Raw genomic sequence first — 114,722 nt, 5'->3', positions numbered from 1 at the left:
GAAGACGGCTGCCGGGACCGAAGGCGTCCCGGCAACCGCGGCGGTGCGATCGCGTCGCCGCAGCCGCAACGATCGAGGGAAGTGCGCATGGCCGGCCAGCGGGCGAGAACGCCGTACCAGGACGCGGGACCGCGCCCCGAGGACCGCGCCTTCCCCGCCCAGCGCTCCCGGGTGGTCGGGGCTCCGGGAGGCGCGGCGGACGCCGGGCACGCCGGCGCGCAGCGGTCGGCGCGGGCGCAGCGGACGGGGGCGGCGCGCCGCCGGCAGCAGGCGCGACGGCGCCGCGGGCTGGTGGCCGGGTGCGCGGCGGTCGGGCTGCCCGTACTGGGCGGTGTCGCCGACGAGTTGGGCGGGACCGGCGTCGGCCTCCTGTTCGCGGCGGGCTCGGTGCTCGGGACGGGCGTCGCGGCGGCGCTGTGCACCCGGCCGGGCCGGTGGTGGGTGGTGACGGCGGCTCCGGTGGTGGTGCTGCTCGCCGCGTCGGCCGTGGAGTACGCGGCGCACCCCGACACGTACCGGGGCAGGAACCTGGGAACCGGCACGCTGCGCTGGGTGGTCGAGGCGTTCCCGGTGATGGCTGTCGCGGTGGGAGCGGCGCTGGCGGTGGTCGTCGGCCGGGTCGTGCTCGACCGCCGGCGACCCGACGGTTCGGGTGTCGCGTCCCCGGGGGGCCGTCGTGGCTGAGCGCAACCGGAGCCGGGGCACGGGCAGTTCCGGCGGTGCCGGCGGTCGGGGCGGCAGCCGTACCGGTGGCACTCCACGTTCCAGTGGTACCCCTCGTACCGGCCGGGCCGGCGGCCCGCGCGGGCGCACCCCGCGCCGCGGCCCCGCCCCGCTGACCGTCGCCGGGCGCACCCTGGCCTGCGCCGTCTCCATCGCCGTGCTGGGGGCCAGCGGCCTCACCTGGTACGAGTACCGAAGCCTGGACGACGGCATGATCAAGTCCATGGCGCTGAGCGAGGCCAAGAAGAACGCCCCGCCACACCTCGACAAGTCCGTCAACCTGCTGCTGATCGGACTGGACAGCCGCAAGGACATGGACGGCAACGACCTGCCCAAGCAGTTCGTGGAGGACGAACTGCACGCCGGCTCCAGCGGGATCGGCGGCTACAACACCAACGCCCTGATCGTGCTGCACATCCCGGCCAACGGCGGGAAGGTCTCCGCGCTGTCCGTCCCGCGCGACGACTACGTGCAGACCGTCGGTGCCGACGGCAGGATGCACAAGATCAAGGAGGCGTACGGCATCGCGAAGGACGCCGCCGAGCTGAAGCTGGCCGGAAAGGGGCTCTCCAAGGCGGACCTGGAGCGGCAGAGCCGGGAAGCCGGCCGCTCGGCCACCATCCAGACCGTGCAGAGCCTCCTGGACGTCCCGATCGACCACTTCGCGGAGGTGAACCTGATCGGCTTCTACGACATCGCCAAGGCGGTCGAGCCGATCCAGGTCTGCCTCAACCACCCGGTGGACGATCCGATCATCGCCCGCACCGCCACCCACGAGGGCGGCGGCACCGGCCTCAAGCTGCCGGCCGGGATCAGCTCCCTCACCGCCGCCCAGGCGCTCTCCTTCGTCCGCCAGCGCCACCACCTCACCAACGGCGACCTCGACCGCACCCACCGGCAGCAGGCGTTCATCTCCTCCGTCGAGTACAGGCTCAAGCAGCAGGGGATCCTGAACGACTTCGGGCAGATGCAGAAGCTGTTCGGGGTGGTGAAGAAGGACGTCGTCATCGACAACGAGTGGAACATCCTCGACTTCGCCCAGCAGGCGCCCAACCTGACGGGCGGCAACGTCGAGTTCAACACCCTGCCGATCGCGGGCTTCAGGACGGTCGGCGGGCAGGAGGTCAACACCGTCAACCCGGACCTGATCAGGAAGATCGTCCGGCAGTTGTTCAACCACGAGCCGGCCGCCGCGGCCGTTCCCGCCGGGGACCAGCCGGGCGACGCGGGCGCCGCCCCCGCCGCCGCCTCCGCCGCCTCCGCCGCCTCCGCCGCCTCCGCGTCGGCGGCACCGGGCGGGCCGGCGAAGGCGGTGGTCGACGTCAACGCGGCGGCCGGCGCCGGCGCGGCGTCCAACGAAGCCAAGGCGCTGGCCGAACTCGGTTACCAGGCAGGCAGGATCGGTGACGCCCCGGCCCGGACCAGGGTCACCACCGTGGCCTACGGAAGCGGCGCGAAGGCCGATGCCCAGCAGCTCGCGGGCCGCTACGGCGTCACCGCCGCGCCCTCCGGCACCGTGGCGCCCGGCCACATCCTGCTCACCCTCTCGGCCGCCCGCACCCCCGGCCCCACCGCCGTGCCGTCTGGCGCCGCCGCGTCGGTTTCCGCCGCGTCGGGCGACCCGTCCGGCGATCCGGCGGTGGGCCTGCCGATGCAGGGGCCCGCGGTGAGGGCGGGCGGGATCCCCTGCGTGGACTGACGGGATCTCCTGCGTGGACTGAGCGGACGGCTCCGGCTCCGCGGGGCCGGACGACACCCGATCGCCGCACGTCACGCGGACGGAGCCTCCGTCGGTCAGGAGCGCGGGGCCTTCTCGCCGTGTACGGCGGTGTACTCGGCGGCGAGCCACGGGCCCAGGTCGTCGACGAGCATGGTGAGGACGTCACGGTCCGCGGCGCGGGTGCGGGCGGTGGCGGCGGCCAGGCGCATCCGGTCGGCGTGCTCGGGGTAGTAGGCGGCGAAGGCCTCGGCGGAGGCGGTGAGGTCGCTGGTCCAGCCGCCCCAACGGGGCATGACCAGGGTGAAGCCGGTGCGGACGACGCGGCGGGTGACCGTGCGGGTGAGGGCGCGGAGTTCGGCGTCCGTGGTGGCGGCGGCCGCGCGCTCACGCCAGCGGGGAAGGGCCAGGGCCAGATCGCCGTTGGTCTCCCGGGCGAGCAGGGAGGTGGGCCGGTAGCGCGGGAGCCGGGCGGCGAGGTCCGCGCCGAGCAGCGGGGTGCAGAGGCAGGCCACGAACCAGCCCAGGTCGTGCCGTTCGAGCTCGCTCAGCAGGGTGCGGGTGCCGAAGAGCAGCACGCCGACCCCGTCGACCTGCGCGAACTCCGCGTCCAGCGCGGCTTCGAGGGCGTCGGCGTCGGCCCGGTCCGCGGCCGTGGGCTCGTGGTGCAGGGCGAGCAGCAGGTCGAGGTCGGAGACACCGGGGACGGCGGTGCCGCGCGGGATGCTGCCGTAGAGGTAGGCACTGTGCAGCCGGTCGGGGCCGAAGGCGCCGGCGATCCGCTCGCGGGCCGCGCCGACCACCGGCGCGAACGGCGCCGGCATACGGGCGAGCGAGCCCTCCCGGGCGATGAATCCGTCGGCGTCCAGCCCCTGAGCGGTGGTCATGGAGGCACTCTGCCGCACTGTCCGCCCCGCTGACCAGCGAATATCCGGCGCTCCGCGGCCACCGGCCGGGAGTCGGACGGTGGCCGCGGGGCGGGGCCGGACGCCCGGTCAGCTCGGCGTGGCGGCCTGCGTGGTCGGGCAGGGCGGGAGGGTCGAGGGCGCCGTGCTCGCACAGGCCGCGGGCGGCGTCTTCGCGGTGGTGGTGGTACTCGCGGTCGTCGCGACGGTGGTGGTCGGTTTGGCGGCGGTCGTGGCCGTGGTGGCGGTCGAGGGCGCGGTGCTCGACGTCGACTTCGTCGCGGACGGAGTGCCCGAGGAGGTCGTCGCCGAGGAGGACGACGGCCCGCCCGACGAGGTGGTCGAGCCCGAGGTGGTCGAGCCGGATGTCGTGGAGCCCGAGGTGGTCGACCCGGAGGTGGTGGAGCCCGAGGTGGTCGAGCCCGAGGTCGTGGCCCCGGACGTGGTGGCACCCGACGTGGTGGCCCCGGACGTCGTGGAGCCCGAGCTGGTGGACCCTGAGGTCGTCGAACCCGACGGCGTGGTCGGCTGCCACGGCGCGGGCGGCGGCACGCCCGGCGCGAGCGGGCCCTTCGGCGGTTCGACGGGCTTGTCCACGATCTTGATCTGCCCGGTCGCCCGGGCGAACCAGCCGCCGGTGTCGATGTTCACCAGGACGATCGCGGTCACCGGCTGCGGCGCCGGCACCACCACGACCAGCGTGGACGGCTGGAAGCCCGTCCAGGCCTTCCCGGTGTACTTGGCGTTGCTCATCAGCTTCGGCGGCCCCAACGGGTTGCCGCAGGCGCAGCGCACCCGGGGCACGCCCTGGGCGTCCACCAGGACGGCGGTGCCCGCCTGCAGCGCGGACTGGTACTCGACCGCGGCCCCGCTCTTGTAGCTGTGGTTGGTCACCCGGGTGTCCACCCGCAGGTACGCCGGGGTGAGCGAGCGCAGGTAGCCGGGGATGTCGGGCTGCGCGATGCCGGCGCCGGAGGCCCAGGCGCGCCCGGTCTCCCCGGTCGAGACCATTCCGATCAGGCGCTCGGTGTCGCAGCTGGACTTGCCCATCGCGCCGCCGTACAGCCCGGCGGAGCTGCCCTCGACGCTGTGGAGGGCGGCCGACGGCTTGCCCCCGGACGTTGCGCCGCCCGGGTGGGTGGCACCGCCGGGCTGCTGCGCCGCCGAGGTGGCCGGAGCGGGCGCACTCACCCCCTGGGTTTCCACCGACGGGGTGAACGGGGCCGGCCCCGGGTCCGACGGCGCCTGCAGGGCGACCTCGTTCGCAGCCGGGATGGCCTCGGTCTTGCTGCCCTGGTTGCTGACGATCACCACGGTGGCCACCACGGCCACCACCACGGTGCCCGCCGCCAGCGCCAGCCCCTTCGGGGAGCGCCACCACGGGCGGTGCGGCCGTCCGCCGGAGCCGCTGGAACCGTTGCCACCACCGGACGGCGGCCCGGAGCCCCCGGGCGGGCCCGAGGGCGGCGGCGGCACGGACGACGGCCCGGAACTGCCGCCGCCGGACGGCGGACCGGCCAGCGGGCCCGACGGGGGACCGGAGGGAGGGCCGTACGGCGGCTCGGTCGGTGGTCCGGACGGCGGTGGTTGGGAGGTCATCGAGGCTCCGTTTCGCAGGCGGCCGGCGATCGCGTTCGGCACGGGAAGCTCCTGCCACTGGCTTCCATTTCTCTCCCGGCGCCCCGCCCGCCGCAACAGCAGGTGCCCGGGGCGTCGCCGAGCGTGCGCACCGGCCGTCGGCCACCCTGGAATCCGAGCGGGCCCGGAGAGCCGGAGGCCCGTCGAGCGACCAGGAGGCGGCATGGAGCAGCCCACGACCCGGGCCGTGGGCCCGCCCGGAGCCGTCCGCGGCTGGCTGGACGCGCTCGCCGTCGTGCTGGCCGGCGTGGTCGCGATGGCGGCGGTGGCCGCGCTCGGCCTCTGGCTGGCCGGCGCCGCCGACCTCCCGGACGGCGGCTTCGCCTCCGTGGTCGCCGGCACGCTGGCGCTCGCCGTCGGCGGATCCGTCCAACTCGACGGCGGCGCGGGGAACTTCGCCGCCGTCGACGCCGGGATCACGGCGATGCCGCTGACCGTCTCGGTGGTCGGCGCGGTCGTGATGGCCGAGGTGTTCCTGCGTCAGCTGCGCTTCCGCGCGGTGGCCGGCGGGGGTGAACTGCTGGGCCGGATCGCCCGGACGGTCGTGCTGTGGGTGCTCACCCTCGTCCTGCTGACCGTCGCCGCCCGGCACAGTTTCGTCGTCCCGCTCGGCGGAGACCTCGTGGAGTCGATCGGCGGCGCCCTCGGGCTGACCCCGGAGGTCGGCTTCCACGCGGACGGCCTCAGCACCGTCGGCATCGGTCTGGCCTGGCTGCTGGTGGTGCTCGCGGTCACCTTCGCGGTGTCCCGGCGCGCGCCGCTGCCGCCCGCCCTGGTGCGCCACCAACTCGCCGTCCGCCCGGCCGCGTTCGCCCTCTGGATGGTGCTGCTGGCGTACCTGGCGATCGGCGCGGCGGCGGGGGTGCTGACCGCGATCGTCAACGGCAACGCCCGACAGACCATGGCGGTGGTGCTGCTCGCACTGCCCGACCTCGCCTGGATGGCCTTCGGCCTCGGGCTCGGCGCCGAGTGGCAGGGCAGGTTGAAGGGCGCGCTCGGCCTGCCCGTGCCCAAGCCGCTCTCCGAGGTGCTGCGCGTGCCGGAGGGGCAGGAGGCGACGGTCGACATCGGCGCGCTGGCCGACCAGGACGCGCGCGCCTGGCTGCTGCTGCCGCTGGCCGCCGTCCTGCTGCTCGCGGCCGCCTTCCTGGCGGCCCGCCGTGCGCCCCGCACCGTCCGGCTCTGGCAGCACGCCGTCCGGTTCGCGCTGGCCTGCGCCGTCACCATGCTGCTGGTGGGCCTGTGGACCCGGATGGACGCCGAGTACGGGCTCTCCGTGCTCGGCGTCGGGCTCGGGCAGGGCGGCGGCCTGGACGACCTGATCGGCTCCGTCCTCGGCGGCTCCAACCCGGTGGCAGGCCTCGGCAGCGGCAGTCTCACGCTGCACCCCTCGCTGTGGACGGCCGTCCCGCTCGCGGCGGGCTGGGGCCTGGTCACCGGCGGCCTCGGCGCGCTGCTCGCCACCCGGGCGCGGCACCGGGGAGAGGTCACCGAGGAGGGGTCGTCGGGGAGCTGACGGGCCGGGCGGGGCTCAGAACAGCCGGTGGCCCTGCACCAGGGCGGTCTTGGTGCCGTCGTCGCGGACGAGCCGGAGCTTCCTGACGCCGCTGTGCATCTTCGCGCTGAACAGCAGCGAGGGGCCGATGATCACGCCCGCGGCGGCCAGGGCGAAGAGCAGGCCGATGTTCTCGGTGCTCCGGTCGTCGCCCTCCTCGACGGTCTGGCCGCCCAGGTGGATCAGCATCGGGACGGTGGCCAGCAGCGAGAGCAGCAGCAGCCAGCCCAGCGCCCGGTGCACCAGCTGCTTGGCCCTCGCCCGGGCGGCGCTCTCCACCCGGACGGAGAACGCCCGGGTGCAGCGCGGGCAGATGAGGGCGATGTCCCGGTCCCCCTCGGCGGGCCGGGGCGCGCCGCCCTCCGGCACGTGGGAGACGCTCCACCTGACCGTCGTCGTGGAGGGTCCGTGTTCCACGCCCGCCCTGCAGCCGAGGCTCACCACGTATCTGTCGCCGATCGTGGACTGCGCCACCCTGCCACCCCCAGACGCCGCCGCGACCGTCACGGGGCACGCGGATTGTAGCCGCGCCGACGGTCCGTGAAACAGGTGATGACCCGTCAAAAGGCCTCGGACAGCAGGATCACCGCCGCCGGAACGGCCTGGCCGAGCGCCCCGCGCCACAGCCTGGGCTCCGAGACGAACAGGGTGATCCCGCCCGCGACCATGAAGGCGGCGATGTAGAGGATCACCGCCCGGCCCGAGCCGGCGTGGCCGGAGTGCAGCAGGACCAGGCCGGTGACCAGGCCGAGCGCCAGGAACAGGTTGTAGAAGCCCACGTTGAAGCGCCACAGCCGGACCTCCGGGGCGTCCGCCGTGTTGCCGGTGAGCAGGTAGCGCACCCGGGGGTGACCGTAGAGGAAGCTCTCCAGCGGCCACGCGACGAGGTGGATCGCGGCGGCGACCATGGCGAAGACCTGGCTCACGGCGTCCATGACGGGCGGCTCCCTCCGGATGCGAACGGTGACGGCCACGCGGACGGCGGGTGGACGACCGGTCGGGCCCAGGTGGGCGGCTCCGGCACTGCGCGGGGCACGCGCGGGTCGAACGCCGGGACGACCTGGGTGGGCGGCCCGCCGCCGCCCCACCGGGCCGCGTCGGGGGCGGCGGCCCCGGTGGTCGCCGCGCGCAGCTCCGCGACGAACTGCAGGCAGCTCGCGTACCGCTCCTCCGGCGTCTTGGCGAGCGCCCGGGCGACCACCGCCGTCACCGCGGCCGTCAGGTCGGGCCGGTGCTCCTCCAGCGCGGGCGGCGGGTCGTTGAGGTGGGCCCAGAGCAGTGCGAGGTCGCTCTCCCGGCGGAACGGCGGGGTGCCCGCGAGCATCTCGAAGACCACGCAGCCGAGGCTGTACTGGTCGCAGCGCCCGTCCAGCGGCCGGCCGGAGATCTGCTCGGGCGCCGCGTAGTCCAGCGTGCCGACGATCTGGCCGACGCTGGTCAGCCCGCTGAGCGACAGGGACTTCTTGGTGAGCCCGAAGTCCGCCAGGTACAGGTGCTCGGGGTGCTCGCTGTCCGTGCCGGCGGCGACCAGCACGTTGCCCGGCTTGACGTCCCGGTGCACCAGGTCGTGGTCGTGCGCGGCGTCCAGCGCGGAGGCGATCTGCAGGGCCAACCGGGTGGTGCGCTCCACCGGGAAGGGGCCGCCCCGATTGATCAGGGCACGCAGGTCGCCGCCCTCGACGTAGCGCATCGCGATGAACAGGATGCCGTCGTGCTCGCCCGCCTGGAACACCGGGATGATGTGCGGGTGGTCGATCGCCGCGGCGGCCTCGGACTCGTGGATGAAGCGCTGCCGGAACACCTCGTTGCGGGCCAGCTCGGGGGCGAGCAGCTTGACCGCGACGGTCCGGCGCAGCCGCAGGTCCTTGGCCCGGTAGACCACGGCCATGCCGCCGCGCCCGATCTCGCTCTCCAGCCGGTACCCCGCGACCTTCCGCCCGACCAGGCCGGCGGGCAGGCTCGGGGCGGACGGCTGTTCGGCGGAGGTCACGGCTCGCCGGCCTGGGTGGGCGCGTACGGGCCGCCCACCGGCGACGGCGACGGCGAGGCCCCGGGCACGGGCGAGTGCGCCGGTGTCGGGGTTGTCGGCGTGTGCCGAGGGGAGGGCTCCGGTGCGACGGGCGGCTGCCGGTCGGTGGCCGCGTACGTCTGCAGCTGCAGCCCGTCGCAGTAGCACCAGCGGTCGTGCACCGGGTCGAAGACCCAGAGCGCCTCGCCGTCCACCACCAGGCCCACCCGCAGGCCGCGCGTGCGCTCCCGGAAGGACTCCAGGTCGAGGGTCCCGGCCGCGAGGTCCTCCAGCAGGGCGCGGTAGCGGGCCAGCGCGGCCTCGGCCTCGGCGAGCGCCGGGCGCGGATCGGCCGTCCGGGCGGGCGGGCCCCCGGCGGCGGGCGGCGGCTGCGGCAGGGCGACCAGCAGGCGGCCGTCGACCCAGGCGCTCCAGCCGTTGGAGCACAGGACCTGCGCCCAGTCGCCCTGGCGGCCGAGCAGCTGCAGCGGGAGCAGCGCGTCGAACCGGGCGGACGGCCGTTCCGGGTCCGGGGCCGTCCAGGAGGCCAGTCCGCCCGGCGGGGCGACGTGGGTGGGGTTGAACGCGAACTCGTCCATGGGCGGCTACATTTCCTCCGCCGCGCGACCCCCGCCGCGCGCGGCACGACTCGCTCCACAGGGTCGCTTCCCACTCTACCGGCGGCGGCCCGACCCGGCGCCGGTCGCGGGTGCACGCCCAGGCCCGGTCGCGGGTGCATGCCCAGCCCGGTCGCGGGTTCACGCCCGCACCCGGGCCCGGTCGGCGGACCACCCGGTCGGCGGACTACTTGCGCATGACCGAGGGCTCGTGCCGCCGCAGCAGGGCGAGCACCGCGAGCCCGTACGCCACCGAGAGGCCGAGCATCGCGCCCATGCCGACCAGCCAGCCGGTGCGCTCGTGGCGGAACATCGGGTCCTCGGTGATCGGGGACGGGACAGTCAGTCCGTTCAGCTGGACCGTCCGGGCCATGGAGGACAGGCCCCACCGCGATGGGAACAGCCAGGCGAACTGCTCCAGGCCGGGCACGCCGTCCAGCTTGAGCATCAGACCGCTGAGGACGATCTGGACGATGGCGATGAGCACCAGCAGCGGCATCGTGGTCTCCTCCTTGTCGACGGCGGCGGAGACCACCAGGCCGAGCATCATCGCCGTGAACGCGAGCACCGCGACCGCGATGATCAGTTCGGGCAGCTGCGGCATCAGCACACCGGTCGTCACCGGTGGCGGGGAGCCCGGACGCGGCTGTGCGGAGAGTTTGACCCCGCCCAGGCCGACGATCGTCAGCACCGCGGCCTGCCCCACCGTGACCGCCCCGAGGACCACCACCTTCGAGATCAGGTACGCCGATCTGGACAGGCCGACCACGCGTTCGCGCCGGTAGATCGCGCGTTCCTTCACCACCTCGCGCACCGAGTTGGCCGAGCCGGTGAGCACACCGCCGAGACAGAGCGTGAGCAGGCAGTTGATGGCGTTCTCGTCGGTGAGCCGCGAGCCGGCCATCACCCGGCACATCAGGCCGATGATGAACGGCAGCGCGATCATGACGGTGAGGAAGAGCCGGTCGGCCGAGAGCACCGCGGCGTACCGGCGGACCAGGGTGCCCAGCTGGGAGAGCCAGCTCTGCGGCTTCTCGTGGCCGATGGTCGGCGCGGTCGCCACGGCGTCGTGCGCCGGGTGGGCCGCCTCGGCCGTCACGTAGCGCTGGTACTGCGGCGAGGCGCGGAACCGGTCGCGGGCGACGCCCTCGGTGTCGCTCTCGAAGGCCTCGAAGGCCTCCGGCCACTCGTCCTGACCGAAGTAGTCGAGCGCCTCGCCGGGCGGCCCGTAGTACGCCGTCCGGCCGCCCGGGGCCAGCACCAGCAGCCGGTCGCAGACGTTCAGGCTCAGCACGCTGTGCGTCACCACGACCACCGTGCGGCCGTCGTCGGCCAGCCCGCGCAGCATCCGCATAACCGAGCGCTCCATGCCCGGGTCCAGCCCGGAGGTCGGCTCGTCGAGGAAGAGCAGGGAGGGCTTGGTCAGCAGCTCCAGGGCGACGCTGACCCGCTTGCGCTGGCCGCCGGAGAGACTGGCGATCACCTGGTCGGCCCGTTCGTCCAGGCCCAGTTCGTGGATCACCTCCAGGACCCTGGCCTCCCGCTCCTGCGGGTCGGTGTCGCCGGGGAAGCGCAGCTCGGCGGCGTAGGTCAGCGCGCGGCGGACGGTCAACTGGGTGTGCAGGATGTCGTCCTGCGGGACCAGCCCGATCCGGCGGCGCAACTCGGCGTAGTCGCGGTAGAGGTCGCGTCCGTCGTACAGCACCGTGCCCTGGTCGGCGGGGCGCAGCCCGGTGAGCGCGTTGAGCAGGGTGGACTTGCCCGCTCCGCTGGGGCCGGCCACCGCGAGCAGAGTCTTCTCGGGAAGCGGGAAGCTGACGTCGTCCAGCAGGACCCGGCGGTCCGGGCCGACGTGGACGACCAGGTGCTGGACGTCCAGCGAGATCTCGCCGGTGTCGGTGTACTCGACCAGTCGGCCGTCGACCAGGCACAGGGCGGAGTGGCCGATGCCGACGATGTCCGCGGGGCCGACCGGGCCGCGCTTGACCGGGCGGCCGTTGAGGTAGGTGCCGTTGTGGCTGTTCAGGTCGACGATCTCGTGGCTGCCGTCCGGCAGTTCGCGCAGCTCGGCATGGTGCCGGGAGACCACCAGGTCGTCCAGCACCAGGTCGTTGTCCGGCGAGCGACCGATCCGCACGGCGCGGCCGGGCAGCTGGAGGACGGCGCTCGGACTGCGGAAGACGCCGGAGCTCTCCGGGGCGACCAGGACCGTGCGCTCGTCCGGCGCCGGGGCGGGCAGGCCGGCGAAGGTCGCGGACGGGCCGTCGGCCGGATCGCCGAACCGCAGCAGGGTGCCCGGGCCGACGTCCTCGCGGCTGACCCGGTGGCCGTCGTCGAAGGTGCCGTTGGTGCTTCCCACGTCCTCCAGCAGCCAGTGGCCGTCGGTGGCGCGCAGGATCGCGTGGTGCCAGGAGACCCGGGGGTCGTCCAGCACGATCTCACTGGTCGGGTCGCGGCCGACGTGATAGGCCCGAGCCGGGTCGATCAGCTGGGAGTCGGTCTCGGTGACCAGGACGAGGGGTGGCGCAGTGAGTGCGCCGACGCGCTCTCCCATGTTGCGCATTCTATCGCCGGGAGGCGCGAAGGGCCTTCCCGGACTCCGGGATTGGACTGGACCACTGTGCCGGGGCGGCACTATCGTTCGGCGTGCCCGCGCGTCGCCGAGCGTCGGGTGTCGGGTGTCGCCGGGCGTCGGGCGTCACCGAGTGTCATCGAGTGTCGTCGAGTGCTTCGGAACGGAACACATGAGCATCTGGCCCCAGTTGCGCCGATCCCGGACCGTCCGAGCCGGACGCGCCACCGGCCGGGTGCTGCGCTGCGGCCTGATGGACGCCATGCTCGCCGACCTCGCCGTCTCGGTCGTGCTCTGCTTCGAGCAGCCGCTGGACGACGACCGGCTCGCCGCCGGCCTGGCCCGCGCCCTGGAGCGGGTGCCGGTCTTCGCCGGGCGGCTGCGCACCGTCGACGGCGTCCTGGAAGCGGTCTGTGACGACTCCGGCGTGCCGCTGGAGGTCTACACGGTGGACGGCACGCTCGCCGAGGCGATGGGCCGGGTCACGGCGGTCGGGTCCGAACTGGTCGACCGGCTGGACGCGCAGGGCGCCCGCACCGGCGATGCCCCACTTCTCACCGTCCGGATCACCCGCACCGCCGACGGCGGGACGCTGCTCGGCTGCTCCTGGCACCACGCGATCGGCGATCTGCACAGCTTCATGCTGTTGCTGCGGATCTGGTCGGCGGCGGTCGAGGGGGAACCGCTCCCGGAAGCCGAACTCGTCGGCGACCAGGACGAGTTGCTGGACGCGACGCTGCCCGCCGAGGACTGCGGGCGGCCCGGGTTCCGGGTGCCCTCGCCGGTCGAGGCCGAGCTGTTGGCCCGTGCGGTGGCGGCCGGGCCGCGCGCCAACCGGACCGTCCAGATCGCCTTCACCGACGCCGAAGTGGCCCGGATGCGCGAGGAGTTCGGTGCCGCGGCCGGGCGCCGGCTCTCCGCCGGGGACGTGCTGTGCGCACACCTCCTCGGCACCCTGAGGGAGTTGGACGGCGACGACGTCGAGCGGATGCTGACCGTCCCGGTCAACGCGCGCCGCTGGCTCGGACTCTCGCCCGCCCTGGTGGGAAACCTGCTGAGCGAGGTGCACGTACCGCACCGGCCCCAGGACGGGCCGGCGGCCCTGGCGGGCGCGCTGCGGGCGGCGGTCGAGGAGTTCCCGACCGCGCACCTCAACCTCCGTGCCAACCTCGGGTTCCTGGCCGCGCTCGGCCGCTCGCGGCTGCGCGAGTGCGTGCCGCTGGGCTTCGACCCGCAGGCGCGCCGGTTCAGCTTCTCCAACTGGAGCCGCTTCGGCGCCTACGCGGTCAGCTTCCAGGGGCAGCACCCGGTGTTCTTCAGCCCGGCCGCCAACTACCCGCTGCCGTGGGTCAGCTGGACGGTCGAGGGATTCCGCGGCGAGGGGTGGCTGACCACGGTGGTGCTGCCGGCCCGGCTCGCCGCCCGGGTCCGCGGCGCGGAGGGCCGGGCGGCGCTGCACCGGTTCCGGACGGCGGCCGACGAGCCGCCCGCGTCGGCCGCCGTGCTGCCGAAGGTGATCTGAGCGCCGGAAGCTACCGGAAGGACCGCTCGATCGCGGTCCACAGCCGGGAGCGCGCCTGCAGCGCCGTGCGGACGGTCTCGGCGCAGGAGTCCCACTTGGCCTGGTCGTCGCCGCACAGGTCGATCAGCATCTGCATCGCCATCGGGGTGTGCTGCTCGCCGTCGACCTCGATGTGCCGGGCCAGGTAGTCCTTGAAGACCGTGAGCAGGCCGTCCGGGTCGTCGATCGCGATCACCTGGGCGAACATCTCGGGGATCAGGTCCTCGCGGCCGAAGGCGAAGGCGGCGGCCCGGCAGTGCACCGGGGCGTTCTCGATGACGGACCAGGTCGCACTCGTGAAGTCCACGGCCGCCTGCGGGACTTCGGCGGCCTTCAGCGCCTCCGGCACGGCGGAGCCGGTGCCCAGCAGGGCCAGGAACGCCTCCATCGGGCGCGGGTCGGCACCGGCCCGGCGCATCCCCTCCAGGTACAGCTCGAAGTGGCTGGTGTAGCCCTCGCCGAGCTCGTCGCTCTCCTCGACCAGCACGATCTCGTTGATCAGTCGCCGGCTGGCCGTCGGGCCGCTCGGCACCCACGGGACCTCGACGCAGGTCAGGTCGCGCTGCAGGCTCTTCAGCAGCGACATGAAGTCCCAGACGGCGAAGACGTGGCTGTTCAGGAAGGTGCGGACGCGCTCGATGTCGGTGAGCGCGGGGTACACGGAATGGCCGACCACCTCGCGGCGCAGCGGGTCGATGGCCTGCTGCAGGCTGGTCAGTCCGGGGTGCGAGCGGTCCCAGTGGTAGCGGTTGGCGGACATGCGGGCTCCTTGTCGGTCACGGGGGCGTGGCGGTCGCGGGGAGTGCTGTGGACGGGCTGTGGGACGGACGGGTGTCGGTCAGGGGTGCTTCATGACGGCGTACAGCGCGTGCCGCAGCTGCTCGCGGCTCGGCTGCACGGCCCGGTCGAGGACGGGGGCGAAGGGCAGGACGGCGCCGTCGGGCCGGGTGATCCGGCGCGGCGGGGCGATCAGGCGCATGTCTTCGGCGGCGGTGGCCAGGACCTCCGCGCCGAAACCGCAGCTGCGGTTGGAATCGTCGATCACGACCAGCCGGCCGGTACGTTCCAACGAGGCGGCGAGCGCGGCCCAATCCAGGGGGTACACCGTGCGCGGGTCGAGGACTTCGACGGAGATGTCCTCGGCGACCTCCTCGGCCACGGCGAGCGCGTCGTGCACCAGGTGTCCGACGGCGACCACGGTGACGTCGGAGCCCGGGCGGTGGACCCGGGCCCGGCCGAGCGGCACCGGGGCGAGCTCCCGGGTGACGGTCTCGCGCACCGGCAGGGCGGCGGCGGGCGCGAACACCACGACCGGGTCCGGGTCCCGGATCGCCGAGCGCAGCAGCCCGTAGGCGTCCGTCGGGGTGGCGGGCACCACGGTCTTCAGCCCGGCGTGCGCGAACAGGCTGTACGGGTGGTCGGAGTGCTGCCCGGCCCAGCCGTCCCGGGAGCCCGACCCGGGGACCAGGCAGGTCAGCGGCACGGCTGCCTGACCGCCGGTCATCAGCGAGAACTTGTGTGCCTGGTTGACCAGTTGCTCGAAGACCAGGAACAGCAGCGAGGGGATCTGGAACTCCAGCACCGGGCGCCGGTCGGCCAGCGCGGCGCCGACCGCCATCGCGGTGAAGGCCTGCTCGGACAGCGGGGTGTCGACGATCCGGCCCGGGCCGAAGCGGTCCAGCAGGCCGAGCGTCGGTCCGGCGAGGCCGGCGCCGATGTCCTCGCCGAAGACGCAGACCGCAGGGTCGGCGGCGAGTTCGTCGGCCAGCGCCCGGTTGAGCGCCTTGGTGTACGAGAGCCTGGTCACGGTGTCACTCCCGCCCGGGGCCGCAGCCCGTCGGCGTACAGGTGCTCCAACGCGCCCGCCGGGTCCGGGTGTTCGGAGGCGAGCGCGAACTCCTCGGCGGCGGTCAGCTGTTCGGCCACCGACCGGTCCAGCTCGGCGAGCGCCGCGGGGTCGACCAGGGCGGCGGCCCGGGGGAGCGGGTCGCGCCCGCGCCAGGCCTCGACCTCCTCGGGGGAGCGGTAGCGCAACTTCATCCGGCGTTCCATGGTGTGGTGGCCCTCGTAGCGGTAGGTGCGGCACTCCAGGAAGCCGGGGCCGCCGCCGTCGCGCGCCCGCTCGACGGCGCTCAGGGCGGCGGCGCGGACGGCCTCGGTGTCCATGCCGTCCACCTCCTCGGCGGGGATGCCGAAGGCGGCCGCCCGTCCGGTGGCGCTGCCCGCGACGGCGGTGGCGGCGGGCAGGGTGGTCGCGTAGCCGTTGTTCTCGCAGACGAACAGCACCGGGAGGCGCCACATCGCGGCGAGGTTGAGCGACTCCAGCAGCACACCCTGGTTGAGCGCGCCGTCGCCGAAGAAGGCCACCGCCACCGGGGTGCGCCCGGGCGGCCCCTGACCGGGCTGCGTCTGCCGGTGGGCCTGCGCCTGCTGACCTGGCTGTTCCTGCCGGTCCGCCTGCGCCTGCCGGGCCGCCCAGGCGGCGCCGACCGCGATCGGGGCGCCGGCGCCGACGATGCCGTTGGCGCCGAGGATGCCCAGCGAGACGTCGGCGGCGTGCATGGAGCCGCCCCGGCCGCCGTTCAACCCGCCCACGCGGCCGAGGAGTTCCGCGAGCAGTCGGTGCGGCGCGGCGCCCCGGGCGAGGACGTGGCCGTGGCCGCGGTGCGTGCTGGTGAGCCGGTCGGCCGGGCGCAGCGCCGAGCAGACGCCGACCGCGACGGCCTCCTGCCCGATGTACGGGTGGATGCCGCCGGGGATCGCGCCGGACTTCACCAGGCCGAGCGCCAGCTCCTCGAAGCCGCGGATCAGCCGCAGCATCCGGTAGCGCTCGGCAGGCGTGCCGAGCGGGGCCGGGACGCCCGGCGCGCGCACCGCCTCCGGGGGAGCGGTCACGGCCGTCCCCGCCAGACCGCCGGGCAGAACTGCGGGTCGGCGTAGTCCGGCCGGCCGTCGGCGGTGCGGCGCACCAGGACGTCGTGGTTGTACACCACGGGGTTGCCGTCCGCCCGGTCGTGCCGCCGGTACTCGTTGGCGCCGTCCTGCAGGTGCAGTGAGACGGCGCGGCGCGGGTGGGAGGCCAGGTTGGGGCCGCTGCCGTGGTAGGTGCGGCAGTGGTGGAAGGACATGTGGCCGCGCGGGATCGGCATCGCGACCTTGGTCACCTGCTGCCCGTTGTGGGCGGCGTTGGCGGCCAGGATGCCGTCCAGTTCGGAGCGGTCGCGGTCGGCGAAGTGCCGGGTGGAGTCCTCGCCGGAGGGCAGCTCGCGCCAGCGGTGGCTGCCGTCGACCATGGTGATGGTGCCGTTCTCCTCGCGGCAGTCGTGGAACGGGATGAAGGCGGTGAGCATCTCCGGGGAGGTACAGGTCTGCCAGTAGTGCTTGTCGAAGTGCCACGGCACCCGGTTGCTGGGCTCCTCGGGGACCGGCGGCTTGTAGATCAGGGTGGCCTGGAAGATCCTGATCTCCTCCGTGCCGGCGAGCAGTGCGGCCACCGCGCCGACCAGCGGCTTGCGCAGGGCCGCGCCGATCGCGTCGCTCTCGTAGTGCACGTAGTCGTTGTGCCGCTGGACGGGTCCGTCCGAGGGCTGCCAGGACGCCAACCGGGGCGGTCGGACGGGCAGTTCGCGGTCGCGGTGGCCCGCGTAGTACAGCTCGGTGGCGGCCTGCAGGGTGTCCAGTTCCTCGTCGCTGAACAGCCGGCGGGACAGGTACCAGCCGTGCTCGCGGTAGTGGGCCACTTCGTCGGGGGTGGGCAGCAGGGCGCGCTCGGCCTCGGTGAGCCGGAACTCGGCGGTCGTGGTCATGGTCGGCCTCCTTCGGAGGTGCGGGGTGGTCAGGCGGAGGCGGCGGAGCTGTGCCGTTTGATGGCCTCGTACAGGGCCTTGATGTTCGCGGTGCCGAAGGTGCCGGCGCCCTGACGCTCGATCAGTTCGAGGAAGTAGGTGCGCCGGGGGTGGGTCGAGCGGGCGAAGATCTGGAACAGCTGGCCGCCGTGGTCCTGGTCGACCAGGACGTGCAGGTCGCGCAGGGTCTCCACCGGGATGGCCGTCTCGCCGAAGCGCTCGGCCAGGACGTCGAAGTAGGCGCCCGGGGTGGTCAGGAACTCCACGCCGCGCGCGCGGATGGTCCGGACGGCGGTGGTGATGTCGTGGGTGCTGAAGGCGAGGTGCTGCACGCCGGCGCCGCCGTGCGCGGCGAGGAAGTCGTCGATCTGGCCGGGGCGGCGGCCGGGGTCGGGCTCGATCAGGGTGAAGGTGACGGCGCCGGAGGCGCTCTGCACCACCTTGGAGTCCATGGCCTGCTCGCCGACCTCGATGTACTCCTCGAAGATCGTGTGGAAGCCGAGCGCGGCCTCGCAGAACCGTACGGAGGGGGCGAGTTCGCCGGCCGGGAGGCAGATCGCGACGTGGTCGAGCGCGTCCAGCAGGCGCGGCTCCGGGGTGGGTTCGTCGGTGCGCGCGTCGGTGCGTTCGTCGCTGGGCCCGTCGGTGGGTCGGTCGCCGGGCCCGTCGGCGGGCAGCGGGACGAAGCGCAGCGCGGTGTCGCCGAAGCCGGCGATCAGGGCGCCGGCGCGGTCCAGGACGCGGGCGCCGTGCCGTTCGGCGCGCTCCAGCGCGGCCTGCGGGTCGGCGCAGCCCAGGGCGAGGACGGCGACGCCGTCCCCGTGCCGGGCGACGAAGTCGGCCACCGGGTGCTCGGGTTCGGCGGCGGAGGCCAGCTGCAGCCGGATGGTGCCCTGGCGCAGCTCGACGGTGCGGGTGCCGTCCGGCGCGGTGGCCGGGGCGTCGGCGGTGAAGCCGTAGTCGGCGCAGAGTCCGGCCGCGGCCTTGTCGGCGTCGGCGCAGTGGAACTCGGCGTGGGTGATGGTCTGGACGGACAACGGGATCTCCCCCCGGAGGGATGGCAGGTCGTGGGTCGGCGTACGGTCCGGCAGGCGGCTACCGGGCGGCCCGCGGCGCTGGGCCGAGGACGAGGCTGAGGTTGTGGCCGCCGAAGGCGAAGGCGTTGCTCAGCGCGGCGCGCACCGGGGCGGGCCGGGCGGCGCCCCGGACGTGGTCCAGGTCGCAGGCCGGGTCGGGGTCGGTGAGGTTGAGCGTGGGCGGCAGCGTCCCCCTCGCCACCGCCAGGGCGGTCACCGCCGCCTCCAACGCGCCCGCGGCGCCGAGGAGGTGGCCGGTGGCACCCTTGGTGGAGCTGACCGCGGGCGGGTGCGCGCCGAAGACGGCGTGCAGGGCCGCGGTCTCGGCCACGTCGCCGAGCTTGGTGCCGGTGCCGTGGGCGTTCACGTAGTCGATGTCGCCCGGGGCCAGGCCCGCGTTGGCGAGCGCGGCGCGCATCGCGTCGGCGGCGCCGGTGCCGTCGGGCCGGGGCATGGTCGGGTGGTGGGCGTCGGTGGAGGCGCCCCAGCCGATGACCTCCGCGTAGCCGGCGGCGCCGCGCGCTTCGGCGTGCGCCGCGCTCTCCAGGACGAGCACGGTGCTGCCCTCGCCGAGCACGAAGCCGTTGCGCCGGGCGTCGAAGGGCCGGCTCGCCTGCTCCGGTTCGTCCCAACCCTGGGCCAGCGCGCGGGCGTTGGTGAAGGCGGCGGCGATCGTCGGGTGCAGCGAGGACTCGGTGCCGCCGCACACCACCACGTCGGCGTCGCCGGCCCGGATCAGCCGCAGGCCCTCGGCGATCGCCTGGGCGCCGGCCGCGCAGGCCGTCACCACGGCGGAGCTGTACCCCCGGATGCCGTGCTTGATGGCGACCCGGGCGGCGGCCATGTTGGAGAGCATGCCGGGCAGCAGGTACGGGCTGACGCCGGGGCGGCCGCGCTCCAGCCGGCGGTGCGACTGCTGCTCGAAGGTCTCCAGCCCGCCGCCGCCCGTCGCCAGCACCACGGCGGTGCGGTGCGGGTCGGCGTCCCGGCCGACCACCAGGCCCGCGTCGGCGAGCGCGTCGTCCGCGGCGGCCAGGCCGAGCAGCACGAAGCGGTCCACGCAGCGGGTTTCGGTGGGCGGCAGCACCTCCCGGCCGTCCACGGCGGGGGCGATCCCGGCGGCGGGCAGCCAGCCGTGCGCGGTGTGGCCCTCGGGGACGGCGCGGATACCGGAGCGGCCGGCGGTCAGCGCCTCGAACACCTCGGCGGGCTTGCGGCCGAGCGGGGTGACCAGGCCGATGCCGGTGACGACGGCGCCCCCGCGCCCGGTCACGCGCCCACCGCCGCGAGGTGGCGCTGCCGCAGCAGGACCTTGCGGACCTTGCCGGTCGGGCCGAGCGGGATGTCGTCCCCGGAGACCACCGACACCCGGCGGACGGTCGCGGCGGTGGGCCCGTCCAGGGCGGCGAGGACGGCCCCGGTGCGGTCGACCGTCGGGTCGGCGCCCTCGGTCAGGAGGAGCAGGACGTCGGTGACCACCCGGTCGCCGTCCCGGAACGCCACCACCGTGCAGTCCAGCACGTCCGGGTGGGCGGCCAGCACCCGTTCCTCCGACATGGCGGTGAACAGCCGTCCGCCGTCGCCGAGTTCGACCGAGTCGACGGCCCGGTCGACGTGGTAGTAGTAGCCCTCCTCGTCCCGGTACATCAGGTCCCCGGTGAGGAAGCGGCCGCGGATCCGGGTGCGGAAGGTGGTGGCCGAGTCGTTCCAGTAGCCGAGCGCCAACGTCGGTGAGGCGGTGGCGAGTTCGCCGACCTCGCCGGGGCCGAGCGGCTCGCCGTCCGGGCCGAGCACCGTGCAGTCGACGAAGGCGTGCGGGCGGCCGACGCAGCGGCCGTAGCGTGCGGTGCCGGGGCCGTGGGTGATGAAGAAGTGCGAGTGGCCCATCTCGGTGGAGCCGAGGCCGTCCACGAACTGCGAGCCGGGGACGCGGGCGCGGCCCGCGCGGGTGACGGTCTCCCGGCTACCGGTGGCGATCAGGCGGCGGATGTGCACCTCGTGGGCGCAGTCGCCGGTGTTCCACCAGAGCGCGACGGAGGTGAGGTCACGGGCGGTGAGGTCGTGGCGGGCCAGGTCGGCCCAGGTGGCGGCGAAGCCGACCACCCCGGTGGGCCGCCACCGCTCGATCGCCGCCAGGACGCCGTCACCGGACTGCCGGGACAGGAAAGCGAGTCGGGTGTGCGAGCTGAGCGCGAGGTTGAGCGCGATCAGGGTCGCGGCGTGCGGCGCGGGCAGCGCGCTGAGCATCCGGTCCTGGCCCTGCGGGCGGGGCAGCCTCAGCCGGTGGCGGATCGCCGCGTACAGGCTCGCGTGCGAGTGGACGACGGCCTTGGGCATGCCGGTGGTGCCGGAGGAGTGGGTGATCGCGACCGGGTCGCCGGACCAGTGCCGGTACGGCTCCGGGGCGTCGTCCGGGTCGCCCGCGCCGAGGGTGCCGATCTCGGGCAGCAGGGGCGCGCCGGGCTCGTGACCGGCCAGCGCGGCGAGGTGGGCCGGGTCGGCGAGGACCCCGGCCGCGCCGAGGCGGGCGATGTAGCGGGCGGCGCGCTCGCCGTCCAGGTTCGGGTTGAGCAGGGCGGGGATTGCGCCGAGCCGGGCGAGGGCGAGGAAGGCCAGCACGTGGTCGGCGGCGTCGCTCGCGTAGACCACGACCGGGTCGCGCCGGGTGATGCCGAGCGCGTGCAGGGCGGCGGCCCGGGCCCGGACCGCCCGGTCGAGCTCGCGCAGGGTGAGCGGCTGCCAGGCCGGGTGGTCGTCCACCGGGGTGTCGAAGGTGAGCAGCGGCTCGTCGACGTCCAGCCCGAGCGCGATCCGGGCGGTCAGGACGTTGCCGGCGCCGACGTCGGGGTCGTCCGCGAGCAGGGTGCGGAGACTGCGGATGGTCACGGGGGTGGATCCCTCCCTCGGGGCCGGTGGACGGCCCGGGCGGCTGATCGGATGTGGCAGGGGCGGTCGGCCGCACGCGGGCGGCGGGGGTCGGGCGGCATGGGTCGGTCGGTCGGCCGGGCGGCGGCGGCCGGGCAGGGGCGTCCGGCGTCGGGTCCGTCCGCTCAGGGGCGCTCGGGACGGTCAGCGGACTCATGGAGTTCAGGGCGTTCAGGCTGTTCAGGCCGTCAGGCCGTCGGGCCCGCGAGCAGTACGGCCGCGGCGTGGTCGCCGTCGGGCGTCTGCTCGGCGGCGACGACCAGCACCCGGTCGGCGTCGCCGTCGGCGAGCAGCAGTGCGGCGAGCTCGTACGCCTCCGCCGGGACCCGGCCGGGTTCGGCGGCGGCCGGGCAGATCGCCACGACGGGGCCGGTCAGGCCCCAGCGGGCGGCGATGTGCCCGAGGACGGCGTTGGGGTTGGACTGGAAGAACAGCAGTGGGCCGGTCCGGCGCCCGGGTTCGGCGCTCTGCTCGATGGCCCGCGCGGTGGCGAGGTCGCCGCTCGCACTGGCCAGCAGCAGGGCCGTCCGTCCGGGGGCGGGTGGCGCGCCGTGGTGCCGGCGCAGGCAGCGGTCGGCGGTGTCGGCGACCAGCGGGTTGAATCCGGAGGCGGCGAAGCCGGGCAGTGGTGGCGGTGGCCCGGCCAGGCCGGGGGCGGGGCGGCGGGCCTCGGCGAGGACCCGCAGGCCGTGGGTGTCGTCGGCAGCGGTGGTCATGGTGGTGTCGGTGTCATCCGGGGGCCAGCAGCAGCGCGGTGTTGGCGCCGCCGAAGGCGGAGTTGAGGCTGAGCGCGTAGGCGGGGCGGGCGGTGCGCGGGCCGTCCAGGACGAGGTCCAGGCCGACGTCCGGGTCGGGGCCGAGCCAGCCGGCGTTGACCGGGAGCAGGCCGGTGCCCAACGCGCCGACGAGGACAGCGAGTTCGAGTAGGGCGGAGGCCTCCAGGGCGTGGCCGTGCACGGACTTGCTGGAGCTGACCGGCAGGTGCTCGGTGTGCGGGCCGAACACCCGCCGCAGGGCGCGGGCCTCGGCCTGGTCGGACAGCGGGGATCCGGTGCCGTTGGCGTTGACGTAGCCGATCTCGGCCGGCGCGACGCCCGCGCGGGCGAGCGCGGCCTCGATCGCGCGGGCCACTCCGGTGCCGTCCGGTTCGGGGCGGCAGACGTGGTGGGCGTCCCCGGCTCGGCCCCAGCCGGCCAGCCGGGCGAGCGCGGACGCACCGCGCCGTTCGGCGGCCGCCGCGGCCTCGACCACGACGGCGGCGGCCGCGTCGCCGAGCAGGGTGCCGGTCCGTCCGGCGCTGAACGGGCGCAGCTCGCCGTCGCGGGCCAGCGCGCGCCCGGCGTCGAAGACGGCGAACACGCCCGGTTCGACCAGGTGGACGGCCGCGACCAGGACCCTTTCGTGCCGTCCGGTGGCCACCGTGACGGCGGCATCGGCGACGGCGGTCGCGGCGGCCACGCAGGCGCCGGTGTACACCCGGGTGACGCCTGCGGCCGTCCGGTCGGCGCGGAGCCCGGCGGCCACCGCGTCGACGGTGGCGCGGGTCCGCTCGTCGCTGTGCAGGGCGAGCAGGACGGGCAGCTCGCTGCCCTCGGCGGTCAGACCGGCCTGCCGGCAGGCCTGGGCGATCGCGTCGAGCAACGCCGCGGCCGAGGCAGCCGCCGGCTCGGAGCCGGACAACAACGGGGAGCCGGACAACGGTGCGCCGGCCGGCAGGGCGCCGGGCAGCAGCGCGGCCCGCCCGGTCCGGCGGGCGCTCACGTCGAAGCGGGTGACCGGGCCGAACGCCGCCTTGCCGTGCGCGGCGGCGTCGGTGAGCTTGGCGAGCCCGCGCCCGGCGGCGCTGAGCACACCGACACCGGTGACCACCGGCCCTGCCCCGCCCGGCGGTCCGGACGGTCCCAGTGGCTCGGGCGGCACGGGCGGCACGGGCGGCTCGGGCGGCCCGGGCGGCCCGGCGCCGGTGGCGACGCCGCTCACGGCTGGGCGCCCGCGGGCTCGGCCGGACCGGCGCGCTCGGCCAGGACGGCGTCGCGCAGCAGGGCGGTCGCGTCGTCGACCGTCCGCACCGCACCGAAGCGCTCGTCGTCCAGGTCCAGCTGCAGGCCGTAGCGCTGCTCGAACTCGGCGACGAGCCAGGTGAGTTCGAGCGATCCCAGTTCCTCGGGCACGGTGTCGGCGGCGCGCTGCCCGAACGCCGCCAGCATCGTGAGCACCTCGGCCCGGTCCGGTAGGTCGTCCGGACGCGGGGTGCCGGTCACGCGGCGCTGCCGGAGGTGGCGGCGAGGGCGTCGATCCGCCGGGCGACGTCGGCGGTGAACTCGTCCAGCGTCATCATCGCCGTGGTCTCCATCTCGTCCAGGTCGAACTTGATCCCGTACTCGTCCTCGACCTGCACCGAGAGGTCGGCCAGCGCGAGGGATTCGAGGTCCAGCCCGGCCGGGCCGAGGTCGGTGTCCCCGGTGACCTCGGAGACGTCGTACTGCATCTCGGTCAGGGCGGCGAGGACGAACGCGCGGATGCGGTCCTGCATGGGTGGTGCTCCTTGTCGGGGTTCTGGTGCGTACGTGCGGGGGTGCGCGGCCGTGCGTGGTTCAGCGTGAGCCGGCCGCGCCGGCCGTGGCGGTGTCGCGCAGGGCGGCCGGGTCGCGCAGCAGCTTTCCGGTGGCGGTGCGGGGGAGGGCGGGGAGCAGGGCGAGGCGACGCGGCCGCTTGTAGGCGGCGAGGCGGCGCTCCAGTCCGGCCCGGAGCAGGGCGAGGTCGGCGTCGGGTTCGGTGGCCAGGTAGGCCTCGATCGCGCCGTCGTCGAAGACGACCACGGCCTCGCGGACCTCGGGCAGTGCGGTGAGGGTCTGCTCGACCTCGGTGAGGTCGACCTTCAGGCCGCCGATCGACACCTGGGAGTCGAGTCGGCCGAGCACGGTGACCAGGCCGTCGGCCTCGTCCAGCTCGGCCGCGTCCCGGGTGTGCAGCCAGCCGTCCGACCAGCGCGTCGGGTCGTCCGGTCCGGGGTAGGGGGAGGACGCCGCGCCGAGCTGCAACTCGCCGTTCACCAGGCGCAGTCGCATCCCGTGGACGGGGCGCTTGGCCGGGTGGAGCGTGCCGTCGAGGTCGGTGGCGATGACCCCGGTCTCGGTCATCCCGTACATGGTGCCGAGCGGGACGCCGTAGCGATCGGTGAACAGCGCGGGCAGGCCCGGGCGGACCAGTTCACCCGCGACGATCATCCGTCGCAGCCGCGGCAGCGCCGGGGGAGCGACCGCCCCCGCCAGCAGTTCGGCGTGGAACGGCACCCCGACGACGGTGGTCGGCCGGTCGGAGCCGGCGACCGCGGCGAGGATGCCCGCCGCCGTCATCCGCTCCGGCACGGTGAGCGCGGCACGGGCGTACAGGCCGTTGAGCAGCCCGCCGACCAGACCGAGCACGTGCACGACCGAGGAGAGCAGGACGACCCGCTCGCCCTCGCCGGGGAACCCCACCAGCCTTCGGTAGCAGTCGAGTTCACGCAGCAGGTCGGTGGCGGTACGGGCGATGACCTTGGCCGGACCGGTCGATCCGGAGCTGAGCTGGATCAACGCGTGCCCGGTGCGGGCCAGTCGTCCGTCCGGCAGCGGGACGGCCACCGGCTCTACCTCGGAGAAGCCGCGCAGTGCCGCCGCGGGCCGGTGGGCGGAGCCTACCAGCACCTGCGGGGCCAGCCGCGCCACCGCCGCGTCGATCTCGTGATCGGTCAACCGGTGGTCGAGCAGGGCGACTTGGGCGCCCAGCCGCCAGCATGCCAGCAGTACGGCGACGAACGCCACCGAGGGGGGCAGCCGCAGCGCCGCCGTCCCGCCGGGGCCCAGCCCGGCCGCCGCCAGCCGCACGGACTGCTCGTCGACCAGGGCGCGCAGGGCGTCCCGGTCGAGCGGGGCGCCGAGGTGCAGGCACTCCTCGCCGCCGGGGCCGGCCAGCAGCAGGCGGTCGACCCAGTCGTCCGGTGCGTCGCAGTGCGGCGGTGTCGCGGAAGGCGGAAGTGAAGAGGAAAAGCCGGTCAACGCGGCTCCACACAAGTGAGGGGATTTGACATGAACGCCGTTCACAACCAAAGCGGTCAATTCCGTTGCCAGACCATGGCACAGACGTTTGGTCAAATCAAGGTCTATACCAATGTGGCTGTTGCTCCTACGCTGCCGAACCGGGACTGGCCCGCGCGTGGCCGTCCGGGAACGAGGAACGCCCGTGGGAGTACTCACTCTGGCCGGGATCGAGCGCACGGCGCGCGAACAACTTCCCCCGGAAATCTGGGATTTCATCGAAGGCGGCAGCGGCGCGGAACGCACCCTGGCGGCAAACCGGGAGATGTTCGGGCGCTATGCGCTGCGTCCGCGCACCCTGGTCGACGTCTCCGCCTGCGATCCGGCGCTGACCCTGCTCGGCACACCGCTCGCCCTCCCGCTGGGGATCGCCCCGATGGCCTACCACCGCCTGGTCGACCCGGAGGGCGAGGCCGCCACCGCGCGCGCCGCCGGCCGCGCCGGCGCCCTGCTGGTCGCCGGGATGTTCGCCAGCCGCACCCTGGAGGAGATCGCCGAGGCCGCCACCGGCCCGCTCTGGCTGCAGCTGTACTGGCTGCGCGAACGCGCCGTCCTCGCCGCCCTGGTGGAACGCGCCGAGGCGGCCGGCTACCGCGCACTGGTGCTGACCGTGGACGCCCCCCGGATCGGCCGCCGGCTGCGCGACCTGCGCAACGGCTTCGCCATCCCGACCGCCGTCCGCGCGGTCAACCTGGACCCGGCCCTGATGGCCGCCAGTCACCGGGCCGCGAACGGAAGTTCGGGCATCGCCGAGCACGCCCGCGAGCAGTTCGACCCCACCCTGAGCTGGGGCGACCTCGCCTGGCTGCGCGGGCGCACCCGGCTGCCGCTGGTCCTCAAGGGCATCCTCACCGCCGAGGACGCCCGGCTCGCCGTCGAGCACGGCGCCGACGCCGTCCTGGTCTCCAATCACGGCGGACGCCAACTCGACGGAGCCGTACCAGCCCTGGCCGCCCTGCCCGAGGTCGTCGAAGCCGTCCCCGCCGACCTGCCCGTCCTGCTCGACGGCGGTGTGCGCACCGGCGCGGACATCGCCGTCGCCCTCGCCCTCGGTGCCCGCGCCGTGCTGGTCGGCCGTCCGGCGTTCTGGGGCCTCGCCACCGACGGCGAGGCCGGCGTGCACCGGGTGCTCGACCTGCTGCGCGAGGAACTGGAGCACACCATGGCCCTGTTGGGCCGACCCCGGCTCGCCGACCTGGACCGCACGGCCCTCGCCCCCTGGCCCTGCGCCCCCTGGCCCGGCGCCGTCGGCTGAACCGCGCGACACCCGCACCACGTACCTTCGAGAGAGAGACCCGGATGACCGAGCAGACCGACCGATTCCCCGGCTGGGACTGGGACGACCCCGACGGCCTGGCCGCCCGCCTGGACGCCTTCAGCGCGCAGGTCGCCACCTGCGAAACGCTCGAAGCGCACCCCGGCGGACTGCCGCACGACCACCCGGACTTCCGTGAACTCGGCGTCACCGGAATCGAGTTCGCCGCATTCCGGACCGCCCACCCGCACGGCCTCGGCACCGACCTCGGCGCCCTGCGCACCGGACCCGGCAACGGACCGGAGGCCACCGCCGAGCCCGGCACCCTGTACCGAGTCGACGGCGACCGCTGGTTCACCCGGCTCGACATCGCCGAACCGCTGCCCTTCGCCGACGCCAGCGTCGACTGGGTGTACGCCGAGCACCTCATCGAGCACGTCACCATGCCCGTCGCGGTCGGCTGGCTGCGCGAGGCCCGTCGGGTGCTGCGCCCCGGCGGCGTCCTGCGCCTGACCACCCCCGACCTCGCCCGCTACCTGGTCGGCTACGCCACCGGCGACGGCTTCCTCGCCAAGCACCGCCGCCGCCTGACCACCCTCGGCTTCGGCCCGCCGATGCCCGCCCGCCCGGCCTTCCTGGTCAACCAGATCTTCCGCCACTTCGGCCACCAGTGGATCTACGACCTGGACGAGCTGCGGCACGTCCTCACCCTGGCCGGCTTCGCACCCGGGCAGATCCGCCCCTGCGCCTACCGGCAGGGCGCCCGGCCGGACGTCGCCGACCTCGACACGGCCTTCCGCACCGACGAGACCATCTACGTCGAGGCCGACCGCTGACCGCCCGCCGACCACCCCGGCCGGCCGCCCGACCACCCCGCTGAACCGCCCGCCTCCCACCGACCCCCCCGCCGCTCCAGAACGGGACCACCCATGCCCCTGCACCCCCAGGCCGAGGCCCTGCGCGCCCGGCGCGCGAGCAGCGGCGCACCGCCGCTCTACACCCTCACCCTCGCCGAGGCCCGCGCCGCCGACCTCGCCGACATCCGCGCCGCGGCCGGCACCCCCGAGCCGGTCGCCGCGGTCGAGGAACACCGGATCAAGGGCCCCGACGGCGAACTCGCCCTGCGGCTCTACCGCCCCGAACCGCCCGGCCGCGCACTGCCCGCCCTGCTCTACCTGTTCGGCGGCGGCTGGACCCTCGGCTCGCCCGACACCAGCGACGCCGTCTGCCGCCGGCTCACCAACGCCGTCGGCTGCGTCACCGCCTCCGTCGGCTACCGGCTCGCCCCCGAACACCCCTTCCCCGCGGCCCTGCACGACTGCCGGGCCGCGCTCCTGCGCCTGGTCGAACGCGCCGAGGAGTTCGGCATCGACCCGGAGCGCCTGGCGGTCGGCGGCGACAGCGCCGGCGGCAACCTCACCGCCGCCCTGACCCTCGTGCTGCGCGCCGACGGCGGCCCCGCCCTGCGCCACCAACTGCTCGTCTACCCCAACACCGACCACCGCGCCGACACCCCCTCGCTGCGCGAACACGACGACCCGCTGTTCTTCAACCGCCGCTCCGTCGCCTGGTACTGGGGCCACTACCTGGCCGACCCGGTCGACGGCACGTCCCCCTACGCCTCCCCGCTGCGCGCCGCCACCCTGGCCGGCCTGCCGCCCGCGACCGTCCTCACCGCCGAGTACGACCCGCTGCGCGACGAGGGCGAGCAGTACGCCGAGGCGCTGCGCGCGGCCGGGGTCCCGGTGGAACTGCGCCGGTTCCGGGGCGTGCCGCACGGCTTCTTCGCCATGACGGGCACCCTGGACGCCGCCGCCGAAGCCCAGGCGTACGCCGCCGAGCGGCTGCGGGAGGCCCTGCGGTGAGGCTCCCGCTGGAAGACCTGCACGCCTCCCTCGCGGACCCGCTGCTGGACGCGATGACCTTCCTCAACGAGGTCACCACCCGCTACCCCGGGGCCGTCTCCTTCGCCCCAGGCCGCCCCTACGAGGGCTTCTTCGAGCCCGAGGACGTCCCGGCCCACCTGGACCGCTTCCTCGCCCACCTCGTCGGGCGCGGGCTCGACCGGGACGCCGTACGCACCGCGCTGTTCCAGTACGGCCCCACCAAGGGCATCATCGCCGACCTCGTGGCCCGCACCCTCGCCAACGACGAGGGCCTGACCGTCGACCCCGAGTCCCTGGTGCTCACCGTCGGCGCCCAGGAGGGCATGCTGCTCACCCTGCGCGCGCTCTGCGCGGGCCCGGACGACGTCCTGCTGGTCAGCTCGCCCTGCTACGTCGGCGTCACCGGCGCCGCCCGGCTGCTCGACCTGACCACCCGGCCGGTCCCCGAGGGCCCGGACGGCGGACCCGACCCGCAGGCCGTGCTCGCCGCCGCCCGGGCCGTCCGCGCCGAGGGGCGCCGCCCGCGCGCCCTCTACGTCGTCCCGGACTTCGCCAACCCCTCCGGCACCAGCATGCCGGTCGACGCCCGCACCCGGCTGCTGGAGGCGGCCGCCGAGGAGGGCGTCCTGGTCATCGAGGACAACCCGTACGGCTTCTTCGCGCGCACCCCGGGCCTGCGGCCCACCCTCAAGGCGCTGGACCGCCGCGGCCAGGTCGTCCACCTGGGATCCTTCGCCAAGACCTGCTTCCCCGGCGCCCGGCTCGGCTACGTCGTCGCCGACCAGGAGGTGGCCGGCCCGGGCGGGCGCAGCAGTCTGCTCGCCGACGAGCTGGCCAAACTGAAGAGCATGACGACGGTCAACACGCCCGCGCTCAGCCAGGCCGTCATCGGCGGCATGCTGCTGGCCCACGACTGCCGCCTGCGCGCGGCCAACGCCCGCGCCACGGCGCACTACGCGGCCGGCCTGGACACCCTGCTGCGGGAGCTGGACCGGCACTTCCCGGCCTCCGAGCGGCGCCGCCTGGGCGTCTCCTGGAACCGGCCGGACGGCGGCTTCTTCGCCGTGCTGACGGTGCCCTTCACCGCCGACGACGCGGCGATGGAGCGCTGCGCCCGCGACCACGGGGTGCTGTGGACACCGATGGCGCCGTTCTACCCGGCGGGCGGTGGCGAGCACCGCCTGCGGCTCTCCATCAGTTCACTGACGCAGGCTCAGATCATCGACGGTGTCGCGAAGTTGGCGGCCTTCATCACCTCCTGAGCGTCGCGCACGCCGACGGGGCCCGGCTCGCCGCGAGCCGGGCCCCGCCCTGTGCCGTCTCCGTGCCGGTCCGGGCGACCGTCTGGGCGCCAGGCTCAGCGCCCGGCTCAGCGCACCCGGGTGGAGAACAGCCGGGCCGACCAGTACACCGCCAGTGCGGTCATCACCACGACCACCAGCAGCCCCTGCCAGACCGCGCTGTCCCCGGCGTGCCCGGAGAACAGCGCGCGCATGCCCTCCACCGCCCAGTAGAAGGGGTTCCACCGGGCGAGCTGCTGCAGCCACTCCGGCGCCAGGGTGAGCGGCAGCAGCACCCCGGACAGCAGCGCGATCGGCTGCGCGATGGTGTTCACCACCGGCGCCATCGCCGCGTCGGCCGGCACCATCAGGGCGATGCCGAAGGAGATCGCCGAGGTCATCAGCGCCAGCAGCCCCAGCAGCAGGTAGGCGAGCAGCAGGTTCAGCGGGCTCACCCGCAGCCCGAACGGCAGCGCGATCAGCGTGATCAGGACGGCCTGCACCAGCAGCGCCACCATCTCCCGCAGCGCCCGTCCGAGCAGCAGCGCCAACCGGCTCACCGGGGTCACCCGGGAGCGTTCGATGATCCCGGCCTTGAGCTCGCCGAGCAGGCTGAAGCCGGTGAACAGCCCGCCGAAGATGCACAGCACCGCCAACAGGCCCGGCACGTACACCTGGTAGGCGTCGGCGTAGCTGTTCGCGCCCTCGGGGGCGAGTACCTTCTTCAGGAGCGGGGCGAACAGCAGGAGGTAGAACAGGGGCTGGATGATGCCGACGGCGATCCAGACCGGGGTGCGGATCATGAGCAGCAGCTGGCGCTGGAAGACCAGCCAGGTGTCGCGGGCGAGCTTCACGGTCTCCCCAGGGGGTCGTACGGGGCAGGGTGGCGGGCGCGGGTCAACGGGTGTCGGCGCGGGTCAGGACTGGCGCAGGGAGCGTCCGGTGCGGGCCAGGAACACGTCGTCCAGGCTGGGCCGTTGGAGCTGGACGGTGCCGGGCGTCACGCCCGCCGCGTCCAGGGCGCGCAGCAGCTGCGGGACGGCGGCGGCGCCGTCCTCCAGGTACAGCCGCAGCCCCTGGTCCCCGTCGGGCTCCAGCCGGTGCAGGTACGGCTGCGGGCGCAGGACCTCGGCCGCCCGTTCGGCGGCGCCCTCCCCGGCGTCCAGGCCGACCAGGACGACGTCGCCGGAGATCTCCCGTTTGAGCGCCTCGGGGGTGCCCTCGGCGACGACGTGGCCGTGGTCGACGATGGCGACCCGGTCGCAGAGCGCGTCGGCCTCGTCCAGGTAGTGCGTGGTGACCACGACGGTCATGCCCTCGGTGCGCAGCCGGCGGATCTCCTCCCAGACGTGCGCCCGGCTGGCCGGGTCCAGTCCGACCGTCGGCTCGTCCAGGAACAGCACCCGCGGCCGGTGGATCACCCCGAGTGCGATGTCCACCCGGCGGCGCTGGCCGCCGGAGTAGGTGGCGCACGGCCGGTCGCCGAACTCGCCGAGGTCGAAGGCCTTGAGTGCGTCCTCGGCGGCCCGGACGGCCTGTGCCTTGGCCGCGCCGTACATCCGGCCCTGCAGCACCAACTCCTCGCGGGCGCTGACGTTGTCGGTGGTGCCGCCGCCCTGGGCGACGTAGCCGATCCGGCGGCGGACCGCGGCCGGGTCGGTGAACAGGTCGGCCCCGGCGATGACGGCCCGGCCGCCGTCGGGGCGGATGAGGGTGGCCAGCATGCGCAGGGTGGTGGTCTTCCCGGCGCCGTTGGGGCCGAGGAAACCGTAGATCTCGCCGGCGGCGACGGACAGGTCGATGCCGCGCACGGCGTCGACGGTCGGGCTGTCGCCGCTGCGGCGGGAGGTCTTCTTGCGGTAGGACTTGCGCAGTCCCGTGGTCTCGATCAACCGGAACTCCCGTACGGGGATGGGCCGCCACGGCACCTGGGAAGGCGGTGCTCGGCACCTGCGGAGGGCGGTGCTGCTGCGACACCCTAGGGCGAACTCCGGCCCGGAAACAATGGCCTAGACCAATGGACGTGTGATCTCCGGTTCTGCTAAGGGGACTTCCGGGCCGGCCCGGTCAGCCGAGTGCCTCCAGCCGGTCCGCGGCGGCCGGCGCACCGCCGCCGGCCAGCAGGTCCGTCCCGACCCGAACCGCCGCGTCCCGATGGCCCGTTGTCCCCAACACGGCCCCCAGTGCGTCCGCCAGCCGCTCCGGGGCGACCCGGGCGAACGGCACCCGGAGCCCGGCCCCGGCCGCCGCCACCTGCGCGGCGACGAACGGCTGGTCGTGCCGGATCGGCGCGGTGACCAGCGGCAGACCGTGCGCCAGGGCCTCGCCCACGGTGTTCATCCCGCCGTGGCACAGCACCGCGTCCAGCACACCGCGCGCCATCAGCGCCGGCACCGGCGCCCGGTCCACCGCGACGGCCCGCGCCGGGAGTTCGGGCAGCAGCTCGGGCGGCGCCGCGAACACCGGCTGCACGTCCTCGCCGCACAGCTCCAGCGCCCGTGCGGCCCGGGCGAGGAAGTCCGCGCCCAGCTCCCCGGCCAGCGTCCCCATGGTGACCAGCACCCGCCGCCGGCCCGGCAGCAGCCGCTCCCACGGGAACCCGGGATCGTGCGGCCGCGCCGCGATCACCGGCCCGACCTGCGCGTGATGCGCCGGCGCGGCGCGGCCGGTCAGCGCCGGGCCGGTGGTGGCCAGCACCAGCGCGGGCGAGAAGCGCGGGTCGACGTACTCCTCCGCCGGCAGCCGGGCGCGCTCCCACAGCCCGCGCAACAGGCCGGTCATCCACGCCTCGACCTGCGGCAACGCGCGGTAGGGCCGGCCCAGTTCCATCGCCCCGGGCGCGAAGCTCGCCCACGGCAGGCCGTGCCGGTGCGCGACCAGCGCGCCCGCCGGGGTGTGCTGGTCCACCAGCAGCACGTCCGGCCGGTACTCCCGCACGACCGCGTCCAGCGGCTTCGCGGTGAACCGCGCGTACGGGACGATGAAGCCCTCCCAGAGCGAGCGCAGCGCGGCCAGCCCGTGCCCGCCCTGCGCCCGGAACGCCCGGGTGCCGGTGCCGAGGACGCGGGCCCCGTCGCCGAGCAGCGGGCGCAGCACGGACTCCGTACCGGTCCAGGCGACCGCGTGGCCGCGCGCGGTCAGTTCGGCGGCGATGCCCGCGGCCGGGTTGACGTGTCCGGTCAACGGGGGCATCACCAGCAGGAACCGGGTCACCGGGCGCCGTCCTCGGGGAGCAGTCGCTGCAGGTCGGCGACGGTCAGTGCCTCCAGGCCGGCCAGGTCCAGCCCGGCACGCAGCGCGGCCAGGTCGGCGGCCGGGCCGAAGCGTTCGCGCAGGCGCTCGGCCAGCGCGGCGAGTTCGGCCTCGTCCAGCAGCAGGTCGCCGTCCAGCCGGGCGTCCGGGGTGACGTGGCGCGCCCAGCCGGGCGGCGCGCCGGCCACCTCGACCACGAGGGCGACCAGCTCCGGATCCAAGGGCTGGGCGGATGGCGGGCGTTCGGGATGCGACATCAGGGATCTCCCACCTGCTCGACGGCGCGGGGGTGAACGCGACCGCACCGGAGCGCAGTTGACGGCTTCCGGAGCGCGGTCGCAAGGAGGTTCGAGGACGGGCCCCGGGCCCGGTCTCGGATTCGAGATCACTTGTGCGACCCGGCGGGCGTCGGAATACTAGCCCGCGTGACCGCACTGGAGGCAGTGGCCGTTCACCTCCCCCCACACGCCGTCCCCATCGAGGCGGTGGGCGAGCGCATCGGCCTGACCCCACGTCAACTCCGTCTCTTCCGCCGCTTCCACGGCCTGGACCAGCTGCGTCTGGATCCGGCCGGGACGCTGCCCGACCTGCTCGAAGCCGCCCTGGCCGGCCTGCCGGAGCTGCGCGGACGCGAACGCGACATCCGCTTCGTGATCCACGCCCGCAGCATGCCGGTGGCGGTGCCCCACCCGCTCAACCCCCTGCACGAGCTGCTCGCCGCGCGCGGCCTCGGGCACGCCAACGCCTTCACGGTGACCCACCACGCCTGCGCGGTGGGCCTGCTGGCCATCGACCTGGCCGGCCGCGTGCTGACGTCCGACCCCGACCCGGCGGCGCTCGCGCTGGTCCTGGCGGGGGAGAAGACCTTCACCAGGGACGCCCAGGTGGTGCCGGAGACCGGCATCTTCGCCGAGGGCGCGGCCGCCTGCCTGGTGAGCGCCGGGGGCGAGCGGCACCGGGTGCTCTCCTTCGCGGTGCGCCAGCGCCCGGAGTACGACGGCCGGTTGGCCGAGGACCCGGACCTGCTCGCCCGCTACCAGCGCGAGTACCCGGACGTCATGGTCGAGGCGATCGAGGCCGCCCTCGACCGGGCCGGCCTCGGTCTCGGTGACCTGGCCGCGATCCTCCCGCACAACGTCAACCAGGCGTCCTGGCGGATGATCGCGCGGCGCATCGGCTACCCGGTCGAGAAAGTCGTGCTGGACAACGTGCGGTCGGTCGGGCACAGTTTCGCTGCAGACGGCCTCATCAATCTTCACACCGCCATCACGCGGGGGCTGCTCCGCCGCGGCGACCGCTACCTGATCGCCGCCGCCGGTGTCGGAGCCACCTTCTCCGCGATGGCGATGCAGTGCTGACGACCTGCCGATGATCTGCCGACGACCTGCCGGGTGACCTGCCGGTTGCCGGTCGGCCGCCCGGGATCGTCGGCCACACCCCAGAGCCCTCCGGGCGCACTTCCCACGTACGACGGGACGGTACCCCCATGTCAGAACCCGTGGTCCAGACCACTGACCCCGAGCTGCGCGAGCGCGTCCTGCACGGCATCGGCGAACTCCTGCCGCGCGTCCTCAAGCGCGAACTGCCCGAGATCCCGCAGGACGCCTGCCTCTTCGACGACCTCGGCCTCACCTCCGCCGGCACCATCGAGCTCATCCTGGAACTCGAGGAGTCGCTGGACATCCAGGTGGACGTCGAGCAGATCACCGAGGACGACCTGCGTTCGGTCACCAGGCTCGCCGACTACGTCGCCGGGCACGTCATCCCCGAGGACTGACCGGGTGCCCCCCGGCCCCTGCGGCCTGCGGATCACCCGGGCGCTCGCCCGCCGCTTCGACGGCCGCTCGGAGACCTCGCTCGACCCGGACCTGCGGGTGTTCGTCTCCGATCTGGTCCGCCCCTACGGCCTGCCGCTGCGCGAGGACCTGCTGCGCGAGGGCGTCGGCCACTCGTACGAGGAGCTGGCCGCCGGACTGCTGCGCGAGGCACTCGCCGAGGACGAGCCGGTGGACCTGCTGATCCTCGCCTTCGACACCCCGGACGTCCGCCCCGGCGCGCCGTCCTCGCTCGCGCTCGGCCGGTCCGTCCCGGGCGAGCCGCTCGCCTTCGCCATCTGCGACCAGGGCACCGCCGCGGCGTTCACCGCGCTGCGGCTGGCCGCCGACCACCACCGCACCGGCGCCTGCCGTCGGGCCGTGGTGGTGCTCGCCGAGCAGACCGCGCTGCACTACCGGCCGTCGGAGCCGGTCCCGTTGCCGGAGCGGCACGCGGCGGTCGTGCTGGTCTGCGAGGAGGCCCCCGGCGCCGAGCTGGCCGTTCGTCAGGCCACCGGTGCCGGTCCGCCGGAGGACGCGGTGCGGGCACGGGCCGCGGAGCTGGGGGCGCGGGCGGTGGTCGTGCGCGACGGCGGCTTCGACGCCGGGGAGCCGCCCGCCCAGCCCTTCACCGGTCTCTGGGCTCAGCTGGCCGGACACCTGCCGCGGTGGCGGCGGGAGGAGCGGCCGGTCCTGCTCGCCGGGTACGACCGGCGACTCGGGGTGCTCAGCACGGTGGCGCTGTCATGAGCGGGGCCCCGGGCGAGGTCGAGTGCTGGCTCATCGACACCGGCCCGCCCGCGGAGGTCGTCGCGGACCTGTGGCAGCTGCTCGACCCGGAGGAGCGCGCGCGGGCCGACGGCATGGACCCGGTGCTGCGTGACCGCTTCACCGTGGTGCGCGGCGCCGTCCGGCGGGTGGTCGGCGCCCGGCTCGGCCGGCCCCCGGCCGGGGTCCGCTGGCAGCGCGGCCCGAACGGCAAACCCGAGGCCGCGGACGCCGGTGGCCTGCGGGTCAGTTGGTCGGCCTCGGGCGAGCTCGCGGTGCTGGCCCTGGCCGAGCAGCGGGCGGTCGGCGTCGACGTCGAGCGGCTCCACGAGGTCCGGACGGCCGAGCGGATGGCCGCGCGCTGGTTCCCCTTCGAGGAGCAGCGCTTCGTCGCCGAACCCGGCGAGCCGTCCGAACGGGCGGCCCGCTTCACCGGGCTGTGGTGTCGCCGCGAGGCCTGCGTGAAGGCGTACGGCGGGCGGCTGGCGCAGTCCTTCGGCGTGTCCGTGGTGGGTCCGTCCCCGGTGCTGGTGGCCGACCCCGGTGGGCTCGGCGTCGGTCCGGCCACGGTCTGCGACGTGCCCGTCCCGGGGCCGTTCCGGGCTGCCGTGGCGCTGCTGGGCGAGTCGCCGTTACATGTCAACCCTCTCGTCTGGCAGTCGAGTTGACGGATGACTGGATCCGGCGAGCTTTGGTCTGGACCAGTCTGCGGGTCGCTGGTAGCGTCCCGATCACACCCCCGCTGAGCCCCTCCCGGCGAGCCGAAAGGCACGTACGACGTGACTCTGCACGACCTGATTCTCCGCGAGGCGGCTCCGCGCAAGACGCCTCCGCCCGACCCGGCCGAGCCCGACCCGGCCGAGCCCGACCCGCGACCGGCCGCTGGGCAGTTCGCCGTCCGCTTCGCCGCCGCGAGCAGCGGATCCGGCCCGCTCACCCGCGGCCAGGACAACATGATCCGCTGTATCCGGAGCGACGCCCCGGAGCGGATCAACAAGGACTCCGTGTGGCCGGTGCCGCCCGGCACCTCGGTCCCGGCCGGCCTGGTGGCGCTGAGGCTGCTGGTCGAGCGACACGAGTCGCTGCGCACCTCCTTCCCGGCGGGCCCCGGCCCGGACGGCTTCCCGGTCCGCCAAGTGGTGCACCCGAGCGGGCGTTTCACCGTGACGGTGGTCGAGGCGGACGACCACGACGACGGCCGGCTGGACTCCCTGGCGGGCGAGCTGGGACGCGCCGGCGTCGCCGTCCCGCTGGACCTGGCGGTGGCGCCCCGGGTCCGGTTCACCCTGGTCGCCCGGGGTGAGCGGCTGCTCCGACTGGTGGCCGTGGTCTGCCACGCGGGCGCCGACGGCGCCGCCACCGCCGTGCTGATCCAGGACTGGTACGCCCTCGCCGCCGGAACGGAGCTGCCGCCGGTCGTGGCCCCGACGCCGCTGCGGCTCGCGGCCGCGGAGCAGAGCCGACAGGGCCGCCGCAAGGCGGCGGCCGGACTGCGGCACTGGGCCCGGGTGCTGGGCAGCGGCCCGCAGACCGTCTTCGCGGACCCGCGCGTCACCGGCCCGCCGCGCGACCACACCGCGCTGATGGTGCGCTCGACCTCGGCGGCCGACCACCTGGCCGCCGTCTGCCGCCGGGTCGGCGCCAGCCCGTCCGTCGTCCTGCTCGCCGCCTTCGCCGCGCTGGTCGCCCACCGGGCCGGCCGCCGGGGAGAACTGGTGATGTCGGCGCTCTCCGCCAACCGTCACCAGGCCGAGCTGATCGACCACGTCGGCACCCTCGCGCAGGACGCGCTGATCCTGCTGGACGCCGACGCGGCCGATCTCGACCAGCTGATCGGCCGCGCCAAGTCGGCATCGCTGAAAGCCTATTGGAACAGTGTCCTGGACGCCGAGCAGGTCTGGCAGCTGGTCGAGGACGTCGCTCATCAGCGCGGCTCCCGGTTCGCCCGCCAGGTGGTCGTGAACGACCTGAGCCTCACCGTCCCGCCGGCCGTCGCCGACGCCCAGCCGCCGCCGTCCGTCGACCCCGAGCTGACCCCGCTGCCCGGCCCACCGCTGCCGGTCCGGCTGATGCTGGCGATCCTGCGGATCACCGGCAGCCTGGACTTCGTCCTCGTCGCCTGCCCCCAGGTGCTCGACGCCGAGGAGACCGAGGGCTTCGCCCGGGCGCTGCTCGCCGTGCTCGCGGCCGCCGCCGACGGGCCGGTGCTGCTCGCCGACCTGCCCGCCGTGCTCGGCCCGCCGGCCGAACGGCTCGGCGGCGAATGGCGGCTGGTCGACGGTTCCTGGATCGACCTCGCGGCCGTCCGCGCCCTCGTGGACACCGCCGTCGGCCCCCACCGACTGTCCCTGGCCGAGGGGAGGCTGGTGGCCGAGATCGCCACCGACGATCCCGCGCTCGATCCCGCCACCGCGCACCGCGCCGTCGTCGCCGCCCTGCCGGGCCGGGACACCGCGATGGCGCCGCACCACTACGTGGTCCGGCGTGCGACGGCGGACGGCGAGGAGGTGTTGGCCGGAGACGGGCGCGACCCGGAGATCGTCGCCCGGCTGTCCGCACTCACCTGAAGGGATGATTCCGGGCGGGCGCGGGCCGCTCACTCCAACGAGTCCGCTGCGGGTACGCCACCGCGTCCGGTGCGCTCACCCCGGCGACTCAGCCCCGTGATTCCTCGCCGTCGTCGCCGAACCCCCACGGGAGGTCCCACGAGCACGCGGAGGTGGCCCCCGAGGTGAGCCCCCACGGGCTCGGGACCTCCTCCGCGTCGTCGCCCTGCAGCGGCAGCCGGTCGATCACGGCGACCAGTGCGGGCGGCAGTTGCGGTGCCAGCCCCCGGTGCACCCGGGACAGGATGTCACGCCGGACGTCCGCCGGCAGCAGCGGTCTGCCCATCCGCAACGGCCTGGGCCCGGGCGCGCGTTCAGCCATGGACAGCTGGTCCGACCAGGCCCGCCAGTAGTCGGCGTCCTCGGTCTCGCCGAGCATCAGGTGGTGCAGGTGCAGGCAGTACGCGGCCGTCCCGCTGCCCGAGCCCGCCGCGAAGCGCCACCAGAACTCGGCGCCCTCCTCCTTGCCGGTGGCGTACAGCAGCGCGCCGAACACCTCCGCCCCCTCCGGCTGGATCCGGCGCGCGTTCACCAGCAGGTCGAGCCCGCGCGAGGCGTCCGGCGCACCCAGTACCAGGGCCACCACCAGGCCCAGCTCGAAGGTGGCCTGCTCGTACTCGGACGGCAGGTGGGTCGGCGCGGCGGTCAGCCGGGCCTGGCGCACCGCCGCGATCCGCTCGGCGTGGGCGCGTTCGGGCCGGGGCACGTGGATCACCGCGCGACCCCCGCCCGCGGTGCGTGGCCCGCCCGTCGTGCCCGGTCCGCCGGTCGTGCCCGCCCCGCTCGGCGCCTCGCCCGCCCGCCGGTCGGTCACAGTTCACCCCCGCGGTCCGGGAGTTCGCCCACCCCGAGGCGGCGAGCCAGCCGTTCGCGGGCGTGCCGCAGGTTGGAGTGCACCGTCGCCACCGGACGCCCCAGGTACGCCGCGATCACCTTCACGTGCAGGCCGAGCAGATAGCGCAGGATCACCACGTCCCTTTGCCGGTCCGGGAGTTCGAGGATCGCCGCGTAGAGCCGCACCTCGTCCGCCTCGCTCTGCAGCAGCCCCTTCGCCACCTGCTTGAACGCGTTGATCACCGCCGCGAAGGTGACCGCCTCCACCTCCACCGGCTCCTCGGCGGAGACCCAGTCCGAGACGTGCCGGTTGGCCAACCGCCAGGTGTACGCGGCCGGTTCCTCGAACCGCAGCACCTGGGGCCAGCAGCGGGCCAGGTCGGCCTTCACCGCCTCGACCACCAGCGTGGCGTCGGCCCGACTGCCTATCCTGGTCAACGCGAGGGCGTGCCAGGCGGGTTCATGCGTCTCGCAGAACGCGGCGTAGGTGAGGTCCAGGCGGAGGCCGAGATCTGTGCCGAGCCCTCGGTCCGGCCCCGCCGCGCCGGTGCAGTCCACTGCCGTCCCACCCCGGTACCCGCGCACGGGGGCACCCCTGTCGATCGTCATCGAGCCTGCTTTCCGTGGCCGTCGGCTGCTCGCCAGGCCACCCGAGGGTCGGGCTGTCCGTGCCCATCCTCATTCCACCAGGCCTGTCACTCCAGGCTGCAAAGCAAATACGGATTGTCATCTCATCTGATCCGACGGCTCGTTGAATCGATCCGGCCGTGGTTGGTTCCCGGTTCCCGTGGGCAGCAATTCGATCGGTTGCGAGCAATGCGAGCGATACGGGCGATGGACCGAGGGGGAACGCGATGGGTCTCTACGACGGGGTGGACCTGCGGCTGAACGTGCCGCACTCGGCCCGGATGTACGACTACTTCCTCGGCGGCTTCACCAACTTCGCCGCCGACCGCGAGGCCGCCGGGCACGCCCTCGCCGTCGCGCCGTGGCTGCGCAGCGGCGCCCGCGCCAACCGTTCCTTCATGCACCGCTCCACCCGCGCCCTCGCCGAGGCCGGCTTCGACCAGTTCCTCGACATCGGTACGGGCATCCCCACCTCGCCCAACCTCCACGAGGTCGCCCAACGCGTCGTGCCCGGGGCCCGCGTCGTCTACGCCGACAACGACCCGATCGTCCTCTCGCACGCCCAGGCCCTGCTCACCGGCACCCCCGAGGGCCGCACCGCCTACGTCGAGGCCGACGTCACCGACGTCGCCCGGCTGCTCGCCGCCCCCGGGCTGCGGGACACCATCGACCTCGGCCGCCCCGTGGCGCTCTCCCTGAACGCCCTGCTCCACTTCGTCCCCGACGCCCGCGGCGCCTACGAACTCGTCGAGTACCTCAAATCCGTCCTCGCCCCCGGCAGCGCCCTGGTGATGACCCACGTCACCCCCGACTTCGCACCCGCGGACATCGCCGACCTGGTCCGCATCTACGAGTCCGCCGGGACTGCCGTCCAGGCCCGCACCCGGTCCGAGTTCGCACGCTTCTTCGAGGGCTGGACCCTCCTCGCCCCGGGCGTCGTCCCCACCCCCCGGTGGCGCCCGGCCCCCGACGATCCGCCCGTCTCCGCCCCGGAGGCGTCCGCGTACGCGGCGGTGGCCATCCGGTCCTGACCCGTTCGGGTCATTCCCGCCGCCGGTTTCCGCCGTTGACGAACCATCGAGGCGCGAGCCGCGTCCTGTGACTCAGGAAGCGGCTCCGGCCGCGACGTTCGGATAGAGGGGGATCATGTCCACACAGTCATCGGTAGCCCGTCACAGCCGCCGCGCCGTCCTGGGGCTCGGCTTCGGAGCAGCAGTCGCCGTCACGGCCTCGACCAGCGGTCCGGCGTACGCGGAGAGCGGATCCGATACCCACCGCTTGCTCGCCGCGCTGGAGCAGGAGCACGGCGTCCGCCTCGGAGTGTTCGCCCAGAACGTGTCGACCGGCGAGACGGTCCGCTACCGCGCGGACGAGCTGTTCCCGATCTGCTCGGTCTTCAAGACCCTCGCTGCCGCCGCCGTCCTGCGCGACCTCGACCACGACGGCGAGTTCCTCGCGCAGCGGATCCACTACACCCACGATGACATCACGAGGTCCGGCGGCGAGGACAGCTCGACGGTGACCAAGGGCCACCTGGCGGACGGCATGACCGTCGCCGAGCTCTGCAAGGCGGCCATCGACCACAGCGACAACACCGCCGGAAACCTGCTGCTCCGCGAGCTCGGCGGCCCGACCGCCGTCACCGGCTTCTGCCGCTCGATCGGCGACCGCATCACCCGCCTGGACCGCTGGGAGTCCGAGCTCAACTCGGCCGAACCGGATCGCATCACCGACACCACCACCCCGCGCGCCGTCGCCCGCACCTACCGCCGGCTCGCCCTCGGCCACGCCCTCCCGCGCGCCAAGCGCGAACAGCTCACCACCTGGCTGCGCGGCAACACGACCAGTACGAACCGGTTCCGCAAGGGCCTCCCGGCGGACTGGGCCCTCGCCGACAAGACCGGCTCCGGCCGGTACGGAACCGCCAACGACGTCGGCATCGCCTGGACCCCGTCCGGCGCGCCCGTCGTTCTCGCCGTCCTGACCACCAAGCCCGACGAGGCTGCTGTGAGGGACGAGCCCGTCGTCGCCAAGACCGCGGCGCTGCTCGCCTCCGTGCTCGGCTAGCGCGACCCGGCCCGCAGGTACCAGGGGCGGCGACAGCCCCGAGCTGTCGCCGCCCCTCGGCGGTGGGCAGCCCCTCCTCCCGGCTCGGCCTCCCCCCGGCGGAGCGCCCTCGCGGCCCCGGCCTCGCCGCCGTCCACCGGGCCCGCCCCGTACGCCCGTCCCACCCACCCGTGCGCCCCCGCCACGCCGGGGACAGACTGGTGGTGGACCGATGCTGCCCCGCGACGCTGGGAGACGCATGCTGCTGGGACTCACCACCGCGTTGGTCGCGACCGTCTGCTTCGGCTTCGGGGCGGTCTTCCAGGCGCGCGGCGCGCGGTCCGCCCCGCGGGCCGACCGGGTGCGGGCGGGGCTGCTGGCCGCGCTGGCGCGGTCGTGGCAGTTCCTGATCGGAACGCTGGTGGACATCGTCGGCTTCGTGCTCAGCATCGTCGCCCTGCGCAGCCTCCCGCTGTTCCTGGTGCAGGCCGTCACCAACGCCAGTCTGGCCGTCACCGCCCTGGCCGCCGTGTGGCTGCTGGGCGCGCGGCTGCACCGGAACGACATCGCGGGCATCCTCGCCGTCGTCGTCGGCCTGACCCTGCTGGCCCTGGGTTCGGGCAAGGAGGGCCGGAACCACGCCCCGGACGCCTTCCACTGGGCGCTGCTCGCGACCACCGCCGTCATGCTGCTGGCCACCCTCGTCCTGGTGCGCCGCAACGGCGCCGCGGCGGCGGCCGGGCTGGGCCTGCTGGCCGGGGTCGGTTTCGGGGTGACCAGCCTGGCGGTGCGGGTGATGGACGCCTCCAGCCTGGTCGCCATCCTGACCGATCCGGCCACCTACGCCCTGGCCGTCGGCGGTCTCGGCGGCTACCTCGCGTACGCACTGGCCCTGCAGCGGGGCACGGTGACGGCCGCGACCGCCGCCGGGACGGTCGCCGAGACCTTCGGCCCGGCCCTGGTCGGCGTGGCGGCGCTCGGTGACGCCGCACGCCCCGGCTTCGAGTGGTGCGCGCTGACGGGCTTCGCGGTGGCGGTGGGCGGCACCTTCCTGCTCTCCCGCTTCGGTGAACTGGAGGGCCAGTCGGCCGAGCTGTCGAGGCCGCACCCGGGCGCCGAGGCGGAGCCGGCCGTCCCGCCCCGGTAGCCCGGGCGGCTCCGCCGTGCGAAGGTGACTTGCCGGACAAATCGGACGGCAAAACGGCCTCAGAGCGGCAGGTGCGCGATGGCGGAGGAACCCCGATCGGAACCCCACCCCGGATCCCGGCGGGCGGCGTCGCCCGAGCGTCCCGTCGCGCTGATCACCGGGGCCTCCTCGGGGATCGGCCTCGCCACCGCCACCCGACTGGCCGAGGCGGGCTGGCACACCCTGCTCTCCGGCACCGACCGCACCCGCCTCGACGAGGTCGCCGACCGCACCGGCGGCCTGGCCCTGCCCGAGGACCTGAGCAAGCCGGACGGTCCGCGCCGCCTCGCCGAGGCCGCCCTGGCCGAGGCCGGCCGGGTGGACGCCCTGGTCGCGAGCGCGGGCCTCGGCTGGCGCGGCCCGTTCGCGGAGACCCCCTCCGACACCCTGGACCGGATGATCGAGGTCAACTTCGCCGCCACGCTGCGCCTGGTCCGCCTCCTCCTGCCCGGCATGCTGGAGCGCCGCCACGGCCGGATCGTGCTGCTCGGCTCGATGGCCGGGCAGGTCGGCGTGCGCGACGAGTCGGGCTACGCGGCCACCAAGGGCGGGCTGACGATGTTCGCGGAGAGCCTCTGGTACGAGCTGCGCGGGACGGGCGTGGGGGTGCGGCTGGTCCTCCCGGGCGCGGTGGACACCCCGTTCTTCGACCGGCGCGGCACGCCGTACCAGCGGGAGCGGCCGCGCCCCGTCTCGGCGGAGCGGGTCGCGGACACCGTCGTCGCGACCATCAGCACCGAGCGCGACCGCCTCTACGTGCCCCACTGGCTGGGCTTCCCGGCCCGCATCCACGGCGTCGCACCGGGCGTGTTCCGCCGGATGGCCTCCCGCTTCGGGTGAGCCCGGGGTGACCGTCGCGACCGGAGCCCTCGCCGCCGCGGCCGCCGTGGAGTTCCTGCACCTCGCCCCCGCCGCCGTCCGGCTCCCCCCGCTGCGCCGCACCCTGGCCCGGCGCACGGCCGGCCACGGCACCGCCCCGGGCCACGTCGCCCTGACCTTCGACGACGGCCCCGACCCGCGCAGCACCCCGTACGTCCTCGACGCGCTGGACGAACTCGGCGTCCGCGCCACCTTCTTCCTGCTCGGCGCGATGCTGGAACGCGCCCCCGAACTCGGCGCCGAGCTGGTGCGGCGCGGCCACGAGGCCGCCGTCCACGGCTGGTTCCACCGGCAGCAGTGGTACCCGGCCCCCGCGCGCGACCTGCGCGAACTGCGCCGCGCCGGCGAGGCGGTGACCGACCTCTGCGGAGTCCGCCCGCTCTGGTACCGCCCGCCGTACGGCGTCCTGACGGCCGGTCCGGCCCTGGCCGCCCGCCGCCTCGGTCTGCGCAGCGTGCTGTGGACCGCCTGGGGCCGCGACTGGACGGCGGACGCCACCGGGGCCTCCGTCTACGCGACCGCCCGCCCCGGCCTGACCGGCGGCGCGACCCTCCTGCTGCACGACTCCGACTGCACCTCCGCCCCCGGCTCCTGGCGTGCCACCCTGGCCGCCCTGCCCCTGATCGCCGCCCACTGCGGCGCCCGCCACCTCACCCTCGGCCCCCTCCGCGACCACGGGGTGCCGTGCTGAACGGACCGGAAGGCTCCGCCCCGCCGGTCCGGACCGGCCCGGTGGTCGGGGGCGGTCGCCCCGGTGGTCGGGGTCGCTCCGGCGCGAAGGGGGCCACAGCGCGTCCGCCCCGTCCCGCAGGGTCCGCGTCCCGGGCGGATCCCGCTATCCCAGCCCCACCCGGCGCAGGGCTTCCCCGAATCCGGTGCGCCAGCCCTCCGGGGTGGCGCCGGTCGAGGGGGCGGGGGAGGGGCGCTTCAGTGCCGCGAGGGCGTTGCGGACGACCTCGGCCGGGCGGGCCGAGGTGACGTCGGCGTGGCCGAGTTCGAGCTCGTGCTGGAGGTTGTCGCGCCCGTGACCCTGGACCACGTCGAGGAGCAGCAGTCGTCGGCCGAGCGCGCGCGCCTCGCTGCAGGTGTCGCCGGAGCTGGTGACGACGAGGTCGGCGGCGGTCATCAGCGTGGGGACCCGGTCGGTGTAGCCGAACGGGTGCAGCCGGGGTTCCCGGCGGGCGGCGGCGCGCAGCCGGCGCTCCAGTTCCCGGTTGCGCCCGGCCACCGCGAGCACGTGCGGCCCGGCGGCGGCGAGGGAGGCGGCGGTGCGGGCGAGCGGCCCGAGCCCCCAGGAGCCGGACATCAGCAGCACGCACCGGGCGTCCGCCGGCACGCCCAGTCCTGCGCGGGCCCCGGCCCGTTCCGGCGGGTGGTAGAACGGCTGCCGCAGCGGCGCCGGCACGACGGCGATGTCGGCGTCCGGCCGGTAGCGCCGCACCGCGCAGGCGGCGACCTCCGAGGTGACCAGGAACAGGTCCGTGCCCTCCTGCACCCAGAGCCGGTGCGGCGTCACGTCGGTGCAGAACACGAAGTGCCGGAACTCCCGCCCCTGCCCCCACTCCTGCAGCCGGTTGACCGCCGAGGTCGCGGTCGCGAACACCGAGACCACCAGCTGCGGCCGTTGTGCCTCGACCAGCTTCCGCAGCGCCGGGACGAGCCGGGTGCGGGCGGCCGCGTCGGCGAGCAGCGCGAGCCGCGCGCCGGGCCGCAGCGCCGAGAAGTGGAAGGCGTCGTACACCCCGGGCAGGTCGAGCAGCCGGCGGAAGACGGCCTCGCCAGCCGCGCCCGAGCGTTCGCCGAGCAGGGCCATCGCGTCGACGGTGTCGGTGGTCCAGCCGCGTTCCCGCAGGGTGTCCGCGCAGGCCTGGGCCATCACGTCGTGGCCCTGGCCGAGCGAGCCGGAGATCAGCAGGGCGTGCGGCATCGGGCGGCCCCGGTCAGGTGGCGGTGGACGCGGCGGCGGCCCGGTACCAGTCGGCATACCGCCGCACGCCCTCGGCGAAGTTGGTCCGCGGGGACCACCCGAGCAGCCGCTTGGCCTGGGCGGAGGAGATCCGCCGCCCGGTGTAGTCGGCCTTCCGGCCGCCGATGTGCTCGATGCTGACGGGCCCGAGCAGGTCGTCGACGGTGTCGGCGATGTCGCGCACGGACACGGCGGTGGATCCTTCCAGGGCGAAGGTCTGGTCCTCGGCGGCGGGGGAGAGGGCGCGCACGTGGGCGTCGGCGAGGTCCTCGACGTAGACGAAGTTGCGGCTCTGCCGCCCGTCGCCGGCGATGGTGATCGGCCGTCCGGCCAGCGCGGCCTGGACGAACCGGGCGACGACCAGTTCGTCGCGCATCCGGGGCCCGTACGGGATGCCGTAGCGCAGGATGGTGAAGTGCTGCCCGTACAGCTCGCGGTAGCTGTGCACGAGCATCTCGGCGGAGAGCTTGGTGGCCACGTACAGGTGGCCGCTGTGCTCCAGCTCGATCGGTACGTGCTCGTCCAGCTCCTGCTCCTCGCCGCCGAGCTGCTCGCCGGCGAGGGCGGCGCCGTAGACCCAGACGGTGCTCGCGAGCACGGTCCGGCTGAGCCCGCTGCGCCGGGCGGCCTCCAAGACGGCCTCGGTGCCGTCGATGTTGGTCCGCACGGCGCGGACCGGGTCGGCGGAGACCTGTTCGACGTCGGCCATCGCGGCGAGGTGGTAGACCACCTCGCTGCCCGCCAGCGCGGAGGTGAGGGCCTTCAGGTCGAGGACGTCGATCCGCGCGTGCTCGGCGTCGGGGTTGAGGTACTGGTCGGTGGTGTCCACCGCGAGGACGTCGTGGCCGGCCGCGATGAGGTGGTCCACGACGTGTGAACCGATGAATCCGCAGCCCCCGGTGACGGCTATCCGCACGTTCTTGCTCCCTTCGCTCCGGCCGGCTAACCGACCAGCTGCCGGTACACGGCCGAGACGGCCTCGATGACCTGCTCCGTCTCGTCCTCCGTCATGTCGGAGTGCACCGGCAGGCAGACCTGCCGGGCGCAGAGGTCCTCGGCGACGGGCAGCGGCCCGCGCCGGTACGGGGCGAGCACCGGCTGGAGGTGCAGCGGCAGGTCGTAGACCTCGCCGGACAGCCGCACGCCGTGCTCCTCGGCGACCGCCCGCTTGAACGCCGCGCGGTCGGCGCCGGCCGGCAGCAGCGCCACGTACTTGTAGTAGTTGCCGCGGCAGCCGGGCGGTTCGAGCACCGGTTCCAGGCCGTCCAGCCCGGCCAGCGCCGCGTCGTAGCGGCGGGCCACGGCCCGGCGGGTCTCGATGAACTCCTTGAGCCGGCGCAGGTGCACCGCGCCGACCGCGGCGTGGAGCTCGCTCATCCGCCAGGAGTAGCCGAGCAGCACGTGGTGGTTGGTGGTGAAGGAGCCCTTGCCCTGGTCGCGGTAGATCCGGGCCTCGTCGCGCAGCTCCGGCGACTCGGTGAGGATCATGCCGCCCTCGCCGCTGGTGGTGACCTTCGTCGGGTAGAAGGAGAAGGCCCCGGCCAGCCCGAAGGTTCCGGCGGCGCGCCCGCCGACGCTGCTGCCGTGGGCGTGCGCGGCGTCCTCGACCAGCGGGATGCCGCGCTGGTCGCAGAGCGCGCGCAGGGCGTCGACCCGCGGGGTGACGAGGCCGCCGATGTGCACCAGGACGACGGCGGCGGTGTCCGGGGTGAGGGCCGCCGCGAGGGTGTCGGGGGAGAGCGCGAGGGTGGCCGGGTCGACGTCGGCGAACACCGGGCGCCCGCCCGCGTGGACCACCGCGCCGGCCGTCGCGTAGAAGCTGACGGCGGGAACGACCACGTCGCGGTCCCGGACGTCGACGGTGCGCAGGATCACCTCCAGCGCCGCCGTGCCGGTGCTCACCGCGACGGCGTGCGAGGCGCCGTGCTCGGCGGCGAAGGCCTGCTCGAAGCGTTCGGTCCAGGGACCGAGGGTGAGCGCGCCGGTGGTGAGCATCTCGGTCACCGCCTCGGCGACGGCCGCGCGGTCGCTCTCGTCGAACACGATGCGGGCGGCTGGAACGCCCATGGGGCACCTCCGGCGGCTGGCTGCGGAAGCAGCACCGATCAGGTCGAATCCTCCCGAACCGCACGAACAGCGGTCGGGCCAGGCACATCACGCTACTTCGCCCGGCCGGGTCACGGCCCGTCGTCGCCGCCCGCACGGGTGACCCGACTGCTTCCTCCGCAGGTAGGAGGGCTACTCCCGACGCCGGGCGTGCGCTCCTCCGTACGGGGGAGGGCCGTACTGCGTCCGCAGTACGCAAACGGCCTGCGCAGGGACGACGACGGAGCAGGGGTCGGCGATCAAGGATTGGTCACGCTGCGGCGGACCTCGCCCTCGGGGGGCGTACGGCCCGCCCGCACGCGCCCTGTACCGAGCACCGCACCGAAGGAGTCCGCTCTCCCGTGGCCACGTTCCTCTACCGCCTGGGCCGATGGGCCTTCGTCCGGCGCCGGCTGGTGACCCTGCTCTGGGTCGCCGTGCTGGCGGTCGTCGGAGTCCTGGCGGCCAAGGCGCCCGCCGCACCCGACGACGGCTTCTCGATGCCGGGCACGGAAGCGCAGCAGGCCTTCGACCTCATGAACGAGCGCTTCCCCGGCGGCCACGCCGACGGCGCCTCGGCCCGGCTGGTGTTCGTCGCGCCCACCGGGCAGAAGATCACGGCCGCCCCCAACCAGCAGACGGTCGAGCGGACGGTCGACGAGCTCGCGCACGCCGAGCAGGTCACCGGGGCGGTCAGTCCGTTCAAGGCGGGCGCGGTCTCCAAGGACGGCACCACCGCGTACGCCACGGTCAGCTACTCCGCCAAGGCGGGCGAGCTGTCCAAGGGCGCCACGGCCGCCCTGGAGCAGGCCGCCCAGCACGGCCGGGACGCCGGGCTCAAGGTCGAGGTCGGCGGCAACGCGCTGATGGCCAAGCCCGACGCGGGCGGCAGCAGCGAGGCGATCGGCATGGCGCTGTCCGCCGTCGTCCTGGTGATCACCTTCGGCTCGCTGGTCGCGGCCGGGCTGCCGCTGCTCACGGCGGTCATCGGCGTCGGCCTCGGCATGTCGCTGATCACCGCGCTCGGCAGCACCCTCGGCCTGTCCGGCACCACCGGCACCCTCGCCATGATGCTCGGCCTCGCGGTCGGCATCGACTACGCGGTGTTCATCGTCTCCCGCTACCGGGCCGAGCTGACCGAGGGCCGGACACCGCAGGAGGCGGCCGGCCGGGCCGTCGGCACCGCCGGCTCCGCCGTGGTGTTCGCCGGCCTCACCGTGGTGATCGCCCTCGCCGGGCTCTCCGTGGTCGGCATCCCGATGCTGGCCAAGATGGGCATGGCCGCCGCCGGGACGGTCGTCATCGCCGTGCTGGTCGCGCTCACCCTGGTCCCGGCGCTGCTCGGCTTCATCGGCCGCAAGGTGCTGCCGCGCAAGGTCCGCAAGGCCCGCGGCGACGCCGACCGGGCGTCGACGAAGGAGAACGGCGGCTCCCGCTGGGCGCGGTTCGTGCTGCGCCGCCCGCTCGCCGTGCTGCTCGGCGGCGTGATCGGCCTCGGCGTCCTCGCTGCCCCCGCGCTCGACCTGCGGCTCGGCCTGCCCGGCGACGAGGCCAAGCCCACCTCCACCACCCAACGCCGCGCCTACGACCTGCTCTCCGAGGGCTTCGGCCCCGGCTTCAACGGCCCGCTGACCGTCCTGGTGGACGCCAAGGGCGTCGCCGACCCGAAGGCCGCAGCGAACGAGGTGTCCAAGAAGCTCTCCGGCCTGCAGGGCGTCGTCACCGTGACGCCGCCGATGTTCAACAAGGCCGGTGACACGGCCCTGCTCAACGCGATACCGGCGACCGGCCCGAGCGAGGCCGCGACCAAGGACCTCGTGCACACCATCCGCGGCGACGCGGCCGCCCTGAAGTCGGCCACCGGCGCGACGGTCCTGGTCAGCGGTACGACGGCGATGAACATCGACGTCTCGCAGAAGCTCACGGACGCTCTGGTGCCCTACCTCGCCGTGGTCGTCGGCCTCGCCGTCCTGTTGCTGCTGGTGGTCTTCCGCTCCGTGCTCGTCCCGCTGAAGGCGGCGCTCGGATTCCTGCTCTCGGTGGCCGCCGCCCTGGGCGCCGTGGTCGCGGTCTTCCAGTGGGGCTGGCTGGCCGACCTGATCGGCGTGGAGCAGACCGGCCCGGTGATGAGCATGATGCCGATCTTCATGATCGGCGTGGTCTTCGGCCTCGCCATGGACTACGAGGTGTTCCTGGTCACCCGGATCCGGGAGGCCTTCGTCCACGGCGAGCAGCCCGGCGAGGCGATCGTCACCGGCTTCCGGCACAACGCCCGGGTGGTCACCGCCGCGGCCTTCATCATGATCGCCGTCTTCGCGGGCTTCATCGGGATGAGCGAGCCGATGATCAAGATGATGGGCCTCGGGCTCGCCGCAGCCGTCGCGTTCGACGCGTTCGTGGTCCGGATGACCATCGTCCCGGCCGTCCTCGCCCTGCTCGGCCGCCGCGCCTGGTGGCTGCCGCGCCGGCTCGACCGGCTGGTGCCGGACGTGGACGTCGAGGGCAGCAAGCTGCAGACGCCCGCCGCCGAACCCGCCCCGGCCCGGGAGCCGGTCACGGTCTAGCCGGGCCGAGATCCGCACGCCCGACCGATTACCGTTGCACTCAGGGGCCGTCGCCGCTCGCGCCGACGGCCCCTGACTCGCGACCCGGAGACCAGCACCATGACCACCACCTGGCAGCGCCTGCGCCGGAACCACCCCCGACGATTCGACGTGATCGGCGGCGCCGTCCTGATCACGCTCGTCGGAATCGGCGCCACGATCGACCAGACCGGCCACATCAGCAGCCTGGAACCCGTCTCCGGACTCCTCGGGCTGGTCTCCGCGATCGCCCTGTTCGCCCACCGCCGCCACCCCCGTACGGTCACCGCCGTCACCCTGACCTGCACCGTCGTGCTCGCGTTCACCAGCCCCCGGCTGACCGTCGCGCTGGCCGCCCCGCTGCTCTGCGCCCTCTACTTCCTGGCCGTTCGCACCGACCGCGCCACCGCGCTGCGCGCCTCCATCGGCAGCGCCGTCCTGCTCACCGGGATCGCACTGTCCGTCGGCACCGGCGGCTCCCTCGGCGAACGGCTCGGCGTCCTCGCCTGGGCCCTGCTGCCCGGCGCCCTCGGCGACTCCATCCGCAACCGCCGCGCCCACCTCGCGGCCATCGAGGAGCGCGCCGAACGGGCCGAGCGCACCCGCGAGGAGGAGGCCCGCCGCCGGGTCGCCGACGAGCGGATCCGGATCGCCCGCGACCTGCACGACGTGGTCGCCCACCACATCGCCCTCGCCAACGCCCAGGCCGGCATCGCCCTCCACCTCATGGACAGCCACCCGGTCCAGGCCCGCGAGGTGCTCAGCCACATCACCGACGCCACCGGCTCGGCCCTGCAGGAGCTGCGGGCCACCGTAGGCCTGCTGCGCCGCGCCGAGGAGCCCGCCCCACTCGAACCCACCCCGGGACTCGACCGGCTGCCCGAGCTGCTCGGCTCCTTCGAACGGGCCGGGCTGCCGGTCCGGCTCACCGTCCGCGGTGAGGCCCGGCCGCTGTCGCCCGGCGTCGACCTCACCGCCTTCCGGATCGTCCAGGAGTCGCTGACCAACGTCGCCAAGCACGCCCACGGCGCCGACGCCGAGGTCACCCTCGCCTACAGCGAGAGCCGGATGTCGGTCAGCGTCGCCAACGGGCGCCCGACCGCGACCGGACGCCCCCGCGCCGCGCTGCTGCCCCAGCCCGCCCCGGGCGAGAGCGGCTTCGGCCTGATCGGCATGCGCGAGCGGGCCGGCGCGGTCGGCGGCCGGCTCGCCGCCGACGAGCGGCCCGACGGCGGCTTCCTGGTCACCGCCGAGCTGCCGCTGCGCACCGGCGCCCGCGACGACGGCCCCGCCCAGGCCGTTGCGGCCGGAGCCCGCGGAACCGGAGCCCGCGTCACCGGAGCCGGCGAAACCGGAGCGCCGGGCGCCGGAACGTCGGGGGCCGGTGGACAGGAACGCGCCGTTCGGGGGAGCGGTGGCACACCCTTCTGTGGCCCCCGGGGCGCCCGCGCCGCCCGTACGCACGATCCCGAAGGACAGGACCGCGCCGCCCGGCAGGGCCGCGCCGTTCGAGAGGACAGGGAGCACGCATGACCATCCGGGTACTGCTCGCCGACGACCAGGCCCTGCTGCGCGGCGCCTTCCGCGTGCTGATCGACGCGGAGGAGGACATGGAGGTGGTGGGCGAGGCCGCCGACGGGCGCGAGGCCGTCGAGCTCGCCCGGGCGACCAGGCCCGACATCGTCCTGATGGACATCCGGATGCCCGGTGGCGACGGCCTCGGCGCCACCGCCGCGATCTGCGGCGACGAGGACCTGTCCGGCACCCGGGTACTCATCCTCACCACCTTCGAGATCGACGAGTACGTCGCGCAGGCGCTGCGCGCGGGCGCCGGCGGCTTCCTCGGCAAGGGCGCCGACCCGAAGGAACTGCTCGCCGCCGTCCGGACCGTCGCGGCCGGTGACGCCCTGCTCTCGCCCGCCGCCACCCGGGCCGTGATCGACCAGCTGCTGGCCCAGCCGGACCCGGGCACCGGCGGTCCGACGAGGGAACGGCTCGCCGTCCTCACCGCCCGCGAGCGCGAGGTGATGTCGATGGCCGCCACCGGCCTCACCAACGAGGAGATAGCCGAGCGCATGGTCGTCAGCCCCTTCACCGTCCGCACCCACGTGCACCGGGCGATGTCCAAGCTCGACGCCCGCGACCGCGCCCAACTCGTCGCGATCGCCTACCAGTCCGGTCTCGTCCCGCCCGGCCGGCCGTCCTGAGCCGTCCGTCCTGAGCCCTTCGCCTGAGCCCTTCGCCTGAGCCCGTCCGTCCTGAGCCCGGCGCCTCCGGCCCTCCGGGCTTTCCCGGCGGATCAGGACCGGCCGACTCGCGCCGTTTGGGCCGGTTGAGGACTGAGTGTTCGTCAAAATTCAGCGCCGGAAACCGATCAAGTTCCGGGCCTGGCCGAAAACGACCTCCGAACTGGTGTATCGGCGAGTAGTCTGCCGATGACTCAGAATGAGGAGGATGTTCGTGGAAACCAAGGACACGGCCGGCGAGGTGCGGATTCTCCAGCCGTTGCCCGGGCGTACGGCGGACGAATCGCAGGCGTTCGACCTTCGGCTCGCACGTTTGCTCCGCCTGATCGGGACCGAGGTCGCGGTCGGCCCCGACTACCAGAGCGCGGCCCGGTGGGAGGTCCACAAGGCGGTCGCCGGGCGGTCCGAACTGCCCGAGGAGTACTTCGAGGCACTGCTGGAGGCGGCGGTCCACGACCCCAACCCGAGCTTCAACCGGCGCTTCGTCGAGCCGGCCCTGCTCGCCTTCGGGCAGCGCCGGGTCCGCCTCGCCCTGCTCGGCTACCTGCGCACCGGCACCAACCCCGAGCGGGCGGGCGCCGCGCGGGCCTGGTACTGGACGGCCCTGTCGATCGGGGACGGCAGCAACGGCGCCGCCGCCGACGAGGGCGCGAGCGTCCGGGACACCTGGTACGAGACCGCGCTGCGGGAGTTCGTCGCCAACGAGGACCTGGACGTCCGCCGCTGCATCCTCCCCGGCCTCCCACTGGTGCCGCGCGCCTACCCGGCGGAGCTGCACGGCCTGGTCGAGGCGGCGGTCGCGATCGCCCGCTCGCACCCCGACGAGTACATCCGGCACCGCGCCGAGATCCAGGTCGGCCTCTGACCCTCGGGCGCCCGCGCTCCGGGCGCACGCCTCGACGTGTGTGCCCGGAGCGGGATTTCCCACCGGCCGATCAATTCGCCCACGATTCGGCGAATCGCGCGCCAACTGGCTTTCTCCGCCCACCGATTCATGAGCTTGTCGTCCGGTCATGACAATTCCGATCGGCCGCCACCGATCCCGGGGCCCTGCCACCATGGCGGGATGACCGAAGACCTGAAGCCCGAGGCCGCGACGACCGGGCCCGTCGACGTCGAACTCCTCGAACCCGCCGGTATCCGCCTGCTCGAAACCCCCGCACCTCCCCTCCCGGAGACGGAGCGGGCCGCGATGGACCGCGCCTGGGGGCAGGCCGTCCGGTCCAACCCCGGGCTCTTCGACGGCCCGGTCGTCGCCTGCACCGGCCTCGTGCAGGACGGCCCCGACACGCTCGTCGTCCACTGGGCGCGCATCGGCTACCGCCGCTTCGCCCTGCGCCTCGTCCCGGGCGCCACCGGCCGGGTGAGCTCGCTGTACGTCGCCGTCGTCCAACCCGCCGACGACGGCCGGATCCTGGTCGGCCGGATGGCCGGCCCGACCGCCCGCCCCGGCCGCTGGGGCCTGCCGGGCGGCTGCGTCGAACCGCCCCCGCTCAGCGACCCGCTCGACCCGCCCGCGCTGCGCCGCCACGCCGCCCGCGAACTCGTCGAGGAGACCGGCGTGTTCACGCCCCCGGAACGACTCACCCGCTGGCTGCTCGTCCGCGGCGAGCACGGAAGCGTCGGCGTCCTCCATCTCGCCCCACCCCGCCCCGCCCGGGAACTGGCCGAGCGACACGCGGAGTTGTGCGCCGCCCACCGGTCACTCGGCGCGGAGCCCGAGTTCGACCGGATCGCCCTGATCGGTTCCCCGGCCGAGGCCGCCGCCCTCCCCGGCCCGCACGCGGACCACCTCGGGCCGGTGCTGCGCCGCCTCTTCGCCGGCTGAGCGCTTCGAGCCGACGCCGGGACACGGCACGTCACAGCAGGGCCAGCGCCTGCCGGAGGTTGTGCTCGGCGATGCCGGCCATGGCCTGCCGGTCGGGGAAGTCACCGTCGAGCAGGCGCAGCGGGCCCGCCGTCAGCGACAGGCGTTGCGCGAGGGCGTAGAACGCGAGCCGGTCCTCGTCGAGTCCGTCCACCGCCAGGGGCCGGTAGGCGTCGTGGAAGCGGATCCGCAGGAAGACGTGCTCCCACTCGGCGTCAAAGTACATCGTGCCTTCGACGTCGATCACCACCGGCTGCCCGGCCGTGCCCACCAGGACGTGGTCGGGCCCGAGTTCGCCGTGCACCACCGCGTACTCCGCGCGTGGCCGCACGGCCGCCGCCAGGTCGTGCAGCCGCTCCTCCAGCCGGCTGCGGGCGCGGGCGATCCGTCGGTCCCGCGCTGCCGCCTCGGCGAGGTCCCGCAACGCGCGGTCCAGGACGACCCCCTCGCAGGACGGCCCGTGTGAGGCGCCCCCGCCGTCGATCACGGCCACCTTGCCGTACCCGGGCGCCCGGTGACTCCGCATCGCCTCCAGCGCCTCGCCGAGCCTGGTCAGGACCGGGGCGGCGGCGCGCGGATCGCGTGCGAGCAACTCCTCCAGGTTCCCGCCCCGGACGTCTTCGACGATCGCCAGTCCGGCCGGGCCGTGGACGCCGTCGGGGGCGCCGTCGGGGTCGCGGTCGAGCAGGCGGATCGCCGGGACACGGACCCCGAGCGCGTCCAGCCGTGCGTGCGCGGCCTCGAACAGGTCGAGCCCGAGACCGGGTGAGAACGGGTCGGTGAGGTCATCGTCCCCTTCGGCCGCCGGCCAGTAGTTCTCGGCGTCGCTCCACCGGTAGGCGATCGCCGTCGTGGCGTCGTCCATCACCAGGCGGTACACGCCCTTCTTGCTGCCGCCCGCGAGCCGCTCGACGGCCGCCAGCCGCCGCCCTCCGCCCAGCGCGGCCCGCGCCGCACCCGCCAACTGCTCGGGCCCGACCGCCCCGTGTGCCACCACGTTCCGAACCACCCTCTCCACGACCACGATCCGCGCACGGTACGGGAGCTCCGGCGCGGAGGCGAACGGGATTCCGCAGCCACCGCGGCCCGGCAGCCACTGCGGCCCGGCAGGCGCGCGCCGGAGCAGGACGGTGGCCGACACCTGCAGCGCGCGGTCCACCGGCGGAGCCCGGTCGGACGGGGCCGACGCCCACCCCGGGCTCAGGGCTTGCGGGCCACCGCCCCGTACATGCTCACGTGGTCGGCGCCCGGGGCGGGCGGGGTGTCTGGGCGCCAGAGCGGGACGGTGACCACGCCCGGGTCGAGCAGGTCGAGGCCGTCGAAGAAGGTCCGTACCTCGGCGCGGGTGCGGCCGACGAGGGGGGCGGTGGCCTTGTCGTAGACACCGGTGACGCGGTCGCGGACCACGGCCGGGATGAAGTCCGCGGTGCCGTGCGAGAGGACCAGGTGGCTGCCGGAGGGCAGGGCGTCCAGCAGGGTGGCGACGGCCCGGTACGGCTCGTCCTCGTCGCGCAGGAAGTGCAGGACGGCCGCGAGGACCAGCCCGACCGGCCGGGAGAGGTCGAGCAGGTCCACCGCGCGGACGGCGTCCAGCAGCGCGGCGGGCTGCCGCAGGTCGGCCTGGATGACGGTGGTGCGGCCGTGGCCGGAGCCGGCCATCAGGGCGCGGGCGTGGCTGAGGACGATCGGGTCGTTGTCGACGTAGGCGACGCGGGCGCCCGGGTCGGCCGTCCGGGCGATCTCGTGGGTGTTGCCGACCGTCGGGATGCCGGTGCCGATGTCGAGGAACTGGTCGATGCCGAGGTCGGCGACGCAGCGCACCGCGCGGGTGAGGAAGCCCCGGTTGGCCCGGGCGGTGGACCGGAACTCGGGGTTGGCGGCGAGCGCCTTCTCGGCGGCGGCGCGGTCGGCGGGGAAGTTGTCCTTCCCGCCGAGGTAGTAGTCGTACATCCGGGCGGGGTGCGGGACGTCGGGCCGCAGGTCGGCCGGGTGCCCGACCCCGTCGGGCCCCCACATGGACTCGTATCCCACGGCTGTTGCCCCCTCCACCCGGAACTCCGCCCGCAAGAATCTGATGATCGACTCGCGGTCTTGCCGGCGGCCAGCCTAAAGCCCAGGTCATGGCTCCGGCGCCGGTTGGTCGGGTCACCCCCGTATGTCCCTTTCGTCTCACCGCGCCGCAGCGCGGCCGACCGTTCACGCCACGGAACCGGCCGCGTGCCCCGCTCGCGCCCGGGAGCCCGCCGCGCGCGGTCGCCCCTCGCGGCGCAGGATGGAGGATCGGGGAATGGCAGTGGAACATCCGGCGACGGGAGGTTCGGGCCGTGGGAATCGCAATGGCAGACATCCGGGAGTGGCGGGGTCACTCCGTGGTCGACGAGAAGAGCCACCGCATCGGCAGGCTGGAGGCGGTCTACGTCGAGACGGCCAGTGACGAGGCGTTCTTCGCCACCGTCGCGGTCGGTTTCGCCGGCCGGCGCCGCCTGGTGTTCGTCCCGTTGGTGGGCGCCGTGGCCGGGCCGGACTACGTTCGGGTGGCGTACCCGAAGAGCCTGGTCAAGGGTGCTCCGGCGATCGGGACCGATGACATCCTGCCCGCCGAGGACGAGCCCGCGGTGTTCGCGCACTACGAGGTGCCGTACGCGACCGGCGCCGGTGGCGAGCGCCGGCTGGCCCGTCGCTGAGCGCCTCGGAGGGGGCGATCGGGGTACGGGCTTCGTCCACCCGGGAATGAATACCCCGCGGGGTACACTTGTCCATCGACAGTCGATGCGAAAGGCGGCCCCGACATGCAGGTGGACGAGGAGGCGGTCGGCGCGATCCTGAACCGGCTGCGTCGCGCCCAGGGCCAGTTGGCCGGAGTGATCGCGATGATCGAGGCGGGCCGGGACTGCAAGGACGTGGTCACCCAGCTCGCCGCCGTCTCGCGCGCCCTCGACCGGGCCGGGTTCAAGATCGTCGCCAGCGGCATGCGCCAGTGCATGGCCGCCGCCGACGAGGACGCCCCGCCGATGAGCGAGGCCGAGCTGGAGAAGCTGTTCCTCGCCCTGGCCTGACGTCCGGCCCGATGCGTCGGCCTGGCACCCGGGGCTTGACGTCCGGCCCGATGCCCCGGCCTGGCGCCCCGGCCTGGTGCCCCGACCCCGCGCCCCGGCCTGACGCGCCCCCATGGGTGCGAACGGGCCTGGTTGCACGTACCGGAGGGTCGCGACGGTTCATCCGTCGCGGCCCTCTTGGCGTGCCCGCTGAAGTTCCCGTGCCGCCCGATGACCCGTCACGCGTCGTTCATGTCCCGGTCGCTGACCTCCAGGTGAATGAGGCCACCCGCAGTTGTACAGCCAACTGTGCGGACAGCCCGCAACTGTCCGTACAGCCGACCGCGGCGAACCCTCCCTCCCTGACTCCGTGACCAGCCGCACCCGACCCCGTGCACCGTCCCCCGGCGGACCGGGCCCCCGGGGCGGCGGACAGGACAACCGTGGCCGCAGGCAGCGCCCTGACCCTCACCTCATCCTCCAACCCCACCGAAGGTGACCGGCTCACCTTCCACTGGAGTACCGACGCGCCCGACGCCAAGAACTGGGTCGGCATCTACGACGGCAGCCGACAGCCCGGCAACGGCTCCTCGCTCCTCTGGAAGTACACCCCGGCCGCCGCGGGTGACGTCCAGCTCGACACCTCCGCGCTGACCGGCGGCCCGTACACCGCCTACCTGCTCGCCAAGGACGGCTACGGCATCCTCGCCCAGAGCGCCCCGTTCGGCTTCCGCCCCAAGCCCGCGGTCGTCCGCCCGCACGCCGTCGTCGACGCCCTCACCGCCACGCCCGTCGCCCCCGGTGCCGCGGTGCAGGTCAAGCTCGGCGGCCTCTGGTCCCGCCCGGCCGGCAACGCGAGCGGCTCCGCCACCTTCCGCAAGGTCAGCGGCCCGGCCTGGGCGTCCGTCAGCGCGGACGGCATGCTGACCGGCACCGCGCCCGCCACCGCGGGGAAGAACCCCGAGGTGGTCGTCGTCGGCGTCAAGGACAGCGCGGGCGCCGCCGACACCGTCACCGTGCTCGTCCCCGTCGTCGACCCGGCGGCCAAGCCCCGGCTCAAGGCCGCGAGTTGGAACCTGCACAACGCGGGCTCGGCCTACACCGACGCGCTGGAGAAGCAACTGCGCGTGGTCCTCGCCCAGGGCCTGGACGTGCTCGCCCTGCAGGAGACGGCGGGGGAGCGCGCCAAGACCCTGGCCGACGCCCTCGGCTGGTACGCCTACCAGAGCCCGGGCAGCGTCGGCATCCTCAGCCGCCACCCGCTCGCCGACGTCACCCCGCCGACCGCCGCGCTGCCCGCCGCCGCGGCCACCCTCCAGCTGCCCGGCGGCCGCGCCGTCCGCTTCTGGGCCGCCCACCTGGACGAGGCCGGCTACGGTCCGTACGCCGTGCAGGACGGCGGCACCGCCGCCCAGGCCGTGGCCGCCGAGAACGGCTCGCTGCGGCTGAAGCAGGCCAAGGCGCTCGCCGCCGCGGTGCGCGCGGACGCCGCCCGGGGCGTCCCGGTCGTCCTCGCCGGCGCGCTCTCCTCGCCCTCCCACCTGGACTGGACGGCCGCCACCGCCGCCGCGCACGGCGGGGTCGGCCCGCTCGACTGGCCGGTCACCGTGGCGCTGCAGGCAGCCGGACTGACCGACACCTTCCGCGAGGAGAACCGCGACCCGGCCAAGGCCCCCGGCGCCACCTGGTCGCCCACCCGCAAGCGGCGCGGCGACCGGCCCGAGCCGCAGGACCGGATCGACTACGTGCAGTACGCCGGCCCGCTGAAGCTGGTCGAGGCGCACACCCTGGTCGCCGACTGGCCGCAGCCCGAGCCGAACACGGCGGGCAACGAGTGGCCCTCCGACACCGCCGCCGCCGTCGCCACCTTCCAGCTCTGAGACCCACAGCCCCGAGAGGCCAGTTCGTCATGCCCGAGCTCTCCCGCCGCACCTTCGTCGGCGCCACCGCCGCGGCCGGCGCCACCGCCCTGACCGGTCTGGCCGGCGCGCCGGCCGAAGCCGCCCCGGCCCCCGTGCCCGGTACCGCCGCCGCCGCCCCGCTGACCGGCACCGTCAAGGACGTCAAGCACGTCGTCGTCCTGATGCAGGAGAACCGTTCCTTCGACCACTACTTCGGCACCCTCGCCGGTGTCCGCGGCTTCGGCGACAAGCAGGCGCTGCAGTTCCCGGACGGCACCGACGTGTTCCGCCAGCCAGACAGCCGGCGCAGCGACGGCGGCGTGATGCTGCCGTACCGGATGGACACCGCCAAGTACAACGCGCAGAACGCCGGCGGCCTCGCCCACGACTGGGCGACCGGCCACCAGGCCATCAACAACGGTGCGATGAACAAGTGGATCGCCGCCAAGGGCGAGCGCACCATGGGTTACTTCAACCGGGACGACATCCCCTACCAGTACGCCCTGGCCGACGCGTTCACCATCTGCGACGCCTACTTCACCTCCCTCGCCGGCCCCACCGACCCCAACCGCCTCTACCTGTGGACCGGAACCTCCGGCCCCGGCCGCGACGGCACCACCGGCCCGTGGATCGACAACACCCCGGTCACCGACAACCCCGTCGCCGACTGGACCACCTACGCCGAGCGCCTGGAGGCGGCCGGCGTCACCTGGCGCGTCTACCACAACCCCAGCAAGGACGACCGCACCGGCGACTACGACGACAACGCGCTCTCGTACTTCAAGCAGTTCCACGCGTTCCCGCACGACGACCCGCGGTACGTCAGCGCGATGACCAAGTTCGACCCGACCGACTTCGACAAGCACTGCAAGGACGGCACCCTGCCGACCGTCTCCTGGCTGGTCGCGCCCTACCTGTTCTGCGAGCACCCGGACGCCGGCCCGGCCTACGGCGCGCACTGGGTCGACCAGGCGCTGCAGTCGCTGATGTCCAACCCGGACGTCTGGCGGCACACCGTGTTCCTCGTCATGTACGACGAGAACGACGGCTACTTCGACCACATGGTCCCGCCCACCCCCGAACCCGGCACCCCCGAGGAGTTCACCCAGGGGCGGGCCATCGGCCTGGGCAACCGCGTTCCGCTGTGGGTCATCTCGCCCTGGTCGCGCGGCGGTTGGGTCAACTCCCAGGTCTTCGACCACACCTCGGTGCTGCGCTTCATGGAGCAGGTCACCGGGGTGGCCGAGCCCAACATCTCGGCCTGGCGCCGGGCCGTCTGCGGCGACCTCACCAGCTGCTTCGACTTCGCCGCCCCCGAGTACTCGATCCCGACGCTGCCCGACACCAAGGCCCTGATGGCCAAGGCCGACGCGGGCGCCAAGCTGCCCGGTGTCGCGCTGCCGGCGGCCGGCGCCCAGTCCATGCCCGTCCAGGAGCGGGGCGAGCGCCCGCACCGACCGCTGCCGTACCAGCCGTGGGCCGACGTGGAGGTGGACCGGAAGACCGGCAAGGTCACCTGCACGATGAGCAACGACGGTTCGGTGGCCTTCCCGTACACCGTCTACCCGAACATCGTGCTCCCGTTCGCGGGCACCCCGTACACCGTCGCCCCCGGCGCCACCGCCCGGTACGTCTGGGACGCGTCGGCCACCGACGGACGCTACGACTTCACCGTCCACGGCCCGGACGGCTTCGTCCGCCGCTTCGGCGGCACCGTGGTCCGGGACGGCCAGAACGACATCGGCGTGCCGATCGTCACCGCCGACCTGCGCGGCAACGGGAAGTTCACCCTCCAACTCGCCAACGACGGCATGACCGACGTGGCCTTCACCGCAGCGCCCAACGACTTCGCGGGCACCGCGCAGACCGTCTGGGTCAAGCCGGGCAAGCAGGCCAACCTGGCCTGGCCGCTGGACAAGCAGGGCCGCTACGACGTCGCCGTGACCGCCCACACCGGTCAGCGCTTCACCCAGCGGTACGCGGGCTGGGTGCACTGATCCGCGGCCGGGCCGCGGCCGGGGGCGCCGAACCGGTGACCCCCGGCCGTGGCTCGGCCCCCGCGTCGGACCCCGCCGCTACCGTCGGGCGCATGCAGAACATCAGCACCTTCCTCTGGTTCGACGACCAGGCCGAAGAGGCCGCCGCCCTCTACACCTCGCTGTTCCCCGACTCCCGCATCACCCGGGTCACCCGCTACGGCGAGGCCGGTCCCGGCGTGGCCGGCTCGGTCATGACCGTCGACTTCGAACTCGCCGGCCGGCCGTACGTGGCCCTCAACGGCGGCCCCGAGTTCACCTTCACCGAGGCCGTCTCGCTCCAGGTGGAGTGCGACGACCAGCAGGAGGTCGACGAGCTCTGGGGCAAGCTCACCGCCGAGGGCGGCCAGGCCGGCCCGTGCGGCTGGCTCAAGGACCGCTACGGCCTGTCCTGGCAGATCACGCCGCGCGTCCTGCTCGACCTGATCGGCGGTGAGGACCGGGCCAAGGCCGACCGCGTGATGGCGACCATGCTGCGGATGCAGAAGCTGGAGATCCGGCCCCTGCTCGACGCGGCCGAGGGCTGATGCCGTGACCGCCCCCACCCACCGCGCCGTCCTCTACCTGCGGGCCACGCCCGAGCGGGTCTGGCACGCGCTCACCAACGCCGACGAGTCCGGCCTCTACTGGGGCCACCGCAACGTCTCGACCTGGCTGCCCGGCGCGCCCTGGTCGCACCAGCGCACCGACGACTCCGGGATCGCCGACGTGGTCGGCACGGTCGAGGCCGCCGACCGACCGCACCGGCTGGTCACCACCTGGGCCGGCCCGGAGGAGCGGCGCCCGGGCGGGCCCTCCCTGGTCACCTTCGACCTCCACGGCTGGCGGGACCTCACCCGGCTCACCGTCACCCACGAGAACCTCGCCGACGAGGCCGAGCGGGTGGACGCCGAACAGGGCTGGTCGGCGGTGCTCTCCAACCTCAAGACCTACCTGGAGACCGGCCACCCGCTCCCGCAGCAGCCCTGGCTGATGCCCTGACGCCCTCGTGCCCCGGCGTCCCCGGGTTCCGGTCCGCTGACGCCCTGACGCCCTGACGCCCTGACGCCCTGACGGCCCGGGCCCCGACCCGGTCGGGGCCCGACCGCGGATCAGCGCCCGGCCTCCGCCGCCGGGCGCCCCGTCGTCTCGTGCCCCCGCTCCCGCTCGCCGCGCAGGAACCGGCGCAGCCGGGCGAACCGCGCGAACCGCTCCCGGTTGGCCACCGACGCCCGGTCCAGCTCCTCCATCAGCCGCCGGCTGCGGTGCTCCAGGTCCAGCTCGTCCAGGATCCGGTCCATTTCGGCCAGTATCGAGCCGTGCAGCTGCCAGGCCTCCGGGTGCTCCTGCACCTTGCGCAGCAGCACCTGGGCGACGTTCTCCCGGCAGGCCCAGGCCGCCGCCAGCTCGGAGGTCAGCCGGCTCTCCGCCTCCTCGGCGCTGCTGGCCACCTGGGTGGTCACCAGCACCGCGAAGCTCACCATCGCCCCGCCGACGTGGTCCAGCAGCTCCTCCAGGCCCACCGCGACGTCCGGCGGGAAGAGCCGCTCGCCGGGCGCGCGCCGTTTGGCCAGGTCGGTCAGCGAGCGGGCCAGTACCCGGATCACCACGACGCAGATCTCCAGGGTGTCCAGCCCGGTGCGCAGCACCAGCCGGGACAGCAGCCCCTCGCTGATCCGCGGGTTGAACCGCAGGCTGTCCTCGGCCTGCCGCAGCGCCGCGTCCACCTCGGCGATCGCCTGGTCCAGCCGACGGGCCTCGTGCAGCCGCTCGGCGGCCCGGGCGACCGGGGTGGGGCGGCCCAGCTCCTCGGCGATGTCGAGCAGCAGCTGACGGGCCCGCCGGGAGAGGTCCTCGATCGACTCCCCGGCGGTGTCCACCCAGACCGGCGGCGCGAACAGCAGGTTGAACAGCAGGCCGACGGCCGCGCCGATGAGTGTCTCCAGCACGCGGTCCCAGGCCTGCGAGGCCAGTTTGGTGACGCCCAGGATCAGCATCGCGCTGATCGCGACCTCCTGGACGAACTCCTCGACCCGGACGAACCGGCCGACGACCAGCGAGGCCAGGATGATCAGCCCCAGGCTCCACCAGGAGAGCCCGACCACGGCGCTGAAGCCGATCGCGATCAGCACCCCGACGACCACCGAATTGACCCGGCGGATGCTGGTCTTGAGCGTCGAGTAGACGGTGACCTGGACCACCAGCAGCGCGGTCAGCGGAGCCGTCAGCGGGGCGGGCTCGCTGCTGAGCTGGGTCGCCACCGCGTAGGAGATGGTGGCCGCGACGGTGGCCCGCACGGTCTGGACGACGAAGGGTTCCCGCGCGAAGGAGCGGATCAGTGCCGTGAGTGACTCCGGGAGAAGGGCCATGTCGCCCTTCTTTCCCCGCTGTCGCCCTTCACACCGTCCCGCGGCCCGTCCGGCACCCGTATGAACCCGCCGGAGCGGCCGGTTGCCGCCGCCCGCGGGCCGGTGGCCACCTGTTCCGTCCGGCCGGGTGCGGTCCGTCGCCCGGCTGCGCCCGGCCGTGTGCCGTCCGTGGTCTCGCTGAGTCCGGCTAGTTGCCGCGGTTGAAGCGCAGCTTCCAGGGGGCCAGCGCGGACTCGACCTGCACTCCCATGCTCATCTTCGAGGCGCCCTCGATCCGCTCCTCGAAGCGGATCGGCACCTCCCGGATCGTCATGCCCCGCTTGACCACCCGGTAGTTCATCTCGACCTGGAACGAGTAGCCGTTGCTCTGCACGGTGGGCAGGTCGATGGCGCGCAGGACGGTCGCGCGCCAGGCCTTGAACCCGGCGGTGGCGTCCCTGACGCCCAGGCCGAGGATGGTGTTGACGTAGAGGTTGGCCCAGGCGGACAGGGCCTTGCGGTGCCAGGGCCACTCGGCGGCGGTCGAGCCGCCGGGGACGTAGCGGGAGCCGAGCACCACGGCGGTGTCGTCGGCGAGCAGGGTGCGCACCATCTCGGGGATCGCGGAGGCCGGGTGCGAGAGGTCGGCGTCCATCTGGACCACGACGTCGGCGCCCTCGTCCAGGGCCCGCTCCATGCCGGCCAGGTAGGCGCGGCCGAGGCCGTTCTTCTCGGTGCGGTGCAGCACGCCGACGGTGCCGTCGGAGTTCGCGGCGAGCTTGTCGGCGACCTCGCCGGTGCCGTCGGGGGAGTTGTCGTCGACCACCAGCAGGTGCAGGTTCGGCACCGGAAGCCCGGCGAGCAGGCCCGCGAGGACCGGGAGGTTCTCCCGCTCGTTGTACGTGGGGACGACCACAACGACCTTGGGAGAGGCCTCGACCATGTTCTGTTTCCCTCGTACCCTTGCCGGTCGGCACCCCGTGCCGCACCGGTCGGTTTGCTGGACGACCTGCGCTGGTTGGACCGTGCGAGTGTATCGGGGGCGCGGGCCGCCGGCTGAGCCGGGCCCGCTACGCGGTGCCGTAGACGGCGCCGAGGTTGTCCCGGGCCGGGTGGGTGCGGCCGGCCGGCCCGGTGGCGAAGGTGCGCAGGACGTTCTCGGTGACCTTGCGGACCAGGTCCCCGGCCCGGGAGTCGATGCCGTGGTCGGCCGAGCCGCCGCCGGGGCCGTGGGCGTCGAGGGTCTCGACCCAGCGCATGGTGCCGGAGGCGAAGACCCCGGCGCCGCTCGGCACGGTGTAGTAGGCCGTGTCGGAGTGGGAGCGGCGGCCCTCGCAGACCACGGGGGAGTGGGCGATCACCTCGATCGGGCGCGGGGTGGGGAAGGCGGTGTCGACGCGGTCGTACTCGACGCCGACCAGGTGCGGGAAGGACGCTCCGGCCGCGACGCCCGTCCCCTCGAAGGCCCAGTGCCCGGGGGAGGAGACCACGTACGGGGCGTCCACCGGGTAGCCGTCGTAGATGACGCCGAGCATCGAACTCTCCGGATCGGCGCCCGGGCCCGCCCGGAAGTCGGTGGTCGCCGGGGCGCCCGCCCGGTGGCCCGGGTCCTGCGCCCAGGCGTCCTTGTAGCAGACCACCGTGCGCTCCGGGCCGAGGTCGGTCGGCTCGTAACGGATCCGGCGGAAGCAGCAGTTGGCGCCCAGGATCGCCAGGTTGGTGCCGGCGTCGCGGGCCGCGACCACGCCGGCGCGCTGCTCGGGGGACCAGTACTCGTCGTGGCCGAGCGAGACGACGGTGGTCGCGCCGGTCAGCAGGCCGGGCTCGCGGGCCACGTCGACGCCGGTGGTGTAGGCGAGCGGCAGGCCCAGCCGCTCGGCGAGGGCGATCAGCGGGGCCTCGTAGACCAGGAACAGCCCGGCGCCGTGGTCGTAGTCGTACGGCCGGTCGAAGACGACCTTCAGTGAACGGGTGGCCAGGCCGCCGGTCGGGCCGTTGTAGAGGCTGTGGCCGCCCCACTCGTTGTAGGCCTGCCAGGTCGCCGGGGCGCTCATGATCACGGTCTTGCCCGCGGTGGCGGCCGAGCGGACGGTGAGCGGGACGTAGCGGCGGCCGGAGCCGTCCTCGGCGTCCAGGCGCAGCAGGTAGGCGCCCTCGGGCCAGCCGGCGGTGTCCACGGCGAGGCTGCGCTGCCAGCCGGTCAGCACGGTACGGGTCGCCGGGTCCACGTGCGGCGCGGGCTGTCTGCCGCCGGGGACGTGCTCGCGGCGCCAGACCAGGCGGGCGCGGGCGCCGCCGTACCAGCCCATCCGGTACGCGGAGACGGTGAAGGCCGGGGCGGGGGTGGAGACGTGCAGGCCGAAGGGCTCGCCGGGCAGCACGCTGACCCGGTCGGCGAAGCCCTCGACGGCGGAGTCCGGGCCGGGGTCGGTGATCTCCCAGCCGGGTGTGCCGGGCAGGGCCTGCTCGTGCGCCAGGTCGTGCCCCGGACCGGCGTCCTGGGCGGCGCCGGGGGTGCCGCTGCCGGGCGAGCCCCCGGCGGTGCCGGGCGGTGCGTCGGCGGAGGGGTGCGGGGTGGGCGCCGCAGCCGGGCGCCCGGCACCGCAGGAGGTGACGGTGGCCGCCATCAGGCCCAGGCCCAGAATCCCCCGCCGGCTCGGTACCGCCACTGCGGCCTCCCTGTCGTTCGCAGCTGTGTGTCGACCGGACCGCGCCGGTCCGGAGCGCCGGCCCGTTCCGGAGCGCCGGTCCGGTCGGGTCCGGCGACCGGTCAGGCCTTCGACGCGGTCCCGAGCGTCAACCTAGTGCGTCAACGCGCGCGGACATCCTCACTCCTCCGAAGGTCGGGCACGGATCAACGCGCCGGGCCGGCCGGGCACGGCCGGGCACCGCCCGCCGGCCGGGAGGGCCGTACGGGCGCACCCTGGCGTGTTGGCCCGCGCGGTGCCCGGGCGGCGGTGACCCGGTCACCTAGCCTGACCGGGCCCGCCGTCCGGCGGGCCACAGGGGGTCCGGAGCCGCACGCGGCCGGCCGAGCGGTGGACAGGGGTGTACGTGGTCTCGTCGGGTTCGGCCGTACCGGGGGTACCGTCCCGGAAGAGGGGCGGGCGCTTCCGGGCGTGGATGCTGGAAGGCCTGGCGGACATGGCCAAGCAGCACCCCGGCCCGCACGCGCAGGTCCCGCACGTGAAGGGCCAGCGCTGGTGGCGGGTCATGTGCCTGACCGGTCTGGACTACTTCTCGACGCTCGGCTACCAGCCGGGCATCGCCGCCCTCGCGGCCGGCCTGGTCTCCCCGATCGCCACGGTCGTGCTGGTGATCGTCACCCTGCTCGGCGCGCTCCCCGTCTACCGGCGGGTCGCCCAGGAGAGCCCGCACGGCGAGGGCTCGATCGCGATGCTGGAGCGGCTGCTGTCGTTCTGGCAGGGCAAGCTCTTCGTGCTCACCCTGCTGGGCTTCGCGGCCACCGACTTCATGATCACCATCACCCTGTCCGCCGCCGACGCCAGCGCCCACCTGGTCGAGAACCCGCACCTGCACAGCGCGCTGACCGGCAAGCAGGTCATGCTGACCCTGATCATGATCGCGCTGCTCGGCGGGGTCTTCCTCAAGGGCTTCAGCGAGGCGATCGGCCTGGCCGTGGTCCTCGTCGCGGTCTACCTCTCGCTGAACGTCGTGGTGGTGGCCAACGGGCTCTGGCACGTGCTCAAGGCCCCGCACCTGTTCAGCGCCTGGACCGACGCGCTCATCGCCGAGCACGGCAACGCGATCGCCGTGGTCGGCGTCGCGCTGATCGTCTTCCCCAAGCTGGCGCTCGGCCTGTCCGGCTTCGAGACCGGCGTCGCCGTCATGCCGCACATCGAGGGCGACCCCGAGGACACCGAGGAGAAGCCCACCGGCCGGATCCGGGGCGCCCGCAAGCTGCTCACCACCGCGGCCGCGATCATGAGCGTGTTCCTGATCACCACCAGCCTCATCACCACGCTGCTGATCCCGCCCGACCAGTTCAAGCCCGGTGGCCAGGCCAACGGGCGGGCGCTCGCCTACCTCGCCCACGAGTACCTGGGCAACACCTTCGGCAGCATCTACGACCTGTCCACGATCGCCATCCTCTGGTTCGCCGGCGCCTCCGCGATGGCCGGGCTGCTCAACCTGATGCCGCGCTACCTGCCCCGCTACGGCATGGCCCCGCACTGGGCCCGCGCGGTGCGGCCCACCGTCATCGTCCTGACCCTGATCGCCTTCCTGGTCACCTGGATCTTCGACGCCAGCGTGGACGCGCAAGGCGGCGCGTACGCGACCGGTGTGCTGGTGCTGATCAGCTCCGCCGCCATCGCCGTCACCATCGCCGCCCACAAGGCCGGGCAGCGCCGCTGGCGGGCCGGTTTCGCGGTGATCGCCGCGGTGTTCCTCTACACCACGGGGGTCAACATCGCCGAGCGCCCGGACGGCGTGAAGATCGGTGCCTGCTTCATCGCGGGCATCATGCTGGTCTCCTTCCTCTCCCGGCTCAAGCGCGCCTTCGAACTGCGCGTCACCGACGTGGAGCTGGACGACGTCGCGGAGCGGTTCGTCCGGGACTACATGCACCGCCCGCTGCGGCTGATCGCCAACGAGCCGAACAGCCGGGACCTCGCCGAGTACCGCGACAAGATCCGCCAGATCCGCACCGACAACGACATCCCGGCCGAGGACGACCTGGTCTTCGTCGAGGTCACCGTGCTCGACCCGTCCGACTTCGAGTCCGCGCTGACCGTGCACGGCGAGGTGCTGCACGGCCGGTACCGGGTGCTGTCGCTGCAGAGCTCCAGCGTGCCCAACGCCATCGCCGCCCTGCTGCTGCAGGTGCGCGACCTGACCGGGCAGCAGCCGCACATCTACTTCGAGTGGACGGAGGGCAACCCGTTCGCCCAGTTCCTGCGGTTCTTCCTGTTCGGGCAGGGCGAGATCGCGCCGGTCACCCGCGAGGTGCTGCGCGAGGCCGAGCCGGACCGCTCGCGCCGGCCGGCCGTGCACGTCGGCTGAGGCACGTCGGCTGAGCGGCGCGGTGCTCGGGCGGCGCGGTGACCGCCGGCGGGGCCGGGATCAGCGACGCGGGTGGGACTTGCTCCAGGCGGGCGCGACGAAGGCCACCAGGCCGATGGCGAAGGCGAGTTGCAGGATGTGGCGGATCCAGTCGATGCCCGAGGTGTGGCGGACGCCGATCCAGCCGGACACGGCGTTGCCGAGCCACGCCCCGGCGGCGCCCAGCAGCATGGTCAGCCACCAGGGGATCGCCTGCGGACCGCGCAGGAAGAGCTTGGCGATGGCGCCCAGCACGAAGCCGATGAGCAGAATCCACAGGAGCTGGAACATCGCGGTCCACCTTCCCGGCGCCACCGGGGCCGGCCGGTGCGCCGAATCGTCGACGACGGGTGTCGTCCCATGATCACCCGGATCGGCCGGACGGGCACGTCGGCGCAGGACGGAGCAGGTCACGCGTGCGGCGCGGCGGTGAGTCGGGCACGGAGGGGCGAGAATGCGCCGCCGGTCGGGCCGGAAAGTCGCTGTCCGTCGAGGCGGCGGCGCCGATAGGAATGGCGGTGACGCGGAGGTGCCGCGTCACCGAGAGGAGTCCGCCCCCGTGATACGTCTCCGCGCCGTCGCGCTGACCATCGGCGCTGCCGCCGCCGCCCTCACCCTGACCATGGGGACGGCCCAGGCCGCGCCCGGTGACACCAGCACCATGTGCTCCTCCTCGCTCACGCCGGGCGGCTACGTGGACGTCCAGTGGTGGAACAGCGGTGGCTGCGGCTCCGGGTTCAACCCGAACACCAAGAAGATCATGCAGCTCACCGGCTACCCGGTCGGCACCGTGGTCAACGCCTGTGCCTCGACCTGGCCGCCGGCCGGCTGGACGATCGTCAGCAGCTTCTACAGCGCCGGCTGTCAGTACTCCGCGGTGCCGAGCTTCGACAAGAACAGCTGGCAGCTCAAGCGCGTGTCCTGACGACGGCCGGCGCACCACCCGGCGGCGGCGCGGGGCCTCAGCGGTCCCGCACCGCCTCGACGGCCTCGCGGACATCCGGGTACGGATCGTCCGCGAGGCCGTCCAGCAGTTCGGCGACGCCCGGGGTCGACCAGGAGCCGACGGCCCAGACCAGGTCCTCGCGCACGCCCGGATCGGGGTGGGCGGCCAGCGGCGCCAGGAGGTCCACCGGGCCGCGCCGGCGCATCCCGAACCAGTGCAGGGCGGCCCGCAGCTCGGCCGGGTCGCCCGGCCGGCCGACCGCCGCGATCCGTGCGAGCAGGACGGGGACGGGCGGCGGCGGGCCGTCCAGCGGGTGCGGGAGGCGCTCGCGCAGCCGACGGCCGCCGTACTCGCCGCGGATCCGGCAGCCGAAGCAGGTGCAGGGCCGGGTGCCGTGGGCGCCCGGCCGGTAGCGCCAGCCGGCGACCTGCGGCACGGCGCGGATCCGGTGCACCTCACGGGTGCCCACCGCGCGCGGCAGGAACACCTCCCAGCCGCGCGGGTCGGCCAGCGCGCCGATCCGCCGGACCGCCTCGGCCGCGGACACCGACTCCTGGGCGGCCCTGGCGCGGTCCCGGTAGTGCCCGGTCAGGACCTCCTGCGCGTCGTCCAGCCGGACGTGCACCGCGACCATGGAGCCCTTGGGGCCGAACCGGGCCAGCTCGCGCAGCCACTGGTGGGTCAGGGTGTACGAGGGCAGCACGGGGAAGCAGTAGAGCCCGCGCGCCCCGCCCTGGCCCCGGCTGTCGGCCCGGATCCCGGCGCGACGGATGCGCGGCGCGTTGGCCGCGGCGGTCAGGTGCACGAACATCGCCATGGGACGCGATGCTAGCGCCCGGGCGGGCGGCGGTCCGAGGGGTTTTCCGGGCGCGCGGTCAGGCCCGCGCGCCGGTGCGGCGCTCGATCAGGGCGGCCAGGCCGTCCAGGATGCGCTCCAGGCCGAAGTCGAGGGCCTGGTCGCGCCCGCCCGGGTCGGCCAGGGCGGCCGCGAGGGCGGGGTAGCGGTCGGCGTGCTGCTGCATCACGAGCCCGAAGACGGTGCGGAACTCGGCCTCCGGGGAGCCGGCCGGCCCGGCGGCGCGGGACTGCGCGGCGATCCCGCGCACGTGGCCGGCGAGCAGGACGGCGGCGTCCATCCGCTCGGGGCCGGTGAGCCCGTGGCCGTCGAGCGCGGCCACCACCCGCTCCAGCCAGGTGAGTTCCTTCGGGCCGACCACACGGGGGCCGACGGTGGCGTCCAGCAGCCACGGGTGCCGGGCGAAGGACTCGGCCAAGTGGCCCGACCAGGCGGTGAGTTGTTCCCGCCAGCCGGTTCCCTCGGCAGGTCGCGGGGGCTCGTCGACGGCCGACTCGACCATCAGGGCGATCAGTTCGGCCTTGCCGGGGACATAGCGGTAGAGCGACATCTTGGTGAAGTCGAGCAGCCCGGCCACCTTCTGCATCGAGACCGCGGCCAGGCCCTCGGCGTCGGCGACCTCGACGCCCGCCGCGGCGATCCGCTCCAGGGTGAGGGCCGGCTTCGGCCCGCGGGTCGGCTTGGCCGGCGGCCCCCAGAGCAGCCGCACCGTGTCGTTCGCCGCCTCGCTCATCGTCCGCTCCCGTCCTGGGGTTCCGTACCGCTTCCGCCGGGGGTCGTCCCGGGTCGTCGTCGGCTGCCGCCTCGGGGGTTGCTCATCGGCTCCAACTGTGTCTACCGTACACAGCAACAAACCGTGTCTGCCAGACACAGTTTTTCGATCGACGGACGGAGCGGTCCCCATGAGCACCAGGATCCTGATCTCGGGCGCGAGCATCGCCGGCCCCGCGCTGGCCCACTGGCTGGGCCGGTACGGCTTCGAGGTGACCGTGGTCGAGCTGGCCCCCGCGCTGCGCGACGGCGGCCAGGACGTCGACTTCCGCGGCCGCACCCACCTGACCGTGCTGGAGCGGATGGGGGTACTGGACGAGCTGCGCGCACTCGGCACCGGCGGCAGCCCGATGACCTTCGTGGCCGCCGACGGGCGCCGGATGCTGCACCTGCCCGCCGAGTTCGCGGGCGGCGACGTGGAGGTCCCGCGCGGGGAACTCGCCCAGCTGCTGTACCGGCACAGCAGCGCCCGCGCCGAGTACGTCTTCGGCGACTCGATCACCGCGCTGGAGGAGACCCCGAGCGGGGTCCGGGTCGCCTTCCGGTACGCCGCGCCGCGCGAGTTCGACCTGGTGATCGGCGCCGACGGGCTGCACTCCAACGTCCGCCGGCTCGCCTTTGGCCCGGAGGAGCGCTACGTCCGCCACCTCGGCTACTACGCGGCCACCTGGCGGCTGCCGAACGACCCCGGGCTGCCCGTCGGATCGGTGGGCTTGAACGTCCCTGGCCGGCTGATGTCCGTCGGCGCCTCCCACCGGGACCCGGGCCGGGCGGGCGCCTTCGCCCTGTTCGCCTCGCCCGAGCTGCGCTACGACCGCCACGACCAGGCGCAGCAGAAGGCACTCGTGCGGGCCGCCTTCGCGGGCCTCGGCTGGCGGGTCCCGCAGGTGCTGGACAGCCTGGACGCCGCCCCCGAGCTGTACTTCGACTCCATCAGCCGCGCCGACGTGCCCGCCTGGTCGAGCGGCCGGATCGCCCTCGTCGGCGACGCCGCCTGCGGCGCGACCATCGGCGGCATGGGCACCGGGACGGGCGTGGTGGCCGCGTACGTACTGGCGGGCGAGCTCGCCCGGGCGCGCGGCGACCACCGCGCCGCCTTCGAGGGGTACGAGCGGCTGCTGCGCGGCTACGCCCAGGGCTGCCAGAAGGGCGGCGACCGCACCGGGCCGTTCCTGGCGCCGCGCACGGCGACCGGGCTGCGGTTCCGCAACGCGGTGCTGAACCGGCGGTGGGCGCTGGACAAGATGCTGGAGCTGGGGAAGGAGGTCAGCAGTGTCGAACTTCCGCACTACGAGGCCGAGTTGTCCGGCATGGCCGGCCGTGAGGGCTGAGCGGGCCGCGGGGCGGCGCTGGGTGCGGGGGACTCAGGGCGGCCGGGCTCACATCGGCGGGCCGATGCGGGTGCCGCCGTCGAGGAGCGCCTTCACCCGGACGGCGCACGGGTCGAAGGCGGGCGGCTCCCGGTCCGCGCCGGGCGGGACGGTCGCGGCTGCGGCCACCGCTTCGTCCGGCTGCGCCAGCCCGGCCTTGCGCCGCCGCAATCACCGTCCGTCCTGGCAAAGGGGCCTCCCGGAAGCCGTGCGTGGTGCTGTCGTGGTGGACGGTCCAACGAGTCGATCATGTGATGGTTGCGCCGTCCGGGGTGACCGGCGTGCCACCGGGAGGCGTGCGACGGACCACCGCTGGAAGAACGTCCGACGGGCCGCGCGCCCGGGACGGGCACTGACCAGCGGCGATGGCCGCCCGCCCGCCGGATGGACGACGGAGGTGAGGACCGGGCCCAAGGGCCCACCCGTTCGGCCCCTTGGCCCCTGGCGATCCGCGCCGCCGCGCGCCATGCTGCCGGTAACCGGCCGGGACGATCCGCGCCCGGTCGGACCAGCACCGTTGGACGAGGTGAACCGGCGTGCGCCATGCCACCGTCGAATCCGTGATGACCAGCCCCGTGGTCCTGGTCTCCCCCGAGACCGGGTTCCGGGAGATCGTGACGTTGCTGAGCGAGTACGACATCACCGGGGTGCCGGTGGTGGACCCGGAAGGGCGGCCGCTCGGCGTCGTCTCGGAAGCCGACCTGCTGCGCACCCTGGCCGCGCAGGAGGACCCGGGCAGTCTGCTGCCGGCGCCCGAGTCGGCACACGCGGGCCCGGCCGGCGAGCTCACCGCCGCCGACCTGATGACGGGCCAGCCGGTCTGCACCTCGCCGGGCACCAGCGTGGTCGCGGCGGCCCGCGCGATGAGCCGGCACGGGCTCAAGCGGCTGCCGGTGCTGGATGAGGAGGGGCGGGTCGTCGGCATGGTCAGCCGCGGGGACCTGCTGCGGGTGTTCCTGCGCGAGGACGGGGTGATCCGGCGGGAGATCGTCGAGGAGGTGCTCGGCCGGATCGAGGGCGTGAGCCCGGCGGAGATCGGCGTGGAGGTCAACCAGGGCCGGGTGGTGCTCAGCGGCACCGTGCCCGAGCCGTACCTGGTGCCGATCGTGCTCAACCTGTGCCGCTCGGTGGACGGCGTGGTCTCGGTGACCGACCGGCTCGGCGCCGGGGGCACGGCGGCGGTCGGCTGAGCGGCCCCGGTTCCCGCGGTCCGCCCCGGCCTCGGCCTCGGGGCACGCCCGGCCCCGGCACGGACCCGGGAGGTCCGCTTCGCATACAGCGGACCGTACCGGGTAACTCACTCTGTGTGCCCGGCCGATCGGTCTGCCGGGACGCCGGAGCACCGGGGAGGCGGCCGTGACCGTCGTGTTCGACGCGGACTTCACTTCGACCAGGCAGTGGATCACCGGGCGTAGCAGCGCCTATCCCCGGATGGGGCCGACCAATCGGAGCGACCACAAGCTCGACTACCTCGTCCGCGGGTACTGCCCCGGCGGGGTGTTCACCGCCGCCCGGCGGCACAGCGGCGGGCTGTGGAGCTGCAACCTGCTGACCACCGAGGGCAGTCCGGACGGGTTCCAGGTCCACACCGGGGACGTGCTGTCGGCGCGCGTGACGCTGCCCGTCGAGCTGGGCGCCTGGCCGGCGATCTGGACCTGGCGGGACGGCGGCAACGAGGTGGACGTCTTCGAGTACCACCCCGACAACCCCGACCTGTTGGAGATCTCCAACCACGTCCGGGGCGGCTACCGGTACTGGCACGGCGCCGGCGCCGGGATCGGCCCGGGGGCGACCTTCGGCATGCGGGTGGTGCTCGGCGCGAACTCGGTGGACTGGTACGTCGAGGACGAGCTGGTCTACGCGGACCTGCACGGGGTGGGGTCCGGCTGGCACGCCTACCTGATCGTCAACCTGTCGGTGGCGGACGGGACGTACCACGCCCGGCCGCCGATCTCCGGGCCGGACCGGCTCAGTTGGACCTGCCACAGCCTGCGGGTCGAGCGCTGAGGGCGCGGGCTTCGACAGGCGGCCCGGCGCGCGCGGTTCACGGTGCATGCGGCGCGCGGTTTCACGGCGCGAAGGCGGCGGTGATCGGGCCGTGCGGACCGTAGCGCTGGAACCAGACCGTGCGGCGGTTCCGGCCGATGTGGGCGGGGTCGGTCACGTACAGGTCGTCGCGCGGGGCGCGCTCGTTGCCCGGGGCGAGGGCCGCGTCCACGGCCTGGTCCGCGAGTGCGTGCAGCAGGGCGGTGGCGGTGGCCTCGGCGGCGGACGGCGCGATGGCGAGCGCGGTGAGCTCGGCCCAGAGCGCGGTGGCGACGTAGGCGATCGGGGAGTGGCCGAGCGTGGGGTGGGGGCTGGGGTCGGCGTGGCGCCGCAGCACTCCGGCGGCGACGAGCTGCTCGGGGGAGCGGGTGTCGTCGGGCGGGTGGTGGGTCATGCGTGGGTGCCGGGTCACGAGCGGCACGCTACCCCGTGGCTGCGCGCCCGTGTGCCGGAACGTTTTCTCAGGCTTTCTTCACAGCGCTTTCACCAGTGTCGGGCGCACGATGGTGGTAGAGCGCTGATCACCTCGGCGGGCCCCTGGGGGCCGGAGGAGGAGGTCCTGATGAGGCACTGGCACGGGTACGGGCACGGCCACGGCATGAGCGGCTGGGGCATCGGGTTGATGGTGATCGGGACGCTGCTGGTCCTGGCCCTGCTCGTGCTCCTCGCCGTCGCCCTCTTCCGGTACGTGTCGCGCTCGCGGCAGCCGGTCCCGCCCGGCGGTCCGGCGGCACCGGGCGCGGGCGGGCAGGTGTCGGGCGGCCCCCGCGGCTGGGGGGCGGGACCGCCCCCGGAGCAGGTGCTCGCGGACCGGTTCGCGCGGGGCGAGATCGACGCGGAGGAGTACCGGCACAGACTGGAGACGCTGCGCTCGGCGAACGGGCCGGGCAGCGGGGATTCGGGCGGCGGATGGCCTGGCGGCGCCGGGCCGGGTGCGGGCGGACCGGGGGGTGGCGGGCCTCCGCCCGGCGCGGCGGGGTAGGGGCCGCAGGCCCGGGAGTCGGGGCGGGCCCGCCGCACGCGGTGTGCGGCGGGCCCGGTGCGGGTGTCCCCGGGTGATTACTCGACGACGAGCTCGACCGGGATGTTGCCGCGGGTGGCGCGGGAGTAGGGGCAGACCTCGTGCGCCTGCTTGACCAGCAGCTCGCCGGTCTCGCCCGCCAGGGACTCGGGCAGCTCGACGCGCAGCACGACCGCGAGGCCGAAGCCGGCGCCGTCCTTGCCGATGGACACCTCGGCGGTCACCGAGACCTCGCTGGTGTCCACCCGGGCCTGTCGACCGACCAGGCCGAGGGCGCTCGCGAAGCAGGCGGCGTAGCCGGCCGCGAACAGCTGCTCGGGGTTGGTGCCCTGGCCGTTGCCGCCGAGCGCCTGCGGCATCGCCAGCGCGAGGTCCAGCTGACCGTCGGAGCTGACGGCACGGCCCTCCCGGCCGTTGGCGGTGGCGGCTGCGGTGTAGAGCGCGTCCATGGTCGGTCCCCTTCGTGGTGCTTCGGTTGCTCGGATGCGGGTGGGCCCGGGGCGTCGCCGTCGTTCTGCGACCCGTCCGGTGCCCTGCCCTGCGACAAGTAGAGCACGCAATTCAATTGCGCACAACTCAATGGCGCGAGCCTGATCGGTACCATGGACCCATGACCACGCTTCCCGGCATGGCGGACGAGGAACTGCTCCGCCTCGACCAGCAGATCTGCTTCTCGCTCAATGCGGCCTCGCGAGCCTTCGGCGGCGTCTACCGGGTGCTGCTGCGCGACCTCGGGCTGACCTACCCGCAGTACCTGGTCATGCTGGTGCTCTGGGAGGACCGCGAGCTGCCCGTCAAGCGGATCGGTGAGCGCCTGCGGCTCGACTCCGGCACGCTCTCCCCGCTGCTCAAGCGGCTGGAGGCGGCCGGGCTGGTGCGCCGCGAGCGCAGCGCGCAGGACGAGCGGTCGGTCACCGTCGCGCTCACGTCCGAGGGGTCGGCGCTGCGCGAGCGGGCCGGGCAGGTCCCGCGTCGGCTGCTCGCCGCGACCGGGCTGCCGGTCGAGGACCTGGCGGAGCTGCGCGGGCTGCTGGAGCGGGTGACCGCCGCGCTGGACTCGGCGGCGGTGGAGCCGGCGCCGTAGGGCCGATGTCCCGGCGCTGCTGCGGCGGCGTCGACGTCGCACGGCCGGCGCCGGGAGGCCGATGCCGCGGGGGCCGTGTAGTGGGGGTGGCCTCGCGGGGTGGTGGGTGAGTGGTCGGCGTCGTGGTGCTTGTCAAGCCGGCGTAGTGCGCGGTGTGATCTGGGTCACGCTCCTGGTCCGCCCGTGGGGTCGCCGGGCTCGAACCGGCTGGTCAGCGGCGCTGTTCAAAATCGGGCGGAAACGTTCGCCAATTGTCCGCCCGATCCGGTCGACATCCCGCGCCTCCCGGACGGTTACACCACGAGCCCCCAAGGGGCCGTCGGCGTGCCACCCGGTGGGCCGGCCAGCTGACCCACGAAAAGGGGGGCGTGCGTGAACACTCCCGGGCCGGGCGAGGAGCGGGGCCTTCGGGCCGACCCGCTCGCCGACCTGCCGAACGACTTCGAGGCCTTCTTCACCCGCGAGAACTCCGGCTACCTCCGCTACGCCCAGCAGCGCCTGCGGCACCGCGAGGACGCCCAGGACGCGGTCCAGAACGCGGGCGCGACGCTCTACAAGAACTGGCGTCGCGCCCTGGCCAGCGCCGATCCGCAGGCCTTCGCCTTCAAGGTCGTGAAAGACGCGGTGGTGGACGTCCTGCGCGACCGCCGACGCACCGAACGCAAGCGGCTGCGGGTGATCGCCCAGCGCCGCCCCGACACCAGCCAGGACGAGCTGGACGAGCTCGCCGAACTGGACGCCCTGGACTGGGCGATGGACGAGCTCGCGCGGGCCGCGCCGGTCCAGGCCGACGTGGTCCGGCTGCGCCAGGCCGGCCTGTCGTACCCCGACATCGGCCGGTCGCTCGGCATCGCGCACACCACCGCCCGGACCTACTACAGCCTCGGGCGGCGCCACCTGGAGTACCTGCTGGAACACCCGGGAGACGACGGAGCGGAGACATGAGGGCCGTGACATGGAGGGCCGGGGTCATGAGGGCCGTGCCATGGAGGGCCGGGGTCATGAGGGCCGTGCCATGGAGGGCCCGGGGCATGAGGGCCGTGACGTGAGGGCGGACGCATGAGGGCGGGGACATGAGGGTCGGGGACCTGCTGCGCGCGCAATCCGCCGAGCTGGAGCGGGAGTTCGACGACCACGATCCGGTGGCGTTCACCCGGCGGCTGGCCGAGCGACTCGCCGCCGCCCGCCGCCCCGCCCCGGCCGTGCGCGAACGCCCGGCCCGTCCGCCGGCCGGAGCCCGGCCACCGCACGCACCGGCCTCGGGGGCCGGCCCGGGGGTGGGGCTGGGATCGGGAGCAGGTCCGGGGCCCGGCCCGGGGCAGGTCTGGAGCTCGGGCCCGGGTGGGGTGCCGGGTACGGGCTCCGGCGCGGGGACCGCGCAGTCCCCCTGGGCCGGAGGGCGGGCGGAGCTCCGCAGGGACCTGCGGCACCTGTGCGCCGGGGTGGCGGGCGCCGCGAAGCCGGGCGAGCTGGCCCTGGACCTCGAGCTCGCCGAGAAGACCGCCTTCCGCACCCTCGGCTGCCTGCTGTACGGGATGGGCCGTACGGCGGACGGTGTGTTCTGGTGGCGGATCGCCGCCCAGTACGGCGACCAGCTGGCCGTGCACTGCCTGGCCGTGCACTACAGCGCCGAGGGCGAGCGGCGCGACGCGGCGCGCTGGGCCGCCCAGGCCCAGGACCTCAGCGGCCCGGGGCGGCTGCCCGATCTGGCGCCGGAGGCGCGGCCGGGCGGTCCGGCCGAGCTGGCCCGGGTGCTGGCGGAGCGCTACGACGGGGAGATCCTGCTGACGCTCCGGGACGCGGTGGCGGCGCGTCCGAGGGCGGATCCCGCCCGGCTGGGCGTCCGGGCCGTCCGGGGGCGCGGGGTGGTGCGGATCCGGTGAGGGGGCGACCCGGTCGACGCGAGCCCGGCGGACGACCGGGCGAGCCCGGGAACGGCCTTCCGTCACGCGAGCGCGGAGACGGCGTCGCCCAGGTACCCGGCTCCGAGCACGGCCGCGACCGTGGTCACGATCGCGGCCTGGTGGGCGGCCGTCCAGGCTCGCCACTCGCCGAGGGTCCGGGCTCCGCCGCGGGCGTGGACCGCCAGTGGCAGGAGGGTGCCGAGCGAGCCGATCGACACCAACAGGGCCGCTGCCACCCCCTCGGCCCCGGGGCCCGTCGCGGTGGCGGCGATCGAGGCGGCGCCACCGACGGCCGGGAGCAGGGTGTTCGGGCTGCCCACGACGAGGGCGAGGGCGAGGCCGGCGGACCTGGCGGGCGAGTAGCGGTCGATCGACTGAAGCCAGGCGGGCGGAGCCGAAATGTGGCCCGGACGCGGCCGGTCGTGCCACCGTCGCGCGGCCGACAGCAGGAGCAGCGTGCCGAGGGCGAGCTTCAGCCAGGACGGCCAGGTGGCGGCGGCCTGGACCCGGCTCAGCGCCCTTCCGGCCACCACGAGGAGGGTCACCGGCACGGCGAGGCCGAACACCCAGCCGGCGGCGAAGGCGAGGCTCTTCGTCCGCCCGCGCGGCGTGGCGAGGACGAGGATCACGGTGATGAGCGGCAGCGGACTGATCGCGAGCGCCACCGCGGAGGCCAGCATCGAACCGACCGCTTCACCCATGGCGGGTCCTGCCTTCCCGACGCCGGGCGCACGTCCGTCATCTTACGGCGGGGTCGGTGGGTTGGGCGGGGTTGGTGGGCTGGGTGGGGCCAGTGGGTTGGGCGGGGTCGGCGGGCCGGGCAGGGAACGGCGGAGGCCGCCGCACCGGTGTGGTGCGGCGGCCTCCGTGGGCGCCCGCGGATCGTCCGGGGGTGCCGGACGCGTCAGTCGGTGCCGGACTCGAGCGCGGCGTGGTCGAGCGCGGTGGACTCCTCCGCGTCGCCGTTGCCCGCGGCGATGGGGGCGGCCCCGCCGGGGGCGAGCTCGCCGATCAGGCCGCTCCACGGCGCCAGCTGGCCGTGCACCGCGTACTGCTCCAGCTTGCTGCGCGAGTCGGCGATGTCGAGGTTGCGCATGGTCAGCTGGCCGATGCGGTCGTCCGGGACGAACGCGGCGTCGACGCTGCGCTCCATGGACAGCTTCTCGGGGTGGTAGCTGAAGTTGGGGCCCTGGGTGTCGATGACCGAGTAGTCCTGGCCCCGCCGCAGCCGCAGCGTGACGCTGCCGGTGACGGGGTGGCCGATCCAGCGCTGCATGCTGTCCCGGAGCATCAGCGACTGCGGGTCGAACCACCGGCCCTCGTAGAGCAGCCGGCCGAGGCGGCGGCCCTGGGTGTGGTAGGTGGCGAGGGTGTCCTCGTTGTGGATGGCGTTGAGCAGCCGCTCGTAGGCGATGTGCAGCAGCGCCATGCCGGGGGCCTCGTAGATGCCGCGGCTCTTGGCCTCGATGATCCGGTTCTCGATCTGGTCCGACATGCCGAGGCCGTGGCGCCCGCCGATGGTGTTGGCCTCGTGGACCAGGTCGACGGCGCTGGCGAACTCCTGGCCGTTGATCCGGACCGGGCGGCCGAACTCGAACTCGACGGTGATGTCCTCGGTCGAGATCTCGACCGCCGGGTCCCAGAAGGCCACGCCCATGATCGGGCTGACGATCTCCATCGAGGCGTCCAGGTACTCCAGCCGCTTGGCCTCGTGGGTGGCGCCCCAGATGTTGGCGTCGGTGGAGTAGGCCTTCTCGGCGGAGTCCCGGTAGGGCAGGTCGCGCTCGGCGAGCCACTCCGACATCTCCTTGCGGCCGCCGAGCTGGTCGACGAACGCCTGGTCCAGCCACGGCTTGTAGATCCGCAGGCTGGGGTTGGCGAGCAGGCCGTAGCGGTAGAACCGCTCGATGTCGTTGCCCTTGTAGGTGGAGCCGTCGCCCCAGATGGACACCTCGTCCTCCTGCATGGCGCGGACCAGCAGGGTGCCGGTCACGGCACGGCCGAGCGGGGTGGTGTTGAAGTACGTCTGCCCGGCGGAGCGGATGTGGAAGGCGCCGCAGGCGAGGGCGGCCAGGCCCTCCTCGACCAGCGCGGCCCGGCAGTCGACCAGCCGGGCCTGCTCGGCGCCGTACGCGCGGCCCCGGGCGGGGACGTCGGCGAGGTTCGGCTCGTCGTACTGGCCGATGTCGGCCGTGTAGGCGTACGGGAAGGCACCGTGTTCGCGCATCCACGCGACGGCGACGGAGGTGTCCAACCCACCGGAGAATGCGATGCCGATCCGTTCACCGACCGGCAGCTTGCTCAAGACCTTCGACATGGATGCACCCTATGACCCGCGCGGGCGGGCCCCTGATTCAGCGATGTGTGACGGGATTCGGCGTACTCGATCCGATGCCCCGCACTCTGGCATAGATTTGCAGAGTACCGCAAGAGCATACGATCGAGTCGGTCGGGCGGCTCCTCCGGGAGTCGGTCCACGGCGCGTGGCGATCCCGTCAATTCTCCTGCTCGGCGGCATGGTTGGGCGCTCTCGGTGTCGCGACGGGCGGCGCGGGGTGCCCGTCGTGGCCGGTTCGCATGGACGGGCGGGCGAGGACGGTCCGGTAGCGCTCCGTCGATGCGGCGAGTACGTGGCGTGTCGCCGCGGTGTGTCGCCGGGCGAACGCCGTGCGGGCCTGGCCGCCACTCCGCGGGGGAGTCGCGTCCAGGCCCGGTTGCCGGCCTCAGCGTTGCGCCGGGGGGCCGGAGTCGGCAGCTTCCCGGTCGGTCGGGTCGGCCGCACCCGCCGGGTCGGACCGGTCGGTCCCGTCGCCCGGGGCGGTCGGTTTGCTCGGCGCCGAGGTCGCGAACGTCCGCCCGGTGAGCGCGAGGGCCGGCCTCAGCACCAGCACGGCGGCGCAGGCCGCGGTGACCGCCGCCATCACGATCAGCAGCGTCCGGTAGTCGAACCGGTCGATGAGGACCGTACCGGCGGCGAGCGACAGCGACTGCGGGACCAGCACCAGCATCGTGCACATCGCGTTGACGCGGCCCTGGAGCCGGGGCGGCGTGTGGAGCTGAGCCGCGGACGACAGCACCACCATGATCCACGTGATGGCGATCCCGTCCGCGACCTCTCCGGCGACGACGAACGCCAGGTGCGGCACGCAGTAGGCGAGCGCCGCCAGCGTGAACGCGCCGATCCCCAGGCCGGCGGTGCGTGCCATGCCGACCCGCCGGATCAGCGCGGAGACCGTGAGGCCGCCGACCACCGCGCCGACGCCCTGGACGGCGTTGAGCGGGCCGAGCGCCGACGGTGGCCGGCCGAGCCCCTCGTCCACCACCGCGAACATCACGGTCTGGCTCAGGCCGATGACGCAGAACGCGCAGGCCGCGGCGTAGCCGATCTGGGCCAGCACCGGTGTGGCGCCGATGTGCCGGATGCCCGCGAGCGCGCTGCGGAGGAACGGCTCGTGGGACGGCTCCGCTCCGACCGACTCCTCGACCCGCAGGCCGACGAGCGCCAGGATCGCGGCCAGGAAGGTCAGGGAGTTGAGCACGGCGAGCGTTCCGGCTCCGGCGGCCGCGTAGACCGCCACGCCGACCAGTGGGGCGATGATGCGCAGCCCCTGACCGACGGTCTGGAGGAGGGCGTTGGCGCCGGTCAGCTGGTCGTCGGGGAGGAGGTCCCGGCGGATTCCGGCCGAGGCGGCCCCGAGGACGCCGAAGGCCACGCCGTAGCAGACCGCCACCAGGTAGATGATCCACAGCTGTTCGCCGCCGTGCACCGCGAGCAGGGACAGCACGGCCAGCGCCATGAGGGCGTTGGTGGCCATGAGCAGCGGGCGCCGCCGCACCCGGTCGGCCAGGTGACCGAAGAGCGGCGACAGCACCATGGGCGCGCCGAGGGCGGCCTCGACCCCGCCGGCGGCGGCGTTGCTGCCGGTGAGGTCCTTGGCCCAGATGCCCAGGGTCAGGAACAGCGCGCTGCTGCCGAAGCCCGAGAGCGCCTGGCCGATGAGCAGGCGGCGGAACCGGGGGTCCGCGAGCGGCTTCACCGCCTCTCCCGGCCGTCGCGGCGGTGCAGCAGGACGGGCGCGGACTCGTAGCCCCGGATGAGGTTGGAGTGCAGCCTGCGGGCCGGACCGGCCGGTTCGGCGCCGCCGGCCTGGGCGAGCAACTCGGTGAACAGGACCCGGAGTTCGGTGCGGGCGAGGGCTCCGCCGAGGCAGAAGTGCGGGCCCACGCCGAAGGCGACGTGCGGGTTGGGCGCGCGTCGGACGTCGAAGCGCTCGGGCGCCTCGAAGACCGTCTCGTCCTGGTTCGCCGACGGCATCCAGACCGTCACCGGGTCGCCGGCCCGGATCGACCGGCCGGCGATCTCGACGTCCCGGGAGGCCGTGCGCAGCACGTGCATCGCCGGGCTGGTGAAGCGCAGGATCTCGTCGACGACGCCGTCCATCCGGTCGGGGGAGTCGGCTGCGAGCCGCCACTGGTCGGGGTCGGCGGCGAAGGCGAGGAGCCCGCCGACGGTGGCGTGCCGGGTGGTCTCGTTCCCGCCCGAGATGAGGCCGTCGCAGTTGAGGAAGATCTCCTCGTCGGTGAGCGGCACGCCGTCGACGAGGCCGTTCACCATGGCGCTGACGACGTCCTCGCCCGGTTCCTCGCGGCGGAAGTCGACGAGCTCGGCGTAGTAGGCGAGCATGCCGGCGTGCGCTTCGAGCCGGGCGATCGGGTTGACGTCGGAGGCGCCGAAGGCGGCCCGGGTGGAGTCCAGCATGAACCGCCAGTCGCTCTTCGGTACGCCCAGCAGGTCACAGATCACCGCCACCGGCAGGACCGCGGCGAAGTCGGTGAACTCGCAGGGTTCACCGGCCAGCACCGGCTCCAGCTCCTCGCGCACGATCGTCCGCATGTTCTGTTCCAGGCGGGCGACCATGCGCGGTGTGAACGCGGAGCTGATGACCCGCCGGATCTTCCCGTGCCGGGGCGCGTCCGTGACGATGAGCATCTTCCCGGCGGCCTCGGCGGTGGCGGTCGGGTTGTGGCCGATCCGCATGCCCTGGGCGGAGGTGAAGGTCGCGGTGTCCTTGAGCACCCGCTGGACGTCGGCGTGCCGGGTGACGACCCAGAAGCCGCTGCCGTCCGGGGACTCGTTCCAGTGGACGGGGTGGTCGCGGCGGAGCGCGGCCCACACCGCCTCCGGGTCGCCGGCCCCGTACAGGGCCGGGTCGGCGAGGTCGACCGTCGGCGGGGCGGCCGCCGTCGCCCCGTGGGTGCCGGTTGCTTTCGTCATGACGCGCTTCCCTGGGTGGTGGCCGGCGCCGGGCCGAGCAGCTGCTCGGCCCGCGCGATGGACAGGATCCGTTCGGGCCGGCCGAGGACCAGCTCCGGGAGGTGCCGGGAGACGGCCGCCACCGGCCAGTCCCACCAGCGGGCCGTGAGCAGCCGCTCGACGTCCTCGGGGCCGTAGCGGGCGCGGATCACCCGGGCCGGGTTGCCGCCCACGATCCGGTAGGGCGCCACGTCGGAGGCGACCAGGGCGCCGGCGCCGATGATGGCGCCGTCGCCGATGGTCACCCCGGGCATGATGGTGGCGCCGCGGCCGATCCAGACGTCGTTGCCGATCCGGGTGTCGCCCTTGCGGCCCGGCCCCCGGGCGATCAGGTCGTCGAGCAGGCTGTCGCGCCAGTCGCCCTCGAAGCTGAGGAACGGGTAGCCCGTCGGCCCGTCGAAGACGTGGTTCGCGCCGGCCATCACGAAGGTCACGCCCGCGGCGATGGAGCAGTAGCGGCCGATGACCAGCCGCTCGGTGCCGAACGCGTAGCGGACCCGGGCCTCCTCGAATCCGGCGGTGTCCTCGGAGGCGTCGTAGTAGGAGAAGTTCCCGGCGACGACCTTGCCGTCCGGTTCGAGCACCGGGCGGATGAAGACGAGGCGGTCGTCGCCGAGCGGACGCGGATCGCGGGGGTCCGGGATGTCCAGGTCGGGGTCGACGTCGAGGCCGGGGTCGACGTCGGGCCCGGGGTCGCGGTGGTCAGTCACGGCGGGCCTCCGCTCCGGCCGGCCGGTCGTCCCGTACGGCCCGCAGGGCGGCCGTCACCAGCGGCCCCGACTGCGCCATGACGGCGGGTGTCATCATCGCGTCGTGGTCGGAGTCCACCACGTGGTGCTCGGCCGCGGTGAGGTACGGCTGCCAGGCCTGCGCTGCGGAGCCCCGCTCGGCGACGGTCTTGGCGGCGGCGATGCTCAGGACCGGCCCGTGGTAGCCGTCCGGGTGCGGCGGGCCGAGGAGGGCGGCGACGCCCTTGGCCGCGCGGACCAGGGCCCGGCTCTGGCGGGCGTCGAGGGCTTCGCCGGCGGACGGTCCCGCGATGACCTCGCCGGTCACCCACGCGGCGAAGTCGCCGTCCAGCTCCTCGGGCGTCACCGGCCGTTCGTAGGGCCAGGCGTCGTAGAGGACGACCAGGTCGACCGTCCGCCCGGAGGCCTCCAGCAGGCGGGCGACCTCGTAGGACAGGACCCCGCCGAGCGACCAGCCCATGACGACGTACGGGCCGTCGGGGTGGGTCGCGGTGATCAGGTCCGCGTAGCGCCGGGCCAGCGCGTCGAGCGACTCCACCGCCTTGAAGCGGCCGTGGCTCTCCGTCACCTGGATCCCGTAGACCGGCTGGTCCCGTTCCAGGTGGGGCAGGACGGAGCTGTAGCACCAGCTGAGCCCGCCGATGGGGTGGATGCAGAAGACCGGGCGGCTGCCCGTCCGGCCGCGGCGGAGCTCGATGACGTTGGCGTACGGGTCGGCCGGGGCCTCGTCCAGTCGGGCCGCGAGCCCCGCGGCGGTGGGCGCCTCGAACAGCGTCGCGATGCCGATCTCGGCGCCGAGCAGGGCGCGGATCCGGCCGATCAGCCGGGTCGCCAGCAGCGAGTGACCGCCCAGCTCGAAGAACGAGTCGTCGGGGCCGACCCGGTCCAGCCCCAGCTCCTGTGCGAAGAGCCGGACCAGGACCGCCGCGCGCGGGTCGTCCGGGGCGTCCTGGCCGGCCGGGCCCTGCGCGGCGGGGCCGTTCGCCGGTGGCGCGGGCAGGGCCTTGCGGTCGAGCTTCCCGCTCGGCGTCAGCGGCAGTCGGTCGAGGACCACCACGTCGCCGGGGACGAGGTACTCCGGCAGGTGCTCGGCCGCGTACCGGCGCAGTGCGCCGGGGTGGTCCGCGTCCTGCGGTCGGTGACCGGCCGCCAGGACGGCGTAGGCCACCAGCCGGACGTCCCCCGGGCGGTCCTCGCGGGCGATCACGGCGGCGTGGGCGACCTCCGGGTGGCCGGTGAGCACCGCCTCGACCTCGCCGGGCTCGACCCGGAAGCCCCTGATCTTGATCTGCTCGTCCGTCCGGCCGAGGAAGACCAGCTCGCCGTCCGCGGTCCAGCGCACCAGGTCGCCGGTGCGGTACATCCTCTCCCCGGGCGCGCCGAAGGGGTTCGGCAGGAAACGCTCGGCCGTCAGTGCCGGCCGGTTCAGGTACCCGGTGGCCAGCCCGGCCCCCGCGAGGTACAGCTCCCCGGGCACGCCGGGCGGGACGGGGCGCTGCAGCGCGTCCAGCACGAACACCCGGGTGTTCGCCACCGGCCGGCCGATCGGGACGGCCTGCGGCACCCCGTCGACGGTGCGCATGGTCGCGCACACCGTGGACTCGGTCGGGCCGTAGGCGTTGACCACCTTCGCGAAGTGGCGGGCCGCGTCGAGGACGGCGGGGGTGCAGGCCTCGCCGGCGGTGATCAGCGTGACCCCGGCGACGTCCTCGTCGAAGTCGGTGGCGAGGACCACGGCGGGCGGCAGGGTGGCGTGGGTGATGCCGTGGACGCGCAGGAAGTCCGCCAGGACCGGGCCCGGGATGCGGTCGGACTCGGGAACGACGACCAGGCACGCGCCGGTCAGCAGTGCCATCCAGGTGTCCCAGACGGAGGCGTCGAAGCTCATCGAGGCGAACTGCAGCACCCGGCTGTCGCCGTCGACGCCGAGCGTCGCAGCCTGGGCGCGCACCATGCTGGGGATGCCGCGGTGGGAGACCACCACGCCCTTCGGACGGCCCGTCGACCCGGAGGTGTAGATGACGTACGCCGGGTGGGCGGGGAGCAGTGGTGCGGTCCGGTCCGCGTCGGCGGGCGCGGTGGCCGGCCGGTCCGCGACCGAGCGTCGCACCTGCTCGTCGTCCAGCGCCAGGACCGGGAGGCCGGGGCCGCCGGGCAGTCCGGCGGCGACTTCTCCGGTGCTGAGCACACAGGCCGGGGCCGCGTCCCGGAGCATGAAGGCGACGCGGTCGGCGGGGTAGGACGGGTCGACCGGGAGGTAGGCCGCGCCGGCCTTCAGGACCGCGAGCAGGGCCACCACGATCTGCTCCGAGCGGGGCAGGGCGAGGGCCACCAGGCGGCCCGGCCCGATGCCGCGGGCGATCAGCTCGTGTGCGAGCCGGTTGGCGCGGGCGTCGAGTTCGGCGTACGTCAGCTCGGTGCCGGCGTACCGGACCGCCGGGGCCTCGGGGGTGTGCGCGGCCCGGACGGCGAAGAGGTCGGGCACCGTCCCGGTCGGCACCTCGGTGGCGGTGTCGTTCCAGTCCCGGAGGACGTGTTGCCGCTCCCGGGCGGAGAGCAGCTCGACCTCGCCGATCCTGCGGTCCGGGTCGGCGGCCATCGCCTCCAGCACCAGCACCAGCCGGTCGGCGACGCCCTCGACGGTGGTGTGGTCGAACAGGTCGGCGTCGTACCCGATCGCGGCGACCAGACCGGCGGCCGGCCCGGCCGTGTCGTCGGCGCCCGGGCGCTCGCCGAACACGAAGGACAGGTCGAAGGCCGAGATCCCCATGCTCAGGTCGTGGGGGGCGACCGCCAGCCCCGGGAGGGCGAGTTCCGCGCTGATGCTGTTCAGCATGGAGACGCTCACCTGGAACAGCGGGTTGGCGCCGGGTACGCGGGCCGGGTTGAGCGCCTCGACCAGGGTCTCGAACGGGACGTCCTGGTGGGCGTAGGCGCCGAGGTCGGCCTCCCGGATCCGGCCGAGGAGTTCGGCGAAGGTCGGGTCGCCCGAGACGTCGGTGCGCAGGACCAGGGTGCTGGCGAAGAAGCCCACCAGGCCGTCCAGCACGGCGTCGGCGCGTCCGGAGGTGGCCGTGCCCAGCGGGATGTCCGGCCCGGCTCCGGAGCGGGACAGCACCACGGCGACCGCGGCCTGCAGCGCCATGAACACGGTGCAGTCGTGGGCCCGGGCGGTGGCGGCCAGGGCGGCGTGCAGCGCCGGGCCGACCTCGACCGCGACCTCCCCGCCGCGCAGGCTGACCGTGCCCGAGCGCGGCCGGTCGAAGGGCAGCGCGAGCTGGTCGGGGATGCCGGCCAGGGTCCGGCGCCAGTACTCGGTCTGCTGCGCGAGCCGGCTCGCCGGGTCGTCCTCGGCGCCGAGGAGGTCCCGCTGCCAGAGCGTGAAGTCGGCGTACTGGACGGGCAGCGGCGGCCAGGCCGGGGCCGTGCCGGTGCGGCGTGCCGCGTACGCCTCGGCGAGGTCGTCGAGCAGCGGCTCCAGCGACCAGCCGTCGCAGGCCACGTGGTGGACGACCACCAGGAGGACGTGCTCGTCCGGGGCGAGGCGGAAGAGGCGGGCGCGCAGGGCGGGTTCGGTGGTGAGCCGGAAGACCTTCCCGGTCTCCTCGGCGAGTTCGGCCTCCAGCGCGTCCGGCGTGGTGTCGGTGACGGTCAGTTCCGTCCGGGCCTGCGCGCCGGTCAGGACCTTCTGCCAGGGCCGGCCGTCCTCGGTGGGCAGGACGGTGCGCAGCGACTCGTGCCGGTCGACGACGTCGGCCAGGGCGGCGTTCAGCGCCTCGACGTCCAGGGCGCCGGTGAGGCGCGCCGCGTACGGGATGTTGTAGGCCGCGCCGCCGTCGAGCTCGTTGAGGAACCACAGGCGGCGCTGGGCGAAGGACAGCGGCAGGCGCTCCGGGCGCACCGCGGGGCGCACGGCCGGGCGGGCCTGCTGCCCGAGGGCGACGGTCGCGGCCAGGCCGGCCGGGGTCGGGGCCTCGAAGACGGCGCGGATGGACAGTTCCACGCCGAGGGCGGAGCGGATCCGGTCCACCAGCCGGATGACCAGCAGCGAGTGTCCGCCGAGCTCGAAGAAGGCGTCCTCGACCCCGACCCGCTCCAGGTCGAGGACTTCGGCGAACAGTCCGCACAGGGCCGATTCGGTGGCGTTCGCGGGTTCGCGGCCGGTGGGCCCGGCGGAGACCTCCGGTGCGGGCAGGGCGGTGCGGTCGACCTTGCCGTTGCGGGTGAGCGGGAGGGCGTCCAGGACGACGATCGCGGCGGGGACCATGTGGGCGGGCAGGTGGCCGGCGGCGAAGTCGCGCAGGGTGCGGGAGTCCGTGCCGTCGGGGCAGGCGGCGTAGGCGACGAGGCGGCGGTCGCCGGGGGTGTCCTCGCGGACGAGCACGGTGGCGCCCTGGACGGACGGGTGCCGGGCGATCGCGGCCTCGACCTCGCCGAGTTCGATCCGGAAGCCGCGGATCTTGACCTGGTCGTCGGTGCGGCCGAGGTACTCGAGTTCACCGGCGGCGGTCCAGCGGCCCAGGTCACCGGTGCGGTAGAGCCGGCCGCCGGGTTCGGCGGCGAACGGGTCCGGGAGGTAGCGCTCGGCGGTCAGCGCGGGGCGTCCGAGGTAGCCGCGGGCCACGCCGGGACCGCCGACGTGGATCTCGCCGACGACCCCGGTGGGCACCGGCTCGCCGCGGGCGTCCAGGACGACCAGACGCCAGCCCGGGATGGTCCCGTCGATGGGGGAGACGTTCCCCTCGGCCGCGGCGGCGGGCCCGGTCCCGACGGGGGCCATCACCCGCCAGGTCGTGAGCACCGTGTTCTCGGTGGCGCCGTAGGCGTTCGCCAGTCGGGTGGTGTCCGCGGGGTACCGGCGCTGCCACTTGCCGACGGTCGCGAGGTCGAGGGCCTCGCCGCCGAGCACGACCAGCCGCAGCCGCAGCGCTCCCAGCGGGTGCCGTTCCTCCCGGGCCACGAACTGCCGGAAGGCGGACGGTGTCTGGCTGAGGACGGTGACCTCCTCGCGGGCCAGCACCCCGTGCAGTGCGTCCGGGTCCATCCCCGCCTCGCGGGGGACGACGACCAGGCGGCCGCCGAAGGCCAGCGCGCCCCAGATCTCCCAGACCGAGAAGTCGAAGGCGAGCGAGTGGAACAGGGTCCACACGTCGGTGTCCGACGGGTCCGCGAGGTTCCGGACGGAGGCCAGGAACGCCGCGAGGTTGCCGTGGGTGACCTCGACGCCCTTGGGTCGGCCGGTGGAGCCGGAGGTGTAGATGACGTAGGCGAGTTCGGCCGGCTCGGGCCGCACGGGCGCCGGGCCGGCGGCGTCGGCCGTCCGGGCGGCGTCGGTCGGCCGGGCGGCGTCGGTCGGCCGGGTGACGTCGAGGGTGCGCCACGGCCCGTCGGGGACGCGGTCACGGGTCGCGGGGTCGGTCAGGACGAGCGGCACCCGGGCGTCGCCGAGGATGAACTCCAGGCGGGCCGGCGGGTAGTCGGGGTCGACGGGGACGTAGGCGGCGCCGAGCCGCAGGACGCCGAGCACGGCGGCGACCATGTCGACGGAGCGGCCGAGGCAGAGCGCGACCCGGTCGCCCCGGCGGATGCCCGCGTCCGCCAGCAGCGCGGCGATCCGGGCGGCCCGTTCGTCGAGTCGACGGTACGTCAGTCGGATGCCGTCGCCGTCGGTGACGGCGGTGTGCCCGCCGACGGCCGCGACCTGCGCCGCGAAGCGTTCGACCGCGGACGGCCGCACCTCGGGCAGCGCGCCCTCGGGGCCGTTGCCGAGGTCGAGCAGTCGCCGGCGCTCGGCCCCGTCCATCACCGGGAGTTCGCCGACCGGGCGCTCCGGTTCGGCCAGCGCCCCGGCGAGCAGCAGCTGCCAACGACGGGCCAGGGCCTGCGCGGTGGCCCGGTCGAACACGTCCTCGGCGTACTCCAGCACGCCGCTCAGGCCGGCCGGCTGCCCGTCCTCGCGGTGCTCGGTCAGGCCGAGGCTGAGGTCGAACTTGGCCGCGCCGGCCCCGAACGGTTCCTCGGTGACCGTCAGGCCGGGCAGGACCAGGCCGCCCTCCCCGTCGGCCTCCAGCGAGAAGCTCACCTGGAACAGGGGGTTGCCGGTCGCGGTGCGGACGGGGTTGACGGCCTCGACCACCCGGTCGAAGGGGACGTCCTGGTGGGCGAACGCCGTCAGGGCCGTCCGCCGTGCCCGCTTCAGGAGCTCGCCGAAGGTCGGGTCGCCCGAGCAGTCGATGCGGAACACCAGGGTGTTGACGAAGAACCCGACGAGCTCCTGGAGGTCCTCCTCCGTCCGACCGTCCACCGGCGAGCCGACCGGGATGTCGGTGCCCGCCCCCAGCCGGCTCAGCAGCGCCGCGAACGCGGCCTGCAGTGCCACGAACGGCGTGACCCGGTGCTCGCGGGCCAGCCGCGCCAGTGCCCGGTGGGTGTCGGCGTCGACCTCGAAGTGCACCGTCCCGGCCGACGAGGTGCCCGCCGTGGGCGGCCTCGACCGGTCCCGGGGAAGGTGAAGCTCCTGCGGCGTGCCGCGCAACTCCTCGCGCCAGTGGTCGAGTTGACGGGAGACGAGGCTCTCCGGGTCGTCCTCCGCGCCGAGCGTCGAGCGCTGGCGCACCGCGTGGTCCGGGTACTCCAGGGGCAGTGCCGGCCAGGCCGGCTCGGCACCGGTCCGGCGCGCGGCGTAGGCCGTCCCGAGGTCGCGCTCCACGATCCCGAGGGACCAGCCGTCCGCGGCGATGTGGTGGAGCACCAGCACCAGCACGTGCTCCGCCGGTCCGGTCGCGAACAGCCAGGCCCGGACCGGGAGTTCGGAGGTCAGGTCGAACTCGTGCCGACAGGCGAGGTCGACCCGGCCCGGCACCTCCCCGGCGGCGCACTCGGCGAACTCCACCGTGAACCGAGCGGCGGCCTCGCCGGGAGCCACGACCCGCTGCCACGGCTCACCGGCGATCTCCGGGAACACCGTCCGCAGCGCCGCGTGGCGGCGTACGACATCGCCGAGCGCCGCCGTGAGCGCGGTCCGGTCCAGGGGGCCGGAGATCCGGACCGCCCGGGGCATGTTGTACCCGGCCCGGAACTCCCCGAGCCTGGAAAGGAACCACAGCCGCTGCTGCGCCAGGGACAGCGGCAGCCGGCCGGCACCCGCCGCGGCGGGTGTGTCCGGCGAGAAGGGTGCCGGGACGGGAGCCGACCCGTCTTCCCGGGCGTCCAGACCGTGTGACATCCGATGTACCTCCAACTCCGTCCCGTACGACCGTGACTAGGCGCTGCGCAGGCTCTTGGGCCGCATGTCGGTCCAGTTCCGCTCGATCCACTCCAGGCAGTCCGGCTTCTTGCCCCGGGCCCCGGCGTCCTGCCACCCGGGCGGGTTCTCCCGGTCCTCGGGCCAGATCGAGTACTGCTCCTCGTCGTTCACCACGACCTTGTAGTCCAGGTCGAGTTCGTCGTGGGACATGGCAGACCTCCACAAAGAGAAAGGGGTTGGGATGACGGGTTGTGCGGGTCCTGCGGTGCTCTGACGGATCGTCAGGCCGACAGGTGGCGGGCGAGTTCGGCGACGGTGGGGTGGAGCTGGACGTCGACCGGCTTGAGCGGGAAGCCGAGTTCGCGCTTGACCCGGAAGGCGATCTGCACGGCCCGGATGGAGTCGCCGCCGAGGTCGAAGAAGTCGTCCTCCGCGCCGACGCGCTCCACCTTGAGGATCTCCGCCCACACGCGGGCCAGGGCCTGCTCCAGCGGGGTGTGCGGCGCCACGTGCCCGGCCTCGTCGACGGCGGAGCGGACGGGTGCGGGCAGCGCGGCGCGGTCCACCTTGCCGCTCGGCGACAGCGGCAGCGCGTCCAGCACCACCACCGCCGAGGGCACCATGTACGCCGGCAGCCGACCGCCCAGCCAGGCGCGCACCTGGTCGGCCGAGACCGCGGCGGAGGCCGCCGGGACGACGTACCCCACCAGCCGGCGCTCCGCGCCCTCGCCGAGCGCGGCGGCGGCGCCGGCGGCGACCCCGGGGTGGGCCCGCAGGTGCGACTCGACCTCGCCGAGCTCGATCCGCAGGCCGCGGATCTTCACCTGGTCGTCGGTGCGCCCCAGGTACTCGAGGTCGCCGGAGGGCGTCCACCGGGCCACGTCGCCGGTCCGGTACAGGCGTGCCCCGGGCGCGTCGCCGGACGGGTCGGGGACGAAGCGCTCGGCGGTCAGGCCCGGCCGGCCCAGGTACCCGCGGGCCACGCCGACGCCGCCGATGCAGAGCTCCCCGCGGACACCGGCCGGCACCGGTCGGCCCGCCCCGTCCAGGACGTGGGCGACGGCGCCCGGGACGGCCCGGCCGATCAGGACGTCGCCGTCCGCGGCGCAGCGGTGGGCGGTCGCGTAGACGGTGGCCTCGGTCGGGCCGTAGGCGTTGACCAGCTCGGCCGCCGCGGCCCAGCGCGCGGCCAGCGGAGCCGGGAGGGCCTCGCCCGCGACGACGACCCGGCGCAGCGCGGGCAGGTCGCCGGGTTCCAGGCCGGCCAGGACGCTCGGCGGCATCGACACGACGGTGGGCCGGTGCGCGCGGATCGCCGCGACCAGCCCCTCGCCGACGCGGTCGGCCCCGCCGGGGGAGACCACGAAGGTGGCGCCGGTGGTGAGGGCGGACACGAGGTCCGCGACGGACACGTCGAAGCTCAGCGACGCGAACTGGAGGAGCCGGTCGTCCGGGCGCAGGGCCATGACCTCGTCCGTGACGGCCACCAGGTTGTCCAGCGACCGCCACTCGACCTCGACCCCCTTGGGCGTGCCGGTGGAGCCCGAGGTGTAGATGACGTAGGCGAGTTCGGCGCCCTCCGGTCGGACGGATCCGGTGTGGACCGCGTCCGTCACCCCACTGGTGACCAGCGTGCGCCAGGGGCCGTCCGGGAGGCGGCCGGTGGTGCCGGGGTCGGTGAGGACGAGCGGGACGTCCGCGTCCTTGAGGACGAACTCGATCCGGCCGGCGGGGAGGTCGGGGTCGATCGGGACGTAGGCGGCGCCGAGGCGCCACACCGCGAGGACGGCGGCGACCATGTCGGCGGAGCGGCCGAGGCAGAGCCCGGCGCGGTCGCCGCGGCCCACGCCGGCTCCGGCGAGCAGGGCGGCGAGCCGGGCCGCGCGCTCGTCGAGCCCGCGGTAGGTCAGCCGTCCGCCCGCCGCGTCGGCGACGGCGATGCCGTCGCCGTTCGCCGCGACCTGCGCCGCGAACCGGGCCAGGACGCCCTGTGGCGCGACGGCCGCGGGGCGCGCTGGGGCCGGCGCCGCGACCGGTCCGGCGAGCTCGCCCTCCGGGTCGGTGACCAGGGCCTCGACGGCCCGGACGTGCTGCTCGGCGATCTCCTCGACCTGGGCCGGCGTCAGCCGGTGGGCGTCGTAGTCGATGCACAGCTGCAGGCCGTCCGTCAGCGGGTTGCGGAAGAAGGTGACGGTGAGCGGGACGTCGGCCGGCTCCACCCGGCGGCTGGCGGTCAGTTCGCCCAGGCCGCTGAGCAGGTCCGCGTGCGCGCCGTCGCCCATGGTGTCGCGCATGACGTGGAAGTTGTTGAAGGTGAAGTTCGTCGTGAACAGGTCGCGCCCGCCGGCGAGTTGCCGGATCCGGGCCAGCGGCATCCGGCGGTGGGGCAGGATCCGGGCCTCCGCCTCGAAGACCCGGCGGACCAGGTCGGAGCGGCGTCCGCCGCCCACCGCGAGGCGGAACGGGACGGTGTTCAGGAACAGCCCGCGGGCCTCCGTCCCGCCGGTCTCCTCCAGCCGGCCGTTGAGCGTGACGCCGCAGCAGACGTCGTCGAGGCCGCTCTGCGCCGCGATCACCTGGAGGTGCGCCGCGAGGAGGACGGTCTTCTCCGGCACGCCGAGGCGTTTGGCGAGCGCCGCGACCCGCGCACCCAGGCCGGCCGGGAGGTGCGCGTCGCGCCAGCCGTACCCGTCGATCACGCCCTCGGCGCCGTCGCCGCGCAGGGCCTGTCCGGCGGGCCGGGGCGCCTGCCCGGCGAGCGCGGGGAGCTGCGGCAGGGTGTGCCCGGCGAGTGCGTCGGACCAGAACCGCCGGGCCTCGGGTGAGGCCGACGCGCGCTGCTCCAGGGCGACGAAGTCGCGGTAGGCCGAGGCCGGGGGCGGGAGTCGGTCCAGGCCCGCACCGTCCAGGAGCCGGGTGTAGTGCAGCAGGATCTCGGTGATCGTCGACCACAGGCTCCAGCCGTCGAGGATGGAGTGGTGTTCGACCAGCGTCCACTGGAAGCTGTCGTCGGTGAGCACCTGGACGCCCAGCCGCAGCATCGGCGGCCGCTCCAGGTCGAACGGGCGGCGCTCCCGCTCCAGCAGCTCGTCGACGGCCCGGTCCTGCTCGGCCGGGGCCAGCGTCCGCAGGTCCTCGACGACGAGCGGCACGTCGGCCTCGCGGTGGACGAGTTGCAGCGGCTCGTCGTAGCCCGTCAGGTCGAAGCCGGTCCGCAGGACGGGGTGCCGGGCGACCACGGCCCGGACGGCGCGGCGGAACGCCTCCTCGTCGAACCGGTACGGCATGCGGTAGCTCGCCGCGTTGACGTAGGGGAGCGCCCGGAGGTCGGACGCCATGTGGTAGATCATTCCGACCTGGAGGGCCGTCATGGGGTAGGCGTCGTCGAGGTCGGCGCCGGGGCCGTCGGCGATCCGGGCCCGGTCGGCCGCGGAGAGCAGCCCGAAGGGCTCGGTGCGCGCGTGCTCGCCCGCCGTGTCGGCGGCGGCCGCGAGGTCGGCGAGGGTGCGGTGCCGGTAGATCTGGGCGACGGCGATGCCGAGTCCGCGCCCGCGGGCGAGCGCGGCCACCTGCACGGCGCGGATGGAGTCGCCGCCGAGGTCGAAGAAGCCGTCGTCGGCGCCGACCTTCTCGACCCGGAGGACCTCGGACCAGATCTCGGCGAGGACCTCCTCGGCCGGGGTGCGCGGCGCCACGTAGGCGGCGGCGTCCCCGGAGACCTCCGGTGCGGGCAGGGCGGCGTGGTCGACCTTGCCGTTGCGGGTGAGCGGGAGGGCGTCCAGGACGACGATCGCGGCGGGGACCATGTGGGCGGGCAGCCGGCCGGCGGCGAAGTCGCGCAGGGCGCGGGAGTCCGTGCCGTCGGGGCAGGCGGCGTAGGCGACGAGGCGGCGGTCGCCGGGGGCGTCCTCGCGGACGGCCGCGGTCACGCCCCGGACGGACGGGTGCCGGCCGATCGCGGCCGCCACTTCGCCGAGTTCGATCCGGAAGCCGCGGATCTTGACCTGGTCGTCGTTGCGGCCGAGGTACTCGAGTTCACCGGCGGCGGTCCGGCGGGCGAGGTCGCCGCTGCGGTACAGGCGGGCGCCGGGCGCGTCACCGAACGGGTCGGGGACGAAGCGCTGGGCGGTGAGGTCCGGGCGTCCCAGGTAGCCCCGGGCCACGGCGTCACCGCCGACGTACAGTTCGCCCGGAACGCCGACCGGCACCGGTTCGCCGTGGGCGTCCAGGACGAGCGCCCGGTAGCCCGGAAGGGCCCGGCCGATCGGGCTGCTGCCGGTCTCGATCCGCTCCTCGTCCAGGACCTGCCAGGTGACGTGGACGGTGGTCTCGGTGATGCCGTACATGTTGACGAGGACGGGGCGGCCGGGCGGGTGGCGGCGCCACCAGGTGCGGACCGAGGCCAGGTCGAGCGCCTCGCCGCCGAACACGACCAGGCGCAGGACCGGTTCGGCCGACGGGCGGCGTTCCTCCTCGGCCACGAGCTGGCGGAACGCGGAGGGCGTCTGGCTCAGGACGGTGACGCGCTCGCGGACCAGCAGGTCGAGGAAGGCCGCGGGGTCACGCGTCACGTCGCGCGGGACGATCACCAGGCGCCCGCCGTACGCGAGGGCGCCCCACATCTCCCAGACCGAGAAGTCGAAGGCGACCGAGTGGAACAGCGACCAGACGTCGGTGTCGTGCAGGCCGACGGTCTGCTCGCCGGCGTCCAGCAGGGCGGCGAGGTTGCCGTGGGTGACCTCGACGCCCTTCGGCCGGCCGGTGGAGCCCGAGGTGTAGATGACGTAGGCGGGTTCGCCGGGCCCCGGGCGGACGGCTCCGGTGTGGACGGCGTCGGTCGCCCCGGTGGTGAGGAGCGTGCGCCAGCGGCCGGCGGGGACACGGCCGACGGTGTCCGGATCGGCGAGGACGAGCGGGACCGCGGCGTCGTCGAGGACGTACTCGATCCGCTCCGCGGGGTTGTCGGGGTCGACGGGGACGTACGCGGCGCCGAGCCGCCAGGCGGCGAGGACGGCGGCGACCATGTCGGCGGTGCGGCCGAGGCACAGCCCGATGCGGTCGCCGCGCCCGACCCCGGCCCCGGCGAGCAGGGCGGCCAGCCGGGCCGCGCGCTCGTCGAGCCGGCGGTAGGTCAGCTGTGCGCCGACGCCGTCGGTGACCGCGACACGGTCCCCGGCCGCCGCGACCCGCGCGGCGAACCGCTCCGGCGCGGACTTCCGCACCCGCGGAGCCGGAGCCGTCCCGACGAGCTGCGCCCGCTCCTCGGCCGACAGCAGCGCGGCCCGCGCCACGGGCGCGTCCGGCTCGGCCAGGAGGGCGCCGAGCAGCCGGCACCAGTGCCCGACCAGGCGCTCGACCAGCTCCGCGTCGATCAGCTCGGTCCGGTGCTCGACCTCCACCTCGATCCGCTCGCCGTCGTCGTTGACGTTCCAGGTGAGGTCGAACTTGGCGGTCGCGGTGTTCACCGGGACGTGGGCGGTCTCCAGCCCCGTCATCGGGGGCGCCGCGTGCCCGCGGGCGTAGCCGAACAGGATCCGGAACAGCGGTGAGCCGTCCCGGTCGGTGCCGAGCCGCCGGGCGAGGTCCTCCAGGGCGACGTCCTGGTGCTCCAGGGCGTCGATGAACGCGTCCCGGGCGGTGTCGAGCAGCCCGGCGAAGTCGGAGCCCGGGCGGGCGGTGATCCGCAGCGGGACCACCTTGACCAGGCAGTCCACCAGCCGGTCCGTCCGGGGATCGTCCCGGCCCGCCAGCGACGTCCCGATGACGAGGTCCTGCTGCCCGCAGTAGCGGGTGAGCAGCGCGGCGAACCCGGCGAGGAGCGTCACGGCGGGGCTCACCCGGTGGGTGCGGCCGAACGCGCGGACGGCGGCGCAGAGGGAGTCGGGCAGGGTGAAGCGGGACGTCGTGCCCCGGTTGGTGCGGGCCGTCGCCCGGCGGGCGGAGCCGAGCAGCTCCGTCGCCGCGGGGGCGTCGCGCAGCGTCCGCTCCCAGAAGGCGAGGTTCTCCTCGGTCGTGGCGGCGTCCACCGGCTGGAGCGCGGGCTCCTGCGGCACCCCGTCGGGTACGGGCGTGCGGTCCGCGCCGGGCCGGTAGTGGGCGGCGAGGTCCTCCAGCAGGACGTCCACCGACCAGCCGTCGCTCACCAGGTGGTGGGACACCAGCAGCAGGAAGCACTCGTCCTCGGCGTACCGGAGGACGGACACCCGCAGCAGGGCGTCGCCGGCGACGGCGAAGGGACGCGCGATCTCCTCGGCCATGGCCTGCCGGGCCGCCGCCTCGTCGGGCAGCCGGAGCTCGCGGACGGGGACCTCGCCGTGGTCGAGGACGGTCGGGTGGGGGAGGCCGGCGACGGACGAGAACCTCGTCCGCAGCGCGCGGTGGCGGCGCACGAGCGCCGCGACCGCGTCCCGCAGCCCGTCCGGGGACAGCTCGCCCCGCAGGCGCAGCGCGACCGGCACGTTGTAGACCGGCTGCCCCGGGTTGAGCTGCTCGGCCAGCCAGATGCCCTGCTGGGTCGGCGACACGGGTAGCGCGTGGGTCATGGCGCTCAACTCCTTTCCTGATCGGCGGTCTGCCGTTGCCGGTGCTCGTCCGCCCGCGCCAGCCGGATGACCCGGACGGTCCGGTACAGGCCCGGGAGGTCGGGCTCGTGCGCTTCGATGTGCGCCGCCAGCGCGGCGACCGTCCCGTCGACCAGCAGGACGCGCAGCGGCACCGTGACGGACAGCTCGCGCCGCAGCCGCGCCACGATCCGCGTCGCGGTCAGCGAGTAGCCGCCGAGCGCGAAGAAGTCCTGGTCGGCGCCGACGGCGTCCACGCCGAGCTCGTCGGCCCAGATGTCGGCCAGGACGGTTTCGAGGGCCGCGCGCCGACCGGAGGCCGGGGTCGGATCGGTGGCCGTCCGCTCGTGGCGGGGGCCGGCGCCGGGGGCCACGGCGGCCCCGTCCGGCGCGGCCGGCTCCCCGGCGGGCAGCCACCCGTCCGCCCGCAGCTCCGGATCCCGCACCACGGCCGCGAGCAGCGACAGGTAGTGCTCGACGAACCGGGCGACGCGCGCGGCGTCGTAGCGGTCGGCCTGGTACTCGACGTTGCCGATGGTCCCCGAGCTGGTGGACTCCATCGTCACCATCAGCCCGAACTTCGCCGAGCGGACCCGGACGGGCACCTCCTCGGCCTCGGCCCCGGGGAGCGTGAGCCGCACCGGGTCGACGTTCAGCAGCTCGAAGATGACCGAGGTCAGCGGCGAGCCAGGGGCGCCGTGGGCCCGCCGCTCCCGCAGGGCGGTCTCCAGCGGGTAGTCCTGGTGCGCGTAGGCGTCGATGACGGTGGCCCGGGCGCGGTCCAGGAGCTCACGGAACGGGAGCCCGGCGGCCAGCCCGGTGCGCAGCTGCACGAGGTTGACGAACGAGCCGACCGTCGTTTCGAGTTGCGGGTGGTTGCGGCCGGCGACGGAGGTGCCGACGGTGAGGTCGTGCCCGCCCGAGTAGCGGTGGAGCAGCCCGAGGAACGCGGCGTAGAGCACCATGAACGGGGTCGTGCCGCTGCGCCGGCCGAGGGCCTCGACCTCGCCGAGCAGCCCGGCGGGTATCCCGAAGCGGTGGCAGCCGCTGCGCAGACCGGGGCCGGCGTCGGTGCGGTGCAGGGCCGTCAGGTCCACCTCGGGGGCGCCGACGACGCTCTCCCGCCAGTGGTCCTGCAGCGCGGGCAGCCGCTCGGCCAGCACGCCGCGGTGCCAGGCCGCGTAGTCCAGGTAGCCGGTGCGCGGCCTGTCGTCCGGCGCGGTCGCCCGGCCGGCGTACAGTGCGCCGAGCTCGTCGACGAGGCCGGCCAGCGACCACTGGTCGCAGACGATGTGGTGGACGACGAGGACGAAGGCCCAGTCGTCGTCGGCGAGGCGCACGAGCACCGCGCGCAGCGTGCTCTCCGCCAGGTCAAAGGGCGCGTTGACGGTGCGGTCGACCAGCGCGGCGAGGGCCGCCTCGTCGGGGCCGGGCAGCTCGACGGTCTCGAAGGGGGCCGCCGAGGCCGGGGCGAGGGTCTGGACGGGGCCGGCGTCCGACTCCGTGATCCGCAGCCGCAGCGCCTCGTGACGCCGCACCAGCGTGTCCAGGGCCCGCCGCAGCGCGTCCGGGTCCACCGTGCCGCGCAGCCGCCAGTACAGCGGGAAGTTGTACTGCGCCGCGCCCGGGTTGAGCTGCTCGGCGAGCCAGATCCCGGTCTGCGCGGAACTGAGCGGGTGGGCGCCGCCGGCCGGTGCCGTCGGGATCGGCCGCACCGTCGAGGGCGCGGCCCGGTCGATCCAGTCGGCGAGCGCGGACAGCGTCGGGTGGTGGAAGACGTCCTCCACGGTGATCTCGACGCCGAAGACGGTGCCCGCCCGCATGGCGACCCGGGCGGCCAGCAGGGAGTGCCCGCCCAGCGCGAAGAAGTCGGATCCGGCGTCGATCTCGGCGGGGGAGACGTCCAGCACCTCGGCCCAGATGTCCGTCAGGAGGCGCGCGGCGGTGCCCGGTTCGGGGGTGCCGGGCGCCGCCGGGGCGGCCTGCGCCGGCTCCGGGTCCGCCTCCTCGTCGATGTCGAGCACGGGCAGGTCCGGCGATTCCAGGAGCGCGGTCAGCACCTGCCGGACGTCCTCGCAGAAGGCCGTCACACTGGCGGGGTCGTAGAGGTCGCGGTCGAACTCGCAGCCGGCCTCCTTGCGGTCCGGGTCGAGGCCGAGGACCAGGTCCCGGTCGGCGAGCTGGGGTTCGATGCCCTGCCACTCCTCGGCCGGGCGCCCGAACAGCACCGCGACTCCGGAGCGCCCCACGGACCCCGACCCCGCTCCGGGGTCGGAGTCGAGTGCGGTTTCGAGCTCGGCGTCCAGCCGGCCGAGGGTCACCGTCGCGGCGGCCCGGCCGCCCGGATCGACCTCGACGTCGAGGAGTCGGGCCGGCCCGAGGACGGTGCCGACCGCGAGCGCGGTGCGGCCCCGGCGGTGGCGGGCGGCCAGCGCGGCGGCGACCGCGGCGACCGCCGCCGTCTGCGGCTCGACCCCGTACCGGGCGGAGACCTCGGTGAGGCACTCGGCGAAGGCGGCGCCGTCGACGCTCACCGTCGCGCGTCGGAACTGCGGCACCGGCGGGCGCGGCCGGTCGGGCGGCAGCGTCGCGTGGGCGGCCGGCTGCCCGGGCCGGAAGGGGCTAGCCGACATCGGCGATCGACTCCTCGGCGTCCTTGACGATGACGGTGCGGCCGAGGACGAGGGCGTCCAGCTTCGAGCGCAGGAAGGTGCGCAGCGCCTCCTGCGGGGTCGCGATGATCGGCTGGCCGCGCAGGTTGAAGGAGGTGTTCAGCACCACCGGCGTGCCGGTGCGCCGGCCGAAGGCGCCGATCAGCTCGAAGAACCGCGGGTTGCTCTCGGGGTGGAGCACCTGGACGCGGGCACTGCCGTCGACGTGGGTCACCGCGCCGAGGTTGTCCCGCTGTTCGGCGCGGGTCTGCGTGACGAACAGCATGTGGGCGTACCGGGATTCGGTGCCGGGGGCGATCTCGAAGTACGCGCCGGCGTCCTGGACGCGGACCACCGGTGCGAACGGCCGGAAGCTCTCGCGCTCCTTGACCACCTCGTTCAGGCGGTCGCGCATGGCTTCGGTCCGCGGGTCGGCGATGATGCTGCGGTTGCCGAGCGCACGGGGGCCGAACTCCATCCGGCCCTGGACCCACGCGGTGATGTTGCCGTCGGCCAGCAGCTCCGAGACGCGTTCGGCGAGGTCGGCGTCGGTGGCGTACTCCTCGACGGTGCAGCCCTCCGGCTCGCCGACCGCCGCCGCCAGCTCCTCGTCCGAGAACCCGGGACCCCAGTACGGCATGGACATCCGGCCGGCCCGGGAGGACGCGGCGGCGTCCGCGGCGAGCGCCGCACCGATCGCGGTGCCGTCGTCGCTGGAGGCCGGCTGGACGAAGATGTCGTCGAACAGACGGCTGCGCGACACCAGGCCGTTGAGCGTGCAGTTCAGCGCGACACCGCCGGCCAGGCAGAGCCGGCTCAGGCCGGTGCGCTCGCGGGCCGCGCGCAGGACGTGCAGCATCGCCTGCTCGGTGATCGCCTGCAGGCCCGCGGCGATGTCGGCGTGCTCCTGGGTCGAGGGCTCCCCCGGGAGGCGGGCGGGGCCGAGCACGGCCGCCAGCTCGCGCAGGACGCCCTCGTGGGTCTCGTGCTCGAAGGCCGTGCGGTCCCGAGCGAGCACGGGGACGGTGTACGTGCCGTCCTCCCGCAGCCGCACCATGGCGGCGAAGCGGTCGTAGTAGCGCTGCGGGTCGCCGTACGGCGCCAGGCCCATCACCTTGTACTCGTCCATGAAGGGGACGAAGCCGAGGTGGTGGGTGACCAGGCTGTAGAGGATCCCGACCGAGTGCATGGCCGGGATGGTGCTCAGCACCTCGATCGACTCGCCCCTGCCGACCGCGACGGTGAGGCTCTCCGACTCGCCCATCCCGTCGCTCACCACGATCAGCGAGTCCTCGAACCCGCTGGGGTAGAAGGTGCTGGCGGCGTGGGCCAGGTGGTGCGGGACGGGCCGGAAGCGGTCGCCCCAGGGCCGGCCGGGCAGGAACTTCCCGGCCAGCGCGAGCTGCGACTCCGTCGAGTACACCTCGCGGAACCTGGCCGAGGAATGGGGGCTGCCGAAGCTGCCGGCCGGCTCCCCGTAGGCGAAGCCGTGCGCCAGGACGTCGATGTCGTCGGGCCGCAGACCGGCCTGCGCCAGGCAGAAATCGATCGCGTTGACGGGGAACGACCCGGTGGTCTTCTCCCCGGTGAACCGCTCCTCCGCGGCGGCGGCCACCACCTCGCCGTCGATCACCAGGGCCGCCGCCGAGTCGTAGCCCTGCGCGAACCTGTGCAGCCGGGGATCGAGCCCGGGGAAAGCCTCCCGCTTGAATTCCAGTCCGCCGTTGAGCCCGCTGTAACCGAGGACGCGCATGGTCTCCAACCTCACCGTCGATGCCGCGCGAAATTGTTCGGCTCTCACGCTAGGCCGGGAGATCCCCGCACGTCGCCGCCCGTAGGTCGGGACCTGACCTGTACTTCGGAACGGCCGGGATTCCGGTCCAAAGGACGAGCGGTGAAACGTTGACCCGTGCCCGACGCCCCTCCTAATGTGACCGGCGGACATATCGAAGGAGCAGCGGATTCCGTCAGGATTCGCGTGAGCGACCGGGTGATAGGAGCCTGAGCTCGATGTGCGGAATAGCCGGGGTTTACGGACTCGACGACCCGGCCGGCCTGGACCCCGACGTCCTGACGGCCATGACCGACGCGCTGGTGCACCGGGGCCCAGACGCGCACACCACCTGCAAGACCGGCGCGTTCACCGCCGGATTCCGCCGCCTCTCGCTGGTCGACCTGGCCGGCGGCGGGCAGCCCCACGCCACCCCGGATTCCTCGGTCGTCTCGGTGTGCAACGGCGAGATATTCAACCACCGGAGCCTGCGGGAAGAACTCCGGAGAAAAGGCCACCGATTCCGTTCCGGATCGGACACGGAAGTGCTCGTCCACCTCTACGAGGAATACGGCACCGAACTCGTGGAACACCTCGACGGGCAGTTCGCCTTCGCCCTCCACGACCGGCGCGAAGGCCGCCTGGTGCTCGCCCGCGATCATTGCGGAGTTCTTCCGCTGTTCTACACGGAGGTGGCCGGCGGGATCGTCTTCGCCTCCGAGATCAAGAGCATTCTCCGGCACCCGCTGGTGGAACGCCGGGTCGACCTGCGCGGGCTCGACCAGGTGCTCTCGCTGCCCGGACTGGTGAGCCCCCGGACGATGTTCGAGGGCATCCGCTCGCTGCGCCCCGGCGAGCGGCTCGTCGCCGACCGGTCGGGGTACCGCACCGAGCGCTACTGGGACCTCGACTACCCGCTCTGGGACGACGAGGCGCGCCACCGGGACACCGCCGCGCTCGCCGATCCGCGCGTGCTCGACGGCCATGCCGACCGGACCAGGGACCTGCTCGAAGCCGCCGTCCGCTCCCGGTCGGTCGCGGACGTGCCCGTCGGCATGTACCTCAGCGGCGGCCTGGACTCCAGCCTGATCGGCGGGCTCATGGCCGCCGAGCGCCCCGACCACCCGTGGCCCAGCTACGCGGTGACCTTCCCCGGCAGCAGCATCGACGAGGCCCGCTACCAGCGGCTGGTGGCCGGCAAGATCGGCACCCGGCACCACGAGGTGCCGGTGGACGCCGCGGACACCGCCGGCCTGCTCACCGGCATGGTCCGGCACGCCGAGACCCCGGTGAAGGAGTCCTACAACGTCTGCTCGATGCTGCTGGCCCGCAAGGTCCGCGCCACCGGCACGGTCGCGGTGCTCAGCGGCGAGGGCGCCGACGAGCTGTTCGGCGGCTACCCGGGCTACCTGTTCGACACCGGCGGCCCGGACCGCGGGCCCGGGGACCTCCTGGAGGCGCAGCTCGAACGCGAGGCCGCCCACCGGATGTGGGGCCTGGACCTGCGGTACGAGACCGACCAGCTCCCCGCCCACGACCTGCGCCGCCAGCTCTACAGCGGGCCGCTGGCCGAGGAGTTCGACGGCTTCTCGGTGACCGCCCAACGCCTCGTCGACCCGCAGCGCCTGATCGGGCGCCACCCGCTGCACCAGCGCTCCTACCTCGACTTCCACCTGCGCCTCGCCGACCACCTGCTCGGCGACCACGGAGACCGGATGGCCATGGCCAGCTCCGTCGAGATGCGCTTCCCGTTCCTGGCCAGGGACGTCGTGCGGCACGCGACCGCGATCCCGCCGTCCCTGATGACGGCCGGCGGCCGGGAGAAGGCCGTGCTGCGCCGCGCGGCCGAGGGCCTCGTCCCGCACGAGGTCCTGAACCGCCGCAAGTTCGGCTTCCGCAGCCAGACCAGCACCGAGCTGCTGCTGGCCGGCGACGAGTGGTTCAACGACCTGCTCTCACCCGCGACCGTGCGCCGGCAGGGCTACTTCGACCCGGCCGTCGTCGCCGAGCTGATCCGACGGCAGACGTCGGGGGCCCGCACCGTGCACCCGCACCTGGACACGGACTACCTGCTCGTCATCGCGACCTTCGCGATCTTCCTGGAGGAGTTCGACCTGCCGTGCCTGGGATGATCCGAGAACGTGCCGCCGCGCCCCCGACGGCCGCCGGGCATCCGACGGCCGCTGCGCCCCCGGCGGGCGCCGGGCGGCCGCTCCCGGGCGACGCCCCCGCGCACGCCGGGGAACCCGGCACCCGCCGGCCGCTGATCGGCGTGATCGGCGGCATGGGCCCGCTGGCCTCCACCGAGCTGCTCAACACGGTGTACGGACTCGAACCACCCGAGCACGAGCAGCTCGCCGCCCGGATCCTGCTGTGGTCCGACCCGGCCGTGGCCGACCGGACCACGGCCATCCGGTCCGGGACGGTCGACCTCGTCCGCGCCGCCCTGGAGCACTCGGTCGACCGCCTGCTCACCGCCGGCGCCGACCGCGTCGTGGTGGCCTGCATCACCGCGCACCCCGCGCTCCGGCAGCTGCCGGAGCGGTTGCGCTCCCGCTGCGTCTCCCTGGTCGACCTGGTCTTCGAGCAGCTCGCCGAACGCCCCGGCCGGCACCTGCTGCTGTGCACCCGGGGCAGCGTCCTCGCCGGGGTCTTCACCGACCACGAGCGCTGGCCCGAGTTCGCGCACCGCCTGGTCCTGCCCGACGAGGAGGACCAGGAGCGGCTGCACCACCACATCTACCGGCTCAAGCGCGGCGGCGACCGGCTCCCGACGGTCGACTTCGTCCGCGCACTGCTGCCGAAGTACCGGGCCGCCGCGTTCGTCGCCGGCTGCACCGAACTGCACCTGGTGACCCGGGCGATCGAGGCCCGCGGGCTGACCCGGCGCCTGCCCAGCATCGACCCGATGACCGTCATCGCACAGCGAATCAGGGATGGAGCACTATGACAACGCCGACGGTTCTGCGGCGATGGGCGGACAGCCTGGCCCGCAACAGCTCCCACTGTGCCGTCAAGTCCGGTACCAGAGAAGTGACGTACCAGGAGCTCGCGGGCCGGGTGGCCGGCTACCAGGCGGCGTTCGAGCGGATCGTCGGGCCCGCCGACCCGGTCCTGCTCTCCTGCGCGGACCCGGTCGAGGTGATCGCCGCCGTCCTCGGCTGCACGGCCGCCGGCCGCACCTTCGCACCGGTCGACCCCAGGCTGCCCGCCGCCGTGCTGGACGGGGTGCTCGCCGCCCTCCGGCCGGGCGCGGTCGTCGCCGACGCCGCGGGCCGCGCGGCACTCGCGGAGCACGCGGCGCTCGCGGGGCGCGAACTGCCCGGCGGTGCCGGGCTCGTCCGCCCCGAGACGCTGGAGCCCCGCGAGTGGTCCGCCGAAGCCTGGCAGCAGGCCGACCCGGAGGACCGCGGATACGTCTACTTCACCTCGGGGACGACCGGGCGCCCGAAGGGCATCCGCGGCAGCCTCCGGGCCGTCCGGCACTTCGTCGACTGGGAGATCGCCGAGTTCGGGATCGGCGAGGGCACCCGGGTCTCCCAGCTGACCTCCCCGGGCTTCGACGCGTTCCTGCGCGACGCCTTCACCCCGCTGTGCGCGGGCGGCACCGTCTGCGTGAACCCGGCCGCCGAGACGCCGGTCGGCGACGGCCTCGCCCGCTGGCTCACCGAGAACGAGGTCGAGGTCCTGCACTGCGTGCCGACCCTCTTCCGCACGCTGCGCTCCGCCACCCTGACCCCCGACTCCCTCCCGGCCCTGCGTGCCGTGCTGCTCGCGGGCGAGCAGCTCCACCCCTCGGACGTCGCGTGGTGGCGCGGCCTGTTCGGCGGCGGCAAGGAGCTGGTCAACCTGTACGGGCCGTCCGAGACGACCATGACGAAGCTCTTCCACCGGACGACCGAGGAGGACGCCGGCGCCCGGCTGGTGCCGGCCGGCCGGCCGCTGCCGGGCGTGGCGGCCCGGGTGCTGACCGGGCCCGGCGATCCGCCGGACGCGCTCGGCGAGGTGGAGCTGGAGGTCCCGTACCCGCTCCTCGGCTACCTCGGCGAGGAGGAGTGGCGCGGCACGGACACCACCTACCGCACCGGCGACCTCGGCAGGTTCCGGCCGGACGGGGCGCTGGAGCTGTACGGCCGACGCGACCAGCAGGTCAAGGTGCACGGCGTGCGCATCGACCTCGGCGAGGTCGAGAACGCCCTGCGCGGCCACCCCGGGGTGCAGGACGCCTGCGCGGCGGCGGTCACGGAGGACGTGTCGACCGCCCTGGTCGCCTACGTGGTGGCCCCGGACGTCCCCGACGCCGAGCTGCGCGCGCACGCCGCGCAGCGGCTCGCCCCCGGCCTGGTCCCCTCGATCTTCGTCCGCATGGCGGCGATCCCCCGGACGCTCAACGGCAAGGTGGAGCGCCGCTCCCTGCCGCGGGTCCCGCTGCAGCGGACGGCCGAGGCGACGGAACCGCCGCAGGGGCCCGAGGAGACCCGGATCGCCGCGATCTGGAGCGAGATCCTCGGCCTGGCGGGCGTCAACCGCGACGACGACTTCACCCTGCTCGGAGGCGACTCCCTGGCGATCGCGCGGCTGATGGACCGGGTCCGCTACGAGTACCAGGTGGACCTCCCGCTGCGCGCGTTCCTCCTGGACCCCACCGTCGCCGGGCTCGCCGCGGCCGTGGCGGACCGCATGGCGCGGAGCGCGTCGTGAGCGCTCCCGCGGCGGCCCCGCCCGCGAACGCCGTGCTCCGCGCCCGCCTGACGGGGGAACTGGACGTCACGGCGCTGTCGGCCGCCGTCGACGACGTCGTGGCCGCGCGTCCGGAACTCGCCGCGGCCGGGGACCGGCCGGGCCGGGTCCGCCTGAGGGTCATCGACCTCTCGCGGTCCGCCGCCGAGCAGCAGCGACGCGTCCTCGCCGAGCTGGCGGCCGACGAGGCCGCCCGGCCGGTCGGGGCCGCCGGCCGGCCCCGGCTGCGGGCCTGCCTCGCCGGCCTGGGCGCCGGGGCGTACGAACTCCTGCTCGCGGTGGACCGGGAGCGGGCCGACGCGTGGTCGGTCGCCGGGCTGACCCGGGACCTCGGCGCCGCCTACCGCGCGCGGATCCCGGACGCACCGGCGCCGCCGCCCACGACCGGACCCCGGCCGGGCGCCTGGCTGCCGGGGGAGCGGGCGTCCCGCACGCTGCCCGGGGAGCCCGGGGAGCCCGGGGAGCCTGGGAAGTCCGGGGAGCCGGGGGAGCCCGGAGGCGCCGCGGCCGAGCGGGTGCTGGCGGCCTTCGCCGCAGTGCTCGGCAGGTACGCCGGGACGGACGAGGCCGTGCTGACGGTACTGACCGGCCCGGGCGAGGGTGAGGGTGAGGGTGAGGCCGTGGTGACCGGTCCGAGCGGCCCGGTGGCCCGGGTGGTCCGGCTGGACCTCTCCGGCGACCTGACGTTCGCCCGACTGGGCACAGCGGTGCGGACGGCACCGCAGGCAGGCGCGGACGGACCGGCCTTCCCGATCCGGGCCGTGTTCGCGGGCCACGACCTCCCGGCCGCGGCCCTGGACCTGCCGGGCGTCGCCGCCGAGGTGACCGTCGACGCCCCGCCCGACCCGGAGGGCCGGCTGACCCTGGCCGTGACCGGGCCGGACGAGTTCACCGTCACCCTCACCGGCACGCTGCCGGGCCGGGTGACGGCCGAGGGCTTCGCGGACCACCTCGTCCGGACGCTGCGGTTCGGGCTCGACACCCCCGACCGGCCGCTGGCCGAACTCGACCTCTCCGACCGCCCCGCGCCGTACCCGGCGCCCGCCCCCGCCACCATCCGGCCGTACCGCGACTACCTGACCTTCCTGGACGAGGAGTTCGCGGCGCGGGTGCGGGAGGCCCCCGAGGCGGTCGCGGTGTGCTTCGACGGGGGCACGCTCGACTACCGCGGGCTCGACCGGTGGAGCTGCCGGATCGCCCACGCCCTGGCCGGTCGCGGCGCGGGGCCCGGGCAGGTGGTGGCGCTGCTGCCGGGCGGCGGCCCGGGGCAGATCGCGGCCGTCCTCGGCGCGATGCGCACCGGCGCGACCTTCACCTGCCTGAACCCCGCCGACCCGGACGCCCGCCTGCGCGACATCCTGTCCGGCACCGGGGCGTTCTGCGTGCTGGCCGACGAGGCCGCCGCCGCGGCGCACCCCGCGCTGCTCGGACCGGACGGGCGGTTCGCGGGCCTGCCGGTGCTCCCGCTGGAGCCCGACCCGGCGGACGATCCGGGGGACGACCCGGGGGGAGACCCGCCGGGGGAGCACGCCTGCTTCCCGACCCCGCCGGTCGCCGACCACCCGCTGTGCATCGTGCACACCTCGGGGAGCACTGGGACGCCCAAGGGGATCGCGCTGTCGCGGGCCGCGTTCGCGCAGTTCGCCGAGTGGCAGCGGGAGCGGTTCGGGATCGGTCCGCGGAGCCGGGTCGCGCAGTGGGCGCCGCTCACCTACGACGCCGCGTACACCGAGGTCTTCGCGGCGCTCACCGCCGGCGCCGCGCTCTGCCTGCCGCCCGCCGCGGCCCGGCGCGATCCGGTCGCGGTGGTGCGCTGGCTGAGGCGGGAGCGGATCGGGCAGATCCAGACCGTGCCGTCGTTCTTCCGGCTGCTCACCGAGGCGCTGGACGCCCAGGGCGGCGAACTGCCGGACCTGCGGCACGTCCTGATCGCCGGTGAGGTGTTCCCGGTGGACCTGGCCGAGGCCTGGGCGCACCGCTCGGTGCGGCCGGGGCTGCACAACCTGTACGGGCCCACCGAGTGCATCCTCGCCACCCACCACGAACTGCCCCCGGGCGGGGCCTTCCCGGCGGGCGTGCCGATCGGCGCGCCGATCCCGGGTCGGGAGGTGCTCGTCCTCGACGGCCTCGGCCGGGCGTGCCCGGTCGGGGTGCCCGGCGAGATCCACCTGCGCAGCGGGTTCCTGGCGGGCTCCTACCACCGCCGGCCCGCCGAGACGGCCTCGGCGTACCTGCCCGATCCCTGGCGGCCCGGCCGGACGCTGTACCGCACCGGCGACCGCGGGTACTGGCGGGCCGACGGCGCCCTGGCGTTCACCGGCCGGACCGGCAACCAGGTGAAGATCCGCGGGAACCGGGTCGAACTGGACGAGGTCGAGGCGGTGCTGGAGCAGCAGGCCGGGGTGCGGGAGGCCGCCGCGGCGGTCCGTACCACCGCGACCGGCGACCCCTGCCTGGTGGGCTACGTGGTGGCCGACCCCGGTGTCTCCGGGGAGGCGCTGCGGCGGCTCGTCGCGGCCCGGCTGCCCGCCCCCGCGGTGCCCGACCTGATCGCGGTGCTGGCCGATCTGCCACGCACCGCCACCAACAAACGTGATCGTGCGCGGCTGCCCTGGCCCCTGCCGGCACGACCGAGCGACCTGGAAGGTGACCAACCATGAGGAACGCCGAAGCGGCGATCGCGGCCCTGGCGGCCGAGACCGGGGTCGGCCCGGACACCGTGCGGCTGGCCGCGTCGTTCAAGGTGGCGGCGGTGCTCACCGGCTCCGACGCGCTCACCGGCTCCGATGCGCCCGCCGGCTCCGACGCGGTCGGCGACGGCGGCCGGAGCTGGCGCGAGCTGATCGCCCGGGTGGCCACCCCGGAGGGGAGGGCCGAGGCCGAGCGGGTCCGGCAGGAGGCCGCAGCCCAGGGGCACGTCGGCCCCGACCGGGCCGAGCTCTACGTCCGGACGGTCCTGGAGCGGATGACCGGCTCCCCGGACGAGGCGCACGACGAGCACGGCCTGGTCACCGGGGAGGAGCTCGCGGCCACGCTCGCGGCCTCCGCCGGTCCGGTCCGGGCGCTGCCGGACCGCCGGTTCCACGAGCTGTTCGAGGAGCGGGTGCGCCTGCACCCCGACGCCGTCGCCGCGGTGCAGGCCGGGCGGAGCTGGACGTACGCGGAGCTGAACCGCCGCGCCAACCGGATCGCCCGGTCGCTGCGGGAGCAGGGGCTGGCCGACGAGGACGTGGTGGCCGTGGTGGCCGAGCGCTCGCTGGAGTGGATGGCCGCGGTGATCGCGGTCTTCAAGGCGGGCGGCTGCTACCTCCCGCTGGACCCGGCCTTCCCGGCCGAGCGGATCTCCGTCGTGCTGGAGCGCAGCGGCTGTCGCCGGGTCCTGGCGGACCCGGGACTGGCCCAACTCGACGAGGCGGTGCGCGGGCGCGGCGACGTGACCGTCTCGGTGCTGACCGAGGTGTCGGCGGAGGTGCCGGCCGAGGTGTCGGCGGAGGTGCGGGGAGAGGCGGCGGCCGCGCCCGGCTTCGACGAGGACCTCGGACTGGCCGTCCGCGCCGACCAGTTGGCGTACATCTACTTCACCTCGGGCTCGACCGGTGAGCCCAAGGGCGCGATGTGCGAGCACGCCGGCTTCCTCAACCACCTCTACGCCAAGATCGAGGACCTGGGCGTCCGCGAGGGCGACGTCATCGCCCAGACCGCCCCGCAGTGCTTCGACATCTCGCTGTGGCAGCTGATCTGCGCGCTGCTGGTCGGCGGCCGGACGGAGATCATCGGACAGGACACCGTCACCGACGTCCGCCGGTTCGTGGACACCGTCACCCGGGCGGGCGTCCAGGTGGCCCAACTGGTGCCCTCCTACCTGGACCTGGTGCTGGAGACCCTCCAGGACGACAGCCTCGGCCTGCCGTCCCTGCGCGTCCTCGCGGTGACCGGCGAGGCGCTCAAGGCCGAGCTGGTGCACCGCTGGTTCGCCGCGTTCCCCGGCATCCCGCTCGTCAACTGCTACGGCACGACCGAGGTTTCGGACGACACCAACCACGGCGTGCTGCACCGCCCGCCGACCGGCCGGTCCGTCCCGCTCGGCCCGCCGACCCGCAACGTCCGGGTGTACGTGGTGGACGAACGGCTGCGGATGGTCCCCGACGGCGCGCCGGGAGAGATCGTCTTCGCCGGGGTGTGCGTCGGGCGGGGGTACGTCAACGACGCCGCCCGGACGGACGCCGCGTACCGGGCGGACCCGTACCGGTCGGGCGAACGGCTCTACCGATCCGGCGACTTCGGCCGCCGGCTGCCCTCCGGCGAGTTCGAGTACCTCGGCCGCCGCGACTCGCAGGTGAAGGTGAGCGGGTTCCGGATCGAGATCGGTGAGATCGAGAACCGCCTGCTGCAGGTCCCCGGCGTCCGGGACGGCGCCGTGGTCATCGCGGGTTCGGCCGAGGACCCGCAGCTGGTCGGCTTCTACAGCGGCGCAGCCGCCCCGGAGCCCGAGGCCGTGGACCGGGCCCTGGCCGCCGTCCTGCCGCACTACATGGTGCCGGGCCGGCTGCACCGCCTCGCCCGGCTGCCGCTGTCCGCGAACGGCAAGATCGACAAGAAGGCGCTGACAGCCGAGGCCCGGGAACAGGGCCGGCCGGCCGCCGACGGCGACGTGGCGCGCCCGGAGACCGACACCGAGCGGCGGGTCGCCCGGCTGTGGGCCGAACTGCTCGACGTCCCGCTCGACCAGGTCGGCCGCGGCTCCCGGTTCGTCGAGCTCGGCGGCACCTCGCTGGCCGCGATCCGGCTGGCGATCGCCCTGGACCGCGCGGTGACGGTCGGCGAGCTGAAGGCCACCCCGACCGTCGCCGAGGTGGCCGGACTCCTCGACCGCAAGGCGGCCGACCGGGGCACGGAGGCGCGGCGATGACCCCCGCCACCCGCACCGCACCGGGCCTGCGCGTGCTGGCGGCCGACCCCGGCCCGCAGTGGGCCGCCGAGCACCGCGAGGAGGTCCTCGCCGAGGTCGAGGCGTCCGGGGCCGTCCTGCTGCGCGGCCCGGGCGTCGCCTCCGCCGCCGACCTCGCGGCCGTCACCGCCGCGCTCGGTGTCGAGCCGATGGCCGAACGGGAGGGGTTCGCGCCCCGCGAACGCCACGGCGACACGGTCTACTCGGCCTCGCACTGGCCCGCGGACGCCCCGATGTGCATGCACCACGAGCAGAGCTACGCGGCCGAGGTCCCCGGACTGCTGGTGTTCGGGTGCCTGACCGCACCGGAGCGCGGCGGCCGGACCATGCTCGCCGACTCCCAGCACGTACTGCGCAGCCTCCCCCCGGACCTCGTCGAGCCGTTCCGCCGGCACGGCTGGCTGCTGCTGCGGACCTACCAGGACGTCGGCGTGCCCTGGACCGACGCCTTCGGCACCGACGACCGGGCCCTGGTCGACGCCTACTGCGCCGCCGAGGGCATCCGCCACGAGTGGTCCGCCGACGGCCGACTGCGCACCGCGCAGCGCAGGGCCGCCGTCGTCGCCCACCCCCGCACCGGCGTGCCCGGCTGGTTCAACCAGATCGCCTTCCTCAACGAACTGACCATGGACCCGGCGATCCGCGAGTACCTGCTCGACCAGTACGGGCCGGCCGGCCTGCCGTTCACCACGGCCCGCGGCGACACCACCCCGATCGACGCCGACACCGTCGAGACCGTCAACGCCGTCTACGACGCGGCCGCCTTCGGCGAGCCCTGGCAGGACGGCGACGTCCTGGTCGTCGACAACATCCGGATGGCCCACAGCCGGGAGCCGTACGAGGGCCCCCGGGAGGTCGCCGTCGTCCTCGGCAACCCCGTCCGCCTCACCGGTCACGTCCTGCCCGGCGGTGAGACCGGATGACCGCCGCCTCCTTCGCGCAGGAACGCGCCTGGCTGGCCAGCCGGTTCGCCGCCGGCACCGCGCTGTACCACGTCGCGGACCAGTGGCCGCTGCACGGGGACGTCTCCGAGGCGCAGATCCGGGCGGCACTGGCCGCCGTGGTGGAGCGGCACGAGGCGCTGCGCACCGGGTTCCGGGTCGTGGACGGCGCGCTGACCGCGGTCGTCCGCGACCGCGTCGACCTCGACCTGGAGGTCGTCGACCTGTCCGGGCGCACCGAGGAGGAGCAGCGCGACGACCGCGCGGCCCTCGCCGACCGGCTGAAGCACACCGCCTTCGACCTCTCCCGCGCGCCGCTGTGGCGCGCGGGCCTGGTCAGACTCGCCGCCGGGCGCTGGCGGTTGCTGTTCGTCGCGCACCACGCCGTCTGCGACGCCCCGTCACTCTTCAACCTCCACGCCGAGATCACCGAGTTCTGCGCGGCGTCCGAACAGGACCGGCCGCCGCGCGTCCCGCGACTCCCGCTCTCCTACGGCGACCACGCGCGGCAGCAGCGCGAGCGGCTCGGCGGCTCCGGGACCGCCGAACTGGCGGGCTACTGGCGGGCGCAGCTCGCCGGTCTGCCGGCCGCGCACGGCCTCCCGCTGGACCGGCCGCGGCCGGCCCGGCGGTCCTTCGCCGGCGCGGAGCTCCGGGCCGAGCTCCCGGCCGGCACCGCGTCGGCCCTCGGCGAGGCCGCCGACCGGTACGGGGTCACGCCGTTCGAGCTCCTGCTCGCCGGGTACGCGGCCCTGGTCCACCGGCGCTCCGGCCGGGACGACATCGTCCTCGGGGTGCCGCTCTCCGGCCGGGACCGCCCCGAACTGCTGCCCCTCGTCGGCACCTTCGTGAACATGGTGGTGCTCCGGGTGGACGCCTCGGGCGACCCCTCGTACACCGGGCTCGTCGAACGCGTCCGGGCGGTCTGGCGGGCGGCCCGCGACCACCAGGAGATGCCGTTCCAGAACGTCGTCGAGCAGCTCGCACCGCAGCGCGGCCCCGGCCTGCCCCCGCTCTACCAGCTGGCGTTCAACGTCACCGCGG

Annotated in this window: 94 protein-coding genes (1 of these 94 only partly in view); 45 read left to right on the top strand and 49 right to left on the bottom strand. The window is 74.7% G+C overall.

The window, feature by feature from the left end; translation table 11 throughout:
- The first annotated feature begins 87 nt into the window (after positions 1 to 87).
- Both ABTY56_RS00955 and ABTY56_RS00950 read left to right on the top strand, forming a co-directional pair.
- The gene (locus tag ABTY56_RS00955; RefSeq protein WP_350625081.1) at positions 88 to 684 is read left to right on the top strand and encodes a DUF6542 domain-containing protein; all 597 of its coding nucleotides are present in this window, start codon (positions 88 to 90) and stop codon (positions 682 to 684) included.
- Complete coding sequence (locus tag ABTY56_RS00950) at positions 677 to 2,422, top strand: LCP family protein (RefSeq protein WP_350625079.1); 1,746 nt, start codon at positions 677 to 679, stop codon at positions 2,420 to 2,422. The genes ABTY56_RS00955 and ABTY56_RS00950 overlap by 8 nt, the downstream gene beginning before the upstream one ends.
- A 95-nt stretch (positions 2,423 to 2,517) precedes the next feature.
- Here the strand turns inward: ABTY56_RS00950 and ABTY56_RS00945 are convergent, their stop codons facing one another.
- Positions 2,518 to 3,327, bottom strand: a complete 810-nt coding sequence (locus ABTY56_RS00945; protein WP_350625077.1) for a nucleotidyltransferase — start codon at positions 3,325 to 3,327, stop codon at positions 2,518 to 2,520.
- A 108-nt stretch (positions 3,328 to 3,435) separates the two neighbouring features.
- Positions 3,436 to 4,944 carry a DUF6777 domain-containing protein gene (locus ABTY56_RS00940; protein ID WP_350625075.1) on the bottom strand — a complete coding sequence of 503 codons (1,509 nt, stop codon included), beginning with the start codon at positions 4,942 to 4,944 and terminating at the stop codon, positions 3,436 to 3,438.
- A 202-nt stretch (positions 4,945 to 5,146) separates the two neighbouring features.
- On the opposite strand from ABTY56_RS00940, the gene ABTY56_RS00935 reads away from it, so the two are divergent.
- Positions 5,147 to 6,499 carry a streptophobe family protein gene (locus ABTY56_RS00935; protein ID WP_350625073.1) on the top strand — a complete coding sequence of 451 codons (1,353 nt, stop codon included), beginning with the start codon at positions 5,147 to 5,149 and terminating at the stop codon, positions 6,497 to 6,499.
- 15 nt (positions 6,500 to 6,514) lie between these two features.
- On the opposite strand, the gene ABTY56_RS00930 is transcribed toward ABTY56_RS00935, so the two are convergent.
- The 5 genes from ABTY56_RS00930 to ABTY56_RS00910 form a co-directional block, all read right to left on the bottom strand.
- A complete protein-coding gene (locus ABTY56_RS00930) occupies positions 6,515 to 7,012 on the bottom strand; it encodes a hypothetical protein (RefSeq protein WP_350625071.1) in 498 nt (165 codons plus the stop codon).
- 86 nt (positions 7,013 to 7,098) lie between these two features.
- Complete coding sequence (locus tag ABTY56_RS00925; protein ID WP_350625069.1) at positions 7,099 to 7,473, bottom strand: DUF1304 domain-containing protein; 375 nt, start codon at positions 7,471 to 7,473, stop codon at positions 7,099 to 7,101.
- A complete protein-coding gene (locus tag ABTY56_RS00920) occupies positions 7,461 to 8,528 on the bottom strand; it encodes a serine/threonine-protein kinase (protein WP_350625067.1) in 1,068 nt (355 codons plus the stop codon). Before ABTY56_RS00920 ends, ABTY56_RS00925 begins: the two co-directional genes overlap by 13 nt.
- Positions 8,525 to 9,145: an SH3 domain-containing protein gene (locus ABTY56_RS00915; RefSeq protein ID WP_350625065.1), complete on the bottom strand. Its 621-nt coding sequence runs from the start codon at positions 9,143 to 9,145 to the stop codon at positions 8,525 to 8,527. Before ABTY56_RS00915 ends, ABTY56_RS00920 begins: the two co-directional genes overlap by 4 nt.
- 205 nt (positions 9,146 to 9,350) lie before the next feature.
- The gene (locus ABTY56_RS00910) at positions 9,351 to 11,717 is read right to left on the bottom strand and encodes an ABC transporter ATP-binding protein/permease (RefSeq protein WP_350625063.1); all 2,367 of its coding nucleotides are present in this window, start codon (positions 11,715 to 11,717) and stop codon (positions 9,351 to 9,353) included.
- Between the two features lie 190 nt (positions 11,718 to 11,907).
- Between ABTY56_RS00910 and ABTY56_RS00905 the strand changes: the two genes are divergently transcribed.
- Positions 11,908 to 13,257: an acyltransferase gene (locus tag ABTY56_RS00905; protein WP_350625061.1), complete on the top strand. Its 1,350-nt coding sequence runs from the start codon at positions 11,908 to 11,910 to the stop codon at positions 13,255 to 13,257.
- 10 nt (positions 13,258 to 13,267) lie between these two features.
- On the opposite strand, the gene ABTY56_RS00900 is transcribed toward ABTY56_RS00905, so the two are convergent.
- The 12 genes from ABTY56_RS00900 to ABTY56_RS00845 all read right to left on the bottom strand — a co-directional run bounded on the left by ABTY56_RS00900 (position 13,268) and on the right by ABTY56_RS00845 (position 25,179).
- Positions 13,268 to 14,056 (bottom strand): DUF3050 domain-containing protein, encoded by a 789-nt coding sequence (locus ABTY56_RS00900; protein WP_350625059.1) that lies wholly within the window; start codon positions 14,054 to 14,056, stop codon positions 13,268 to 13,270.
- A 78-nt stretch (positions 14,057 to 14,134) separates the two neighbouring features.
- A complete protein-coding gene (locus ABTY56_RS00895) occupies positions 14,135 to 15,103 on the bottom strand; it encodes an alpha-ketoacid dehydrogenase subunit beta (RefSeq protein ID WP_350625058.1) in 969 nt (322 codons plus the stop codon).
- Positions 15,100 to 16,191 carry a thiamine pyrophosphate-dependent dehydrogenase E1 component subunit alpha gene (locus ABTY56_RS00890; RefSeq protein ID WP_350625056.1) on the bottom strand — a complete coding sequence of 364 codons (1,092 nt, stop codon included), beginning with the start codon at positions 16,189 to 16,191 and terminating at the stop codon, positions 15,100 to 15,102. Before ABTY56_RS00890 ends, ABTY56_RS00895 begins: the two co-directional genes overlap by 4 nt.
- On the bottom strand, positions 16,188 to 17,102 hold the full coding sequence (locus tag ABTY56_RS00885) for a phytanoyl-CoA dioxygenase family protein (RefSeq protein WP_350625054.1): 915 nt from the start codon (positions 17,100 to 17,102) through the stop codon (positions 16,188 to 16,190). Before ABTY56_RS00885 ends, ABTY56_RS00890 begins: the two co-directional genes overlap by 4 nt.
- A gap of 29 nt (positions 17,103 to 17,131) precedes the next feature.
- On the bottom strand, positions 17,132 to 18,178 hold the full coding sequence (gene hppD, locus ABTY56_RS00880) for a 4-hydroxyphenylpyruvate dioxygenase (RefSeq protein ID WP_350625052.1): 1,047 nt from the start codon (positions 18,176 to 18,178) through the stop codon (positions 17,132 to 17,134).
- Positions 18,179 to 18,236: 58 nt separating this feature from the next.
- The gene (locus ABTY56_RS00875) at positions 18,237 to 19,490 is read right to left on the bottom strand and encodes a beta-ketoacyl-[acyl-carrier-protein] synthase family protein (RefSeq protein ID WP_350625050.1); all 1,254 of its coding nucleotides are present in this window, start codon (positions 19,488 to 19,490) and stop codon (positions 18,237 to 18,239) included.
- Positions 19,487 to 21,103, bottom strand: a complete 1,617-nt coding sequence (locus tag ABTY56_RS00870; protein WP_350625048.1) for a class I adenylate-forming enzyme family protein — start codon at positions 21,101 to 21,103, stop codon at positions 19,487 to 19,489. The genes ABTY56_RS00875 and ABTY56_RS00870 overlap by 4 nt, the downstream gene beginning before the upstream one ends.
- 227 nt (positions 21,104 to 21,330) lie before the next feature.
- Positions 21,331 to 21,858: a hypothetical protein gene (locus ABTY56_RS00865; RefSeq protein WP_350625046.1), complete on the bottom strand. Its 528-nt coding sequence runs from the start codon at positions 21,856 to 21,858 to the stop codon at positions 21,331 to 21,333.
- Positions 21,859 to 21,871: 13 nt separating this feature from the next.
- Complete coding sequence (locus ABTY56_RS00860; protein ID WP_350625044.1) at positions 21,872 to 23,011, bottom strand: beta-ketoacyl synthase N-terminal-like domain-containing protein; 1,140 nt, start codon at positions 23,009 to 23,011, stop codon at positions 21,872 to 21,874.
- 107 nt (positions 23,012 to 23,118) lie between these two features.
- Positions 23,119 to 23,403: an acyl carrier protein gene (locus ABTY56_RS00855; protein ID WP_350625043.1), complete on the bottom strand. Its 285-nt coding sequence runs from the start codon at positions 23,401 to 23,403 to the stop codon at positions 23,119 to 23,121.
- Positions 23,400 to 23,675, bottom strand: coding sequence for a phosphopantetheine-binding protein (locus ABTY56_RS00850; RefSeq protein ID WP_350625041.1), 276 nt, complete (start codon positions 23,673 to 23,675; stop codon positions 23,400 to 23,402). The genes ABTY56_RS00855 and ABTY56_RS00850 overlap by 4 nt, the downstream gene beginning before the upstream one ends.
- 61 nt (positions 23,676 to 23,736) lie before the next feature.
- Positions 23,737 to 25,179, bottom strand: a complete 1,443-nt coding sequence (locus ABTY56_RS00845; RefSeq protein WP_350625039.1) for a class I adenylate-forming enzyme family protein — start codon at positions 25,177 to 25,179, stop codon at positions 23,737 to 23,739.
- A 184-nt stretch (positions 25,180 to 25,363) separates the two neighbouring features.
- Between ABTY56_RS00845 and ABTY56_RS00840 the strand changes: the two genes are divergently transcribed.
- The 4 genes from ABTY56_RS00840 to ABTY56_RS00825 all read left to right on the top strand — a co-directional run bounded on the left by ABTY56_RS00840 (position 25,364) and on the right by ABTY56_RS00825 (position 29,621).
- On the top strand, positions 25,364 to 26,473 hold the full coding sequence (locus tag ABTY56_RS00840) for an alpha-hydroxy acid oxidase (RefSeq protein WP_350625037.1): 1,110 nt from the start codon (positions 25,364 to 25,366) through the stop codon (positions 26,471 to 26,473).
- Positions 26,474 to 26,517: 44 nt separating this feature from the next.
- Entirely contained in the window at positions 26,518 to 27,309 is a 792-nt protein-coding gene (locus ABTY56_RS00835) for a class I SAM-dependent methyltransferase (RefSeq protein WP_350625035.1), read from the top strand.
- A gap of 93 nt (positions 27,310 to 27,402) precedes the next feature.
- A complete protein-coding gene (lipP1, locus tag ABTY56_RS00830; RefSeq protein ID WP_350625033.1) occupies positions 27,403 to 28,338 on the top strand; it encodes a LipP1 family hormone-sensitive lipase in 936 nt (311 codons plus the stop codon).
- Positions 28,335 to 29,621, top strand: coding sequence for an aminotransferase-like domain-containing protein (locus ABTY56_RS00825; protein ID WP_350625031.1), 1,287 nt, complete (start codon positions 28,335 to 28,337; stop codon positions 29,619 to 29,621). Before lipP1 ends, ABTY56_RS00825 begins: the two co-directional genes overlap by 4 nt.
- Positions 29,622 to 29,728: 107 nt before the next feature.
- On the opposite strand, the gene ABTY56_RS00820 is transcribed toward ABTY56_RS00825, so the two are convergent.
- From ABTY56_RS00820 to ABTY56_RS00805, 4 genes are all read right to left on the bottom strand, one after another.
- Positions 29,729 to 30,493, bottom strand: a complete 765-nt coding sequence (locus ABTY56_RS00820; protein ID WP_350625029.1) for an ABC transporter permease — start codon at positions 30,491 to 30,493, stop codon at positions 29,729 to 29,731.
- A 63-nt stretch (positions 30,494 to 30,556) separates the two neighbouring features.
- Complete coding sequence (locus ABTY56_RS00815; protein WP_350625027.1) at positions 30,557 to 31,531, bottom strand: ATP-binding cassette domain-containing protein; 975 nt, start codon at positions 31,529 to 31,531, stop codon at positions 30,557 to 30,559.
- Positions 31,532 to 31,706: 175 nt separating this feature from the next.
- Positions 31,707 to 32,852 (bottom strand): glycosyltransferase, encoded by a 1,146-nt coding sequence (locus ABTY56_RS00810; RefSeq protein WP_350625025.1) that lies wholly within the window; start codon positions 32,850 to 32,852, stop codon positions 31,707 to 31,709.
- A complete protein-coding gene (locus tag ABTY56_RS00805) occupies positions 32,849 to 33,148 on the bottom strand; it encodes a hypothetical protein (protein ID WP_350625023.1) in 300 nt (99 codons plus the stop codon). Before ABTY56_RS00805 ends, ABTY56_RS00810 begins: the two co-directional genes overlap by 4 nt.
- Positions 33,149 to 33,316: 168 nt before the next feature.
- Here ABTY56_RS00805 and ABTY56_RS00800 point away from each other — a divergent pair, with 168 nt between their 5' ends.
- From ABTY56_RS00800 to ABTY56_RS00780, 5 genes are all read left to right on the top strand, one after another.
- Complete coding sequence (locus ABTY56_RS00800; RefSeq protein ID WP_350625021.1) at positions 33,317 to 34,249, top strand: 3-oxoacyl-[acyl-carrier-protein] synthase III C-terminal domain-containing protein; 933 nt, start codon at positions 33,317 to 33,319, stop codon at positions 34,247 to 34,249.
- 128 nt (positions 34,250 to 34,377) lie between these two features.
- Complete coding sequence (locus ABTY56_RS00795) at positions 34,378 to 34,668, top strand: phosphopantetheine-binding protein (RefSeq protein ID WP_350625019.1); 291 nt, start codon at positions 34,378 to 34,380, stop codon at positions 34,666 to 34,668.
- Between the two features lie 4 nt (positions 34,669 to 34,672).
- A complete protein-coding gene (locus ABTY56_RS00790) occupies positions 34,673 to 35,455 on the top strand; it encodes a hypothetical protein (RefSeq protein WP_350625017.1) in 783 nt (260 codons plus the stop codon).
- Positions 35,452 to 36,141 (top strand): 4'-phosphopantetheinyl transferase family protein, encoded by a 690-nt coding sequence (locus ABTY56_RS00785; protein ID WP_350625015.1) that lies wholly within the window; start codon positions 35,452 to 35,454, stop codon positions 36,139 to 36,141. The genes ABTY56_RS00790 and ABTY56_RS00785 overlap by 4 nt, the downstream gene beginning before the upstream one ends.
- A 111-nt stretch (positions 36,142 to 36,252) precedes the next feature.
- On the top strand, positions 36,253 to 38,040 hold the full coding sequence (locus tag ABTY56_RS00780) for a condensation domain-containing protein (RefSeq protein WP_350625013.1): 1,788 nt from the start codon (positions 36,253 to 36,255) through the stop codon (positions 38,038 to 38,040).
- Between the two features lie 88 nt (positions 38,041 to 38,128).
- On the opposite strand, the gene ABTY56_RS00775 is transcribed toward ABTY56_RS00780, so the two are convergent.
- Together ABTY56_RS00775 and ABTY56_RS00770 are read right to left on the bottom strand one after the other, a co-directional pair.
- Positions 38,129 to 38,794 carry a hypothetical protein gene (locus ABTY56_RS00775; protein WP_350625011.1) on the bottom strand — a complete coding sequence of 222 codons (666 nt, stop codon included), beginning with the start codon at positions 38,792 to 38,794 and terminating at the stop codon, positions 38,129 to 38,131.
- Positions 38,795 to 38,889: 95 nt separating this feature from the next.
- Positions 38,890 to 39,522 carry an RNA polymerase sigma factor gene (locus ABTY56_RS00770; protein WP_350625009.1) on the bottom strand — a complete coding sequence of 211 codons (633 nt, stop codon included), beginning with the start codon at positions 39,520 to 39,522 and terminating at the stop codon, positions 38,890 to 38,892.
- A gap of 245 nt (positions 39,523 to 39,767) precedes the next feature.
- On the opposite strand from ABTY56_RS00770, the gene ABTY56_RS00765 reads away from it, so the two are divergent.
- From ABTY56_RS00765 to ABTY56_RS00745, 5 genes are all read left to right on the top strand, one after another.
- Positions 39,768 to 40,571 carry an SAM-dependent methyltransferase gene (locus ABTY56_RS00765; protein ID WP_350625007.1) on the top strand — a complete coding sequence of 268 codons (804 nt, stop codon included), beginning with the start codon at positions 39,768 to 39,770 and terminating at the stop codon, positions 40,569 to 40,571.
- A gap of 115 nt (positions 40,572 to 40,686) precedes the next feature.
- Entirely contained in the window at positions 40,687 to 41,607 is a 921-nt protein-coding gene (gene bla, locus ABTY56_RS00760; RefSeq protein ID WP_350625005.1) for a class A beta-lactamase, read from the top strand.
- A gap of 238 nt (positions 41,608 to 41,845) precedes the next feature.
- Positions 41,846 to 42,733: a DMT family transporter gene (locus tag ABTY56_RS00755; protein WP_350625003.1), complete on the top strand. Its 888-nt coding sequence runs from the start codon at positions 41,846 to 41,848 to the stop codon at positions 42,731 to 42,733.
- A gap of 78 nt (positions 42,734 to 42,811) precedes the next feature.
- On the top strand, positions 42,812 to 43,612 hold the full coding sequence (locus ABTY56_RS00750; RefSeq protein WP_350625001.1) for an SDR family NAD(P)-dependent oxidoreductase: 801 nt from the start codon (positions 42,812 to 42,814) through the stop codon (positions 43,610 to 43,612).
- A gap of 7 nt (positions 43,613 to 43,619) precedes the next feature.
- Complete coding sequence (locus tag ABTY56_RS00745; protein WP_350624999.1) at positions 43,620 to 44,342, top strand: polysaccharide deacetylase family protein; 723 nt, start codon at positions 43,620 to 43,622, stop codon at positions 44,340 to 44,342.
- Positions 44,343 to 44,486: 144 nt separating this feature from the next.
- Here ABTY56_RS00745 and ABTY56_RS00740 read toward each other — a convergent pair whose 3' ends face one another.
- The 3 genes from ABTY56_RS00740 to ABTY56_RS00730 are packed head-to-tail and all read right to left on the bottom strand — an operon-like array spanning position 44,487 to position 47,684.
- On the bottom strand, positions 44,487 to 45,578 hold the full coding sequence (locus ABTY56_RS00740; RefSeq protein WP_350624997.1) for an MGDG synthase family glycosyltransferase: 1,092 nt from the start codon (positions 45,576 to 45,578) through the stop codon (positions 44,487 to 44,489).
- 13 nt (positions 45,579 to 45,591) lie between these two features.
- The gene (locus ABTY56_RS00735; RefSeq protein WP_350624995.1) at positions 45,592 to 46,533 is read right to left on the bottom strand and encodes an NAD-dependent epimerase/dehydratase family protein; all 942 of its coding nucleotides are present in this window, start codon (positions 46,531 to 46,533) and stop codon (positions 45,592 to 45,594) included.
- A gap of 26 nt (positions 46,534 to 46,559) precedes the next feature.
- On the bottom strand, positions 46,560 to 47,684 hold the full coding sequence (locus ABTY56_RS00730) for a DegT/DnrJ/EryC1/StrS family aminotransferase (protein WP_350624993.1): 1,125 nt from the start codon (positions 47,682 to 47,684) through the stop codon (positions 46,560 to 46,562).
- Between the two features lie 380 nt (positions 47,685 to 48,064).
- Here ABTY56_RS00730 and ABTY56_RS00725 point away from each other — a divergent pair, with 380 nt between their 5' ends.
- The 5 genes from ABTY56_RS00725 (at position 48,065) to ABTY56_RS00705 (ending at position 54,358) form a co-directional block, all read left to right on the top strand.
- Positions 48,065 to 50,266 carry an MMPL family transporter gene (locus ABTY56_RS00725; RefSeq protein WP_350624991.1) on the top strand — a complete coding sequence of 734 codons (2,202 nt, stop codon included), beginning with the start codon at positions 48,065 to 48,067 and terminating at the stop codon, positions 50,264 to 50,266.
- 99 nt (positions 50,267 to 50,365) lie between these two features.
- Positions 50,366 to 51,817 carry a sensor histidine kinase gene (locus ABTY56_RS00720; RefSeq protein WP_350624989.1) on the top strand — a complete coding sequence of 484 codons (1,452 nt, stop codon included), beginning with the start codon at positions 50,366 to 50,368 and terminating at the stop codon, positions 51,815 to 51,817.
- A complete protein-coding gene (locus ABTY56_RS00715) occupies positions 51,814 to 52,491 on the top strand; it encodes a response regulator transcription factor (RefSeq protein ID WP_350624987.1) in 678 nt (225 codons plus the stop codon). Before ABTY56_RS00720 ends, ABTY56_RS00715 begins: the two co-directional genes overlap by 4 nt.
- Before the next feature lie 253 nt (positions 52,492 to 52,744).
- A complete protein-coding gene (locus ABTY56_RS00710; protein WP_350624985.1) occupies positions 52,745 to 53,395 on the top strand; it encodes a hypothetical protein in 651 nt (216 codons plus the stop codon).
- A 201-nt stretch (positions 53,396 to 53,596) separates the two neighbouring features.
- On the top strand, positions 53,597 to 54,358 hold the full coding sequence (locus ABTY56_RS00705) for an NUDIX domain-containing protein (RefSeq protein WP_350624983.1): 762 nt from the start codon (positions 53,597 to 53,599) through the stop codon (positions 54,356 to 54,358).
- Positions 54,359 to 54,389: 31 nt separating this feature from the next.
- Here ABTY56_RS00705 and ABTY56_RS00700 read toward each other — a convergent pair whose 3' ends face one another.
- The gene (locus ABTY56_RS00700; RefSeq protein ID WP_350625249.1) at positions 54,390 to 55,277 is read right to left on the bottom strand and encodes a phosphotransferase family protein; all 888 of its coding nucleotides are present in this window, start codon (positions 55,275 to 55,277) and stop codon (positions 54,390 to 54,392) included.
- Between the two features lie 320 nt (positions 55,278 to 55,597).
- Positions 55,598 to 56,413 carry an SAM-dependent methyltransferase gene (locus tag ABTY56_RS00695; protein WP_502893001.1) on the bottom strand — a complete coding sequence of 272 codons (816 nt, stop codon included), beginning with the start codon at positions 56,411 to 56,413 and terminating at the stop codon, positions 55,598 to 55,600.
- Between the two features lie 320 nt (positions 56,414 to 56,733).
- Here ABTY56_RS00695 and ABTY56_RS00690 point away from each other — a divergent pair, with 320 nt between their 5' ends.
- The 6 genes from ABTY56_RS00690 to ABTY56_RS00665 all read left to right on the top strand — a co-directional run bounded on the left by ABTY56_RS00690 (position 56,734) and on the right by ABTY56_RS00665 (position 62,350).
- On the top strand, positions 56,734 to 57,081 hold the full coding sequence (locus ABTY56_RS00690; protein ID WP_350624978.1) for a PRC-barrel domain-containing protein: 348 nt from the start codon (positions 56,734 to 56,736) through the stop codon (positions 57,079 to 57,081).
- Positions 57,082 to 57,186: 105 nt separating this feature from the next.
- Complete coding sequence (locus ABTY56_RS00685; RefSeq protein WP_350624976.1) at positions 57,187 to 57,453, top strand: metal-sensitive transcriptional regulator; 267 nt, start codon at positions 57,187 to 57,189, stop codon at positions 57,451 to 57,453.
- Between the two features lie 422 nt (positions 57,454 to 57,875).
- Entirely contained in the window at positions 57,876 to 59,312 is a 1,437-nt protein-coding gene (locus tag ABTY56_RS00680; protein ID WP_350624974.1) for an endonuclease/exonuclease/phosphatase family protein, read from the top strand.
- 29 nt (positions 59,313 to 59,341) lie between these two features.
- Positions 59,342 to 61,330, top strand: a complete 1,989-nt coding sequence (locus ABTY56_RS00675; protein WP_350624972.1) for a phosphocholine-specific phospholipase C — start codon at positions 59,342 to 59,344, stop codon at positions 61,328 to 61,330.
- Positions 61,331 to 61,422: 92 nt separating this feature from the next.
- Complete coding sequence (locus ABTY56_RS00670; RefSeq protein WP_350624970.1) at positions 61,423 to 61,896, top strand: VOC family protein; 474 nt, start codon at positions 61,423 to 61,425, stop codon at positions 61,894 to 61,896.
- Positions 61,897 to 61,900: 4 nt separating this feature from the next.
- A complete protein-coding gene (locus ABTY56_RS00665; RefSeq protein WP_350624968.1) occupies positions 61,901 to 62,350 on the top strand; it encodes an SRPBCC domain-containing protein in 450 nt (149 codons plus the stop codon).
- Positions 62,351 to 62,460: 110 nt separating this feature from the next.
- Here ABTY56_RS00665 and ABTY56_RS00660 read toward each other — a convergent pair whose 3' ends face one another.
- From ABTY56_RS00660 to ABTY56_RS00650, 3 genes are all read right to left on the bottom strand, one after another.
- Entirely contained in the window at positions 62,461 to 63,717 is a 1,257-nt protein-coding gene (locus ABTY56_RS00660; RefSeq protein ID WP_350624966.1) for an FUSC family protein, read from the bottom strand.
- Between the two features lie 187 nt (positions 63,718 to 63,904).
- Positions 63,905 to 64,639 (bottom strand): polyprenol monophosphomannose synthase, encoded by a 735-nt coding sequence (locus tag ABTY56_RS00655; protein ID WP_350624964.1) that lies wholly within the window; start codon positions 64,637 to 64,639, stop codon positions 63,905 to 63,907.
- Between the two features lie 127 nt (positions 64,640 to 64,766).
- Positions 64,767 to 66,365, bottom strand: coding sequence for a N,N-dimethylformamidase beta subunit family domain-containing protein (locus ABTY56_RS00650; protein ID WP_502893000.1), 1,599 nt, complete (start codon positions 66,363 to 66,365; stop codon positions 64,767 to 64,769).
- A gap of 454 nt (positions 66,366 to 66,819) precedes the next feature.
- Between ABTY56_RS00650 and ABTY56_RS00645 the strand changes: the two genes are divergently transcribed.
- Positions 66,820 to 68,721, top strand: a complete 1,902-nt coding sequence (locus ABTY56_RS00645; protein ID WP_350624962.1) for an APC family permease — start codon at positions 66,820 to 66,822, stop codon at positions 68,719 to 68,721.
- Between the two features lie 60 nt (positions 68,722 to 68,781).
- Here ABTY56_RS00645 and ABTY56_RS00640 read toward each other — a convergent pair whose 3' ends face one another.
- On the bottom strand, positions 68,782 to 69,051 hold the full coding sequence (locus tag ABTY56_RS00640) for a GlsB/YeaQ/YmgE family stress response membrane protein (RefSeq protein WP_350624960.1): 270 nt from the start codon (positions 69,049 to 69,051) through the stop codon (positions 68,782 to 68,784).
- A gap of 268 nt (positions 69,052 to 69,319) precedes the next feature.
- On the opposite strand from ABTY56_RS00640, the gene ABTY56_RS00635 reads away from it, so the two are divergent.
- A complete protein-coding gene (locus tag ABTY56_RS00635; protein WP_350624958.1) occupies positions 69,320 to 69,685 on the top strand; it encodes a hypothetical protein in 366 nt (121 codons plus the stop codon).
- Positions 69,686 to 69,722: 37 nt separating this feature from the next.
- On the opposite strand, the gene ABTY56_RS00630 is transcribed toward ABTY56_RS00635, so the two are convergent.
- Together ABTY56_RS00630 and ABTY56_RS00625 are read right to left on the bottom strand one after the other, a co-directional pair.
- On the bottom strand, positions 69,723 to 70,523 hold the full coding sequence (locus tag ABTY56_RS00630) for a HEAT repeat domain-containing protein (protein WP_350624956.1): 801 nt from the start codon (positions 70,521 to 70,523) through the stop codon (positions 69,723 to 69,725).
- A 58-nt stretch (positions 70,524 to 70,581) separates the two neighbouring features.
- Entirely contained in the window at positions 70,582 to 71,295 is a 714-nt protein-coding gene (locus ABTY56_RS00625) for a TetR/AcrR family transcriptional regulator (protein WP_350624954.1), read from the bottom strand.
- Between the two features lie 169 nt (positions 71,296 to 71,464).
- Between ABTY56_RS00625 and ABTY56_RS00620 the strand changes: the two genes are divergently transcribed.
- The gene (locus ABTY56_RS00620; RefSeq protein WP_350624952.1) at positions 71,465 to 72,664 is read left to right on the top strand and encodes an FAD-dependent monooxygenase; all 1,200 of its coding nucleotides are present in this window, start codon (positions 71,465 to 71,467) and stop codon (positions 72,662 to 72,664) included.
- Positions 72,665 to 72,712: 48 nt separating this feature from the next.
- Here ABTY56_RS00620 and ABTY56_RS00615 read toward each other — a convergent pair whose 3' ends face one another.
- Complete coding sequence (locus tag ABTY56_RS00615) at positions 72,713 to 72,874, bottom strand: hypothetical protein (RefSeq protein ID WP_350624951.1); 162 nt, start codon at positions 72,872 to 72,874, stop codon at positions 72,713 to 72,715.
- A gap of 392 nt (positions 72,875 to 73,266) precedes the next feature.
- Here ABTY56_RS00615 and ABTY56_RS00610 point away from each other — a divergent pair, with 392 nt between their 5' ends.
- Together ABTY56_RS00610 and ABTY56_RS00605 are read left to right on the top strand one after the other, a co-directional pair.
- The gene (locus tag ABTY56_RS00610) at positions 73,267 to 73,893 is read left to right on the top strand and encodes a CBS domain-containing protein (protein ID WP_350625245.1); all 627 of its coding nucleotides are present in this window, start codon (positions 73,267 to 73,269) and stop codon (positions 73,891 to 73,893) included.
- 166 nt (positions 73,894 to 74,059) lie between these two features.
- Positions 74,060 to 74,710: a LamG domain-containing protein gene (locus ABTY56_RS00605; RefSeq protein ID WP_350624949.1), complete on the top strand. Its 651-nt coding sequence runs from the start codon at positions 74,060 to 74,062 to the stop codon at positions 74,708 to 74,710.
- Between the two features lie 61 nt (positions 74,711 to 74,771).
- Here the strand turns inward: ABTY56_RS00605 and ABTY56_RS00600 are convergent, their stop codons facing one another.
- A complete protein-coding gene (locus ABTY56_RS00600; RefSeq protein ID WP_350624948.1) occupies positions 74,772 to 75,161 on the bottom strand; it encodes a hypothetical protein in 390 nt (129 codons plus the stop codon).
- 150 nt (positions 75,162 to 75,311) lie between these two features.
- On the opposite strand from ABTY56_RS00600, the gene ABTY56_RS00595 reads away from it, so the two are divergent.
- Positions 75,312 to 75,731, top strand: coding sequence for an SHOCT domain-containing protein (locus ABTY56_RS00595; protein WP_350624946.1), 420 nt, complete (start codon positions 75,312 to 75,314; stop codon positions 75,729 to 75,731).
- 77 nt (positions 75,732 to 75,808) lie between these two features.
- Here the strand turns inward: ABTY56_RS00595 and ABTY56_RS00590 are convergent, their stop codons facing one another.
- A complete protein-coding gene (locus ABTY56_RS00590; RefSeq protein WP_350624944.1) occupies positions 75,809 to 76,219 on the bottom strand; it encodes an organic hydroperoxide resistance protein in 411 nt (136 codons plus the stop codon).
- Positions 76,220 to 76,380: 161 nt separating this feature from the next.
- Here ABTY56_RS00590 and ABTY56_RS00585 point away from each other — a divergent pair, with 161 nt between their 5' ends.
- The 3 genes from ABTY56_RS00585 (at position 76,381) to ABTY56_RS00575 (ending at position 78,737) form a co-directional block, all read left to right on the top strand.
- On the top strand, positions 76,381 to 76,854 hold the full coding sequence (locus ABTY56_RS00585) for a MarR family winged helix-turn-helix transcriptional regulator (protein WP_350624942.1): 474 nt from the start codon (positions 76,381 to 76,383) through the stop codon (positions 76,852 to 76,854).
- 372 nt (positions 76,855 to 77,226) lie between these two features.
- Positions 77,227 to 77,799 carry an RNA polymerase sigma factor gene (locus tag ABTY56_RS00580; protein ID WP_350624941.1) on the top strand — a complete coding sequence of 191 codons (573 nt, stop codon included), beginning with the start codon at positions 77,227 to 77,229 and terminating at the stop codon, positions 77,797 to 77,799.
- Between the two features lie 128 nt (positions 77,800 to 77,927).
- On the top strand, positions 77,928 to 78,737 hold the full coding sequence (locus tag ABTY56_RS00575; RefSeq protein WP_350624939.1) for a hypothetical protein: 810 nt from the start codon (positions 77,928 to 77,930) through the stop codon (positions 78,735 to 78,737).
- Positions 78,738 to 78,799: 62 nt separating this feature from the next.
- Here ABTY56_RS00575 and ABTY56_RS00570 read toward each other — a convergent pair whose 3' ends face one another.
- The 10 genes from ABTY56_RS00570 to ABTY56_RS00525 form a co-directional block, all read right to left on the bottom strand.
- On the bottom strand, positions 78,800 to 79,459 hold the full coding sequence (locus ABTY56_RS00570; protein ID WP_350624938.1) for a GAP family protein: 660 nt from the start codon (positions 79,457 to 79,459) through the stop codon (positions 78,800 to 78,802).
- A 203-nt stretch (positions 79,460 to 79,662) separates the two neighbouring features.
- Complete coding sequence (gene argG / locus ABTY56_RS00565) at positions 79,663 to 81,075, bottom strand: argininosuccinate synthase (RefSeq protein ID WP_350624936.1); 1,413 nt, start codon at positions 81,073 to 81,075, stop codon at positions 79,663 to 79,665.
- Between the two features lie 406 nt (positions 81,076 to 81,481).
- Positions 81,482 to 82,795 (bottom strand): MFS transporter, encoded by a 1,314-nt coding sequence (locus ABTY56_RS00560; RefSeq protein ID WP_350624935.1) that lies wholly within the window; start codon positions 82,793 to 82,795, stop codon positions 81,482 to 81,484.
- The gene (locus ABTY56_RS00555) at positions 82,792 to 84,033 is read right to left on the bottom strand and encodes a cytochrome P450 (RefSeq protein WP_350624933.1); all 1,242 of its coding nucleotides are present in this window, start codon (positions 84,031 to 84,033) and stop codon (positions 82,792 to 82,794) included. Before ABTY56_RS00555 ends, ABTY56_RS00560 begins: the two co-directional genes overlap by 4 nt.
- Complete coding sequence (locus ABTY56_RS00550; protein ID WP_350624931.1) at positions 84,030 to 84,782, bottom strand: CatB-related O-acetyltransferase; 753 nt, start codon at positions 84,780 to 84,782, stop codon at positions 84,030 to 84,032. The genes ABTY56_RS00555 and ABTY56_RS00550 overlap by 4 nt, the downstream gene beginning before the upstream one ends.
- On the bottom strand, positions 84,775 to 92,046 hold the full coding sequence (locus ABTY56_RS00545) for a non-ribosomal peptide synthetase (protein WP_350624929.1): 7,272 nt from the start codon (positions 92,044 to 92,046) through the stop codon (positions 84,775 to 84,777). The genes ABTY56_RS00550 and ABTY56_RS00545 overlap by 8 nt, the downstream gene beginning before the upstream one ends.
- 36 nt (positions 92,047 to 92,082) lie before the next feature.
- Entirely contained in the window at positions 92,083 to 92,277 is a 195-nt protein-coding gene (locus ABTY56_RS00540) for an MbtH family protein (protein WP_350624927.1), read from the bottom strand.
- 71 nt (positions 92,278 to 92,348) lie between these two features.
- Positions 92,349 to 98,609 carry a non-ribosomal peptide synthetase gene (locus tag ABTY56_RS00535; protein ID WP_350624925.1) on the bottom strand — a complete coding sequence of 2,087 codons (6,261 nt, stop codon included), beginning with the start codon at positions 98,607 to 98,609 and terminating at the stop codon, positions 92,349 to 92,351.
- 5 nt (positions 98,610 to 98,614) lie between these two features.
- Entirely contained in the window at positions 98,615 to 101,260 is a 2,646-nt protein-coding gene (locus tag ABTY56_RS00530) for a condensation domain-containing protein (protein ID WP_350624923.1), read from the bottom strand.
- On the bottom strand, positions 101,250 to 103,031 hold the full coding sequence (locus tag ABTY56_RS00525) for a carbamoyltransferase family protein (protein WP_350624921.1): 1,782 nt from the start codon (positions 103,029 to 103,031) through the stop codon (positions 101,250 to 101,252). Before ABTY56_RS00525 ends, ABTY56_RS00530 begins: the two co-directional genes overlap by 11 nt.
- A gap of 257 nt (positions 103,032 to 103,288) precedes the next feature.
- Here ABTY56_RS00525 and asnB point away from each other — a divergent pair, with 257 nt between their 5' ends.
- The 7 genes in view from asnB to ABTY56_RS00490 are tightly spaced (each overlapping or abutting the next) and all read left to right on the top strand, a layout consistent with a single transcriptional unit that may run on beyond the window.
- Positions 103,289 to 105,181: an asparagine synthase (glutamine-hydrolyzing) gene (gene asnB / locus ABTY56_RS00520; RefSeq protein WP_350624919.1), complete on the top strand. Its 1,893-nt coding sequence runs from the start codon at positions 103,289 to 103,291 to the stop codon at positions 105,179 to 105,181.
- Positions 105,178 to 105,999, top strand: coding sequence for an aspartate/glutamate racemase family protein (locus ABTY56_RS00515; protein ID WP_350624917.1), 822 nt, complete (start codon positions 105,178 to 105,180; stop codon positions 105,997 to 105,999). The genes asnB and ABTY56_RS00515 overlap by 4 nt, the downstream gene beginning before the upstream one ends.
- Positions 105,996 to 107,750: a non-ribosomal peptide synthetase gene (locus ABTY56_RS00510; protein ID WP_350624915.1), complete on the top strand. Its 1,755-nt coding sequence runs from the start codon at positions 105,996 to 105,998 to the stop codon at positions 107,748 to 107,750. The genes ABTY56_RS00515 and ABTY56_RS00510 overlap by 4 nt, the downstream gene beginning before the upstream one ends.
- Positions 107,747 to 110,449, top strand: a complete 2,703-nt coding sequence (locus tag ABTY56_RS00505) for a non-ribosomal peptide synthetase (RefSeq protein WP_350624913.1) — start codon at positions 107,747 to 107,749, stop codon at positions 110,447 to 110,449. The genes ABTY56_RS00510 and ABTY56_RS00505 overlap by 4 nt, the downstream gene beginning before the upstream one ends.
- A complete protein-coding gene (locus tag ABTY56_RS00500) occupies positions 110,446 to 112,698 on the top strand; it encodes a non-ribosomal peptide synthetase (RefSeq protein WP_350624911.1) in 2,253 nt (750 codons plus the stop codon). Before ABTY56_RS00505 ends, ABTY56_RS00500 begins: the two co-directional genes overlap by 4 nt.
- The gene (locus ABTY56_RS00495) at positions 112,695 to 113,660 is read left to right on the top strand and encodes a TauD/TfdA family dioxygenase (RefSeq protein WP_350624909.1); all 966 of its coding nucleotides are present in this window, start codon (positions 112,695 to 112,697) and stop codon (positions 113,658 to 113,660) included. Before ABTY56_RS00500 ends, ABTY56_RS00495 begins: the two co-directional genes overlap by 4 nt.
- On the top strand, positions 113,657 to 114,722 hold the 5' portion of the coding sequence (locus ABTY56_RS00490) for a condensation domain-containing protein (protein ID WP_350624907.1). The gene runs 545 nt beyond the window's last position; only the first 1,066 of its 1,611 coding nucleotides appear in the window; it begins with the start codon at positions 113,657 to 113,659; its stop codon lies off the right edge, out of view. Before ABTY56_RS00495 ends, ABTY56_RS00490 begins: the two co-directional genes overlap by 4 nt.

Source organism: Kitasatospora sp. NPDC097691, assembly GCF_040302665.1.
Classification (GTDB): domain Bacteria; phylum Actinomycetota; class Actinomycetes; order Streptomycetales; family Streptomycetaceae; genus Kitasatospora.
Note: the sequence above shows the minus strand (reverse complement) of the source record. Positions and strands in the feature narration are given on the sequence as shown.

What these genes read in the sequence shown, in the direction of transcription:
- ABTY56_RS00955 (WP_350625081.1), top strand. Translation starts at nt 88, where the DNA reads ATGGCCGGCCAGCGGGCGAGAACGCCGTACCAGGACGCGGGACCGCGC.
- ABTY56_RS00945 (WP_350625077.1), bottom strand. Translation starts at nt 3,327, where the DNA reads ATGACCACCGCTCAGGGGCTGGACGCCGACGGATTCATCGCCCGGGAG.
- ABTY56_RS00940 (WP_350625075.1), bottom strand. Translation starts at nt 4,944, where the DNA reads ATGACCTCCCAACCACCGCCGTCCGGACCACCGACCGAGCCGCCGTAC.
- ABTY56_RS00935 (WP_350625073.1), top strand. Translation starts at nt 5,147, where the DNA reads ATGGAGCAGCCCACGACCCGGGCCGTGGGCCCGCCCGGAGCCGTCCGC.
- ABTY56_RS00925 (WP_350625069.1), bottom strand. Translation starts at nt 7,473, where the DNA reads ATGGACGCCGTGAGCCAGGTCTTCGCCATGGTCGCCGCCGCGATCCAC.
- ABTY56_RS00915 (WP_350625065.1), bottom strand. Translation starts at nt 9,145, where the DNA reads ATGGACGAGTTCGCGTTCAACCCCACCCACGTCGCCCCGCCGGGCGGA.
- ABTY56_RS00910 (WP_350625063.1), bottom strand. Translation starts at nt 11,717, where the DNA reads ATGGGAGAGCGCGTCGGCGCACTCACTGCGCCACCCCTCGTCCTGGTC.
- ABTY56_RS00905 (WP_350625061.1), top strand. Translation starts at nt 11,908, where the DNA reads ATGAGCATCTGGCCCCAGTTGCGCCGATCCCGGACCGTCCGAGCCGGA.
- ABTY56_RS00900 (WP_350625059.1), bottom strand. Translation starts at nt 14,056, where the DNA reads ATGTCCGCCAACCGCTACCACTGGGACCGCTCGCACCCCGGACTGACC.
- ABTY56_RS00885 (WP_350625054.1), bottom strand. Translation starts at nt 17,102, where the DNA reads ATGACCACGACCGCCGAGTTCCGGCTCACCGAGGCCGAGCGCGCCCTG.
- ABTY56_RS00865 (WP_350625046.1), bottom strand. Translation starts at nt 21,858, where the DNA reads ATGACCACCGCTGCCGACGACACCCACGGCCTGCGGGTCCTCGCCGAG.
- ABTY56_RS00850 (WP_350625041.1), bottom strand. Translation starts at nt 23,675, where the DNA reads ATGCAGGACCGCATCCGCGCGTTCGTCCTCGCCGCCCTGACCGAGATG.
- ABTY56_RS00835 (WP_350625035.1), top strand. Translation starts at nt 26,518, where the DNA reads ATGACCGAGCAGACCGACCGATTCCCCGGCTGGGACTGGGACGACCCC.
- lipP1 (WP_350625033.1), top strand. Translation starts at nt 27,403, where the DNA reads ATGCCCCTGCACCCCCAGGCCGAGGCCCTGCGCGCCCGGCGCGCGAGC.
- ABTY56_RS00805 (WP_350625023.1), bottom strand. Translation starts at nt 33,148, where the DNA reads ATGTCGCATCCCGAACGCCCGCCATCCGCCCAGCCCTTGGATCCGGAG.
- ABTY56_RS00795 (WP_350625019.1), top strand. Translation starts at nt 34,378, where the DNA reads ATGTCAGAACCCGTGGTCCAGACCACTGACCCCGAGCTGCGCGAGCGC.
- ABTY56_RS00785 (WP_350625015.1), top strand. Translation starts at nt 35,452, where the DNA reads ATGAGCGGGGCCCCGGGCGAGGTCGAGTGCTGGCTCATCGACACCGGC.
- ABTY56_RS00770 (WP_350625009.1), bottom strand. Translation starts at nt 39,522, where the DNA reads ATGACGATCGACAGGGGTGCCCCCGTGCGCGGGTACCGGGGTGGGACG.
- ABTY56_RS00765 (WP_350625007.1), top strand. Translation starts at nt 39,768, where the DNA reads ATGGGTCTCTACGACGGGGTGGACCTGCGGCTGAACGTGCCGCACTCG.
- bla (WP_350625005.1), top strand. Translation starts at nt 40,687, where the DNA reads ATGTCCACACAGTCATCGGTAGCCCGTCACAGCCGCCGCGCCGTCCTG.
- ABTY56_RS00755 (WP_350625003.1), top strand. Translation starts at nt 41,846, where the DNA reads ATGCTGCTGGGACTCACCACCGCGTTGGTCGCGACCGTCTGCTTCGGC.
- ABTY56_RS00750 (WP_350625001.1), top strand. Translation starts at nt 42,812, where the DNA reads ATGGCGGAGGAACCCCGATCGGAACCCCACCCCGGATCCCGGCGGGCG.
- ABTY56_RS00740 (WP_350624997.1), bottom strand. Translation starts at nt 45,578, where the DNA reads ATGCCGCACGCCCTGCTGATCTCCGGCTCGCTCGGCCAGGGCCACGAC.
- ABTY56_RS00730 (WP_350624993.1), bottom strand. Translation starts at nt 47,684, where the DNA reads ATGGGCGTTCCAGCCGCCCGCATCGTGTTCGACGAGAGCGACCGCGCG.
- ABTY56_RS00720 (WP_350624989.1), top strand. Translation starts at nt 50,366, where the DNA reads ATGACCACCACCTGGCAGCGCCTGCGCCGGAACCACCCCCGACGATTC.
- ABTY56_RS00715 (WP_350624987.1), top strand. Translation starts at nt 51,814, where the DNA reads ATGACCATCCGGGTACTGCTCGCCGACGACCAGGCCCTGCTGCGCGGC.
- ABTY56_RS00705 (WP_350624983.1), top strand. Translation starts at nt 53,597, where the DNA reads ATGACCGAAGACCTGAAGCCCGAGGCCGCGACGACCGGGCCCGTCGAC.
- ABTY56_RS00695 (WP_502893001.1), bottom strand. Translation starts at nt 56,413, where the DNA reads ATGTGGGGGCCCGACGGGGTCGGGCACCCGGCCGACCTGCGGCCCGAC.
- ABTY56_RS00690 (WP_350624978.1), top strand. Translation starts at nt 56,734, where the DNA reads ATGGCAGACATCCGGGAGTGGCGGGGTCACTCCGTGGTCGACGAGAAG.
- ABTY56_RS00685 (WP_350624976.1), top strand. Translation starts at nt 57,187, where the DNA reads ATGCAGGTGGACGAGGAGGCGGTCGGCGCGATCCTGAACCGGCTGCGT.
- ABTY56_RS00675 (WP_350624972.1), top strand. Translation starts at nt 59,342, where the DNA reads ATGCCCGAGCTCTCCCGCCGCACCTTCGTCGGCGCCACCGCCGCGGCC.
- ABTY56_RS00670 (WP_350624970.1), top strand. Translation starts at nt 61,423, where the DNA reads ATGCAGAACATCAGCACCTTCCTCTGGTTCGACGACCAGGCCGAAGAG.
- ABTY56_RS00660 (WP_350624966.1), bottom strand. Translation starts at nt 63,717, where the DNA reads ATGGCCCTTCTCCCGGAGTCACTCACGGCACTGATCCGCTCCTTCGCG.
- ABTY56_RS00655 (WP_350624964.1), bottom strand. Translation starts at nt 64,639, where the DNA reads ATGGTCGAGGCCTCTCCCAAGGTCGTTGTGGTCGTCCCCACGTACAAC.
- ABTY56_RS00645 (WP_350624962.1), top strand. Translation starts at nt 66,820, where the DNA reads ATGCTGGAAGGCCTGGCGGACATGGCCAAGCAGCACCCCGGCCCGCAC.
- ABTY56_RS00640 (WP_350624960.1), bottom strand. Translation starts at nt 69,051, where the DNA reads ATGTTCCAGCTCCTGTGGATTCTGCTCATCGGCTTCGTGCTGGGCGCC.
- ABTY56_RS00630 (WP_350624956.1), bottom strand. Translation starts at nt 70,523, where the DNA reads ATGGCGATGTTCGTGCACCTGACCGCCGCGGCCAACGCGCCGCGCATC.
- ABTY56_RS00625 (WP_350624954.1), bottom strand. Translation starts at nt 71,295, where the DNA reads ATGAGCGAGGCGGCGAACGACACGGTGCGGCTGCTCTGGGGGCCGCCG.
- ABTY56_RS00620 (WP_350624952.1), top strand. Translation starts at nt 71,465, where the DNA reads ATGAGCACCAGGATCCTGATCTCGGGCGCGAGCATCGCCGGCCCCGCG.
- ABTY56_RS00610 (WP_350625245.1), top strand. Translation starts at nt 73,267, where the DNA reads ATGACCAGCCCCGTGGTCCTGGTCTCCCCCGAGACCGGGTTCCGGGAG.
- ABTY56_RS00595 (WP_350624946.1), top strand. Translation starts at nt 75,312, where the DNA reads ATGAGGCACTGGCACGGGTACGGGCACGGCCACGGCATGAGCGGCTGG.
- ABTY56_RS00590 (WP_350624944.1), bottom strand. Translation starts at nt 76,219, where the DNA reads ATGGACGCGCTCTACACCGCAGCCGCCACCGCCAACGGCCGGGAGGGC.
- ABTY56_RS00585 (WP_350624942.1), top strand. Translation starts at nt 76,381, where the DNA reads ATGACCACGCTTCCCGGCATGGCGGACGAGGAACTGCTCCGCCTCGAC.
- ABTY56_RS00575 (WP_350624939.1), top strand. Translation starts at nt 77,928, where the DNA reads ATGAGGGTCGGGGACCTGCTGCGCGCGCAATCCGCCGAGCTGGAGCGG.
- ABTY56_RS00570 (WP_350624938.1), bottom strand. Translation starts at nt 79,459, where the DNA reads ATGGGTGAAGCGGTCGGTTCGATGCTGGCCTCCGCGGTGGCGCTCGCG.
- argG (WP_350624936.1), bottom strand. Translation starts at nt 81,075, where the DNA reads ATGTCGAAGGTCTTGAGCAAGCTGCCGGTCGGTGAACGGATCGGCATC.
- ABTY56_RS00555 (WP_350624933.1), bottom strand. Translation starts at nt 84,033, where the DNA reads ATGACGAAAGCAACCGGCACCCACGGGGCGACGGCGGCCGCCCCGCCG.
- ABTY56_RS00545 (WP_350624929.1), bottom strand. Translation starts at nt 92,046, where the DNA reads ATGTCACACGGTCTGGACGCCCGGGAAGACGGGTCGGCTCCCGTCCCG.
- ABTY56_RS00540 (WP_350624927.1), bottom strand. Translation starts at nt 92,277, where the DNA reads ATGTCCCACGACGAACTCGACCTGGACTACAAGGTCGTGGTGAACGAC.
- ABTY56_RS00535 (WP_350624925.1), bottom strand. Translation starts at nt 98,609, where the DNA reads ATGACCCACGCGCTACCCGTGTCGCCGACCCAGCAGGGCATCTGGCTG.
- ABTY56_RS00530 (WP_350624923.1), bottom strand. Translation starts at nt 101,260, where the DNA reads ATGTCGGCTAGCCCCTTCCGGCCCGGGCAGCCGGCCGCCCACGCGACG.
- ABTY56_RS00525 (WP_350624921.1), bottom strand. Translation starts at nt 103,031, where the DNA reads ATGCGCGTCCTCGGTTACAGCGGGCTCAACGGCGGACTGGAATTCAAG.
- asnB (WP_350624919.1), top strand. Translation starts at nt 103,289, where the DNA reads ATGTGCGGAATAGCCGGGGTTTACGGACTCGACGACCCGGCCGGCCTG.
- ABTY56_RS00515 (WP_350624917.1), top strand. Translation starts at nt 105,178, where the DNA reads ATGATCCGAGAACGTGCCGCCGCGCCCCCGACGGCCGCCGGGCATCCG.
- ABTY56_RS00510 (WP_350624915.1), top strand. Translation starts at nt 105,996, where the DNA reads ATGACAACGCCGACGGTTCTGCGGCGATGGGCGGACAGCCTGGCCCGC.
- ABTY56_RS00500 (WP_350624911.1), top strand. Translation starts at nt 110,446, where the DNA reads ATGAGGAACGCCGAAGCGGCGATCGCGGCCCTGGCGGCCGAGACCGGG.
- ABTY56_RS00495 (WP_350624909.1), top strand. Translation starts at nt 112,695, where the DNA reads ATGACCCCCGCCACCCGCACCGCACCGGGCCTGCGCGTGCTGGCGGCC.